This is a genomic window from Enterococcus sp. DIV0546 (assembly GCF_051712785.1).
GTDB classification, from domain to species: domain Bacteria; phylum Bacillota; class Bacilli; order Lactobacillales; family Enterococcaceae; genus Enterococcus; species Enterococcus faecalis.
Genome location: NZ_JBIOPO010000001.1, coordinates 837,501 through 952,843, shown reverse-complemented (window position 1 = coordinate 952,843; position 115,343 = coordinate 837,501). Strand labels below are relative to the sequence as shown.

General features: G+C 37.3%; 110 protein-coding genes, 2 other RNA genes, 1 pseudogene, 2 riboswitches and 1 other annotated feature (2 of these 116 cut by a window edge). Of the genes and pseudogenes, 31 read left to right on the top strand and 82 right to left on the bottom strand.

Annotation, left to right across the window (positions count from 1 at the left end; genetic code table 11):
* A protein-coding gene (locus IGJ24_RS04630) for a class II fructose-bisphosphate aldolase (RefSeq protein ID WP_002357972.1) crosses the window boundary here: on the bottom strand, positions 1–639 show its 5' portion. Its footprint begins 231 nt before the window's first position; only the first 639 of its 870 coding nucleotides appear in the window; its start codon is at positions 637–639; its stop codon lies beyond the left edge, outside the window.
* 202 nt (positions 640–841) lie between these two features.
* Positions 842–1,798 (bottom strand): YitT family protein, encoded by a 957-nt coding sequence (locus IGJ24_RS04625; RefSeq protein WP_002381974.1) that lies wholly within the window; start codon positions 1,796–1,798, stop codon positions 842–844.
* 234 nt (positions 1,799–2,032) lie between these two features.
* Here IGJ24_RS04625 and IGJ24_RS04620 point away from each other — a divergent pair, with 234 nt between their 5' ends.
* A complete protein-coding gene (locus tag IGJ24_RS04620; RefSeq protein ID WP_289865587.1) occupies positions 2,033–2,527 on the top strand; it encodes a YajQ family cyclic di-GMP-binding protein in 495 nt (164 codons plus the stop codon).
* 16 nt (positions 2,528–2,543) lie between these two features.
* Here IGJ24_RS04620 and IGJ24_RS04615 read toward each other — a convergent pair whose 3' ends face one another.
* The 16 genes from IGJ24_RS04615 to IGJ24_RS04540 all read right to left on the bottom strand — a co-directional run bounded on the left by IGJ24_RS04615 (position 2,544) and on the right by IGJ24_RS04540 (position 18,172).
* Positions 2,544–3,227 carry an HD domain-containing protein gene (locus IGJ24_RS04615; RefSeq protein ID WP_289865588.1) on the bottom strand — a complete coding sequence of 228 codons (684 nt, stop codon included), beginning with the start codon at positions 3,225–3,227 and terminating at the stop codon, positions 2,544–2,546.
* 21 nt (positions 3,228–3,248) lie between these two features.
* On the bottom strand, positions 3,249–4,214 hold the full coding sequence (locus IGJ24_RS04610) for an asparaginase (protein WP_002357976.1): 966 nt from the start codon (positions 4,212–4,214) through the stop codon (positions 3,249–3,251).
* Positions 4,211–6,673, bottom strand: coding sequence for a helicase C-terminal domain-containing protein (locus tag IGJ24_RS04605; protein WP_438775361.1), 2,463 nt, complete (start codon positions 6,671–6,673; stop codon positions 4,211–4,213). The genes IGJ24_RS04610 and IGJ24_RS04605 overlap by 4 nt, the downstream gene beginning before the upstream one ends.
* A gap of 36 nt (positions 6,674–6,709) precedes the next feature.
* Complete coding sequence (locus tag IGJ24_RS04600; protein ID WP_289865590.1) at positions 6,710–7,228, bottom strand: GrdB-related putative oxidoreductase; 519 nt, start codon at positions 7,226–7,228, stop codon at positions 6,710–6,712.
* Positions 7,229–7,245: 17 nt separating this feature from the next.
* Positions 7,246–8,601 (bottom strand): PTS cellobiose transporter subunit IIC, encoded by a 1,356-nt coding sequence (celB, locus tag IGJ24_RS04595; protein WP_033624912.1) that lies wholly within the window; start codon positions 8,599–8,601, stop codon positions 7,246–7,248.
* Positions 8,602–8,619: 18 nt separating this feature from the next.
* The gene (locus IGJ24_RS04590; RefSeq protein WP_002357981.1) at positions 8,620–8,949 is read right to left on the bottom strand and encodes a PTS sugar transporter subunit IIB; all 330 of its coding nucleotides are present in this window, start codon (positions 8,947–8,949) and stop codon (positions 8,620–8,622) included.
* Positions 8,950–8,968: 19 nt separating this feature from the next.
* On the bottom strand, positions 8,969–9,922 hold the full coding sequence (locus tag IGJ24_RS04585) for a N(4)-(beta-N-acetylglucosaminyl)-L-asparaginase (protein ID WP_002361636.1): 954 nt from the start codon (positions 9,920–9,922) through the stop codon (positions 8,969–8,971).
* A gap of 169 nt (positions 9,923–10,091) precedes the next feature.
* Positions 10,092–11,390 (bottom strand): Sapep family Mn(2+)-dependent dipeptidase, encoded by a 1,299-nt coding sequence (locus IGJ24_RS04580; protein WP_002404439.1) that lies wholly within the window; start codon positions 11,388–11,390, stop codon positions 10,092–10,094.
* Positions 11,387–12,151, bottom strand: a complete 765-nt coding sequence (locus IGJ24_RS04575) for a GntR family transcriptional regulator, LSA1692 subfamily (RefSeq protein WP_002360565.1) — start codon at positions 12,149–12,151, stop codon at positions 11,387–11,389. Before IGJ24_RS04575 ends, IGJ24_RS04580 begins: the two co-directional genes overlap by 4 nt.
* 171 nt (positions 12,152–12,322) lie before the next feature.
* The gene (gene nth, locus IGJ24_RS04570; protein ID WP_002357985.1) at positions 12,323–12,970 is read right to left on the bottom strand and encodes an endonuclease III; all 648 of its coding nucleotides are present in this window, start codon (positions 12,968–12,970) and stop codon (positions 12,323–12,325) included.
* A gap of 14 nt (positions 12,971–12,984) precedes the next feature.
* Positions 12,985–13,701, bottom strand: coding sequence for a DnaD domain protein (locus IGJ24_RS04565; RefSeq protein ID WP_002357986.1), 717 nt, complete (start codon positions 13,699–13,701; stop codon positions 12,985–12,987).
* A 32-nt stretch (positions 13,702–13,733) separates the two neighbouring features.
* Entirely contained in the window at positions 13,734–15,230 is a 1,497-nt protein-coding gene (locus IGJ24_RS04560; RefSeq protein ID WP_438775360.1) for a carboxypeptidase M32, read from the bottom strand.
* Positions 15,231–15,248: 18 nt separating this feature from the next.
* A complete protein-coding gene (locus tag IGJ24_RS04555; protein ID WP_016633454.1) occupies positions 15,249–16,412 on the bottom strand; it encodes a THUMP domain-containing class I SAM-dependent RNA methyltransferase in 1,164 nt (387 codons plus the stop codon).
* 237 nt (positions 16,413–16,649) lie between these two features.
* An RNA gene (gene rnpB, locus IGJ24_RS04550) (RNase P RNA component class B) lies at positions 16,650–17,018 on the bottom strand.
* Positions 17,019–17,125: 107 nt separating this feature from the next.
* Positions 17,126–17,536, bottom strand: a complete 411-nt coding sequence (gene gpsB / locus IGJ24_RS04545; RefSeq protein ID WP_002363721.1) for a cell division regulator GpsB — start codon at positions 17,534–17,536, stop codon at positions 17,126–17,128.
* A gap of 93 nt (positions 17,537–17,629) precedes the next feature.
* Complete coding sequence (locus tag IGJ24_RS04540) at positions 17,630–18,172, bottom strand: DUF1273 domain-containing protein (protein ID WP_002360568.1); 543 nt, start codon at positions 18,170–18,172, stop codon at positions 17,630–17,632.
* A 62-nt stretch (positions 18,173–18,234) separates the two neighbouring features.
* Here IGJ24_RS04540 and recU point away from each other — a divergent pair, with 62 nt between their 5' ends.
* Both recU and IGJ24_RS04530 read left to right on the top strand, forming a co-directional pair.
* On the top strand, positions 18,235–18,852 hold the full coding sequence (gene recU, locus IGJ24_RS04535) for a Holliday junction resolvase RecU (RefSeq protein WP_002388848.1): 618 nt from the start codon (positions 18,235–18,237) through the stop codon (positions 18,850–18,852).
* Positions 18,853–18,893: 41 nt separating this feature from the next.
* Positions 18,894–21,230 (top strand): PBP1A family penicillin-binding protein, encoded by a 2,337-nt coding sequence (locus IGJ24_RS04530; RefSeq protein WP_002360569.1) that lies wholly within the window; start codon positions 18,894–18,896, stop codon positions 21,228–21,230.
* 83 nt (positions 21,231–21,313) lie between these two features.
* Here the strand turns inward: IGJ24_RS04530 and IGJ24_RS04525 are convergent, their stop codons facing one another.
* The 3 genes from IGJ24_RS04525 to IGJ24_RS04515 all read right to left on the bottom strand — a co-directional run bounded on the left by IGJ24_RS04525 (position 21,314) and on the right by IGJ24_RS04515 (position 24,363).
* Complete coding sequence (locus IGJ24_RS04525) at positions 21,314–22,924, bottom strand: CTP synthase (protein WP_289865592.1); 1,611 nt, start codon at positions 22,922–22,924, stop codon at positions 21,314–21,316.
* A 307-nt stretch (positions 22,925–23,231) separates the two neighbouring features.
* Positions 23,232–23,849, bottom strand: a complete 618-nt coding sequence (rpoE, locus tag IGJ24_RS04520) for a DNA-directed RNA polymerase subunit delta (RefSeq protein ID WP_002357996.1) — start codon at positions 23,847–23,849, stop codon at positions 23,232–23,234.
* 76 nt (positions 23,850–23,925) lie between these two features.
* Complete coding sequence (locus IGJ24_RS04515) at positions 23,926–24,363, bottom strand: DUF1934 domain-containing protein (RefSeq protein WP_002382132.1); 438 nt, start codon at positions 24,361–24,363, stop codon at positions 23,926–23,928.
* A 331-nt stretch (positions 24,364–24,694) separates the two neighbouring features.
* On the opposite strand from IGJ24_RS04515, the gene IGJ24_RS04510 reads away from it, so the two are divergent.
* Genes IGJ24_RS04510 through yidA form a run of 3 tightly spaced genes read left to right on the top strand, consistent with a single transcriptional unit; the run spans position 24,695 to position 27,708 of the window.
* Positions 24,695–25,510: a lipoate--protein ligase family protein gene (locus IGJ24_RS04510; RefSeq protein ID WP_016634759.1), complete on the top strand. Its 816-nt coding sequence runs from the start codon at positions 24,695–24,697 to the stop codon at positions 25,508–25,510.
* The gene (locus IGJ24_RS04505; RefSeq protein ID WP_002357999.1) at positions 25,507–26,877 is read left to right on the top strand and encodes a dNTPase; all 1,371 of its coding nucleotides are present in this window, start codon (positions 25,507–25,509) and stop codon (positions 26,875–26,877) included. The genes IGJ24_RS04510 and IGJ24_RS04505 overlap by 4 nt, the downstream gene beginning before the upstream one ends.
* An 18-nt stretch (positions 26,878–26,895) precedes the next feature.
* Entirely contained in the window at positions 26,896–27,708 is an 813-nt protein-coding gene (gene yidA, locus IGJ24_RS04500; protein WP_002377829.1) for a sugar-phosphatase, read from the top strand.
* 63 nt (positions 27,709–27,771) lie between these two features.
* Here the strand turns inward: yidA and IGJ24_RS04495 are convergent, their stop codons facing one another.
* On the bottom strand, positions 27,772–28,218 hold the full coding sequence (locus IGJ24_RS04495; protein WP_002358001.1) for an NUDIX hydrolase: 447 nt from the start codon (positions 28,216–28,218) through the stop codon (positions 27,772–27,774).
* 148 nt (positions 28,219–28,366) lie between these two features.
* On the opposite strand from IGJ24_RS04495, the gene gloA reads away from it, so the two are divergent.
* Together gloA and IGJ24_RS04485 are read left to right on the top strand one after the other, a co-directional pair.
* Positions 28,367–28,741 (top strand): lactoylglutathione lyase, encoded by a 375-nt coding sequence (gene gloA / locus IGJ24_RS04490; protein WP_002358003.1) that lies wholly within the window; start codon positions 28,367–28,369, stop codon positions 28,739–28,741.
* 142 nt (positions 28,742–28,883) lie between these two features.
* Positions 28,884–29,606 carry a gamma-glutamyl-gamma-aminobutyrate hydrolase family protein gene (locus tag IGJ24_RS04485; RefSeq protein WP_002394177.1) on the top strand — a complete coding sequence of 241 codons (723 nt, stop codon included), beginning with the start codon at positions 28,884–28,886 and terminating at the stop codon, positions 29,604–29,606.
* Between the two features lie 50 nt (positions 29,607–29,656).
* On the opposite strand, the gene IGJ24_RS04480 is transcribed toward IGJ24_RS04485, so the two are convergent.
* A complete protein-coding gene (locus tag IGJ24_RS04480; RefSeq protein WP_002382129.1) occupies positions 29,657–30,529 on the bottom strand; it encodes an aldo/keto reductase in 873 nt (290 codons plus the stop codon).
* A gap of 28 nt (positions 30,530–30,557) precedes the next feature.
* Complete coding sequence (locus IGJ24_RS04475; protein ID WP_002358008.1) at positions 30,558–30,920, bottom strand: hypothetical protein; 363 nt, start codon at positions 30,918–30,920, stop codon at positions 30,558–30,560.
* Between the two features lie 169 nt (positions 30,921–31,089).
* On the opposite strand from IGJ24_RS04475, the gene IGJ24_RS04470 reads away from it, so the two are divergent.
* The gene (locus tag IGJ24_RS04470) at positions 31,090–32,010 is read left to right on the top strand and encodes a mechanosensitive ion channel family protein (RefSeq protein ID WP_002382128.1); all 921 of its coding nucleotides are present in this window, start codon (positions 31,090–31,092) and stop codon (positions 32,008–32,010) included.
* Positions 32,011–32,054: 44 nt separating this feature from the next.
* Here the strand turns inward: IGJ24_RS04470 and IGJ24_RS04465 are convergent, their stop codons facing one another.
* The 10 genes from IGJ24_RS04465 to ulaG form a co-directional block, all read right to left on the bottom strand.
* Complete coding sequence (locus tag IGJ24_RS04465; RefSeq protein ID WP_025189939.1) at positions 32,055–33,224, bottom strand: N-acetyldiaminopimelate deacetylase; 1,170 nt, start codon at positions 33,222–33,224, stop codon at positions 32,055–32,057.
* A 36-nt stretch (positions 33,225–33,260) separates the two neighbouring features.
* Entirely contained in the window at positions 33,261–33,962 is a 702-nt protein-coding gene (gene dapD / locus IGJ24_RS04460) for a 2,3,4,5-tetrahydropyridine-2,6-dicarboxylate N-acetyltransferase (protein WP_289865593.1), read from the bottom strand.
* Between the two features lie 80 nt (positions 33,963–34,042).
* On the bottom strand, positions 34,043–34,531 hold the full coding sequence (gene cbpB / locus IGJ24_RS04455; protein WP_002358013.1) for a cyclic-di-AMP-binding protein CbpB: 489 nt from the start codon (positions 34,529–34,531) through the stop codon (positions 34,043–34,045).
* 256 nt (positions 34,532–34,787) lie between these two features.
* Positions 34,788–35,498 (bottom strand): L-ribulose-5-phosphate 4-epimerase, encoded by a 711-nt coding sequence (locus IGJ24_RS04450; protein WP_002394986.1) that lies wholly within the window; start codon positions 35,496–35,498, stop codon positions 34,788–34,790.
* On the bottom strand, positions 35,488–36,348 hold the full coding sequence (locus tag IGJ24_RS04445) for an L-ribulose-5-phosphate 3-epimerase (protein WP_002369617.1): 861 nt from the start codon (positions 36,346–36,348) through the stop codon (positions 35,488–35,490). The genes IGJ24_RS04450 and IGJ24_RS04445 overlap by 11 nt, the downstream gene beginning before the upstream one ends.
* Positions 36,349–36,352: 4 nt before the next feature.
* Entirely contained in the window at positions 36,353–36,991 is a 639-nt protein-coding gene (locus tag IGJ24_RS04440) for a 3-keto-L-gulonate-6-phosphate decarboxylase UlaD (RefSeq protein WP_129193548.1), read from the bottom strand.
* A 13-nt stretch (positions 36,992–37,004) separates the two neighbouring features.
* The gene (locus tag IGJ24_RS04435) at positions 37,005–37,304 is read right to left on the bottom strand and encodes a PTS sugar transporter subunit IIB (RefSeq protein ID WP_002358018.1); all 300 of its coding nucleotides are present in this window, start codon (positions 37,302–37,304) and stop codon (positions 37,005–37,007) included.
* Positions 37,305–37,318: 14 nt separating this feature from the next.
* Complete coding sequence (locus tag IGJ24_RS04430; RefSeq protein WP_129193547.1) at positions 37,319–38,806, bottom strand: PTS ascorbate transporter subunit IIC; 1,488 nt, start codon at positions 38,804–38,806, stop codon at positions 37,319–37,321.
* A 12-nt stretch (positions 38,807–38,818) separates the two neighbouring features.
* Entirely contained in the window at positions 38,819–39,277 is a 459-nt protein-coding gene (locus IGJ24_RS04425; protein WP_002360581.1) for a PTS sugar transporter subunit IIA, read from the bottom strand.
* Positions 39,278–39,294: 17 nt separating this feature from the next.
* The gene (gene ulaG / locus IGJ24_RS04420) at positions 39,295–40,362 is read right to left on the bottom strand and encodes an L-ascorbate 6-phosphate lactonase (RefSeq protein ID WP_002360582.1); all 1,068 of its coding nucleotides are present in this window, start codon (positions 40,360–40,362) and stop codon (positions 39,295–39,297) included.
* Between the two features lie 193 nt (positions 40,363–40,555).
* On the opposite strand from ulaG, the gene IGJ24_RS04415 reads away from it, so the two are divergent.
* Positions 40,556–41,320, top strand: a complete 765-nt coding sequence (locus tag IGJ24_RS04415) for a DeoR/GlpR family DNA-binding transcription regulator (RefSeq protein WP_002382117.1) — start codon at positions 40,556–40,558, stop codon at positions 41,318–41,320.
* A 93-nt stretch (positions 41,321–41,413) separates the two neighbouring features.
* Here IGJ24_RS04415 and IGJ24_RS04410 read toward each other — a convergent pair whose 3' ends face one another.
* The 3 genes from IGJ24_RS04410 to racE are packed head-to-tail and all read right to left on the bottom strand — an operon-like array spanning position 41,414 to position 44,114.
* The gene (locus IGJ24_RS04410; RefSeq protein WP_002386618.1) at positions 41,414–41,926 is read right to left on the bottom strand and encodes a metallophosphoesterase; all 513 of its coding nucleotides are present in this window, start codon (positions 41,924–41,926) and stop codon (positions 41,414–41,416) included.
* A gap of 12 nt (positions 41,927–41,938) precedes the next feature.
* Positions 41,939–43,294: a ribonuclease PH gene (gene rph / locus IGJ24_RS04405; RefSeq protein WP_002369622.1), complete on the bottom strand. Its 1,356-nt coding sequence runs from the start codon at positions 43,292–43,294 to the stop codon at positions 41,939–41,941.
* Positions 43,287–44,114 (bottom strand): glutamate racemase, encoded by an 828-nt coding sequence (gene racE / locus IGJ24_RS04400; protein WP_002358027.1) that lies wholly within the window; start codon positions 44,112–44,114, stop codon positions 43,287–43,289. Before racE ends, rph begins: the two co-directional genes overlap by 8 nt.
* A gap of 264 nt (positions 44,115–44,378) precedes the next feature.
* Between racE and IGJ24_RS04395 the strand changes: the two genes are divergently transcribed.
* From IGJ24_RS04395 to IGJ24_RS04380, 4 genes are read left to right on the top strand one after another with little or no spacing between them, the layout of a single operon-like run.
* The gene (locus IGJ24_RS04395; protein ID WP_002361604.1) at positions 44,379–45,110 is read left to right on the top strand and encodes an amino acid ABC transporter ATP-binding protein; all 732 of its coding nucleotides are present in this window, start codon (positions 44,379–44,381) and stop codon (positions 45,108–45,110) included.
* 34 nt (positions 45,111–45,144) lie between these two features.
* Complete coding sequence (locus IGJ24_RS04390) at positions 45,145–45,972, top strand: transporter substrate-binding domain-containing protein (protein WP_002360586.1); 828 nt, start codon at positions 45,145–45,147, stop codon at positions 45,970–45,972.
* 45 nt (positions 45,973–46,017) lie between these two features.
* Positions 46,018–46,731, top strand: a complete 714-nt coding sequence (locus IGJ24_RS04385; protein WP_002363695.1) for an amino acid ABC transporter permease — start codon at positions 46,018–46,020, stop codon at positions 46,729–46,731.
* Positions 46,732–46,742: 11 nt separating this feature from the next.
* Positions 46,743–47,408, top strand: coding sequence for an amino acid ABC transporter permease (locus tag IGJ24_RS04380; protein WP_002382114.1), 666 nt, complete (start codon positions 46,743–46,745; stop codon positions 47,406–47,408).
* 197 nt (positions 47,409–47,605) lie between these two features.
* On the opposite strand, the gene pheT is transcribed toward IGJ24_RS04380, so the two are convergent.
* The 9 genes from pheT to IGJ24_RS04335 form a co-directional block, all read right to left on the bottom strand.
* A complete protein-coding gene (gene pheT / locus IGJ24_RS04375; protein WP_174120955.1) occupies positions 47,606–50,029 on the bottom strand; it encodes a phenylalanine--tRNA ligase subunit beta in 2,424 nt (807 codons plus the stop codon).
* A gap of 7 nt (positions 50,030–50,036) precedes the next feature.
* Positions 50,037–51,083, bottom strand: a complete 1,047-nt coding sequence (pheS, locus tag IGJ24_RS04370) for a phenylalanine--tRNA ligase subunit alpha (protein ID WP_002358034.1) — start codon at positions 51,081–51,083, stop codon at positions 50,037–50,039.
* Between the two features lie 56 nt (positions 51,084–51,139).
* Positions 51,140–51,358, bottom strand: a binding site (T-box leader).
* Between the two features lie 43 nt (positions 51,359–51,401).
* Complete coding sequence (locus IGJ24_RS04365; RefSeq protein ID WP_002358035.1) at positions 51,402–51,746, bottom strand: winged helix-turn-helix transcriptional regulator; 345 nt, start codon at positions 51,744–51,746, stop codon at positions 51,402–51,404.
* A 69-nt stretch (positions 51,747–51,815) separates the two neighbouring features.
* A complete protein-coding gene (addA, locus tag IGJ24_RS04360) occupies positions 51,816–55,610 on the bottom strand; it encodes a helicase-exonuclease AddAB subunit AddA (protein WP_289865594.1) in 3,795 nt (1,264 codons plus the stop codon).
* Positions 55,603–59,193 (bottom strand): PD-(D/E)XK nuclease family protein, encoded by a 3,591-nt coding sequence (locus IGJ24_RS04355; protein ID WP_289865595.1) that lies wholly within the window; start codon positions 59,191–59,193, stop codon positions 55,603–55,605. The genes addA and IGJ24_RS04355 overlap by 8 nt, the downstream gene beginning before the upstream one ends.
* A gap of 110 nt (positions 59,194–59,303) precedes the next feature.
* Entirely contained in the window at positions 59,304–59,852 is a 549-nt protein-coding gene (lepB, locus tag IGJ24_RS04350) for a signal peptidase I (RefSeq protein ID WP_002358039.1), read from the bottom strand.
* Between the two features lie 220 nt (positions 59,853–60,072).
* Complete coding sequence (locus tag IGJ24_RS04345) at positions 60,073–60,792, bottom strand: LutC/YkgG family protein (protein WP_010716939.1); 720 nt, start codon at positions 60,790–60,792, stop codon at positions 60,073–60,075.
* Positions 60,785–62,257, bottom strand: a complete 1,473-nt coding sequence (locus IGJ24_RS04340; RefSeq protein WP_002365496.1) for a LutB/LldF family L-lactate oxidation iron-sulfur protein — start codon at positions 62,255–62,257, stop codon at positions 60,785–60,787. The genes IGJ24_RS04345 and IGJ24_RS04340 overlap by 8 nt, the downstream gene beginning before the upstream one ends.
* A 12-nt stretch (positions 62,258–62,269) precedes the next feature.
* Positions 62,270–63,031, bottom strand: a complete 762-nt coding sequence (locus IGJ24_RS04335; protein WP_002360596.1) for a (Fe-S)-binding protein — start codon at positions 63,029–63,031, stop codon at positions 62,270–62,272.
* 369 nt (positions 63,032–63,400) lie between these two features.
* Between IGJ24_RS04335 and IGJ24_RS04330 the strand changes: the two genes are divergently transcribed.
* The 4 genes from IGJ24_RS04330 (at position 63,401) to IGJ24_RS04315 (ending at position 66,089) form a co-directional block, all read left to right on the top strand.
* Positions 63,401–63,688, top strand: a complete 288-nt coding sequence (locus IGJ24_RS04330) for a hypothetical protein (protein ID WP_002390077.1) — start codon at positions 63,401–63,403, stop codon at positions 63,686–63,688.
* A gap of 180 nt (positions 63,689–63,868) precedes the next feature.
* The gene (locus tag IGJ24_RS04325) at positions 63,869–64,054 is read left to right on the top strand and encodes a hypothetical protein (RefSeq protein ID WP_002358046.1); all 186 of its coding nucleotides are present in this window, start codon (positions 63,869–63,871) and stop codon (positions 64,052–64,054) included.
* A 170-nt stretch (positions 64,055–64,224) separates the two neighbouring features.
* Positions 64,225–65,577: an amino acid permease gene (locus tag IGJ24_RS04320; RefSeq protein WP_438775359.1), complete on the top strand. Its 1,353-nt coding sequence runs from the start codon at positions 64,225–64,227 to the stop codon at positions 65,575–65,577.
* A 110-nt stretch (positions 65,578–65,687) separates the two neighbouring features.
* On the top strand, positions 65,688–66,089 hold the full coding sequence (locus IGJ24_RS04315; RefSeq protein WP_033598905.1) for a YxeA family protein: 402 nt from the start codon (positions 65,688–65,690) through the stop codon (positions 66,087–66,089).
* Here IGJ24_RS04315 and IGJ24_RS04310 read toward each other — a convergent pair.
* The 3 genes from IGJ24_RS04310 to IGJ24_RS04300 all read right to left on the bottom strand — a co-directional run bounded on the left by IGJ24_RS04310 (position 66,086) and on the right by IGJ24_RS04300 (position 70,775).
* Positions 66,086–66,820, bottom strand: coding sequence for a class I SAM-dependent methyltransferase (locus IGJ24_RS04310; RefSeq protein ID WP_289865596.1), 735 nt, complete (start codon positions 66,818–66,820; stop codon positions 66,086–66,088). The two genes, IGJ24_RS04315 and IGJ24_RS04310, sit on opposite strands and share 4 nt — an antisense overlap.
* Before the next feature lie 69 nt (positions 66,821–66,889).
* On the bottom strand, positions 66,890–68,485 hold the full coding sequence (locus tag IGJ24_RS04305; RefSeq protein ID WP_289865597.1) for an ATP-binding cassette domain-containing protein: 1,596 nt from the start codon (positions 68,483–68,485) through the stop codon (positions 66,890–66,892).
* Positions 68,486–68,609: 124 nt separating this feature from the next.
* The gene (locus tag IGJ24_RS04300) at positions 68,610–70,775 is read right to left on the bottom strand and encodes a collagen binding domain-containing protein (RefSeq protein ID WP_438775358.1); all 2,166 of its coding nucleotides are present in this window, start codon (positions 70,773–70,775) and stop codon (positions 68,610–68,612) included.
* A gap of 334 nt (positions 70,776–71,109) precedes the next feature.
* On the opposite strand from IGJ24_RS04300, the gene IGJ24_RS04295 reads away from it, so the two are divergent.
* The 3 genes from IGJ24_RS04295 (at position 71,110) to IGJ24_RS04285 (ending at position 74,391) form a co-directional block, all read left to right on the top strand.
* Positions 71,110–71,415, top strand: a complete 306-nt coding sequence (locus tag IGJ24_RS04295; protein WP_002360604.1) for a DUF898 family protein — start codon at positions 71,110–71,112, stop codon at positions 71,413–71,415.
* A gap of 138 nt (positions 71,416–71,553) precedes the next feature.
* Positions 71,554–71,920, top strand: a transfer-messenger RNA (tmRNA) gene (gene ssrA, locus IGJ24_RS04290).
* A gap of 692 nt (positions 71,921–72,612) precedes the next feature.
* Entirely contained in the window at positions 72,613–74,391 is a 1,779-nt protein-coding gene (locus tag IGJ24_RS04285; RefSeq protein WP_289865599.1) for a collagen binding domain-containing protein, read from the top strand.
* A gap of 156 nt (positions 74,392–74,547) precedes the next feature.
* Here IGJ24_RS04285 and tnpA read toward each other — a convergent pair.
* Both tnpA and IGJ24_RS04275 read right to left on the bottom strand, forming a co-directional pair.
* Positions 74,548–74,873 (bottom strand): annotated as a pseudogene (gene tnpA / locus IGJ24_RS04280) (IS200/IS605 family transposase).
* Between the two features lie 155 nt (positions 74,874–75,028).
* A complete protein-coding gene (locus tag IGJ24_RS04275; protein ID WP_002381996.1) occupies positions 75,029–75,232 on the bottom strand; it encodes a DUF378 domain-containing protein in 204 nt (67 codons plus the stop codon).
* Between the two features lie 196 nt (positions 75,233–75,428).
* Between IGJ24_RS04275 and IGJ24_RS04270 the strand changes: the two genes are divergently transcribed.
* Together IGJ24_RS04270 and IGJ24_RS04265 are read left to right on the top strand one after the other, a co-directional pair.
* Positions 75,429–75,722, top strand: coding sequence for a hypothetical protein (locus IGJ24_RS04270; RefSeq protein WP_002366440.1), 294 nt, complete (start codon positions 75,429–75,431; stop codon positions 75,720–75,722).
* A gap of 13 nt (positions 75,723–75,735) precedes the next feature.
* Positions 75,736–76,014 (top strand): hypothetical protein, encoded by a 279-nt coding sequence (locus tag IGJ24_RS04265; RefSeq protein WP_002363681.1) that lies wholly within the window; start codon positions 75,736–75,738, stop codon positions 76,012–76,014.
* 21 nt (positions 76,015–76,035) lie between these two features.
* Here IGJ24_RS04265 and srtC read toward each other — a convergent pair whose 3' ends face one another.
* The 4 genes from srtC to ebpA all read right to left on the bottom strand — a co-directional run bounded on the left by srtC (position 76,036) and on the right by ebpA (position 83,765).
* The gene (gene srtC / locus IGJ24_RS04260; protein WP_109537804.1) at positions 76,036–76,893 is read right to left on the bottom strand and encodes an Ebp pilus assembly class C sortase; all 858 of its coding nucleotides are present in this window, start codon (positions 76,891–76,893) and stop codon (positions 76,036–76,038) included.
* 93 nt (positions 76,894–76,986) lie between these two features.
* Positions 76,987–78,870 carry an endocarditis and biofilm-associated pilus major subunit EbpC gene (ebpC, locus tag IGJ24_RS04255; protein WP_438775357.1) on the bottom strand — a complete coding sequence of 628 codons (1,884 nt, stop codon included), beginning with the start codon at positions 78,868–78,870 and terminating at the stop codon, positions 76,987–76,989.
* Positions 78,867–80,297, bottom strand: a complete 1,431-nt coding sequence (ebpB, locus tag IGJ24_RS04250) for an endocarditis and biofilm-associated pilus minor subunit EbpB (protein WP_002371618.1) — start codon at positions 80,295–80,297, stop codon at positions 78,867–78,869. The genes ebpC and ebpB overlap by 4 nt, the downstream gene beginning before the upstream one ends.
* Positions 80,298–80,300: 3 nt before the next feature.
* A complete protein-coding gene (gene ebpA / locus IGJ24_RS04245; protein ID WP_289865609.1) occupies positions 80,301–83,765 on the bottom strand; it encodes an endocarditis and biofilm-associated pilus tip protein EbpA in 3,465 nt (1,154 codons plus the stop codon).
* A gap of 174 nt (positions 83,766–83,939) precedes the next feature.
* On the opposite strand from ebpA, the gene IGJ24_RS04240 reads away from it, so the two are divergent.
* On the top strand, positions 83,940–85,361 hold the full coding sequence (locus tag IGJ24_RS04240) for a helix-turn-helix domain-containing protein (protein ID WP_002382000.1): 1,422 nt from the start codon (positions 83,940–83,942) through the stop codon (positions 85,359–85,361).
* Positions 85,362–85,382: 21 nt separating this feature from the next.
* Here IGJ24_RS04240 and IGJ24_RS04235 read toward each other — a convergent pair whose 3' ends face one another.
* The 19 genes from IGJ24_RS04235 to IGJ24_RS04145 form a co-directional block, all read right to left on the bottom strand.
* Positions 85,383–85,562 carry a hypothetical protein gene (locus IGJ24_RS04235; RefSeq protein ID WP_289865610.1) on the bottom strand — a complete coding sequence of 60 codons (180 nt, stop codon included), beginning with the start codon at positions 85,560–85,562 and terminating at the stop codon, positions 85,383–85,385.
* A gap of 326 nt (positions 85,563–85,888) precedes the next feature.
* Entirely contained in the window at positions 85,889–86,284 is a 396-nt protein-coding gene (locus tag IGJ24_RS04230) for a DUF805 domain-containing protein (RefSeq protein WP_002358131.1), read from the bottom strand.
* Between the two features lie 70 nt (positions 86,285–86,354).
* Positions 86,355–87,068 carry a DsbA family oxidoreductase gene (locus tag IGJ24_RS04225; protein ID WP_002369662.1) on the bottom strand — a complete coding sequence of 238 codons (714 nt, stop codon included), beginning with the start codon at positions 87,066–87,068 and terminating at the stop codon, positions 86,355–86,357.
* Between the two features lie 139 nt (positions 87,069–87,207).
* Positions 87,208–87,654: a GNAT family N-acetyltransferase gene (locus IGJ24_RS04220; protein ID WP_033595402.1), complete on the bottom strand. Its 447-nt coding sequence runs from the start codon at positions 87,652–87,654 to the stop codon at positions 87,208–87,210.
* Positions 87,655–88,023: 369 nt separating this feature from the next.
* Positions 88,024–88,266 carry a hypothetical protein gene (locus IGJ24_RS04215; protein WP_002375229.1) on the bottom strand — a complete coding sequence of 81 codons (243 nt, stop codon included), beginning with the start codon at positions 88,264–88,266 and terminating at the stop codon, positions 88,024–88,026.
* Positions 88,267–88,336: 70 nt separating this feature from the next.
* Entirely contained in the window at positions 88,337–88,768 is a 432-nt protein-coding gene (locus IGJ24_RS04210; protein WP_010815952.1) for a universal stress protein, read from the bottom strand.
* A 52-nt stretch (positions 88,769–88,820) separates the two neighbouring features.
* Positions 88,821–89,126, bottom strand: coding sequence for a hypothetical protein (locus tag IGJ24_RS04205; protein ID WP_002375233.1), 306 nt, complete (start codon positions 89,124–89,126; stop codon positions 88,821–88,823).
* Positions 89,127–89,143: 17 nt separating this feature from the next.
* Entirely contained in the window at positions 89,144–89,341 is a 198-nt protein-coding gene (locus tag IGJ24_RS04200) for a hypothetical protein (protein WP_002360617.1), read from the bottom strand.
* A gap of 71 nt (positions 89,342–89,412) precedes the next feature.
* Positions 89,413–89,802, bottom strand: a complete 390-nt coding sequence (locus IGJ24_RS04195) for a hypothetical protein (protein ID WP_002358138.1) — start codon at positions 89,800–89,802, stop codon at positions 89,413–89,415.
* A 4-nt stretch (positions 89,803–89,806) separates the two neighbouring features.
* Positions 89,807–91,123 carry a Y-family DNA polymerase gene (locus IGJ24_RS04190; RefSeq protein WP_002361586.1) on the bottom strand — a complete coding sequence of 439 codons (1,317 nt, stop codon included), beginning with the start codon at positions 91,121–91,123 and terminating at the stop codon, positions 89,807–89,809.
* Positions 91,124–91,274: 151 nt separating this feature from the next.
* Positions 91,275–92,429 (bottom strand): multidrug efflux MFS transporter EmeA, encoded by a 1,155-nt coding sequence (emeA, locus tag IGJ24_RS04185; RefSeq protein ID WP_289865600.1) that lies wholly within the window; start codon positions 92,427–92,429, stop codon positions 91,275–91,277.
* A 192-nt stretch (positions 92,430–92,621) separates the two neighbouring features.
* On the bottom strand, positions 92,622–93,062 hold the full coding sequence (locus IGJ24_RS04180; protein ID WP_289865601.1) for a GNAT family N-acetyltransferase: 441 nt from the start codon (positions 93,060–93,062) through the stop codon (positions 92,622–92,624).
* Between the two features lie 48 nt (positions 93,063–93,110).
* Positions 93,111–93,617, bottom strand: a complete 507-nt coding sequence (locus IGJ24_RS04175; RefSeq protein WP_289865602.1) for a GNAT family N-acetyltransferase — start codon at positions 93,615–93,617, stop codon at positions 93,111–93,113.
* A 72-nt stretch (positions 93,618–93,689) separates the two neighbouring features.
* Complete coding sequence (locus tag IGJ24_RS04170) at positions 93,690–93,989, bottom strand: hypothetical protein (protein WP_002390034.1); 300 nt, start codon at positions 93,987–93,989, stop codon at positions 93,690–93,692.
* 27 nt (positions 93,990–94,016) lie between these two features.
* On the bottom strand, positions 94,017–94,583 hold the full coding sequence (locus IGJ24_RS04165) for a kinase (protein ID WP_002395825.1): 567 nt from the start codon (positions 94,581–94,583) through the stop codon (positions 94,017–94,019).
* A 9-nt stretch (positions 94,584–94,592) separates the two neighbouring features.
* Positions 94,593–95,597, bottom strand: a complete 1,005-nt coding sequence (locus IGJ24_RS04160) for a LacI family DNA-binding transcriptional regulator (protein ID WP_002369677.1) — start codon at positions 95,595–95,597, stop codon at positions 94,593–94,595.
* A gap of 6 nt (positions 95,598–95,603) precedes the next feature.
* The gene (galT, locus tag IGJ24_RS04155) at positions 95,604–97,094 is read right to left on the bottom strand and encodes a UDP-glucose--hexose-1-phosphate uridylyltransferase (protein ID WP_289865611.1); all 1,491 of its coding nucleotides are present in this window, start codon (positions 97,092–97,094) and stop codon (positions 95,604–95,606) included.
* 14 nt (positions 97,095–97,108) lie between these two features.
* Positions 97,109–98,098, bottom strand: a complete 990-nt coding sequence (galE, locus tag IGJ24_RS04150) for a UDP-glucose 4-epimerase GalE (RefSeq protein ID WP_289865603.1) — start codon at positions 98,096–98,098, stop codon at positions 97,109–97,111.
* Positions 98,099–98,113: 15 nt separating this feature from the next.
* Positions 98,114–99,277 (bottom strand): galactokinase, encoded by a 1,164-nt coding sequence (locus IGJ24_RS04145; protein WP_289865604.1) that lies wholly within the window; start codon positions 99,275–99,277, stop codon positions 98,114–98,116.
* Positions 99,278–99,475: 198 nt separating this feature from the next.
* On the opposite strand from IGJ24_RS04145, the gene galM reads away from it, so the two are divergent.
* The 3 genes from galM to IGJ24_RS04130 all read left to right on the top strand — a co-directional run bounded on the left by galM (position 99,476) and on the right by IGJ24_RS04130 (position 101,570).
* Positions 99,476–100,534 (top strand): galactose-1-epimerase, encoded by a 1,059-nt coding sequence (gene galM, locus IGJ24_RS04140; protein WP_289865605.1) that lies wholly within the window; start codon positions 99,476–99,478, stop codon positions 100,532–100,534.
* Between the two features lie 130 nt (positions 100,535–100,664).
* Positions 100,665–100,811, top strand: coding sequence for a hypothetical protein (locus IGJ24_RS04135; protein ID WP_002384758.1), 147 nt, complete (start codon positions 100,665–100,667; stop codon positions 100,809–100,811).
* A 120-nt stretch (positions 100,812–100,931) separates the two neighbouring features.
* Entirely contained in the window at positions 100,932–101,570 is a 639-nt protein-coding gene (locus IGJ24_RS04130; protein WP_010822669.1) for a sugar O-acetyltransferase, read from the top strand.
* A gap of 45 nt (positions 101,571–101,615) precedes the next feature.
* Here IGJ24_RS04130 and IGJ24_RS04125 read toward each other — a convergent pair whose 3' ends face one another.
* The 5 genes from IGJ24_RS04125 to IGJ24_RS04105 form a co-directional block, all read right to left on the bottom strand.
* Positions 101,616–102,047, bottom strand: a complete 432-nt coding sequence (locus IGJ24_RS04125; protein ID WP_002382065.1) for a VOC family protein — start codon at positions 102,045–102,047, stop codon at positions 101,616–101,618.
* Positions 102,048–102,113: 66 nt separating this feature from the next.
* Positions 102,114–102,593 carry a GAF domain-containing protein gene (locus IGJ24_RS04120; protein WP_002360627.1) on the bottom strand — a complete coding sequence of 160 codons (480 nt, stop codon included), beginning with the start codon at positions 102,591–102,593 and terminating at the stop codon, positions 102,114–102,116.
* Between the two features lie 234 nt (positions 102,594–102,827).
* Positions 102,828–104,045: an amidohydrolase gene (locus tag IGJ24_RS04115; RefSeq protein WP_289865606.1), complete on the bottom strand. Its 1,218-nt coding sequence runs from the start codon at positions 104,043–104,045 to the stop codon at positions 102,828–102,830.
* Entirely contained in the window at positions 104,042–105,292 is a 1,251-nt protein-coding gene (locus tag IGJ24_RS04110; protein ID WP_289865607.1) for an amidohydrolase family protein, read from the bottom strand. The genes IGJ24_RS04115 and IGJ24_RS04110 overlap by 4 nt, the downstream gene beginning before the upstream one ends.
* Complete coding sequence (locus tag IGJ24_RS04105) at positions 105,293–106,954, bottom strand: peptide ABC transporter substrate-binding protein (RefSeq protein WP_002363656.1); 1,662 nt, start codon at positions 106,952–106,954, stop codon at positions 105,293–105,295.
* 380 nt (positions 106,955–107,334) lie between these two features.
* On the opposite strand from IGJ24_RS04105, the gene IGJ24_RS04100 reads away from it, so the two are divergent.
* Entirely contained in the window at positions 107,335–109,005 is a 1,671-nt protein-coding gene (locus IGJ24_RS04100; RefSeq protein ID WP_002358159.1) for a PucR family transcriptional regulator, read from the top strand.
* Positions 109,006–109,059: 54 nt separating this feature from the next.
* Here the strand turns inward: IGJ24_RS04100 and IGJ24_RS04095 are convergent, their stop codons facing one another.
* From IGJ24_RS04095 to IGJ24_RS04085, 3 genes are all read right to left on the bottom strand, one after another.
* A complete protein-coding gene (locus tag IGJ24_RS04095) occupies positions 109,060–109,485 on the bottom strand; it encodes a universal stress protein (protein ID WP_002358161.1) in 426 nt (141 codons plus the stop codon).
* Complete coding sequence (locus tag IGJ24_RS04090; RefSeq protein ID WP_002382010.1) at positions 109,485–111,083, bottom strand: Nramp family divalent metal transporter; 1,599 nt, start codon at positions 111,081–111,083, stop codon at positions 109,485–109,487. The genes IGJ24_RS04095 and IGJ24_RS04090 overlap by 1 nt, the downstream gene beginning before the upstream one ends.
* 267 nt (positions 111,084–111,350) lie before the next feature.
* Positions 111,351–111,866, bottom strand: coding sequence for an AAA family ATPase (locus IGJ24_RS04085; protein WP_289865608.1), 516 nt, complete (start codon positions 111,864–111,866; stop codon positions 111,351–111,353).
* 314 nt (positions 111,867–112,180) lie between these two features.
* Positions 112,181–112,348, top strand: a riboswitch (M-box (ykoK) riboswitch).
* Between the two features lie 41 nt (positions 112,349–112,389).
* Here IGJ24_RS04085 and IGJ24_RS04080 point away from each other — a divergent pair.
* From IGJ24_RS04080 to IGJ24_RS04070, 3 genes are all read left to right on the top strand, one after another.
* The gene (locus IGJ24_RS04080) at positions 112,390–114,162 is read left to right on the top strand and encodes an ABC transporter permease subunit (RefSeq protein ID WP_002384764.1); all 1,773 of its coding nucleotides are present in this window, start codon (positions 112,390–112,392) and stop codon (positions 114,160–114,162) included.
* 88 nt (positions 114,163–114,250) lie between these two features.
* Positions 114,251–115,030 carry an ABC transporter ATP-binding protein gene (locus IGJ24_RS04075; protein WP_002360638.1) on the top strand — a complete coding sequence of 260 codons (780 nt, stop codon included), beginning with the start codon at positions 114,251–114,253 and terminating at the stop codon, positions 115,028–115,030.
* A gap of 62 nt (positions 115,031–115,092) precedes the next feature.
* Positions 115,093–115,260, top strand: a riboswitch (M-box (ykoK) riboswitch).
* Positions 115,261–115,324: 64 nt separating this feature from the next.
* On the top strand, positions 115,325–115,343 hold the 5' end (the start) of the coding sequence (locus tag IGJ24_RS04070; protein ID WP_002384766.1) for a hypothetical protein. 233 nt of this gene lie beyond the right edge of the window; 19 of the gene's 252 nt are visible here — the first part of the coding sequence; the start codon lies at positions 115,325–115,327; the stop codon falls past the right edge of the window.

Sequence of the window (115,343 nt, the reverse complement as noted above, 5' to 3'; positions counted from 1 at the left end):
ACCAGAACCTCCGTGTAATACTAGAGGTACATCAGAACCGACAGCTTCAGCAATTGCTTGTAAGTGATCAAATGCTAAACCTTTCCAGTTTTCTGGATATTGACCATGGATGTTACCGATACCACATGCTAAGTAGTCAATACCTGTAGCAACCATTTGTTTACATTCTTCGATATCAGCTAATTCGCCAGTACCGATGATTCCGTCTTCTTCACCACCGATTGAACCAACTTCACATTCGACAGAAATACCTTTAGCGTGAGCTTTTTCAACTACATCTTTCGCTAATTTTAAGTTTTCTTCGAATGGTAAGTGAGAACCATCAAACATGATTGAAGTATAGCCAACTTCGATACATTCTAAAGCAGCTTCGTAGTCACCGTGGTCTAAGTGAATTGCTACTGGAACTGTGATATTCATTGAGTCTACTAAATTAGTAATCATGTCTTTAGCTACTTTGTAGCCGCCCATGTATTTAGCAGCGCCCATTGATGTTTGGATTAGAACTGGTGCTTTTTTAGCTTCTGCTGCTTCTAAAATCGCTTGTGTCCATTCTAAGTTATTTGTGTTATAGCCACCTACTGCATAGCCGCCTTTACGTGCTGCTTTTAAGAATTCTGCTCCTGATACTACTGGCATAAAAAATTCCTCCTAAGTTTTTAAAAACTTTATTTGTTAGGTGTTCCCTAACCAACGGTTCTATTTTAGCAGAATTCCTGACACTTTTCTAGTAAAATTCCCTTTTTCAGAAAATTTTTGTCTATTCTTTCACATAACCTTCATTTTTATAAAAAAACCTCCAGTTTTCCCGTTATCACTTTGGGATCTGAAGGCCGACTTGCTATTTTAATTTTTTCTTTGGTGGATAACGTTTCACCTTGTAGGATTGAAGCTCAGGAAATGTTCCTGTACTATGAAAAATCCGTTGTTCATCTTCATTGGCAAAACGCCCTAAAACCGATTGTGTTGGTAAAATATTTACAAAGGCATTCTCATCGATACTGTAAACTGCTTGTTCTAAATCATAGAGTTCGTAGCGAGTAATGACCATCATAATCATCCGACCTTCTGCACCTGAATAGCCGCCGATTGAAGGCAACAAGGTCATGCCACGAGCGATTTGTTGAGAAACTTCTAAGGCAACAGCTTCTGGTCTCGTGGTGACAATCATTGCTGTGACTTTTTGGTGACTGGTATGAATCATGTCGACCACCTGACTCAAACAGTAAATAGAAATAATAGTATACAACGCACTTTCCCAGTTAAATACAAAACCAGCCAACAGCACAATAATACCATTTAATAAGAACATAAAATTACCAACGGTTTTCCCTGTTGTTTTTGAAAGAATCAGTGAAATAATATCCATGCCGCCAGTGTTAAAGCCCATTTTCAATGAAAGCCCTGCGCCAACGCCGACTAAGACACCACCCATAATTGCGTTCATCAAAGGATTCGTTGTGACTGTTACGATTGGCACAAACATAGTGACAACGGAAATACCAATAACATTGATGAAACTAAGAATCGTTGATTGTTTCCCTAATTTTACAAACCCTAGAATGAAGACGGGAATGTTTAAAAATAAAATGAAGATCCCTGTATTAATATGGATTCCTAAATTTGTATATAATAATGTAGCAATGATTTGCGCAATTCCGTTCATCCCTGCCGAAAAAACTTTTGCCGGAATCAAAAAGAAATTCAAACCGACCGCAGAAGTCAAAGCGGTTATCGCCATCACTGCTATTTTTTTTATCGATTCATTCCTTTGGTAAGTACTAACCAATCGACTCATTTTTCTTCGCTCCTTCGCTATTCTTCTGACTTAGAATAACAGGTTCTATCCTAAAAGAAAAGGGGCTAAAAGCGAACATTGAAAAAAATTTTTTTGCAACGTTTCCATGAAAGAATGCGGAAAGATATCCCTAAAAACTGATCTTCTTATTTCTCTATTCAAAATGATTCTAGCCTAACCTTTTTTACTATTTCATGATATGATGAAGCAAAGAATATTTTAGGAGGTTTTTACATGGCTGCAAAAGAAGCAAGTTTTGATGTAGTTTCAGAGGTCAATATGGAGGAAGTCAAAAACGCGATTCAAATTGCCTTGAAAGAATTGAAAAATCGTTTTGACTTTAAAGGGTCAATTGCTGATATTAAATTGGAAAACGATAAATTAGTAGTCGTAGCTGAAGATGATTATAAAGTCGAGCAAGTGAAGGATATTTTATTTGGAAAATTAGTCAAACGCAATGTTCCGATTAAAAATATTCATTTCTCAGAAAGTGAAAAAGCCTTAGGCGGTACTACTCGCCAATATGGTGATTTAATCAGTGGTATTGATAAAGAAAATGCAAAAAAAATCAACACAGCTATCAAAAACTCTGGGATTAAAGTTAAGTCACAAATCCAAGAAGACAAAATTCGGGTAACTGGAAAAAGTCGGGATGATTTACAAAAAGTCATGGCTCTTTTACGAGAATTAGATTTACCAATGGCTCTTGAGTTTAATAATTATCGCTAAAAAAATCCTTCAACTGTTAATGAACAGTTGAAGGATTTTTTTGTTTTGGTACCGGCCATTCTTGATTATTCAATAAAACGATTGGTCGGCGTTGGATTTTTCCTGAAAAAGCGGCAATTGCTTTGAAAACCTTTGGCATAAAATAAAACGCATTTAATTCTTCTAAATCCAGTTCTTCTTCTGCCATAAACGAGACACAAACCTCTTGTTCTGAAAGCATAATTTCAATTTTCTTTAAAAATTGAAATTGCCGCATTCCTGGCACGAAATAACCAGCCTTTGCAACACGAGAGGTTGTAATATCTAATTTATCACTAATGATTAGCGCTAGTGTCATTAACTCTTCCGAATCAAAGCCATTACTATGATTTTCTATAGAAGATAAAATTTCTTCTTGATAAGGCAAACAAATCTTTTGCTTACGAAAATATGCTTCTGCAAATTGTTTCCCACGAAGTGCATGTCCTGCTTTTCCTTGTAGCGCACCCACATCATGGAGCAGTGCCGCAATTTTTGCCGCCTCTAAATACTCCTCTGAAACAGCAAGTTGTTTCAAAATCATTTCCGTCATGGCCACGACATTGGTTACATGAAACCAATTGTGGTATGCCCACCCGGCTTCTTCATCTTCCATTTGACCAATTGCATCATAAATTTGTCGAATTTCAGTATCTTGATGAATGCGTTCAAACAGCTTCATTTATTTTCTCCTTAAAATTAGTTACTGTTCCAAAAATTCTTTTAACTCTGCAGGATTTTTTTCGCTGTTTAAACCAACAATTAAACGAATCCGCGCTTTCGGTCCGTTTAAACCACGGGCAAAAACGACCCCCATTTTTTTCAAGCCAACGCCACCACCAGCATAATCATAGATATCTTCAGCAATGCCATTGGAACAACGAGAAACTAAAACGACTGGAATCCCGTTATCTAGCATTTTTTGTAATGCTGGGAGCGTTTCTGGCGGTAAATTGCCCGCACCTAACGCTTCAATTACTAACCCATCCGTTTCTGGGGTGTTTAATAATTCAAACATCCGTTCACCCATCCCCGCATAGGCCTTCACTACGTGAACATTTCCTTTCACAGAAGAAACATCGCAAACTTCTTGCGGTAAGACCTCTTTCGCAAAAAAAGCACGTTCTTTCGCAATGGTTCCTATTGGTCCAAAAGTTGGCGTCCGAAACGTCGCTACGTTCGTTGTATGTGTTTTTGTCACATAACGCGCCGTATGAATTTCATCATTCATCACGACTAAAACACCTTTATCGTACGATTCGTCTGAACAAGCAGTCCAAATAGCACTGATGAAATTATACAAGCCATCACTACCGATTTCGTTACTTGACCGCATTGCTCCTGTTAAAACAATGGGGATTTTTTTCTCTAAGGTTATATCTAAAAAATAAGCTGTTTCTTCTAATGTATCTGTTCCATGCGTAATAACCACGCCATCAATTGGTTCAGAATAAGCTTTTTGAATCCGTTCTTTTAATTGAAACATCCGTTCTAAGGTCATGTGTGGTGAGGGAATATTAAAAATATCTTCGACAACTAAATGAACCTTGCCAGAAAATAATGCTTCTTGTTCCATCAACGGATTTTTTTCATTCGGGGCAACACTTCCTCCTGCTACTTTCGACATGGAAATGGTCCCACCTGTATGAAGGACTAAAATGGTCTTCATTTGTTTCCTCCTTTGTTTTCTTTATTTTTTAACCAAAATTGTTTCACTTGTTGAATGAGTTGTTCATTGGTGTTTGCCTTTCGATGCGCCAACCAATGCGGCGGAAAGAAACGCTGGACACTTGGTAATTCAAATCGTTCGTCTAATAACAACACAAAGCCTTTATCTTGCGCATCTCGAATGACACGTCCAGCCGCTTGCAAGACTTTATTCATGCCAGGAATTTGATACGCAAATTGAAACCCTTGCCCTCGCTCTTCTTGATAAAAAGTGCGAATCAGTTCTTGCTCCGGATTCATTTGTGGTAGCCCGACACTAACAATTATCGTACCAATCAATCGGGTACCTTTCAAGTCAATTCCTTCTGAAAATATACCACCTAAAACACAAAAACCGATGAAAGTTTCTTGAGGATTCTCTTTAAATTCAGCTAAAAATGCTTCTCGCTCTTTTTCGTTTAAGTCCGTTCCCTGAATTTGAGTTTTTACTTGCGGGTAGCGTTGGCTAAATACTTGATAGACATCATCCATATAGGCATAAGAAGGGAAGAAAATTAAATAATTACCTGTTTTTGTTTCACTTAACTTCCCTAAAAGTTCACTAATCTGTGGATAACTTTTTTCACGGTTTTTATAGGTTGTTTGAAGATGACTACCAATCATCAACAATTGATTTTCTTCTGGAAAAGGATACGGAATCCGATAACGTAGGCTTTCTTCACCTCCACCAAGCACTTCTTGATAATAATTCAGAGGTGTTAAACTTGCCGAAAATAAGATACTCGCTTTCCCTTTATCTAATCGTTGTGACAATAAATAAGCAGGATCGACACAAAATTGTTTCACAACGCAGTCATAGTTTCGCAAAGAAATAGACGTATAAAAGCCGTTGTCGTAATACTCGCTGATTCGAAGATAACTTAAACAATCAAAATAAAAACTGAGAATCGACGCCAATTCCTCAATGTGTTGATTTTCTGGCAACCATTCTGCAATTACTTCTGTTAATCGATGTATCTGTTTAACTAATGAATCAATTGGCGCGCGTTGGGCAAAAAAATCCGTGTCTTTTTCTTCACAGATTGCTTCAATATCATCAAACGTAGTTAAGACTTTTTGACAAGCTCTTTTTAATTGAACAGATTCTTTTTGCAATCTTTTTTGAATTTGCAAAACCGCATTCCTAGAAATAGCGGCCGAATACATCTCCCGTGAACGATTAACCAAATTATGGGTTTCATCCACTAAAAAAATATTCTCTTCTGCACTTTGGGGTTCTTCAAAGAAGCGCCGTAAATAAACCGTTGGATCAAATAGATAATTGTAATCGCCAATAATTAAATCACACCAAAGACTTGCATCTAGCGACAACTCGAATGGACACAATTGGTGCTTTTGTGCATACCGTTCAATAACCTCTCTCGTTAAATGATTTTCATGTTGCAATAAATCCCACAGTCCCTCATTTAAACGATCATAATAGCCGTCAGCAAACGGGCAATGTTCTGGTGTACAATTTCGTTCAGTTAAAAAACAAATTTTATCTTTTGCTGTTAACGTAATACTCTTAGTTTGCGCTTGTTTTTCGGACAGCGCTTTGACGGCATCTTCAGCCACTTGCCGCGTGATGGTCTTAGCTGTTAAATAAAAAATCCGTTCGCCTTCTTCTTCACCAATTACTTTCATCGCTGGAAAAAGAGTGGTCATTGTCTTGCCTGTTCCAGTTGGTGCTTCCACGAAGAGCCGCTGTTTACTAAGAATTGTTTTATAGACGGCTACCGCCAATTCTCGTTGCCCTTTGCGATACTCCCCATAAGGAAAACTAAGATTTTTTAATGATTTATTTCTCAAAATACGCCATTCTTCTTTAAAAATTACCCACTGTTCATAGCGCTTCATCAAATCAGTAAAAAACTCCGCTAATGCAGCTTCTGTAAAATGGCGTTCTTGTCGTGTGATTTGTTTTGTGGTGGTCTGATAATAAGTGAGTTGAAGCGTTATTTCAGAAAGTTGTTCTTGCTGGCAATACATGTGACCATAACACATCGCTTGATACCAAAACAATTCGACCTTTTCTGGCGGCAATTCTTCAAACGCTGGCTCGGATGTTTTAATTTCATCAATGACCACTTGCCCAGTTTCTTTCACAAAAATGCCGTCTGCACGACCTTCTACACAATAATTATGTCCATTTAAAGGCACCTCAATTTTTAAAGATACTTCCTTTTGATAAAGGCTCCCCGCTTCCTTTTGCAACATTCGATGAAGGCGACTACCTTCTTGTGGTGTATGTTCACTCACATGGCGAGAATCGATACTTCCCCGCCTTAAAATAAATTCGACCACTTGACGCACCGCAATTTTTCTCGTTGATTTCACGTAATCCCACCTATCTGCCTCCCTATTATAGAACATACATTCGCTAAACAAAAGCAAAAAATCCATAACGAACACAATCATGCGTTCATTCTGGATTTCTCTTTAGATTATCAACAATTAAAAACAACTTGTTTCTTCTAACTGTTTGGTTTCTTTTCCATTTGCTTTTGCCACGACCAATTGCGCCATTTGTTTAAACGAATTATTTAAACCAATGCCGCCCTTTTTCGGCATCTTCACAATCGGTACTTGCTGATAATAGTGACTAACTGCTGGATTTTCTTCTGCCATTGCTGCAATTGCAGGAATGCCCGCAGCATTAAACTTACAAGCTAGACTAGCGGCCATTTCTCCAAAATTAGGATAATGCATGGCTGGTCCACAAAGAACCGCATCGGCATGAAACTTTTTTGCAAAGCCAATAAATTTCTTTGCTACCTCTTCCTCGTTTTCCAAATAATATTGGTCTCCACAATAAAGTGTCGCAACAATTTCCGCTCCTTGCTTATGTAAAAATGGTAGCAATGTTACCCCTGGACCTAAGGGAGCTTTTTTACCACTTGGTTTCAGCTGAGCTTGTTCATCACTGCCAAATCCTGCTAAACTGTGGTTTAAGACTAAAAGGATTTTTTTCACGCCTATTTCCTCCTTATTTATAAATCATCGAAGTCAAAGGAATCAAAATCAATTTCTTCACTCTCTTCTTCTTGTGCTTTCCATTCTTCACGTAAATATTGGTCATCCATAACTCGAATAAAAGGATAGTAAATGAACATTCCTAGTACCAATAAGAGAGCTTGCAGAATTGATCCTTGCCAACCGCTGACTAAAAATCCTGAGATAATTGGTGGGGTCGTCCACGGCAATTGAATACCATTCGTCAATGGAACTAAGCCCCAATCCATAGCAAAATAGGCAATAATAATATTAATTGCGGGTACTAAGACAAATGGAATTAAAAGGATTGGATTTAAAACAATTGGCAACCCAAAAATGATTGGTTCGTTAATCCCAAAAACACCAGGAATTAGTGAAAGTTGCGAAAGCTTTTTAATTCGTTGACTTTTACAGAATAAGACCATCACAATGATTAATGAGAGTGTGGAACCGGCACCTCCAAATGTTGCAAACATATCTTGAAATTGTCCAGTGATGATGTTGGGAATTTCATGACCGTCTTTAAATGCTTGTAAATTTTCAACAGACAATGCCCGCAAAACAGGATTAAAGACTGCGCCAACCACACTACCTCCGTTAATGCCAAAGAACCAAAAGAAGTGTAAAAATAAATAAGCAATACTCATTGCACCTAAGGTATTACCAAGACTCAATAAGGGCGTTTGTAGAAATTCAAAAATAACATCTTGTAAATTACCATAAGGAGTTAAAGCAGCCAGCCAATTGACTAAAAACATGAGAGTAACAACTAAAAAGCTCGGGATCAGGGCCTCAAAAGACTTAACCACTGTTGGTGGCACTCCTTCTGGCATTTTTATTGTCCACCCTTTACGAACAATGGCCACAAATAAACGAGTCGCAATTAATGCGACAATCATTCCTAAAAACAAACCACTGGAACCCATCCATTTTAAAGGTAAACTAGTAACTTCATAAACCTTTGAACTATTTTCCGGTGTAAATAATGTTTGATAAGGCGTTACAATAAAAAATGAAACCAATGCGATAATTCCTGCTTGCATTGCATCCACATTGAATTGTTTCCCTAAACTATAGGCAATACCGACAACGGCCAGAATGGTCATTACATCAAAACTAGCACTAGCTGGAACAGACATCATTGTCGCCCAGTCTTTACCAAGAAAATGAGACATCCAAGTATCCCATTGTGGCAAAGGAAAATTAGCAATTAATAAGAAGACCGAACCAACAATCAACAAGGGCGTTGATAAAAGGAAGCCATCACGAATCGCTACTAAATACTTATTTTCTCCTATCACTTTTGCCAAAGGGGTCAATACGCGCTCTAACCAATCCAAAAATTTTTGCACGGTCGTCACTCCTATCTATTATTTTTTATTTTGCTTAATTAACCGCAGCGCTTCTTTCAATGCTTTTTCGCCATCCATCATGCCATAAATTTCTGGCGCAATTGCAGCAACAGGAATCCCTTGAGGAGCAAATTGTTCTTTTGTTTTTTCTAATAAAAAACGGACTTGTGGTCCTAATAAAATAGCAACAGGCTTCTCTGCTTCAACCACTTCTTGTGCTCTTGCAATAGGAAAAGCAGTAATCATTAAAGGCATTTGATGTTTTTCCACCACTTCCATCATTTTATTCACCATAATACTTGTAGACATCCCTGCATCACAAAAAAGATAAATTTGTTTTTTACTCATGTTCCTTCACTCTCCTCATTTATTCAATTGGTGCTTTGATTCTTTTTTCATAGGCCGCTAACCATTCTTGTGAAATCGGCTGAATCTCTGTGGTATGATTCTTGCCTGGATTTGCAATATAGATTTCTGGTTGCTGCATATCAGTACCAACCGTAAAAGTAAATTCCACATTCGTAGCTACGCCCCAGTCTCCCTGTTTGTTCATGGCCACTAATGAAAAAGCTCCTGCTTTCCCATAACGTTGAGTCAATTTTTCGTGAAAAGCATAGACGGCTTGATCACATGCTTGTTGTGGCGAGCGCCCTTCCCCCATTAAACGAACGATTTCATAAGAAAGACAGCCTTTCATTAAATCTTCACCTAATCCTGTAGCCGCAGCACCACCAATTTCACTATCAACATAAAAACCAGAACCTGACAGTGGTGAATCACCAACACGTCCTGCTTTTTTCATGAAGAGTCCCGAACTGGAAGTGCCAGCTGCCATTGATCCTGTTTGGTCTAACGTAATAGCGCCGACAGTATCATGCCCATCATAGGGGTTCAACTGATTTTCCTGAATTTCTTTTAAACGCTTTTGCCACCATTGATTAGCGCGTTCTGTCAACATATTCTTTCTTTCAAAACCGTGCAACATTGAATATTTCGTTGCACCTGCGCCAACACGAAAACTATTAAACTTCTCTTTACTTAATGCTTTAGCCACTGAAATCGGATTTTTAACATCTGTAATTCCTGCCACAGCACCAATTGCAAATGTATCTCCATCCATATAGGCAGCATCCATTTCTAAAATCCCTTCCTCATTAGGTAAACCGCCGTAGCCCACTGACTTATAAAAAGGATAGTCTTCTACTTCTTTAATTAATTGTTCCACAGCTGTGCCTGCAGCACCTCCTTGTTGTAATTCTTCTGTAGCTTTTAGTAACCCATCATGTGCCATCCGCCATGTCGCAATTGCACCCCAAGTCATTTTCCATCCGCCCTTTCGTTAACGCTTACATTTCTCCACCATTATAAACTAGTATATACTGTTTTGTATATACTGAAAATGAAATTTTATACAGAAAAATAAAAGATACACGTATGCGACCTCTACGAAACACATTGGCTTCTTCTCATACGTGTATCTTCTATTGGTTTTACGCTTCTGTTAATGCAATCATCGCTTGCATATAGATTTCCAGATTAAGCAGTAAATCTTTTTCATCCATATATTCATCTTGGTTATGCGCAATGCCTTTTTGACCAGGAAATGACGGCCCAAAAGCAACGATATTCGGCATAAAGCGAGCATACGTAGCACCTGTAGTTGTAACTGGCGTCCCATCTAAGCCAGTAATTTGTTCATAAACCTTGGTTAATTTTTGAACATTGCGCTCATCTTTTGGAAACAACGTACTAGGGAGACGGCGGATGACAGTCACTTCACTTTCTGGAAATAGTGCCTTTGTTAGCTGCGTGGTTACTTCATTTTCTGTAATAGAAACAGGATAACGCACGGCCAATGATAACACCAATTGCTGTCCTCGTTTTTCCAACGCATAGGGCGTTAAAATCAATTGCCCACTATCCTGATCCTTAAAGTCTAGAGCTACTCCTTCGCCATAGTGCTTTTCGTGAAAACTAGCGGTTAACCAGTCGAAATACTGTAATAAATTTCCTTTGACTAACTGTTCCTCGCTAATTTTCTGTGCCAATAAAGTAATCGCGTTCTTGCCTAGTTCTGGCGCATTGGAAGGAGCACGTTTTCCCGTGATTGCCGTTGTTTTTCCCGCAATCACCACACTTAATTGATCAGGTACGTGGTCTTTTGCTTGATCACCTATAATCTGACCAATTTGTTCACTTGAATCATCTGGGATGGTCGTTGTGATTTCATAATTAACAATCCCTCGCTCCCCATAAACTACTGGATATTTACAATCTGGAGTAAATCCAAAAACGGGTGCGTTTTCCTTCTCTAAATATAAGGGGATATCTCCACTCCCACTTTCTTCATCCGTGCCAAACATTAAGCGAATGGTTTTCTTTGGTTGGTAACCAAGTTCTTTCAGTAATTTCATTCCATACAGGCAAGCCAAGATAGGACCTTTATTATCTAGAATTCCTCTACCATACAAACGTTGATTTTTTTTCGTTAATTGAAAGGGCGGCACTGACCAGCCAGAACCTTCTGGTACTACGTCTAAATGACCAATAATTCCCAGATATTCTTCCGCTGTTCCCCATTGCGCATAGCCAACTGCGTCATTGACAATCTCAGTTTGAAAGCCATAACGCTCTGCTAGTTTCAGCGTTTCTTCCAAGGCTCTTTTCGGTCCTTCGCCAAAAGGTGCCTCTTTTTTAGGCGACCCTTTCACACTTCGAATCGCCATAATTTTGTTTAAGTCTTCATAAAATAAATCTTTTTGAGCGGCTATTTCTTCTTTTATCTTCATTCGTTCCAAGAACCTCCTAGCTCCACTTGGTTGTTTTCAGACGGGCTATAGCGGGTCAGTGTGTTTTTAAATGTGTACCGATCTGCTCGATATAAAGAGACATCATATAAAATGGGGGTTGCATCAAGCGCATAGGTGATAGAGTGGACTTGTAAAAGTGGCTGGCCCACAGGAACATGCAATAATTCTGAAATTTCCGCTTCAACTAAGATTGCTTCAATTTCTTGATGCGAATAAGCAATCTCGACGTTCTTCTCGATTAAGCAGAAAAGAGAGCCCTCGAAGTCTTGCTTCGTATGGCCTTGTACGTATGCCTGTGGCAAATAAATTTTTTCAACTGTCATTGGTTCGCCGTCTAACATTCGGCGGCGAATCAGTTCATAAATTGCCTCATTTTTGCCTACTTGGAGCGCCTCCCGAATTTTCTCAGCGGGATGTACTACTTCTTCAAAGGAAATGACTTCTGTCTGGCTTTTTTTCCCGTAAGCTTTGGCTGCCTCAGTAAAACCTTGTAAGCCAGCGCGGCCACTTTGAATTTTCGCTTGCGACATCACATAACTACCTTTACCATGTCGTTTTACCAAAATATTTTTGCGGATCAAATCATCAATCGCTTTACGGATGGTCAAGCGACTGCAGTTATATTCTTTAGCTAAATCATATTCTGAAGGTAATTTTTGTGCACTTACATACAGACCGTCTCGAATCTTCTTTTCAATTTCTGCAGAAATTTGCTTAAATTTGGGTGCATTTTCTGTCATCTCATCGCCTATCTTTCTTCAAAAAAATAAATTTTCTAGTATATACCACACTGTCTATACTAAATCAATTTTTAAGAAACCGCAATCATTTGTTGCGTTTCTTAAAAATCAAAAAAGAAAGCGAGCCAAAAGTCGGTTGGACTTGTGGCTCGCTTTTTTAGGAAAAATATGTTATTTCCCTTTCATCCGTTCTTTGCCTTCTTGACACATATAGAGTAGCGGACAGGCTTCACATTTAGGCGCTCTTGCTAGGCAGTGATAACGCCCAAAGAAAATCATGGTATGGTGCGTTTTCACCCAGAGTTCTTTCGGAACTTTACGCATTAAGGTCTGCTCAACTTCAGTAACATTCGCATTTAGCTTACAAATTCTAAGGCGCTTGGACACTCGTTCCACATGTGTATCTACTGCAAAAGCCGGTTCGCCGAAAGCATCTCCCATTACTACATTGGCTGTTTTTCTCCCCACGCCAGGTAAACTGACCAGTTCATCTCTGGTTTGCGGAACTTCTCCATTGAAACGTTCTAAAAGTTGTTGTGCGCACGCTTTAATATTTTTTGCTTTATTGCGATATAAGCCAATGGTTTTTATTTTAGCAATAATCTCCTCCACCGGCGCAGCTGCTAAAGCTTCTGGAGTTGGAAAAGCTGCGAATAAACCAGGAGTCGCTTTATTTACCGATACATCGGTTGCTTGCGCACTTAAAATCACAGCAATTAATAATTCAAAAGGATTCTTATGTTTTAATTCACATTCTGCATTTGGAAACATCTCATACATAATTTCAATAGCTTCCATTGTTTTCTCTTTTGATAGCATGGCCCACCTCCTTTTTATTCACTATCTTCTGGATTTAACCAATTGTGTAATGTAACCTTTGGCAACGATTCTTGTGTCTGACCTTGTTGTTCAATCTCATTTTGAATCATAGAATCTTTTCGTTTTTTCTGATCAGCAGCCACTTGTTCTTTGGTGGTAATATTTTTACGCTCCCACGCAAGTAAAATACGATCAATATATTTCAAACTATACGCCTGATTTAAAACGGCTTCTCGCAACGCTAACCGGATTAATTCAGGGGAATAATGATCCGTGTTCAACCACTGACCAATCATTTCTAATTCAATGGGTGAAAGTGGACGTCCGAATTCTTTTTCAAAGCCTTGGTAAAGCTGTTTAATTTCATCTTCGTGGTTTGCGACAACTTGTTTTTCTTTGCTCGTTTGTAAAAATAATTGAATCTTTTGAAAAACAGGCAGTAAATCATACGTATCCATCATTTGACCTTTTTGGTTTTGTTGTGTTTCAATTCGAATAAAACCGCGAGAAACCAATTGATTTAATAACTTATAAATCGTATCTGGCGTTTTACCCATCGTCTCTGCAATCGCCATTAAGTCTGGAAATAAATCGCCTGCATTTTGCGAACGAAAAAGTTGCAGTAAAAAGAGAAATTCATCATCTTTCAAACCAATTTTTTGGTAATGATCAAATAGTAAGTTTGAGATTGTTGTTTCACCAGCTTCTAAATATTCACGAATTGATAACATTGTTGTTGTCCACTTCCTCTTGCTTGTTTCACTTATTGCACTTGATAAACATCAAAATAAATAGCTTTCATATAATCAATTAAATAACTAGGATTCAATTCTTCTCCCGTTGCATCATAAATTAATTGATTTGGTTTACGTGAAGCGCCGTACTGATGAATATGTTGTGTTAACCATTTACGGATATCAGAATAATCCTCCGAAGCTAAAATTTCATCAACAGATAATTCTTGTTTCATTGCGTGAAATAGTTGCGCGGCGTACATATAACCCAAGGCATAAGATGGGAAATAACCAAAGCTACCTCCAGACCAATGAACATCTTGAAGGACACCTTCTAAGTCATTTTCAGGTGATATGCCTAAGTACTCTTGGTATTTTTCGTTCCACACTTTTGGCAAATCAGCGACTTCCAAAGAACCATTAAACAACATTTTTTCAATTTCATAACGAATAATGATATGCAAAGGATAGGTGAGACTATCGGAATCAATCCGAATCAAACTTGCTTTCGTTTCTTTTAAAGAAGCATAGAAATCTTCAAAAGCAATATCATCAAAAGTACCTTCTGCGCATTCTTGGAAAAACGGGTATTGTTTTTGCCAAAAAGCCCGGTTGCTACCAATGATAATTTCATTAAAGAGCGATTGTGATTCGTGAATCCCCATAGAGGCACCTTCGCTTAGCGGCGTAAAGTCAAATTTAGGATCAAAATTTTGTTCATACATCCCATGACCCGCTTCATGAATCACACCAAATGTTGCCATTGAGAAATTATTTTCTTCCCAGCGCGTAGTAATCCGCGCATCATTTCGATTTAGAGCTGTCATAAATGGATGAACTGTATCATCTAATCGGCCTTTTGAAAAATCATAGCCTAATTGTTCAACCACACCAATCACAAAACGGCGTTGTTGTTCTTTGGTCATTCTTCTAGATAAAAAGTCGGTTCTAGGCGGCGTACCTTTTTCCTCTAAAACGGTCCGAATCTCTTGAATCCCTTGTTTTGCTTGGTCGAATACTTGGTCTAGTTTCTCAACCGTCATCCCTGGTTCAAATTGATTTAATAACACATCATACGGAGTTTTTTCTTCTTTTTGCCAATAAGGAATGAACTCTTTTTGGAACGCAACGACCTTCGTTAAGGTTTCTTCTAACAAGCCGAAATCTTTTGCAGCGCGTGCTTTTAGCCAATCTGTATGTGCTTGGTTTAATACTTTAACATATTCTTGCATACGTTCAGCTGGAACATTTTTATTCAAAGCATATTCTTCTTTTACTTTTTCAAAAACCAGTTTCCCTAATTCAGATAATTCTTCAGGGCGTGTCTCAAAATAGGCCAATGCTTCTTGAATAACTGGGCCAATACTTCGTTCAAAATATAATCCGGTTAAATACCCTTCTACTTCTCCTCGAAAAGGACTACTTTTTTCTGGCATCCCAGTTGATGAATCCCAGTCTAATAATGTCAAGGCATTTTTTAGTAATTGAATTTCTTTCACTTCTTGTAAAAATACAGCTTCCTTCATTTTTTTACACCAGCTTTCTTAGTCTTCCCGTGGTTTTCTTGGTGGACGTGTTCCCCAGTATTGGAATAAATCTGTTCGTAAGGCTCCGTTGTAAAGCTTCCGTTTTTTAGTAGCTTTGGCACCATAATATTCTTCAAAAGCAAGATCACTCGTCAGTATATACTTGCTCCAAGTAGTTAACGGACGGAAAACATGGCCCATTTCTTTATACAAACGACGAACACTTTCCTCTTCTCCTAAACGCTCACCATAAGGCGGGTTAGCTACCATTACACCATATTCCTTCTCGGTTGTAAAATCTTTTAAGGCCAATTGTTTAAAGGTAATTGAATCACCTAAACCAACTTCCTCAGCATTCGCTCGTGCGACTTCAATCATTCGCCCATCAACATCTGAACCACAGATATCTAATTCAACATCGTAGTCTGCCTTTGTCTCGGCTTCGTTACGTACTTTTTCAAAAATTGCTGGATCAACCCAATCCCATGTTTCACAAGTGAAACTACGATTAAAGCCAGGGGCAATGTTATGGCCAATTAATGCTGCTTCAATACAAATTGTTCCAGAACCACAAACTGGATCATAAAAAGGACGATCTTTGCGCCAATTGGTCAACATCACTAAAGCAGCTGCCATGTTTTCCTTAAGAGGTGCGCCCCCCTTTTCAATGCGATAGCCTCGTTTAAATAAACTTGGTCCAGTCGTGTCCAACGTCAACGTCACTTTATCTTTTAGCAGAGCCACTTCTAATTTAAACAAAGCTCCTGTTTCGGTTAAAGGCACCGTCGCTGGACGATGGTAAACTTCTCTTAAACGGTTAACAATGGCTTTTTTGGTGATGGCTTGGCAATCAGGAACACTATACAACTTTGACTTAATTGATTTACCTGCAACTGGAAATTCTGCATCTAAAGGCAAATAATCTTCCCAAGGGAGTGCTTTAACTTTTTCAAATAATTCATCAAAACTATAGGCGTTAAATTCGCCAACGACGATTTTAATCCGATCTGCTGTTCGTAGCCATAAATTGGCAGTGGCAATTGTTTCAACTGTGCCTTCAAAGACGGCCCGACCATTTTCTACTTCACAGGGAATCCCTAAATCACGCAATTCTTTTCCAACTAATGCTTCTAAGCCACTAGCAGCCGTTGCAACAAGTTTGAATGTTTTTTCTTTCGTCATAAAAACTCCTTCTTGACTCTTTTTTATTGTCTGGAGCTAACAGTCCTGCCGACTACTGCTCCGCTTGTTTTTTGTAATTGTCCGCTTTCTCTGAACTAAACGGTCCTGTCCCAGCCTCTTTAGAACAGACAGCTTACTACTTTTATCTCAGTTTCTTTATTTTAACATTTTTTTATTCTTTTCGTAAAAAAAGCCTTCACAACTACGTTGGAAGGCCTTCCTGAATTACTTGTAATTTTCTATAAGCCATGTTCTGTATCACCAATTCTTCAGGAAAAATTGGTGACGGTCATCATCTATCTGCAGAGTAAACTCTGCCTCTTCTACTCGTTCATTTCCTTTAGAAGAGCGCCCCTACCATTGTTTGGGTTGCTCGCTCGAGGGGTTTACCGCGTTCCACCGATGGAGTTTCCCACATCGCTTCGTCACTGTGGCACTTTCAAGGATACTTTGACATAGTCGAAACCTTAGTCATTTTTCCTGCCGTTACTCTAAAAGAGTACCTTAGCTTATGATTTCGCTAAGCACGAACACTACAAGCATCTCAGCTTGTGCGAGCATGGACTTTCCTCAGCTTGCAAAAGCAAACCGCGATCACCCGAAAATTACAAATCTGTTTAAACGAACAGCAAAAATTTATACACTAAAACAAGTGTCCGCTATTCTAACAAATGCTTTTTGTTCCTCGTGAAAACTTGACTTAAATTGTCTTGTTAAAATTGACGTGTTTGTGCATTATCAACATCATGATTCGCTGGTTCTGCAGGCATTGACGGTGCAGAAGGCGTTACAGGTGTTGAAGGTGTTTCATCTAACTTTTTACCAAAAACTTCACGCTCTAAGTTTGATAAACGTTTTAAAATATCAAAGTTGGTCACTGCTGCACTTTTTGGTACTTCTTGAGCAACACGAGGCGTTGGTTGGGCTTTTGATAATTGGTCTAATTTTGCCATTAAGCGGCTGTTTTCTTCTTGCAAGCTTAATAATTCTTTATTATAAGCTTCGTAGTCTTTAATAACATTGTCTAAAAATTCGTCTACTTCAATTGGGTCATACCCGTTCATCATTTTCGTTTTAAATTCTTTTTGTAAAATGTCTTTAGGACTATATACTAAATTTGCCATGTTTACACCTCATTTGTTTATTTACGATAGAAAATTTCATAGTTCCACAAGTACTATTGTAACGAAAAATAGCTAGAAAATCAAACAGATTCTCTAATCAATCACCGAGTTTTGTAAATCATCCATTGTAATTAAGCGAATATCATAGGGTTCTCGTTCCGAAAAATGTTGTGCATCCTTTAAAAAATACTCCGTTTTGCCAGGGTACTCTTTGTCATAAATAAGTAAGCTGCCTCCAGAATGTTCCAAAAGAAATTTTGTATGCATTTTTAATTGTGCTGGCGATTGATAGGGTTGGTGACTTACTGAGTTGATATAATCAGCCAAACTTTCCGCTTTCGTTAACAGTTCTCGATTTTGTTCATTCCAATTATTGCCAAAGTCTTTAAATGGATAAAGCAAACCTAGCTGAACTTCTGGATATTCCGTTTTTAATTCCCCAACTACTTCAGCTGTCCAAAGTTCAACACCTAAATTGCCAGAAATCAAAATCCATTCTACTCCCGCTTCAATATAACTGGCTAACTCTTTTTTTAAGACATTTTTAATAACTGTGATTTTCGGGTCTTTTCCTTGAAATATCCCCAATTCAAAGCTGCGATAACCGGTGACATAGAGGGTTTTTATCATTTCCATAAGTCATCCCTTTTCTTTCAGGTCTTTTTTTTGGTATAATACAGGCTAGGAGTGTGATAAACGTGACGTTCCATTATCCTAACGGAATACCTTATAATCATCATGAAGCACAATCACCAAAAAAACAAGTAAAAAAGAAACGCCCCGTTGAATTTGGTAATCGTGGGATGGATTTCGAAGAAGCGATCAATCAAAGCAATCAATATTATCTATTGAATAAGCAAGCAGTCGTTCATAAGAAACCCACTCCTGTTCAAATTGTTAAAGTAGATTATCCCAAACGAAGTGCGGCTGTTATTAAGGAGGCCTACTTTAGACAAGCTTCAACGACTGATTATAACGGTGTATATCAAGGCCGTTACATAGATTTTGAAGCGAAAGAAACGAAAAACACCACGTCCTTTCCCTTTAAAAATTTTCATCAACATCAAATTGATCATATGGAACAATGTATAGCACAACAAGGGATTTGTTTTGTGCTATTATGGTTTTCAAGCTTAAAACGCTGCTTCTTTTTTAGTGGTGAAAATCTAATAACGCATTGGAAAAACCAAGCAGTTACTGGAAAAAAATCTATGCCGCTTGCACTCATCGAGAAAGAAGGAATTGAATTATCTTTTGGAATCGCACCGCGAATCCCTTATCTCGACGCAGTGGAACAATATATTCAGACACACTAGATTCATAAAGTTTTGAAAGTATAACAAAGGAGTTGCTATTTATGCCAACCGCAAATTCAGGCTCGCGAGCTGCTAGACATGCATCCAACACCTCATCGAAGTCGAGTTACAAGAAAAAGACACAACCGCCGAAAAAGAAAAAACGGCTTGTTTTAAAAATCTTTCTTGGCTTACTTATCGCTGGGATGGTCGCTTTTTTAGCAGGCGTTGGTCTTTTTTGGTTCTATGCACGACAAGCCCCAAAATTAGAAGATGACAAACTGAATGCGACAGTTTCATCGAAGCTTTACGATATTAATAATGAAATTTTTGAGGATTTAGGCGCAGAAAAGCGTGAATTAATTCAACCAAATGATGTGCCTCAATTATTAAAAGATGCCATTGTTTCTGTCGAAGACCGTCGTTTCTATAAACACATTGGTGTGGATCCGATTCGGATTATCGGTTCTGCCCTTTCAAATGTCAAAAATGGTGGATTACAAGGCGGAAGTACCTTAACCCAACAATTAATTAAATTGTCCTACTTCTCTACAAAAGAATCTGACCAAACCTTGAAACGGAAAGCACAAGAAGCATGGATGGCTGTTCGTTTAGAACGTGAAAAATCAAAAGAAGAAATTTTAACTTACTACATTAACAAAGTCTACATGGCGAATGGTTTTTATGGAATGGAAACAGCGGCTGAAAATTATTATGGTAAACATTTATCTGAACTTGATTTACCACAAACGGCCCTACTGGCAGGAATGCCACAAGCGCCAAACTCATACGATCCCTATACAAAACCAGATACTGCTAAAGAACGCCGGGATGTTGTACTCTACACAATGTACGACAATAAAAAAATCTCGAAAGCAGAGTACGAAAAAGCCAAAGCTACCCCAATCGATGAAGGCTTAGTGCCATTAAAAGCCAGTGATGACAATCGAAAAGTCGTAGATAATTACGTCAAAGAAGTAATCAATGAAGTGAAAGCAAAAACTGGTAAAAATGTTTACACAGACGGACTAGATATCTACACAAACTTAGATATGAATGCCCAAAAACAACTTTACGATATTGTCAACAGTGATCAATACGTTGCGTTTCCAGATGATAAAATGCAAGTGGCTTCAACCGTTATTGATGTTGCCTCTGGACAAGTCCGAGCACAAATTGGTGGTCGTCACATTCCTGATGATGTGCAATTAGGAAACAATTTAGCTGTTAACACCCAACGTGATGTTGGTTCAACCGTGAAACCAATCATGGATTATGGTCCCGCAATTGAGAATTTAAATTATTCGACAGGTCGCCTCATGGTGGATAAACCAACGAAATATCCTGGTACCGACATTGATGTCTTCAACTCTGATTTAACATATCAAGGCGTCATTACTATGCGCCGTGCGATTATGGGTTCTCGTAACACCACCGCGGTCCAGACGTTTGATGAAGTTGGTAAAGAAAACATCATGCCTTTCATTAAAGGACTAGGAATTGACTATAAAAACTTAGAAGCGTCAAATGCCATTTCAAGTAACACAAGCGATGTAGATGGCGATAAATACGGGATTTCCTCATTGAAGTTAGCAGCAGCTTATGCGGCTTTCGCCAATAACGGGATTTATAACAAACCGTATTACGTAAACAAAGTCGTTTTCAATGATGGAACTAGCGTTGATTATCAACCTGATGGTAAACGTGCGATGAAAGACTCTACCGCCTATATGATGACGGATATGTTAAAAGATGTTTTAAACGGCGGAACAGGATTTAACGGCGCCATTCCAGGCTTAATCCAAGCGGCCAAAACAGGGACTTCTAACTATACTGATGAAGATTTAGCGCGAATGGGCACAACAGAAAAAGGAATTGCCCCGGATAGTACCTTTGTTGGTTATACAACACACTATGCCGTTTCTGTTTGGACTGGATACAATGATCGAAATACACCAATCTATCAAGAATACTATGGGATTGCCTCGGATGTTTATCGTGAAATAATGAGTTACTTGTCTCAAAATGTTTCAAACGATGACTGGGTGCAGCCAGACAGTGTTGTGCGGGTAGGTAATGAATTATACGTGAAAGATGCCTATGAGGTACCAAATGTACAAGTTTTACCAAGTACTACCTCTTCAGCACCACAGCCGGAATCTAGCAGTACGGTGGAATCCTCTTCCACAAAAGAAGCGGAAAGTTCATCAAGTTCTAGTTCAGAAAGTGCGCCTTCTTCCTCTGAAGCGCCACCATCAACCGAACAACCGGCAAGCTCTTCCTCAGCAGAGCAACCGGCAACATCAGAACAACCACCTGAACCTTCAAGTTCTAGTTCACAAGAACCACCGCAACCACCTGAAAGTAGTTCTAAACCAGATGAAAATAAAGCAGCATAAAAAGTACGGGGCTCATGATGAGCCCCGTACTTTTTTAGAGTAAAAATGGACGAAGTGAACTGAATCACTTCGTCCATTTTTGCTTATTTACTTTCTTTATTTGCCAAAGCTGCACCAACAAATCCTTTGATTAAGCGTTGTGGGCGATTTGGACGAGAAATTAATTCTGGGTGGAATTGACAAGCCACAAAGAATTGTTTTTCAGGAATTTCAACAATCTCAACTAAACGATTATCTGGTGAAACTCCAGAGAAAACTAAGCCATTTTCTTCAAATAATTGACGGTATTTGTTGTTAAATTCATAACGATGACGGTGACGTTCTTGGACAACATCTTCATTTCCGTACGCTGCCGCAGTTTTCGTTCCTTTTTTCAATTTACATGGATATAAACCTAAACGTAGTGTGCCACCTAAATTCTCAATGTTTTCTTGATCTGCCATTAAATCAATAATGTTATTTGTCACGTCAGGATTAGTTTCTGCAGAACCAGCATCTTCTAAGCCCACAACGTTACGACCAAATTCTACACAGGCCATTTGCATACCTAAGCAAATGCCAAGGAATGGTACGTCATTTTCGCGAGCAAAACGAATCGCTTCAATTTTTCCTTCAATTCCACGATCACCAAAACCACCAGGAACCAAAATACCATCTGCTGAACCAATTCTTTCAGCGACATTTTCAGCAGTTAATTCTTGTGAATCAACCCAATCAATTTCGATATCTGAATCAAAATCAAACCCAGCATGTTTTAATGCTTCTACAACAGAAATATAGGCATCTGGTAATTCAACATATTTACCAACCAGCGCAATTTTTGTTTTCTTTTTCAAGTTAAGAACTTTTTCTTCTAATGCACACCACTCAGTCATGTCTGCAGCCGGTGCATCCAATTTTAAATGATCACAAACAATTTGATCCATGTTTTGTGCTTGAAGTGCTAACGGAATGGAGTACAATGTTTCAACATCACGAGATTCAATTACCGCTTCTGGATTAACATCACAGAATTGTGCTAATTTGTTTTTAGTGTTTTGAGAAACAGGTAATTCCGTACGGACCACTAAAATATTTGGTTGAATCCCTAAACTTCTTAATTCTTTGACACTATGTTGTGTTGGTTTAGTTTTCATTTCGCCAGCCGCTTTTAAGTAAGGAATCAAGGTTGTATGGATGTACATTACGTTGTCACTACCCATATCAGCTTTCATTTGACGCAATGCTTCTAGGAAAGGTAATGATTCGATGTCGCCGACAGTACCACCTACTTCTGTGATAATCACATCGGCATCCGTCATTTTCGCTGCACGCATGATTTTTTCTTTGATTTCATTGGTAATGTGTGGAATAACTTGCACTGTTGCACCTAAGTATTCCCCTTTACGTTCTTTACGTAAGACTTCTGAATAAATTTTCCCAGTGGTTACGTTTGAGTATTTATTTAAGTTAATATCAATAAAACGTTCATAGTGACCTAAGTCCAAATCTGTTTCGGCACCATCATCTGTGACAAAAACCTCTCCATGTTGGTAAGGACTCATTGTCCCCGGATCCACATTAATATATGGATCGAATTTTTGAATCGTTACTTTTAATCCACGATTTTTTAATAATCGTCCTAAAGATGCTGCGACAATCCCTTTTCCGATAGAAGAAACCACGCCACCTGTAACAAAGATGTATTTTGTCATAATAGTTAAAAACCCTTTCTTTGATAATATTTTGTAGAGAGAAGTAAAACAACTTTGAGACTCTTACGTTTCTCCAAATAAAAAAGAAACAAAAATAGAAAAGCTCCCTATCCATTACGAATAGGGAGCTTGTAAGTTCGTTCAAACTTCTGACCTTCTTAAAGGTGCCCAAGTAGTATAATACAAGCAAACGGACATCAGGTCAAGTACTTCTATTCAAGAAAATAATTTTTTCTATTTTCTCATTTTTCTTGGACATTCAACTAAAAAGCTTGACTCCTTCTTAGGAATCAAGCTTTTTGGTTTCTTACTCTTCAGAATATTCGTCATCAAAATCGTCTTCATCTTCAACATCATCGTCATCAATGATCGTTAAATCTTCTTCGATTTGCGGAATGTCTTCTTCATCATCGTCTGAATCTGCACCAATCTCTTGTAAGTCAGAGTTGTATGCTTTGATTTCTTCATCTTCATCTTCTTCATCATCGTACAAGATGTCTTCTTCATCATCATTTGTTAATTCAGCATCTTCTGGATCGTCATCGTTATAGTCAATTACATCTTCATCGTTTGGATTAGTGATGAAGGCATTTACTTTTTTACGTTTTCTACGACGTGGTGCATCTTCTTCGTCTTCTTCCAAGCCATGTGTAACTTCTTCATCGATTGAATCGATTGGATACCATGAACGTAAGCCCCAACGATTGTCTCCCAATGAGATAAAGCTACCGTCGATGTTTAAATCTGTATAAAATTGTGCTAATTGGTCACGAATTTCACTATCAGACTTGCCAAGATAATTTTGGATTTGGTTAACTAAATCAGAAAAATCCATTACATCTGCATGTTGTTCTAAAATAGCGTGTGCTACTTCAATCATGGATAATTCTTTTTTGTTTAACCCTTCAAATACATTAATTTCCAAGAGGTACACGTCCTTTCACAGTCTACTCCTTATCATACAAAAACATTGAAAAAAAATCAATTCTATTCTGCAATATTTATGCAGTAAATTCTAATTCTAAATGATATTCTCCGATTCGCTCTGTTTGAGAGTATAAATCATAATCAACTAAAATCTTACCAGACATTGGTTGGTCTTTTAAACTAACACGCAAATTATGTGTAAACGTACTAATCTGCAGCAAGCCATAAGGGGTTCGATAACTTGTATCTAATTTTTCCTGATAGCCAAATCTTAAACGCATCCGTAATTCACCGGCACGAATCAGCTGAACATGCCCGTCTGGTTCAATTTTAATGGTTACGGGGGTTGGCTCTGTATCCTCTAATAATTCTTCTTTGTAACGAATGTATAATGTATCACCCATTTTTACTAATTGACCTTCTAAGTCAAAGAAAAAATCTTTTTGTTCGTTGCCTTGTTGGACAATCGTTTTTAGTTGAATCGATACAGGAACGCCTGTTGATAAATCCATAATGGTCACTCCTTTTCCAAAATATAACTTTCTTATTGTTGACTTTTTCAATGTATTTGTCAACTAAAGTCAATTTTTCCTTGTTTATGTACCTTTTCTTATTGTATAAGCTCTTTTCACGGGTTGCAAGCATTTGTTTCATCTATTTAATAAGAAAACCGTTTACTATTTTAGAGAATTCCTTCAGAATTCGTTTATATAACATGCTTTTTTGCGTTTTTTGTATATAATATAAGAGAGAGTAAGAAAATAAACGTATTAAATGACGTAATTATAAATAGACAGGACGTTTTTTATGAGCACAACTTTTCCCCTTCACACCGAATCATTTATGCTCCTTGATTCAGGTTGTTTAACAAACAGTGACTATTTTTTTCCTTTTGCTTTGACCGATGTTTTAACTACTTTTTCAGGAATGCAGCACCAACCAATCATTCATTTCTGGCAATTGGATCAAGCAATGATTCTTGGCATGAAAGATACCCGTGTACCACATCTAAAAGAAGGCATCGCTTCTCTGCAAGAAAACGATTATTCTGTAGTCGTTCGCAATGCCGGCGGTTTAGGGGTGATTGCCGATTCGGGTATTTTAAATGTTTCACTTATTTTACCAAATAATTCTGAACACAAATTAAGTATCGATGCGGCTTATGAATTAATGTGGGCTTGGCTCCGTCAGAGTTTTCCGGAGAAAGAGATTGACGCCTTTGAAATTACTACATCCTATTGTCCCGGTACTTATGATTTAAGTATTGGCGGTCAAAAGTTTGCAGGGATTGCCCAACGACGCGTCAAAGACGGTATTTCTGTCATGATTTACATCAGCGTTAACGGCAATCAACTTGCTCGTGGAGAAGTGGTTCGAGACTTTTACCTTGCTGGGTTACAAGAACAATTTGGTGAAAATGGCTATCCACCCGTTGATCCAGCAGTGATGGCAAATTTAGAAACCCTGATTGAGACTCCATTAACAATAGACGCCGTAAAAACCCGTTTAATCGAAGCATTACCTCAACAATTTGAAAAATCTATTGATCCAAACTTAACCGAACCAATTATAACCTCAGAATGGTTCCAAACAAATTTAACTGTCCAGCTGGAAAAAATGGCGCAACGAAACGCCTTAATTAAAGGAGAGATCTTATGACGATTCCGTATAAAGAGCAACGATTACCAATCGAAAAAGTTTTTCGTGATCCCGTCCATAATTATATTCATGTCCAACATCAAGTGATTTTAGACCTTATTAATTCTGCTGAAGTGCAACGATTACGTCGCATTAAGCAACTAGGTACTTCTTCTTTTACGTTTCACGGTGCCGAACATAGTCGTTTTTCCCATTCTTTGGGTGTTTACGAAATTACACGTCGGATTTGTGAGATTTTCCAACGTAACTACTCTGTGGAACGATTAGGTGAAAACGGCTGGAATGATGACGAGCGCCTGATTACACTTTGCGCAGCTTTATTACATGATGTCGGTCATGGTCCTTATTCACATACATTCGAGCATATTTTTGATACAAACCATGAAGCAATCACGGTCCAAATCATCACCTCACCAGAAACGGAAGTCTATCAAATTTTAAATCGTGTTTCGGCAGATTTTCCTGAAAAAGTCGCCAGCGTTATTACTAAACAATACCCAAATCCTCAAGTGGTGCAAATGATTTCTAGTCAAATTGATGCCGATCGCATGGACTATCTGTTACGTGATGCTTACTTTACAGGGACGGAATACGGAACCTTCGATTTAACTAGAATCTTACGTGTGATTCGACCATACAAAGGAGGCATTGCCTTTGCTATGAATGGGATGCATGCGGTGGAAGACTATATCGTTAGTCGTTACCAAATGTATGTCCAAGTCTATTTCCACCCTGTTTCTCGTGGGATGGAAGTGATTCTTGATCATTTATTGCATCGGGCGAAAGAATTATTTGAAAACCCTGAATTTGACTATGATTTACAAGCCTCTCTGCTTGTACCATTCTTTAAAGGGGACTTCACCTTACAAGAATATTTAAAATTGGATGATGGCGTCCTCTCTACGTACTTTACACAATGGATGGATGTGCCTGATTCAATTCTAGGTGATTTAGCCAAACGTTTCCTTATGCGTAAGCCTCTGAAGTCAGCCACCTTTACTAACGAAAAAGAGAGCGCAGCAACGATTGCTTATTTAAGGGAATTGATTGAAAAAGTTGGTTTCAACCCTAAATATTATACTGCCATTAATTCAAGCTATGATTTACCTTACGATTTTTATCGTCCAAATAAAGACCGTCATCGTACACAAATTGAATTGATGCAAAAAGATGGCTCATTAGTGGAATTGGCAACGGTCAGTCCCCTAGTTGCAGCACTTGCTGGTCAGAGTCAAGGAGATGAACGTTTCTATTTCCCTAAAGAAATGCTTGACCAAGGAAATAAAAAACATTACGATTTATTTGATGAGACGTATCGTGAGTTTTCAAGTTACATTCATAATGGTGCGTTAGTTTTAAAAAAATAGGTTTTCTAGGAGGATTCTATGTCAATTAAGTTAGTTGCTATTGATATCGACGGAACATTGCTAAATTCACAACACAAGATTACCCCACGGGTCAAAGAAGCGCTCCAAAAAGCAAATGAGCAAGGTGTTCGTATTGTTTTATGTACAGGCCGTCCTTTGCCAGGCGTGAAAGAACAATTGGATGAATTAGCCTTATATGGTGAAAATGATTTCGTGATTACCTACAACGGTTCGCTTGTCCAAGCAACCAAAGATAATACGATTATTTCACGCTATACCTTGAGTTATGAGGATTTTTTAGAAATTGAAATGTATTCTCGTAAAGTCGGCGCTCACTTGCATACAATTGATGATTCCGCTATTTACACTGCCAATCGCAATATTGGTAAATATACGATTCACGAAGCATCTTTAGTGAACATGCCTTTAAAATATCGTACGGTGGATGAAATGACACCAGAGATGAACATTATTAAAATGATGATGATTGATGAGCCGGAAGTTTTAGATCCTGCCATTGCAAAATTACCATTACATTTTACCGAAAAATATACGACTGTTAAAAGTACGCCTTTTTACTATGAAATCATGAATAAAAATGCTAGCAAAGGCAATGCTCTAGCAAAATTGGCAGACCATTTAGGCTTAAATAAAGACGAAGTGATGGCCATTGGTGACAATGAAAATGACTTATCCATGATTGATTACGCTGGGATTGGTGTTGCGATGGGCAATGCGACAGAAAATGTTAAAACAATTGCCGATGTGCATACCACTAGTAATGACGAAGATGGTGTCGCTCAAATTATTGAAAAAATGGTTTTAATTTAAACATTCTTTTCAATAACAATAACCCTCAATCTAATCAACATAGATTGAGGGTTATTCGTTATTTTATGATGCTGCCGCTAGCCATTTTTCAACGGCCCAGCGGTGGCTTCCTCTTTTTAATAAACGGACTGCTTCTTCTGGTGCAACCCAGTGTAAAGTATTGGTCCTTTCTAAGGGTTCGCTAAGTTGCCGCCAAGTATTCGCTACATAAAAATATCCAGGATTATAATAGGCAGTTTGGCGATGGTTCGAATAAAAATATTCATCAGCTTCCCCTAAATAACAGCCAATTTCTACACTAATTCCCAATTCTTCTAGCACTTCTCGATGGATCGCTTCTTCTTTCGTTTCGGTGCCTTCAATTTCGCCTCCTGGTAAAAAATAAGCTCCATTTGGCGCTTGTACCAGAACCATTGTGTTATTTTCTGGCTTTGAAACAATAATGTATGCAGCATATCTTGTTTGATAGGTCAATGTCTCTTCTCTTTTTCCAAACGTTGGCGTTTTCATTGGCGCACCTCTTCTCTTTTCATCTATTTTACCTGAGAAATTCCTTTAGAACAAGTCAGAAACCAAGCGTTTTTCTCTACATTTCACGTTTATCTATGCTACTATTAACGTTGGAAATATAATTAAGTTTGAAAGGGAGTTTTTAACTATGAAAATGGCTCATACATGTGTGCGTGTAAAAGATTTAGAGGCATCATTAGATTTCTATCAAAAAGCCTTCAATTTTGAAGAAAGTCGCCGTCGTGATTTTCCAGAAAATAAATTTACTTTGGTTTATCTAACTTTACCAGGAGACGACTACGAACTAGAACTAACTTATAATTATGATCATGAAGCATACGATTTAGGAAACGGTTATGGTCATATCGCCATCAGTACAGATGATTTAGAAGGATTACACGAAAAACATCAAGCGGCTGGCTTAACTGTTACTGACTTAAAAGGCTTACCTGGAACTGCACCATCTTATTACTTTGTTGTCGACCCAGATGGTTATAAAATCGAAGTCATTCGTGAACGTTAAAAAGTTTCACTTGTTCACTTACTGAGCTTTTTGTGTTTGAGAGCTGTCCGAGACAAAACTTGTCTCGACTTCTTCTCAAACACTTTTTTCAAAAAAAGTGCTACAATAGAACGTATGAATTTATTGAGGATGTGATGTTATTATGACAAAAAAAATTATTGGAATCGCTGGCAATCAACTTTTGCAGGCAGCTGAAGTGTTTCACGGTAACCAAGTGACTTACACCCCACAAGGTTTTGTTAGCGCTGTTCAAGCCGCAGGTGGCGTTCCTCTCGTTTTGCCAATTGGCCCCAAAGAATTAGCCGCTACGTATATACAACAAATTGATAAACTACTTTTAGCAGGCGGTCAAGATGTTGCCCCTGAATTTTACGGACAAGAACCCCATATAAAATTAGAAGAAACGAATCGTGATCGTGACGAGTTTGAGTTAGCCCTAATTGAAGAAGCCTTAAAACAAAACAAACCTATTTTTGCGGTTTGCCGTGGAATGCAATTAGTCAATGTTGCTTTAGGTGGCACATTATATCAAGATTTATCGATGTATCCTCAATGGTCAGTTAAGCACGGACAACAACCCACTCAACCAATCTTTGCGACGCATCGTATTGATGTTGAACCAGACAGTCAATTATCAAACATATATGGTACAACTGGTAAAGTCAACTCGTACCATCACCAAGCACTACATACTTTAGGAAAAGATTTACGCGTTACTGCTTGGTCCTCTGATGGCCTTGCAGAAGCAGTGGAATCAACAAATGAACAGCAGCCTTTATTAGCTGTTCAATGGCATCCTGAACTAATGTACGCACGTGATGCCAAATCCCAAGCACTCTTTAACTACTTTGTTCAAAAATTATAGTAAAAACGGAGGGACGTCTTTCGCCCCTCCGTTTTTACTTGCTATCATACTTAAAAATCAAAATTATCTGGATCTGCACCAAAACGATGATCCTTATTTAACTGATTAATTGCGGTTATTTCTTCTGGTGTTAATTCAAAATCAAAGACAGCAAAATTTTCCTGAATTCTTTTTTCGTGAACAGATTTAGGAATCACGATAATATCATTTTGTAAGTGCCAACGAATAATCACTTGGGCCGCTGATTTACCATATTTTTCACCAATTTTCACTAGTACTGGTTCAGATAATAAATTACCTTGTCCTAGAGGAGACCAAGCCTCCACGGCAATCTTATTTTCGGCTAAATATTTTCGTAGCGGTTCTTGTGTTAACGTAGGATGTAATTCAATTTGATCCACCATTGGCACAACATTTGCTTCTGTTAATAAATCTTCCAAATGATGTTGATGAAAATTGGAAACGCCAATTGCTTTGGCACGACCACTTGCGTAAATTTCTTCTAATGCTTTCCATGATTCTTTATATTTACCAGCAACAGGCCAGTGAATTAAATATAAATCAACATAGTCTAACCCTAATTTTTCTAAGCTTTTATCAAACGCTTTAATCGCATTTTCATAGCCTTGATCTTCATTCCATAATTTCGTCGTCACGAAAATTTCTTCGCGGGGAATACCCGATTGACGAATGCCTTCGCCCACCCCTGCTTCGTTTTTATAAACGGCTGCCGTATCAATCAAGCGATAACCCGCTTCTAAAGCCCATTTTACTGAATTTGTTGCTTCTGAGCCATCTTCTACACGCCAAACACCTAAACCTAGGCGTGGCATTTCATTGCCGTTTGCTAATTTTTTTGTTTTATCCAAAGTCATGTGTTTCTTCAGTCCCTTCATTTTCATTACTTTTAGTATACTACGCATTCTTCTTTCACGAAACAATCACGACTTGTCAGGTCATTTTCTTTATTTTCAATAAATAACGACGCCAATAGGTCAGCACTCCGATTAGTGCCACAACTACAATTGTTCGACCGCTAACGCTTCCAATCCACAGTTTAACTGCAAGTAACCAGATACAAAAGAGATAAACACAGGACCAATTAAAGGAAACTTTCAATGTACATGATTCCGCAATTTCGATTATCTGACTACTAAAAAAACGACTCCCTAATCGTAAAGCGACTGGATTATGGAAGATGAATGTTCGTCGCTTGTCAGCCGTCAAGCGAGTGGCACATCGTTCATCAATAAAAATTGTTACAGGTAATTTAGAAAGTAAATCATTTTTTGCCCATTCAATTGAAACTTTCACGCAGCACTCACAACCTTTAACAAAATTATAAAATATATTATTTATTTACAAAATTATAACATTCCTAAAAAAACATGTTAAGTCTTTAAAAAAACTTTCTATTTTCTTCCCCTTTCGCCGAGAGATTTAGTATACTAAAAGAAGAAATTTTAGAGAAAGTTGGATTTTTATGTTGATACTTGGTTTAGCCAGTACTGAAACAGTCGATTCTTCTGCTCCTGATTTAGCAGAAGCGACCGTAAAAAAAGTGAGCGCGCTACAACGCTTTTGGAACAATATTAATTGGGATGCCATTGTCGCTACCTTAATTGAAAAAAGTTTATCAATTTTATTTTTAATTTTTCTATTTTTTATTATTCAGCGAATCGGGAAATATTTAATTGATCGCACCTATGCAAATTATAGTAAAAAGCAACATTTTAGTGAAAGCCGTTTAAAAACGTTACACACTTTAATCATTAATGCATTTCAATATACGCTGTTCTTTTTCTTCATCTATTCTCTTTTGACCATTGTCGGTGTGCCTGTTGGCTCATTATTAGCCGGAGCTGGAATTGCCGGTGTTGCCATTGGTTTAGGGGCTCAAGGATTCATGAATGACTTAATTACCGGATTTTTCATTATTTTAGAACAACAAATGGATGTAGGCGATTATATTCGTTTATTGGCGTTAAATATTGAAGGAACAGTTACTTCTGTCGGATTACGAACCACTCAAATTAAAGCGGTTGATGGAACTGTTCATTTTATTCCAAACCGAAACATCACCACAATCAGTAACCTGTCTCGTGCCAATATGCAAGTGTTAATTGATGTCCGCATCAATCCTGAAGAAGGTTATGAAAAAATTTGTGAAGTGATTACAGAAGTCAATGAAACGTTAAAAGAAAAGTATATCGAAAGTATTCAAACTGGGCCAGATATTTTTGGTATGGTCGACTTAGGCAATGGCAACTTTGCGGTGCGAACGACCATGTATGTACTAAACGGCAAACAATTTGCGGTCAAAGAAGAATTTCTAGCCCAATATATCAAAGCATTAACAGAGGCCGGCTTTACGATTCCCAATACGCCCATTATTGCAAAATAAAAAACAGCCACCAGATATTTATTAGTTATCTGGTGGCTGTTTTTCTAATTGTCCAATGATTTTAAAAACCCACTAACTGCCTCCACTCCAAACAATAACGCCTCTTCGTTCGGTTCAAACTTAGCAGAATGAAGGCTGTAGGGACTTGCCACGCCTAACCAAAACATCGTGCCTGGGACTTTAGACAATAGATAGCCAAAATCTTCACCTGTCATTGCAACCGGTGCTTGTTGAAATTGAACTGTTGCTTGTTTGCTCATGTATTCAATAAAATTCGTGGTACATGCTGGCTCATTCACTACAGGTAAATACCCTTTCTGATCAAGATGAACAGTTACTTCACATTGAAAAGATTGCGCAATACCTTCACTAATTTCGCGAATTCTTCGCTGCGTTTGTTCATTAGTTTCTGCTGTCAATGTGCGAATTGTACCAGATAAAGTTGCTTCTTCGGCAATCACATTGCAGGCAGTCCCTGCATGAAAAGTCCCAAAAGTAACGACTGCCCCGACCACAGGATCAACATTTCGACTAACGATCGTTTGCGCTTGCTGAATTAAATTTGTGGCCGCCAAGACCATATCATTTGCTTGATGTGGAAAAGCCGCATGTCCACCTTTTCCTTTTAAGGTAATGTTCACTTCACAAGTGGCAGCAAACAATGTCCCTACTCTGGTACTAATAGTTCCGACTGGCAAATCAGGATTAACATGAAGCGCATAAAATTCATCAGGTAACCACTCACCAAACGCGTGATCTTCATACATCAACATCCCCCCTGCTTCATTTTCTTCAGCAGGTTGAAACAAAAATAAAAAGTTATTGTCTGGTTGCTGTTGACTTAATTCTTTCAAAACCCCTAAGCCGATTGTCATGTGAAAATCGTGCCCACAGGCATGCATAAACCCTGGTCGTTTTGATTGAAAAGCAGAAACCACTTCCTCTTTAATAGGTAAACCATCAATATCAGCACGCCAACCGATGGTTTTCTGAGGATTTTTGCCTTCTATGAAGACTAAAATCCCCGTTTGCCATGTTCGAACTTGCAGATAAGGTTGCTTCATTTTATCAATTTCATTAAGTAAAAAGGCTTGTGTTTCCTTTTCTTCTAAACCGATTTCAGGTATTTGATGTAGTTGCCGTCTAATCGCAATTAATTCTTCTTGCTCCACAAAAGCCACTCCTTCATTTTTGGGGTAATCGAAAGCCGCCATGAAGAAGTTTCTTCATCGCGACTGACTAATTTATTTTTAGAGTTTACGTAATTCTTCTAAAATCTCTGTTTTACTCTTGGTTTTATCATCAATTTGTTTAATTACTTTTGCTGGCACGCCTGCGACAACGGTATGCGCTGGAACGTCTTCCACAACTACTGCCCCAGCAGCCACAACGGCACCTTCACCAACACGAACCCCTTCTAGTACGACCGCATTCGCTCCAATGACAACCTCGTTTTCAATAACCACAGGTGCGGCACTTGGGGGTTCAATGACACCAGCTAAAACCGTTCCCGCGCCAATATGACAATGTTTTCCTACAGTTGCACGGCCGCCTAAAACAGCGCCCATATCAATCATAGTCCCTGCACCAACGACGGCGCCAATATTTAGAATAGCCCCCATCATAATCACCGCTTGATCGCCAAGTTCAACTTTTTCGCGAATCAAAGCACCTGGTTCAATCCGAGCATTAATGTCTTTCAGATCAAGAAAAGGAATTGCTGAGTTACGTGCATCATTTTCTACAACATAATCCTCAATTTTTTCTTTGTTTGCTTCTAAAAAAGGTTTTACGTCAGCCCAATCGCCAAACAATGTCCCAGTTTTACAATTATTAAAGACCTTAATTGTTTCCGGAAACGTGACTTCTTTTAATTGCCCTTTCAGTGTTACTTTAACAGGCGTTTGCTTTTTGGCATCACCAATATACTGAATAATCTCATATGCGTCCAATCACAGCACTCCTTTACTTCGTGTTATCATACAGAATAACGCATTTATGAGAAAAAAGTAAAGAGTTTCTTGCGTTTTATTTAAATTACTTTCATTTCTTCTTCTGATTTAGGCAGAACAAGATGATGTTTTTCTAATTCATGCGCCATATGATTGACCGCTTTTAAAATTTCTTTGCGTGTAATGATACCTTTAAAGCGTTGATTATCATCAACCACTGGTAAAAAAGAAGCATCTACTAATAAATGTAACACTTCTTCTAAATCCCACGATTCACCAATTACAGGAACATTGACTTCCATTACATCGGCCACAGTAAATTCATTCAATTTTTCAAAATCCACTGAAGTCAAATCAAACATTTTATCTACAACGTCTGTCAAGCCGATTAAGCCAACAAAGCGATCTCCCTTATCTAACACAGGAATCTTGGAATAGCGAACTTGCGATAAGACTAATGCCGCGTGACTTAACGGATTTAAACACATTACATTGGCGACATTTTCAGCGGGTACTAAAAATGTTTCTTGTTTTTCTAATAATAATTCTTTTACAGCAGTCCCTATCATGATTGGGTTGCCTCCATTTCTAATTCTTTAACACGTAACTTATTGTACCTAATTCTGCGGAAAAAGTCTTGGAATTCGCAAATTCTTCATAACTTAACAAACGAAAATTAACGTTTTGTTCTATTCTCCCCAAAAAAAGAGAACGCTTTCTTAAAAAAATAAAAACTTAGTTGTCTCATAACAGACAACTAAGTTTTTATAAAAGACCAATTAATCAGTCAATTATCCTTCTTTTTCACACGTTTCATCACAGCCATCACTGACCATAATAAGCGGAAATCCCATGTTTTCTAAGATAGTGTTTATCCAATAAAAAATGATCAATTGGTTCAACATCTGGGTTAATTGTTTCCGTCAAACGTGCCATTGAACAGATTTCATCTAAAATCAAACTGTTTTCAACTGCTTTTTCCGGAGTCATTCCCCAAGTAAATGGGCCATGTCCATAAACTAACACTCCTGGAACTGCTAAAGGATCTAATTCTTGTTCATGAAATGTTTCAACAATGACTTTGCCAGTCTCTTCTTCATAGTTTTCTTTAATTTCACTTTCAGAGAGCGCTCTTGTGCAAGGTACAGCGCCATAAAAAGCATCCGCATGGGTGGTACCGTAAGGAGGTAAGGCTCGCCCTGCTTGAGCCCACGTAACACTATTCAGGGAGTGCGTGTGCGCAATCGCTCCAATTTCTGGCATTTTTTGATAAAGATAAAGATGCGTGGGTAAATCAGAAGACGGCTTTAATGCATTGGTTTCCAATAGTTGTCCGTTTAAATCAGTCACTACCATCTGTTCCTTGGACATTTCTTGATACTTGACGCCGCTTGGTTTAATTACGATAATCCCTAATGACCGATTGATTTCACTAACATTGCCCCACGTTAATTTGACTAAGCCCAGTTTTGGCAAAGCCAGATTCGCTTCATAAACACGTTGTTTCATTGCTTGGATGATCGCTTTATTGTTCATAATAACCCACCTCTGCTAATTTGGGATAGAGATACTGCTGCGCGGCTTGAATTTTTTCTTGAAAATTCAAATCCGTTTCATTCCACATTTCAATTAAAAAAGGACCACTATAGTTTAACCGCTTGAGTGTTTTCAATAAGCCTGTAAAATCAACACAGCCTTCTCCAAAAGTAACTTCCCGAAACTTCCCTTCAAATGTGTCTGTTACAGCGAAGGTATCTTTTAAGTGAATAGCAGCGATTTCAGCAATTCCCTTTTCAAGCTCAACCGCCGGATTATTTTCCGGCCAAGCAGACAAATTACCTAAATCAGGATAGACATGCAAAAAAGGAGACGGAATTTGTTCCTTAATTTCTAGAAATTTTTGTATGCTATTCATAAAAGGGTCATCCATAATCTCAACAGCCAGAATGACACCGTATTGTGCAGCTTCCTCAACGCCCTTTTTCAGACCTTGAAGAAAAAATTCCCTTGTTTCGGCAGTTTTTTCTTCGTAAAAGACGTCATAGCCAGCTATTTGAATTACCCGTATGTTTAATTGATGGGCCAAATGAATCGCTTGAGATAAAATTTTCCGTCCTTTTTCACGTGTTTCTTTATTTAAAGAGCCTAAAGGGAACCGCCGATGACCACTTAAACACAAAGAATGGATAAAAAAATCTTCTTTCACCATTAATTGAGAAAGTTCTTGTAACTGGCTTGGTGTCCAAGCCAATCGTGCTAATCGTTCATCGGATTCATCAATTGACATTTCTAAAAAATCAAACCCTAACTTTTTGGCCCATGTTAATCGTTCTGCCCAAGTTAAATTTTGCGGGAGTGCTTTTTCATATAGTCCAATTCGTGCCATTTTATCACTTCCAAATCTGATCGATTTTTTTTTGAAAATCTTTGGCTGCTTGTTCAGGATTTTTTGATTCAGTAATCCCACGGCCCGCAATAAATGTTGCAACTGCCATTGCTTGAAACAATTCAAGCGTTTCGACAGTTAAACCACCTGTGACGGACACTTCAAAGCCTAAGTCAATTAGTTCTTGAACTTTATTCAAATCTTTCTCTCCCCAGCTGCCGCCAGCTAAAAGAGCATCTCTACTTTGATGATAAATTACCTGATTAATCCCTAATTCTCGCCATTGTCGAGCTTGTTGCATTGTCCAATCTCCATATAGTTCTACTTGTAATTCTCGGACTTCTTTTTGAGCTGCAGCCATCGTTGGCAAGGTGGCGCAACAAATGACCGTCATGAAATCAGCGCCTGCTTGTGCGACATTACGAGCAACTGTACCGCCCGCATCAGCACATTTTGTATCAGCAACAATTGTTTTATTAGGAAACATGCGTCTTAAACAACGAATTGCTTTTTGGCCTTCTTGTAAACACAAAATAGTGCCAACTTCGATAATATCGACAATTTCTCCGACTTTCATACAATCTGCTAAAGCGTCTTCTAAGCTATTATGATCTAAAGCGATTTGTAAGTTTGGTCTTTTCATCTTTCCCATCCTTTTATTCAGATTTTTGATAACGATCTGAAGCCATATATTTTTCTTGAATTTCTTTTGCAGACATTACATTTTTAATGCCAATCACTGTGACTCCACGTTTTTCTGCTTGCTGAAACATTTGTAAAAAATTGACTGGAGTAAAAACAACGTCGTATTGGCTAGCAGAGCTTTTTCCTTCTGAAATGGCGCAATGATGAATTTTTGTAATCGGTACACCTAGTTCTTTCATTGCTTTTTCAACACTACGCATCATCATTAGACTCGTGCCAGAACCATTGGCACAGGAAACAAGTATTCTCATTTTAAATTCCTCCTTTAATTCTCTTGAAATTTTTTAGCATATTGTTCATAATCATTGACAATCATAAAGTAACCTTCTGGATTTTTCCGATACTGAAGTTGCGGAATTATTAGTAACCCAATCACCACCACTGCTACGCCAACATAGCCTAGAATTTTCATAATGATTGTAAATAACGGCCAAGCTGTTGCCCAATCGAACATGCCCAAATAACCGCCATATTGAGATAATCCAATCCATGTAGCAAATAAAGCTGAGCCACCTACTTGGATTAAACCTGAAAGGAATGGGAATAAACAAGCAGCTTTTACTCCGCCACGATTATTTGCATAAACAGCTATGACAGCGTTATCAAAAAACAATGGGATAAAACCCGCAATAACGATTGTCGGAGACTTTAATAGAATCAGTAAGCCAATCATTAAAAACTGGCCTAATGCGCCAAAGAGAAACCCAATTGTTACTGCGTTGGGCGAGCCAAATCCGAAAGTCGCTGCTACGTCAATCCCAGGAACAGCGCCTGGTAAAATGGTATTTGAAATCCCTTGGAATGACTGCGTCAACTCGTCGACAAAGGTTCTAACGCCTAATTGTAAGATAGCTAAGTAGACAGCAAAATTTAATGAAGTGGTCATGATATAAAAGAAAAAACTCTGCCCTTCTTGCATAAATTTAGCTTGAATTAAATAATCTTGTCCCAAAACAAGCAAGATAATGCCAAAGAAAAAGAGCATCAAAATGGACGTAGCAACCATATTTTCATTAAAAATGGATAGAAATCCTGGTAATTCGATATCTTCCAATTTTTTATCGACCTTCTCTGAACGATGTTTCTTTTGATCACGTTTTTTCAACCATTCTGCTAATTTTGCAAAAATAAATATGCCAAACATTTGTTGATGGGCTACCGCAAAACCAGCACCTTCTGTTAATTCCTGCGTAATCCCTACCGTTAAATTTGAAGCAACTGCCCAATAACACCCAAGAATTAAGCCCATAAAAATTAGTACTTCGATCCTACCTAAGTTAGGAAAACAAAAGAGTAAAATCCAGAAAGCGGTAGCTGCTTGTTGAATCTGAACATTCCCTGTTGTAAAAACGGCTCTCAATTTTGTATATTTTTGAAAACGAACCAACAAAATATTCATAATAAATGCGATCAATAACAAAATCATCACATCACCAAAGGTTCGTCCAAAGGTTTTCATCAATCCTGCATCGACTGCATTTTGCCCGAAATATGGATCGGTAACCATTGCCTGTAAATTAAATCGCTCTTTCAAGCCTACTAGAATAGGGCGAAAATTATTAACCAAACCACCAGAACCAACACTCAAAATAAAATAACCAACTGTCGCTTTCAGAAAACCTGCTAAACATTCATAAAAGGGCCTCCGTAACAAGAGATAACCTAATAACACGATGAAACCAATCAAATATGCTGGCTGTGTTAAAACGTTCGTAGCAAAATAAGTCCAACTATTTAACAAGAACTCCCCCATTGATTTTTCCCCCTATAATTGATATTTCTCCATAACTTCTTTAAAATCCATTGGCGTGTTTGTTTCTAACAAGTCAGCAATCACGCCATCCGTCATCAATAAATCCATCAATTGCTGGATATTTTCAAGATGTTCGGCGGGATTTTGGGCTGCCAATGTAAAAAATAAGGTTGCTGTTTTTGCTTCTTGATCGCCAGTAAAAGTGACTGCTTGCTTAAATTTTGTAAAAGAAATGGCCGTTCCAAAAACACCTGCGCTTTCCTCTGATGAATGTGGCATGGCTACTTCAGGAGCAATGATGATATAAGGTCCAAACGTTTCGACACACTGAATAATCTCATCGACGTAACTCTGATCGATGATGTGTTTTTGGAGTAAAATCAAACAACTTTCCTGAATCGCCTCTTGCCAACTAACCGGTTCTTTATCAGGGTAATGAATAAGCTCTTGCTCCCAAAAATAAGTTAACATTGTACATCCAGCCTTTCTTACAAGAATGAAGGAAATGGTGTATCATTTTCTTTAACAAAAACATCATCAAAGCCACGATCAAAGTTAAATTCTAAGTTGTCTTTGTCATCTGGATAAACAAATTTGCCACCCACTTGCCAAATATATGGTTTAAATTGATAATGTAAACGATCTTTTTTAAATTTCCAAATTTCCATGATTTCTTTTGGATCCGCCATAAAATTAGACCAAATATCATAATGAACGGGAATGACTACTTTCGCATTTAAAGATTCGGCCATTCTCAACATATCAACAGAAGTTATTTTATCTGTGATACCGCGAGGATTTTCGCCATATGCTCCTAAGCAAACATCAATTGCATATTGATTACCATGTTTCGCAAACAAGTTAGAATAATGAGAGTCTCCGGCGTGATATACCGTACCACCTGAGGTTTCAAATAGATAATTGACAGCTAGTTCATTCATGTCCTGAGGCATTTTACCTTTAAATGTATTTTCAGGATCATCAGAAGTAATTAGCGCGGTTCGATCAAAAGCTTCCAAGGCCACTACATTCACATCATTCACTTTTATTTCTTGACCAGGCTCTATAACCCGTGTTTTTTCTGCCGGAACACCCCAACGCTGCCATGTTTTCACTACTTCTTTTGGACCAATAAATAGAGCCTTAGGACAATTTTGATGAACAGCAGCAGCTGTGTGAATATCCAAATGGTCTGAATGAATATGTGTGACAACTAAAGCATCTACCTCTTTTATTTCAAAAGGATCAATCACAAAAGGTTGTGTTCTTAAATTAGGTTGCATTTTTTGGCAACCACTCATGCGCATCATTTGATGGCCATTTTTCATTAAGCCGTTCCCGTGCGTTTGTTTTCCTGTTCCACACCATAAATCACATAAAATATTCGTGTTCTCATGCGTTTTCAGCCAAATGCCTGTACAACCAAGCCACCAAAGTGCAACCGTTCCTTGAAGCACATTTGTCTGATTAATTTCTTCGTTTAAATAAGTGCCCCATTCTGGAAATGTCGCCTTCAACCAACTTTCTTTTGTAATTTCATGAATCGATTTGCTCATGCTACCACTCCTCTTCTCAAATGATTGTGTTATGCTTTATAAGAAAATCATAGCCGCAAAAAATCACAATGAAAACCCTTTTATATGATTGTTTGCACTTTTAATGATTCTTTTACGTGTTTTGTTTTCCTATGAGTTATACTATTTCATGGGGGACCGTGTCCAAAAAAATAACTAAAGGAGGTTGTATTACTTGAAAAGTTCATTAGAAACCATTGAAAAAAGGCAACAAAACATTCTCGCGCTGCTGCAAAAAAACAAACAAATGACTACCTATAAATTAGCAGATGCTTTAAATGTTTCCTTAAGCACAATTCGTCGTGATTTAAATGTCTTAGAAACTAAGAATGACATCATTCGAAAATATGGGTATTGTATTTACAACGACCAAAATCAGAAAGACTTTGATCAATCAGGACCGGAGTTATTAAAACAAGCCATTGCTCGTGTTGCTTGTAGCTATCTAAGTGATTATGATACCGTTTTCATTAATTCAAGTTCCACTGCTTTGAATATTCTCCATTATTTAAAGGCCGACCATCTGACCATCGTAACGAATAATTTAAAAATTGCCACCAAGCCTCATGTTTCTCAATACAATTATATTTTGACCGGAGGCGAATTACGTTTTCCCAAAGAAGTTCTGGTAGGAGATATTGCCATTAACACAATCACCGCAACGCATGCCGATGTTTGCGTAATTGGCTGTAGCGGGGTCAGTTTAGAACATGGCGTCACTACAAAAATTTTCAATGAAGCAAAAATTAATGAGCTTATGATAAAACAAACAACAAAAGTAAAAATTCTGGTCGCGGACCATCGAAAAATCGGCTTGACGTCTAAATTTAAAATTGCTGATATTACCGCTTTTGATTGTTTGATTACAGACAAACATTGCTCATCAACTTTAATTACAGAACTTCGTAAGACCGGCTTAAAGGTTATCCAAGTCGACTAAAAAAAGAGCGTAGGACAAAAATCTCTTTTGGATTTTTGTCCTACGCTCAAAATCTGATAAATAAAAAAATAGCACTTATTTCTTAACATTCACTTACTTCGTAAACGTTGCCTTTAATCGTTCCAACGGTTGATGCTCTTTGTTATAATACTGAACGAGATATTGTTCAGGTGTACTTTCAATTATGGCATATGTTTTCTCTTGAACTGGTCCACGAGGTAAACGAATACTTCCCGGATTAACAAAGAGAATGTTATTGTGTCGCTCTGCACCGAGTACATGAGTGTGACCAAATAAGGCAATTGTCGCTCCTGCTTCTTCCGCCTGTAAAGCAAGTGTCGTGAGCCCCATTCTAACATTGGCCAAATGACCATGTGTCATATAAATAACTTGATCTCCCACTTTTTTAGTCACAGTTTTGGGAAATTCATCATAAAAATCACAATTTCCTTGGACTACAATGAATTTTTGCCAAAGTTCATCTGTCGGTTCTAATTCAGAATCACCACAGTGAAAGAGTGCATCGACTTGTCCTTCATAATGATTCACTAAGTCAACTAAACAGTCACGGTCGCCATGATTATCGCTTACTACCAAGATTTTCATACGTTTCAACTCCTATTTTTTTAGCCATTCTTCCCATTGTTCTTTTAATTTTGCCACTGCTTGTCCACGATGACTGACTTTATTTTTCTCTTCTCCAGACAATTCAGCTGCCGTCTTACCAAGCTCTGGAACATAGAAAAGTGAATCGTACCCAAAGCCTCCTTCACCACGAGGAATCGTACCGACTTCTCCTGGCCATTCAGCTTCGACCACCAGACTTTCTTTCTTTGGTTCAGCAAAAACCAATGTACAATGGAAACGCGCTTGTCTTTTTTCTTTTGGCACGCCCGTTAACTCATGTAGTAGTTTCGCATTATTTGAAGCATCGTTAGTTGGCTCACCAGCAAAACGAGCAGAATAAATCCCTGGCATTCCTCCTAAGGCATCAACAATTAATCCTGAATCATCTGCTAGTACTGGTTTCTGTAAAATTTCTGCAATTGTTTCAGCTTTTAGACGAGCATTTTCTTCAAATGTTCGACCAGTTTCTTCTACATCTGGCAAATTCGGATAATCTAATAACGTCTTAACTGTATATCCTTTTTCACCAAAAATTGAACTAAACTCTTTCGCTTTACCAGGATTTCTAGTCGCAATGACAATCACTTTCTCTTCTGAATCTTGCGAAGGGACTTCTTCAGAGGCTAAAGCATAAAGCGCTTCTTTCTGATACGCAATTAATTCCTCAATCCCTGTTTTTCCATAAAAGAGCATGGCATTTAACTCATCTCCTGAGAAGGTAGCTTCTTCACCCGTTCCTTGAATTTCCACAAATTCACCAGATTCGGTCATCACGATGTTCATATCCACTGCAGCATTCGAGTCCTCTGCGTAATCTAAGTCCAGCACACAATAACCATCGGGTAAAATACCCACGCTGACAGCAGCTAAATGCTCTTTAATTGGGTCTTCCGCTAGCGCACCAGTCATCAATAAATGATTGACTGCTAAGCGTAGAGCAACAAAAGCGCCTGTAATACTAGCTGTACGGGTTCCCCCATCTGCTTGAATCACATCACAATCGACAACAATGCTCCGTTCCCCTAACTTTTCTAAGTCAACAACAGCTCGCAATGACCGCCCAATCAAACGTTGAATCTCCATTGTTCGCCCTGTTAATTTTCCTTTCGCACTTTCCCGAATATTTCTTGTGTTCGTCGCGCGAGGGAGCATGCTATATTCAGCTGCTACCCAACCTGTTCCCCCGCCTCGTAAAAATGGGGGAACCTTTTCTTCGACAGTGGCTGAGCAAATTACTTTTGTATCGCCAAACGAAATAACCACCGAACCTTCTGGATGTTTAAAAACATTGGTTTCAATAGTGATCTTTCGCAATTCTTTTGGTGCACGACTATCATGTCTAATCATTTTCGTTTCCTCCTAAGTGAATCTGTTGTGCTTTTAAGTTCTCTATACCAAGCCAACTGCTTGCAATCTCTTCAAACATTTTTGCAGAACCAGTTGTATAAAATTCATGGGGCTGTGTAGGCGCTTCAGGCGTGTGGGCAATGTCAAAATAATCGAGAAGCATGCTGACTTCGCCAACTGTTTCGGCTCCTGAGTCAATTAATGTCACATGACTTCCCATCACATTTTGAATCACCGGACGTAACAACGGGTAATGGGTACAACCTAAAATCAACGTATCAAGTCCTTTTAATTGTAATGCTTGAAGTGTTTCTGCCACAATTTTTTTTGCTACGGAAGAACGATATTGATTACTTTCAACAATGGGGACAAATTTAGGGCAAGCTAAACTAGTCACCTCAATTGCTGGTGCCTTACTCTTAATGGCGATTTCATAGGAAGCACTTTTGATTGTCCCTAAGGTACCTATGACACCAATTTTGTTATTTTTTGTGACTTTAACGGCTGCTCGTGCGCCAGGTAAAATAACACCAACAACTGGAATTGGCAAGGCAGCTTTAATTTCTTCTAATGCGACAGCCGTCGCGGTATTACATGCGATTACTAGCATTTTTATTCGTTTTTTCAATAAAAAATCGGCCATTTCCCAAGTAAACTGAACGACTTGTTCGGCTGGTCGTGGACCATATGGGCAACGGGCTGTATCTCCTAAATAAATTAATCGTTCATTTGGTAATTGCTTTAGCGCTTCCTTTAAAACAGTTAATCCACCAACGCCAGAATCAATTAATCCAATGGCTTCTTGATTGCTCATTCTCATCCTACCTTTGCCTTTTATTCACTGCCTTTATTTTCTACTTTTTAAGGACTATTGTCAATTTTTCCTGTTTTGCTCTCATTTATTTCTTTTTTTGAAGGAAATCTTTTTCGATTAAAAAACTAGTAATTCATTTTTTTGTATGTTATAATTCCTAACATTAAGAATACAATTAGAAATACATTTGGTTAATTTAATTTAAATAACACGTTTCTCACCGAATCCTCTGTTATCTTTTCTACCAAATGATTGCAAAGGAGACTGCCTATGATTTCTTTAGAACATGTAAATAAGTATTTTGGGGAGCATCACGTTTTAAAAGATATTACTTTGAATGTAGAGCAAGGAGAAAAAATTGTCATTATCGGACCCTCTGGCTCTGGCAAAAGTACATTAATTCGGTGTATGAACCAATTGGAAAAAGTCAATGATGGTTCCGTCGTAATTGATAACATTGACATCACCAAACCGAAAGCACCGATTCAAAAGGTTCGCCAGAAAGTTGCCATGGTCTTTCAAAATTTTAACTTATATGCTCATAAAACGATTATTGATAATTTAACGTTAGCACCGATTAAAGTGATGGGCGTTTCCAAAGAAGAAGCGGTTCGTACTGGCATGGAGTATTTAGAACGAGTCGGTTTGGCTGATAAAGCTTCTGCTTATCCTTCGCAGCTTTCTGGCGGGCAGCAACAACGGGTCGCTATTGCTCGTGCCTTAAATATGCATCCTGAGATTATCCTTTTTGATGAACCGACTTCGGCACTTGATCCAGAAATGATTCAAGAAGTTTTAGATGTAATGGTCGATCTTTCCAAACAAAATATTACCATGGTTTGTGTCACACATGAGATGGGCTTTGCTCGTCAAGTGGCTGACCGTGTAATCTTCATGGACCAAGGACAGATTATTGAACAAGGAACGCCTGAACATTTCTTTACAAGCACTGAAAACCCTCGTGCAAAAGAATTTCTAAGTAAAATTATTCATAACGGGTAATGAATAAAAAACAAAAAATTGGAGGAATGAAGGAATGAAAAAACAAAATAAATGGCTGGCTGGACTCTCCCTACTTGTATTAGCAGGCATCATTGTGGGCTGTGGTAGCGGCAACAATGACTCAACTTCCAAAAGTGCTTCATCAAACAAAACGGTCACAGTAGAACAATTAAAAAAAGCAGGGAAAATTAAAGTAGGTGTCAAAGAAGACATTCCTAATTTTGGCTATATGAATCCTGATACAAACAAAAATGAAGGAATGGAACCAGATATTGCACGCTTGATTGCGAAAGAAATTACCGGCAGCGAAGAGAATGTGGAATTTGTGGGCGTGACAGCGAAAACGCGCGGTCCCCTTTTAGACAATGGTGAACTAGATATGGTAATTGCTACATTTACAATTACTGATGAACGTAAAAAGACTTATAATTTTACAACTCCTTATTATACAGATGAGATTGGTTTCCTTGTGCGCAAAGAGGATAACTTCTCAAGCATGAAAGATTTAGACGGAAAAACAATCGGCGTTGCACAATCTGCTACGACAAAAGAAAACTTAGAGAAAAAAGCGCAAGAGGAAGGAATCAAATTTACTTATCAAGAATTAGGTTCCTATCCTGAATTAAAAACAGCGTTAACTTCTAAACGAATTGATGCATTTTCAGTGGATAAATCAATCCTATCTGGCTATGTGGATGGCAAGACAGAAATTTTAAAAGATGGTTTTTCGCCACAAGAATATGGAATTACCACAAAGAAAGCAAATACTGAATTAAATGATTATCTAAATGGTTTAATTGAAAAATGGGAAAAAGACGGCACACTAGAAAAAATTTATCAAGACTGGGGCTTAAAAAATTAATCATTCCTAAGACTTGAAGAATCAAAAATTTTAGGAGGGATTTTTATGTTTTTGTTAGCCAATATTTCCTGGCTTGAAGAAGGGCCATTTGCCTTATATCGTTGGGAAGCTTTATTTCAAGATTGGCGAATTTTTGGTCAGGCTTTTCTCTATACTATTCTGCTTTCTTTAGGAGCAATCTTAGTCGCCTTTGCTTTAGGCATTTTCTTTGGCAGTTTATCAGCGACCAAAAGTAAACTTTTACACGCAATTAGTCGTGTCTATGTAGAATTTTTTCAAAACACACCTTTGTTGATTCAATTTATCGTAGTCTATTATGGCTTTCCTCTGCTAAGCCCGCTGCTTTCATTTTCTATTACTACGATTGCCATTCTGTGTGTAGGCCTCTATCATGGCGCCTACATTTCTGAAGTGGTTCGCTCAGGAATCGGAGCTGTCCCAAGAGGGCAATTTGAAGCGGCTTACTCCCAAGGATTAACGTATGGTCAAACGATGCGGTATGTGATTCTACCACAAGCATGGCGGATTATGTTACCGCCTTTAACCAATCAAGTCGTGAATCTAATTAAAAATACGTCAACAGTTGCCATTATTTCTGGCGCTGACGTAATGTTTGCTGCCAATAGTTGGTCGTCTGTCAACTTGAACTATATTCCCGCCTTTGCGCTTGCTGGTTTCTTATATTTCATTCTTTGCTTCCCATTAGCGAATTTGGCTAGAAAAATGGAAGAAAAAAATAAGAAAGCATATAGTAGATAGGAGGAAAACAGATGCCTTTTTCAGAAGAAATGCGTCAATTACTGACAGCAAATAATTTTCAATTTCTATTTAACGGCTTAAAATTGACGCTCTATATTTCCTTCGTCTCAATTATTTTGAGTACGATTTTTGGCACCATTCTAGCCGTTTTGCGAAATCAAACCCATGGACCACTGAAGTTACTTGCCAGTATTTATGTAGAAGTGGTGCGCAATATTCCAAACTTATTGTGGATTTATGTTATTTTTTTGATTTTCAAAATCAAATCCACTCCTGCTGGAATTGTGAGTTTTACTGTGTTTACCACCGCTGCTTTAGCGGAAATTATTCGTGGTGGTTTAAATGGTGTTGATAAAGGACAAATTGAAGCGGCGCGTTCTCAAGGGTTTTCAAATTGGCAAATTCTTTATCATATTGTTTTGCCTCAAGCCATTCGCAATGTTTTACCAGCGATCGTTTCTCAGTTTGTTACTGTCATCAAGGATACAAGTTTCTTGTATTCCGTGATTGCTTTACAAGAACTCTTTGGCAAATCTTATATCTTAATGGGGCGCTACGCACAAACAGGACAAGTATTCACTATTTACGGAATCGTCGCCCTTATTTATTTCATTATTAACTTTAGTATCTCACAATTTTCACGTTGGCTTTCACGAAATTGGGCGAAAAGTTATTAATGTAGTTAAAAACAGGAGGCTGAGACAAAAGTGTTTAGCTCCAAGAAATAAGAAGGAATTTCCGAAAATTGTTCTTTAATTTTTGGAGAATTTCGGCTTATTTCCGAAGGAGCTGCTTTTGTTCAGCTGATTATCTTAAGATTTAGAAAGTGGGGCATAAGTCATTTCGACTTATGCCCCACTTTCCTGTTTTTATTTTATCTTACTTCTACTTGATGTTTTTCAATTAGCACTTTTTCAACTTTTTCCATTGAACGGTTAATTTCTTCATCCACTAATGTCGCTTCTGCATTAACGAAAGTTAAACTATACGCCATTGATTTTTTGCCAGCGCCTAGTTTTTCACCTTGATATACATCAAATAAATGAATCTCTTTCAAATATTTACCTGCGTTATCTGAAATAGTTTTAACTAGTTCTTGATTGGTAACTGTTTCATCGACTAATAAAGCAATATCTCGAGAAACTGCTGGGAATTTAGAAACTGCTTCATAAGTAACCCCACCTGCTTCTGTGGCTACTAATTGTTGCAAGTTTAATTCAGCAACATATGTTTCAGGAATATCGTACGCTTTCGCTGTCGTTGGGTGAACTTGTCCGACAAAACCAACCACTTCATCTTCTAAATAAATCCATGCTGTCCGGCCTGGATGCATTTCTGGAATCGCCGTTGTCGCTTGATAACTGATTTTTTCTGTTAATCCTAAAACAGCTACAATACTTTCCACTAAGCCTTTTACTGTATAAAAATCAACGGCTGTTGCTTTTGTTTGCCAATCTTTAACCATTGTATTACCAGTTAAAGCAAGTGCTAAGTGATTTTCTTCTGTAGGTAAATTTTTTGTTGGATCTTCTGTTTGGTAGAAAACGCGTCCTACTTCGTAGAAGGCGATATTATTATTTTTACGCGCCACATTGTATGCGACATCATCTAATAAACCAGAAATTAAGTTCATACGTAACACAGAACGCTCTTCACTCATTGGCCATTGCAAACGTGTTGTTTGACTTTCTTTCATCATAAATTGACGGGATTTTTCTTCTGTTGTCAACGCATAGCTGATGGCTTCACTCGTACCATGACCTTCCAGTAAGCTCTTTAATTGGCGCGTAACATGTTGTGCTTTGGTTAGACTTCCAGCAACTGTTTCTCCACTTGGCAATGTTGAAGGTAAATGATCATATCCATAAATGCGCGCCACTTCTTCAATAATATCTGCTTCAATCGCAATATCCCAACGTCTTGGTGGAATCGTAATTTCATATGCGCCTTGATTTACTTCATAAGCAAAACCGAGTGCTTCAAAAATTTCATTCACCGTTGCTTCATCTAATGCAGTGCCTAAATATTGGTTGATTCGTTCTAAAGTCACAGCTACCTGCGCTTCTTTAACGGCCACTTCAGAACCAACTGCAGTGCCTGAAACCACTGTTCCGTCGGCTAACTCTGCAATCATCGCGGCTGCCACATCACAAGCTAACCCAACTGTCGCTTGGTTGATGCCTTTTTCAAATCTACTTGAAGATTCACTCCGTAAATTAAATTGTTTAGACGTTTTGCGAATAGACAATGGATTGAACAATGCCGCTTCTAAAGCCACAGTTGTTGTTTCTTGACTGATTTCAGAATTAGCCCCACCCATTACGCCAGCTAAGCCGACAGGCGTTTTTCCATTCGTAATGATGATATTTTCTTCTGTTAATTGACGTGTTTCACCATCTAATGTAATTAGTTCTTCTGCTGATGTTGCTCGACGAACCAAGATTTCTTTGCTATCTAATTTTTGATAATCAAATGCATGCAATGGTTGACCAAATAATAATAAAATATAATTTGTCACGTCCACCACATTGTTAATCGGACGGATTCCTTCATTCATCAATCGGTTTTGCAACCACTGAGGACTTTCTGCAATCGTCACATCTTTAATGACACGAATTTGATACGCTGGTGCATCTTGTGAATCTTCAACAGTCACTGTTACGTAATTTTCCACGTTATCTGAAGCATCTTCTTTGAGTTCAGGATCATTAAACTGAGGCGTTTGACGATAAATTGCGCCAACTTCATAGGCTACCCCTCTCATACTTAATGCATCTGCACGGTTTGGTGTAATTGATAATTCAATAATCGCATCATCCATGTCTAAATAAGGGAAAACAGGTGTCCCATTCACTGCTTCTTGAGGTAAATAATAAATCCCTTCAGCATAGGCTTTTGGTACGACATTGTCTGAATATCCTAGCTCTTCTAACGAACAAATCATTCCGTTAGAGACTTCGCCACGCATTTTACCTTTTTTAATTTTTTGATTTCCTGCAATTCTTGAACCAGGTAACGCTACGATGACTTTAATTCCGGCTTTTACATTTGGTGCTCCACAAACAATTTGTGACAATTCTTCTTCACCGATGTCTACTTGGCAAATTGATAAGTGGTCAGAGTTTGGGTGAGGAACACATTCTTTTACTTCACCGACAACAATTTTCTTTAATCCTTCTTCAGGTACAGCAACGCCCTCAACTTCGATACCTGTCACAGACATTTTGTCCGCTAATTCTTGCGGAGTAACGTTTGAAAGATTAACATATTCATTTAACCATTTATAAGAAACTAACATTTTTCAACTACTCCTTTACCTTGAATTGATTTAAGAAACGTAAATCATTTTGATAAAAATTACGGATATCATTTACACCATAACGTAACATAGCAACGCGATCTGGTCCTAAGCCAAAGGCAAAGCCTGAGTACTCTGTTGGATCAATCCCTGACATTTGTAACACATCTGGATGGACCATCCCCGCACCTAAAATTTCAATCCAACCTGTATGTTTGCAGACGTTACAACCTGCGCCGCCACATTTAAAACAGCTAACATCTACTTCGACTGAAGGTTCTGTAAAAGGGAAATAGCTAGGACGTAAACGAATTTTACGATCTTCACCAAACATTTTTTTCATCATGACTTCTAACGTCCCTTTTAAATCACCCATTGTGACATTTTTATCGACAACAAGGCCTTCAATCTGATGGAATTGGTGACTATGTGTCGCATCATCTGTATCACGACGGAATACTTTCCCAGGAGAAATCATTCGTAATGCACCTTTTGAAAAATCGTGTTTTTCCATTGTTCGAGCTTGAACTGGTGAAGTATGCGTACGAATTAACATCTCATCTGAAATATAAAACGTATCTTGCATGTCGCGTGCCGGATGATCTTTTGGTAGATTCATGCGTTCGAAATTATAATGATCGGATTCTACTTCGTATCCTTCCACTACTTGATAACCCATGCCTAAGAAAATATCTTCAATCTCTTCCATAACTTGTGTCAAAATATGACGTGTGCCTTGAGGCATTTGTTTCCCAGGTAAAGTTACATCTAAACTTTCTTCTTTTAGTGCCGCATTTAACGCTTCGTTTTCTAAAACAACTTTGCGCGCTTCAATTGCTTCGGTTAATAAATCACGAATTTCATTTGCAAAGCCCCCCACCACTGGTCGTTCTTCTGGTGAAAGGTTTTTCATGCCTCTTAATACTTCGGTGATTGGCCCTTTTTTCCCTAATGTTTCTACGCGAATTTGGTTTAATTCTTTTAAAGTAGCAACTTGTGCGATTTCTTTGAGCGTATTGTCTCTAAGAGCTTCTAATTGCGCTTGTAATGTCATTATGCGTTCCCCTCTATCTTTTATTTAAACTAAAAAAAACGATAACCCATTCCTTTCAAAGGAACGAGCTATCGTGTTACCATCCTAATTCATAACAAATTGTTGTCATGCACTCATTTCATTTAACGGCAATTACCGGTTTGCTTTCTTCTTGAAAACAAACAAACTCAGGAAGTGAATTTCGCTTGGTGACTGTGTAAATCAGCTTCCAGTCTCTGGCTGACTCTCCCTAAAACACGTCAATTCAAACTACTTGTTTCCATCACTGTTTTTTTAGTTATTTAATTACGTTTAGTTTACAAGAAGTTTTGCTTGCGGTCAACTGCATTCTTCGTCTTTTACCCATTTTTCTGCCCAATGTTGAATTTGTTCCATTGCTAATTGCAAGTCTTCGCCTTTTTCGGTTAGGAAATATTCTAAGCGATTTCCTTCACCGCAACGAACAGCTTTGGTGATAATTCCTTCAGCTTCTAGTTCCTTCAATCGCTCTACTAAGACACGATCACTTAACATTGGAATTTTTTCTTTTAATTCGCCAAAACGTTGAGGACCTCGTTCTAATAAAACATCAATAATTAAACCATTCCATTTTTTACCAAGTATTGAAAATGATTTTTCAAATTTGGGACAAAGTACAAACGATTCTGTTTTTACTTTTTCCATCTTCCTCACCTCTTCAATGAGTATAGCACATTCCTTACAAAATGTAAGTGTTTCTGCTTCTAATTTTTTCTACTTTATAAAATCTACAACATTTCCTGTCTGCATGTCAATAATTACTCCTCCATTTAATAAAATTAAATAGACGTGCGACACCTCTTTATGCGTTGCCTCTTGTAGCGCTCTACGATAAAGATTCATCTGTCCGCGATACCGTTCGACAATTTCAGAAATTGCTTGGGGAGAGGTGCCTTTTACATGATCGGTTTTATAGTCATACAAAATGCATTGATTGTCTAATTCGATATAGCCATCAATAATCCCATGAATTAATAAATCATCTTGTGTCGTTTCTGGATAATTTTGAATGAGCTCTTCTGCTTCAATCAGCATAGAAAAAGGTTGTTCCCTTCTAACGGTTTGATGGTGTTGAATCAATTGTTTTCCTAAGGCGGTGTCAAAGAAGGCCACGATTTGTTCCAGATTCATTTTTTCAGCAATTGCTGGTAAAATCAATTTATTTTCCACTAAGCGTTCTTGAACAGCTCGCACTTCCTCATAAGAAGGTTGCGTACTTAAATCAATTAGTTGTAATAAATAATGGGTTGCTGTCCCAATTTCAGCTGCTGAGGGCGCTTGAACCGTATCTAAAAATTTAGGCTTACTTAAATTTCCTTCAATCATTCGATTGACAATCAACGGTTGCGCTTGAATAGTATTGTCTTCCCGAACCTCAATTTTACCAATTTCTTTGTTATCGGGGTCATCAAATACTCGCTTGATTTCAGAAACAGACTGATAACTGGTGGTCCGAGTAGCCACTTCAAACGGATAATTGAAACTTAACCGTGCAAGGCCACGATTGATTTTGTCAGCAGATAATTGCGCTTTTTCGGCTAAATCCTCTGCTTGTCTTTCTGGCAATTGTAATTGCTGAATGGCTGCTCGTAGTTGTTCTTCGTTGAACCACTGAATATGAAAGTTAGCTGGGTGCTTTTTGACTTGCGGAACGTTACTTACCACTACTTCTTGCTGATATTCATCGGCTTTTTGATGACGTACCAATGTCATCCCAACCCAATTCATTAAACTACTTTTACTTTGCAAGCGATTTTCAGCTGGTAGCACCAGTGTTTCTACATCGCCAACTTTCAGCCACTCTTTCCACATCGCCGCTTGGTCTTTATAGGAGCCTACCAGAAAAAGTTTCTGTTCTGCACGTGTCAACGCCACATATAACTTCCGCATTTCTTCGGATAGTAATTTTCTTAATCGTACTTGTTTAATCGCCAAAAATGGTAAAGTATCGTACATAACTCGTTCTTCAGGTTGTAAATAACGAATGCCTACCCCTAAATTTTCTTCAAAGATATAGCGTTCATTCAAATCACTGACATTAAATTCTTTGGTCATATCTAAAACGAATACCACCGGAAATTCTAACCCTTTACTAGCGTGAATCGTCATGACGCGTACGGCATTCTCTTCACTTAAAACGACTGGTTCCGCTAAATCTTTGTCTTTTTCTTGCATTTTTTCGATGAAGCGAACAAATTGAAATAATCCGCGGAAGGTTGTTTTTTCATACGCCGCGGCCCGATCGACCAACGCATATAAATTGGCTTGGCGTTGTTTGCCAACAGGCAACCCGCCAACATAATCAAGATAGGCCGTTTCCCGATAAATCGTCCACAGCAAGGTGCTAAGCTGGTTGCGTCGAGCCTGTTCCCGCCATTTTTCTAATGATTCAGCAAAACGTATAGTTTTTTCCTGAACAACTGCTTCCTCCATGGTTGGTTCCATTTTTTGATTAAACGTTAAAAATGCTTCGTAGTAACTGGTTTCCTTATTAGCCAAACGAATAAGCACTAATTCGTTTTCTTTTAATCCAACAATTGGTGAACGTAACACAGCTGCCAAAGGAATGTCTTGATAGGGATTATCAATCAATTGAAGCAAGGCAATCATTGTACGAATTTCCGTTGCTTGGAAATAATTTTGAGCATCATTGACTTGAACTGGAATTTCTAATGATTTAAAAACATCTAAAATAGTTAAATTATTTTTCTTTGTAGGCGTTAATAAGACAATATCTTGATAAGTAATCGGTCGATCCGTTTTCAGCTTTTTATCATAAATTAAAAAATTTTGGTCAATTAATTCACGAATTTTCAAAGCAGTAACGTAAAGTTCCCCTTCTGTCTTATCTTCAATCAACAACTCAGGGGATTGTAATTCTGGAAATTCAACTGATTCTGTTGCTTTTTTTTCATAAATTAGCAATTCAGTTGAATAATCAGCCGCCTCCGAAAATTGATCAAAGCCATGAACCAAAGCGGCTGACTCATCGTAAGCAATTTGGCCCACTCGCTCATCCATTAATTGACTAAATACTAAATTCGTAAAGTCTAAAACATCTTTGCGGGAACGAAAATTTTCAGCTAGAATAATTCGTTTGCCCTCTTTGCCGTACCCATACTGATTGTATTTTTCAATAAACAATGTAGGATCTGCCAAGCGGAAAGAATAAATAGACTGTTTCACATCTCCTACCATAAAAAGGTTTCCTTCTGTGCTAAGCGGGCGGCGCAACCAATACAAAATAGATTCTTGTAATTGATTGATATCTTGGTATTCATCGACTAACACTTCATCAAATTTTTCGCGATAGTAAAGAGAGGCTTCTGATGCATGCCAGCCATCTGCCTGATTTTTCGCTAAAATAGCTAACGTATAATGTTCTAAATCGTTAAAATCCACTAAATTTTTAAGCCGTTTTTCTGCGCCATAGGCCTCCATAAATTGTTTCCCCACGTGAGCCATTTCTTGAACAATGGGCGTGGCCTCTTTCAAGACTTGTTTCATGGCATCTGGAGAAAGTGTAAACAGTTGCTTTTTCAAATCATTTAACGCTTTTTTATTTTGTTCTCGTAACTGTTTGGCTTGTTCCGCGGTTGGTTTCAACTCTTCGGCACGAACCGTTGGGTAGCGGTCAAAGCTCAACAATTCAGTCAAATTATAGGCGCTCTCTAAATCATTTCTCTCTAAAAATTGTAAAAATTGTTTTGTTTGTTCCTTTTCATTTTGAGCTAAATACCAAATCTTTTGAAGTTTCTCTTCGCCCTCTGTTAAGGTCACCATTTCTTCGTAACGCTGAAGAGTTCGTTGTAACGTCTCAACGGCTAGCGGTTTTAAATACGTCTGAAATAACGTTGATTCGCCTAGCTGATCCCCTACTTCGTAGGCTTGTGTTAAGCCATTAATCCACGCCTCTGGATCAGGATTGGCTTTGGCAAATTCATAAAAAGAAAAAATTAAGTTAGTGAGTCCGTCATCACTACGATCATTGGAAAAATTCGCTGTTAATTGGTAAAATTCTTCTTGATTTTCCGCATAAAATTGTTCACGTAATGCATCCCAAACATCTTCTTTTAATAACAATGTTTCTGTTTCATCTGTTAACATCCGAAAAACTGGATCTATGTCAATTAAATAATAAAAACGACGAATAACAGTTAAACAAAAGGCATGTAACGTGCTGATATTGGCTGTTGGCAAAAGAGCAATTTGACGAGAAAAATGCCGTCTTCTTTCTGGATTTTGTTCTTCATTCATTGCCTTTTGTAAAGCCACTTGGATACGTTCTTTCATCTCACGGGCGGCGGCTTCAGTGTACGTCACAATCAAGAGACGATCGATATCGACGCCGCTTTTGACTTTTTCAATGACACGGCGGACTAAAACGGTGGTTTTTCCTGAGCCAGCCGAAGCAGAAACTAAGATATTTTCATCGCCATCAAACACCGCTTGCCATTGACTGTCGGTGAATTGCTCATTGGCTGGACGTAGTGGAATTGTTTTACTCATCTTCGGTTGCTCCTTCCTCATCTTTGTTTAACAAGCGCGCCATAATTTCCTCTTTGGATAAATTCTCAATACGATGATAATTATTTTCTTTTAACATCACATCAAAATCACAGACACTTCGAAACGGACAATAGCGACAAGCAATCCGTTCCTTGCCTTGATAAGCGGGATTAAGTTGAACTTCGCCGCCAATAATTTGATTCCCCGCTTCAATAAATTTATTTCGGTTATGGGAAAGCAACGCGCCTAATTCTGGTTCTGTCACAAATTTATCTTCTTGGCGACGACCAGGTTTAATTTGTTCTTTGGCGGATTCTTCAATCGGAAACAGCAACGAACTTTGTTTAGCTTGCAGACTCGTATCTAAATGATCCAATAAATCTGGGTCTTTCATCAAAAGACCATCAAACTGATATTTTTTAAGCATTTGTTGTTCAATGTCGTCTTTGCCTTCATAAGATAACGTAGGATTGTGTACATGCAGATAAAGTGAGCCAGCAGGTTTAGCTTCTTGACCAACTAATTGCACAGCATCCATTAAAGCCACATCCAAGTACGTCAGCATTTGCATGGCTAAGCCGTAATACGCTTCTGTCATATTAAATTTACGGTGACTCGATTTATAATCAATCACACCTAAATAGGTTGATTCGGGTGTAACCAATTGATCAATCCGGTCGATTTTTCCCCGAACATGAATCTTCCCTTGATTTTTTAATGGTAATTCCAAACCAGAAATTCCTTTTTTAGCGGCAATTTGGCCAAATAACACTTCCGTTTGAACAGTAGTCATACCACTTCGTTGGCTTTGGCGTTTCAGCGCCCAACTGACTTTTTTAATTGTTTGACTCAATTGATAGCGAATATAGTTCATGCGACTAGAGGTCGTTAATACAGAAAAACGCGCATCCCCTAAAATACTATTTAGTACTTCCTCCGCCAATAAATTGACTTCCTGATCGGTTAATTCAGATAAGTTCCGTTGATTCATAATCAATAATTTAAAGAACTGATCCAATGCTTCATGGAAAAATTCCCCTGTAGCTGCTGGCGAAAGCCCAAAGACATCTCTTTCTTTCAAACGTAAGCCATAGCGAGAAAAGTATTGATATTGACACCGATAAAAACTCTCCATCCGAGAAACGGATGTATAAATATCTTTACCATATAAAGGTTCTGCTAAGACCTCATCAATCTTTTCAGGAATATTTTGATGCGTTAAACTTTCGAAAACTTGCTTGGCTAGCGGCGCAATTGATTGGTTCATTAGCGCTTTTTCCATATTTAACCAGAAAGGCAACAATCCTTCTTGTGTTTCTTTCCGTTGTCTTTTCAAACGCGTTAATTCACCGATTAACGTCCGATACGTACTAATATGGGCTAAACTGGTCGTTTCATCATCGAAAATGGTTGTTTCATTTTTTTCAAAAACGAGCAAGTTTAAATCTTTTTGGATATTTTTAAAATAAGGAGACGGTTTGACTTCTTGAGCGGTATCTTTAACACTTGGATAGGTTAAATATAACCGTTCTCGCGCTGAAGAAAAGACGAGATACGCAACAAACGGTTCTTGCGCAATTTTGCGTCCGGTTGTCCCACGTAAATATTGGTTTTCCGTTAAAGTATCATTGATTGTCTGACGTTCTTCATCAGACAATAGTGTTTTATTTTCAATCTTTTGTGGAAAAATTTCTTCCGTCATCCCAATAGCAAAAGTAACCTTGACAGCGCCAGGTCGAGTTAAATCCATTGCGCGAACTTGTACTTGGTCAATCGCTGTCGGCACTTTACTATAGTGCAAACCTTCCAAGCCACTAACAAATATTTCTTGAAACGTTGTAAAATCAAACGAACTTTCTCCGTAAACAGTGACGTATTCATCTAGTAACGACATCAATGCATCCCAAGTCTGTTCATGGTTACGAGCTGTTTCTAGTTGACCTGCTTCGATAGCTTGTAAGCGCCACATTTTTAATTGTGTTGCCACACCACTTTGCAGTAAAAAGTGATAGAAGACGGTCGCTGCTTCCAAACCAGTTTTGGCACTTATCATTGCTTGAAAGTAACTAGGTAACAGCCGTTGAAGCGATTGACGAATCGCATTTGACTCTTCTTCCATCGTAGCGACATCTTCTTGCTCTTCCGCTTCAAAATCATACCGAATAAATTCCCAATCTTTTTCTTGCGACCAATAATAACCTTCATAGCCGTATGCTAGGACTACATTTTCGGTAATATCAACTTTTCTGCGCCAAGCGTTCCGTTGGTTTAACCAATCAGTCAAGCTTTCTTCAGAAGTAGTGAGTTGATTCATTGGCATAAATAATTCCGTTCTCAAAAACCGGAGCACATCGCGATAACGATAATTGTACGAATGAATAGCAAATAAAGATTCAATCCATTCGACTAAAGGATGCCGATCCATAGCCATATCTCGGTCGACATAAACAGGAATCTCGTGTTCCGCAAAAATCGGTTCTAATAAATTTTCATAACAATCTAAATCACGAGTCAACACCTGAATTTCTTTGTACCGATACCCTTCTTCCACCACTAAACGGCGAATTTCGGTTGCAACATGTGTTAATTCTTCTTTAACGTTTTCAGCACGCCACAGAAATAAGCCATCGCCTCTCCAGTCAGTTGTGCTTAATGGAGGCAGGTGTTCTTGCGATTGAATCCAATAATCGTTTAATCCTTGCAAGTCTGGATTTGTAATTAATACCTCTTTCTTTTCCACATAATCTGAAAGAATCGGGATTTGCTTCTGTCTTGCTAGTTGATAAAGCTGATGATAGGTTTGTCCCGCTTCATAAAATAACGACCGCGGATCAGGTAAGTCATGCGGATATTGTTTGTCCAATACGAGGGCTACTTTCACAGAACCTGCTTGCGCCATTAGCACTTCAATCAACTTTAATTCTCTGGCAGTAAACTGCTGATAGCCTGAAATAACGAATTGAACATTCGACAAATCAACCGTTTGTAAATACTCGCTTAAATGTTGAATAATCTCCGCTGATTCATAGCCATACTGACTCATTTGCAATTGGAATCGCGAAAAAATTAACGTTAAATCTTGAAACTTAAGTTGTAAATCTTGTCCTTTAGGGTTCTCCGTTTGTTTTTCTAAAAATGGATAAAGCTCCGCAATCTCAATATTGCCTTCGCGCATTTCTTGATAAAGCTGAAATAGTTGCTGAATAAAGCCAGGCTTGTTAATTTCACCTCTAAAAATTTGTAACTCTTCTTCTGCTTCTACTAAAATTTTGCGGAAAATCATCGCAGCGCCTGCATCAGATAAAACATCTGCCGAGTAAAAAGGTGTATGTTGTAAATAGTACCAAGCCAAACGGTAAAAACTAAAAACCTGCAGACGGGTACTGGTTATTGAATCAGACGTAGTTGTCTGTAATTGACGTAACTTTTGCAAGACTTGAATTTCTTGCTCAAACTTAATATGGTTCGGGACTAAATAGAATACTTCATGCTGTGCGTCTTCCTCTAGCCATTGTTTTGTCGCCTGTATAAGTGGCGCTTCTAAATCTGCCACAGCGGTTCCTCTAATAAACTGCACACTCATGGTTTCACATCCTTTTCCTTTGCACTGCCTTTATTTTACCACAAAAGAAGGACGGAAACATGTGTTTGTTTTTACACATTTCCGTCCTTCTCTTTTACTCATTGTATCTTTTATTGTTTTGACACTTCTGGTATTGGACCAAACCGTGAGAATGGCCACATCACAAATTTCACTTCACCCAAAATATCTTTTTTATGAATAAAACCAATGACACGACCGTCTTTTGAATTCCGTCGATTATCACCTAAAACAAAGTAGCTATCTGCTGGTACTTTTTCTTTTAATGAAAAATCGCCTGTCAAAGGTTGACCATCTGTTAAGGCTTTTTTAAATTCATCTAAATAGGGTTCGTCAACTTCTTTTCCATTGATGTACAATGTATCATCCTTGTACGCAATTGTATCTCCAGGTAAACCAATCACACGTTTAATATAATTTTTATCTGGTTCATCTGGCGCTGGGAAAGTAATAATATCGAAACGATTAATTTCTGTGTTTTTTAATGTAATTACCCGTTCACCATCTGCTAACGTTGGATCCATTGAATGACCTCTCACTACGACAGGCGTAAATACAAATTGTCTCAGTAAAAACAGACCCAAAGCTAAACAGGCAAAAAAGACGACTGTTTTAATTAATTCTTTTGATTTCAAACTCATTCCTCCAAAAACCTTATTATCTTATGTCTCATATTCTACCACAAAGTAAATCAATCCTATAGTGCTTAACACTCAATTAATTTTTATGTATGCTTTTTTTACAAAATGGTCAGAAAAAAAACGTATTTCTTTCAAATTTGATTCTTACTTTTTTGATCCTGCTCATAAAAAAAGCATAATCAATTCTAAAAAAGGCTGAATTGATTATGCTTCTAGCGTTTTAGCGATCCATCACAACCACGTAACAAACTTCTAAAGGACCATGCAACCCGACAACCAGTTGCATTTCAATATCTCCTGAATTAGAAGGCCCTGAAATAAAGTGAATCGCTGAGCCGATTTTTTCGCCTTTTTCTATTTTATCTGTATAAAAAGCTGCTGGCTGAGTCGAACGTGGAACGAGTTTACTAAACGGTATAATTGAAATATAATGCTTCGGTAAAAAATGTAAGGCTCTGCCTTGTCCCGCATTGGACTCCACCACAATCGTTCCTGATTCAGCTAGTAAAAACTCAGCAAAGGCAATCGCAATATTTGCCTGAGCAGCTGTTTGAATATTCGCTTCTCGTTGCTCACTTCCAGGTTGCCATTGCTTAACAGAAACAGCCTCTAATGACTTAGCTAAATCAGCTAATCCATAGGCTTCAAAACGTGCATCTGTTGGCAATAAAAGATTGCCCCCACCAAACTCAGCAACAATTTGCTGAATCGTCGTCAGTAAATTTTCTTGTGTGGTTTCCACTAAGTTCGTGTGAATCGTTTCCACACGTTCTTTCACAATCGTTAATAGCTCTGCTGGTGTTTTATCTGCCAACTGTTCTTCTGGTAAATGATTAACTGGCTCAAATGGATGGGCCGAAACAGGCTGTTTTTCTACGCCTAATTTTTCTCGTAGATTTTGTAAAAAAGGTTCTCGATTTTGAATCGCTTCGTTAGTCATTTTTTTCACCTTCTTGATGTTTTTTGAACCAACTTCTGAAGTTTTCTGAAGATTTTGGTGGTCTTGGCAAATCACGAACATCGGTCCAACCTTTTACTAACCCTGGTCCTTTATCAAGGTAGCCTCCATGATTGTACATGTTTTCAACAGTAATGTCTTTTTGTTTACTTAAAATGCCCGCTGCAGCATGATCGACTTTCATGGCTGCTTTAAACATTGCTGGTGAACCAGTGGCTTTACCTACCATACGCATTTGGAAATCTTCAAATCCATGTTTCATTTTCAGATCATCGGTCATCACTTTACGATGTTCAATTAATAATTCGTGCAATGGAATTTTCACAGGACACGTTTCCGTACATGCCCCACAAAGACTAGACGCATAAGGCAATTCCCCAAACTGTTTATATCCACCTAAAATTGGAGAAAGCACAGCACCAATTGGTCCTGGATAAATAGAGCCATAACCGTGCCCTCCAATATGGCGATAGACCGGACAAACGTTCAGACAAGACCCACAACGAATACACTGTAAGACTGGCTGAAAGGCTGTTCCTAACGCTTTTGAACGCCCGTTATCCAAAATGACTACGTGAAATTCTTCTGGACCATCGGATTCATCCGCATTTTTTTGCCCGGCAAACGTCACATACGTTGTTAAATTTTGACCAACAGCACTTCTGGCTAAAAGGTTATCTAAAACCTCTGCTTCACGCATTGTTGGTACGATTCTTTCCATCCCCATTAACACGATTTGTGTCTTAGGAATACTGATGGTCAAATCAGCATTTCCTTCATTTGTATTTAAGTTAATTAAGCCGCTATCCGCAATAGCGAAATTACAACCTGTAATGCCAATCTCCGCTTCCAAAAAGAATTTGCGCATCACTTCTCGTGCACAGCGTGCCAAATTTACCGGGTCATTATCTCCTTGATACCCTAATTTTTTCGCAAAAACCTGACGAATCTGTTCGCGATTTTTATGAATACTTGGGAAAACAATATGTGACGGCTCATCCCAGTCATCCATTTGTAAAATGAATTCCGCCAAGTCTGTTTCCATTACACTGACATCGTCTAATCCCAATAACATTGGATCAATATCGACTTCGGTCGTCACCATTGATTTAGATTTCACAATTTTTTTCGCCTTTTTTTCTAGAACCACTTGTTTCACATATTCATTGGCCTCTTCGGCGGTTTGAGCAAAAAAGACTTTGCCACCTCGTTTGGCGACGTTATCACTGAACTCTTCTAAATAGTCAGGCAGATACTGAATTGTATGTTGGCGAATTTGTTCTCCCAGTTCACGCCATTGTGGCCAATTGCCTAAAGCTTCCCGCGCACCTTCTCGTTTCTCCCATTGGGCATCTTGTGCTTTGGCGACAGCCTTTTGCATAAACACATCTTTTTTACTTTCTTCAATTCGTTCACTTAACGGCTTATTGCTCGTTGATAATCCCACAGTTCTTCCCCCTTACCCTACCGATATGATTTGTGGTTGGTCCATGCGTGCTTCATCCACTTCGTGATTAAGGACTTCTGCAATATGCATAATCTTAATCTTTTTCCCATCACGATTGAATTTACCCCCGATATTCATCAGGCAACCCATATCCGCACTAATTAAAATTTCTGCGCCCGTATCAATCACATCGTTCATTTTTTCCGTCACCATTTGTTCAGAAATAGCTGGCATTTTCACTGAAAACGTTCCGCCAAATCCGCAACAATTTTCAAGATGTCCTAAAGGAATCATTTCTAATCCTTTCACATGATCCAACAAAACAAAAGGCGATTCTCGTTCATTTAAAATTCGCGTCATATGACAAGAACGATGATAAGTGGCTTTCCCATATAGCGTTGCGCCAACATCTTTGACCCCTAAGACACGATAAAGAAACTGACTAAACTCATAAGTTCGCTCAGCTAAACGTTGTGCTTTTGGCCCATAAATAGGATCATCTGCTAAAAATTTGTGGTATTCTTTCATCATGCCGACACAAGACCCCGCAGGTCCCACCACATAATCGGCACCGTCAAAACTATCAATTTGATTCTTAAGCGTTGTCGTGCTCTCTGTCACATAGCCACTATTGTACGTTGGCTGACCACAACACGTTTGGCTTGTTGGTAAAACCGTTTCACAGCCATAACGTTCCAAAACCTCTACCATTGCTTGCCCTACATTTGGAAAAAGTAAATCCACCACGCATGTCGAAAATATACTCACTTTCACGCAAAATAACCTCCTCGTTTTCTACGAAAAGGCTCCATGAAATTAATTGGGCGGCTGTCATTAAAAGTCACTTGGCTGTCGTCTCTAACTACTTCACAGTGCCTTTTCAACAAATACGTTATTTGTAACAAAAATCGTTTTTTAAAATGATTCTTATACAATAATTATTTTACCAGTATCTGGTTTTAACAGCAAACGATTCCAGAAATTTTGTGCATTTTCACACAAAAAAGGAGGCTTTTTTATAAAAGTTTCTTTTACCCCCTTCGAAATTCGTTTTTTCTGAAGAAAAGAGTGACGAAATTTTGAAATTTTGGTAAACTAAGAAAAAACGAGAAACGAGGGCCATGCATGTTCATTTCATTTAACATGTTTATTCTATTAATTGTTGCAACGATCCTAATGATTTTTCTGATTATCTATTTGACAGTCACTGGAAATGATAAAAATAATAAAAAGAAACAAAAGAAAGAAACAAAAAGAACTACGCCAACTTTAAACAAAAAAACAACTGTTCCCCCTTCTCAGAAGCCAAATGTTGTGACTGATGTTGCAAAAAAGAGCGAGCCGGAAAAGCAAGCCGTACAACGAACACAGAAACCAACCACTAGAGAGGACGAGACTTCTCAATTTACACGAAGCCAACGTCATAAATGAAAATGGGACATAAGTCGAGATGACTTATGTCCCATTTTCTAATTCTTAAGATAATCAGCTGAACAAAAAATCCGCTAGTTGTTTCACTTTTTCTTTTAATTAATGATAGTTTATTCTTCTTTTCAGGTGTATACTAAATGATTGAAAAGAGACTTTAACTAATTAGGAAGAGGTGATTTTTTGTCTGCAAAGCGGTTTATTCAATTATTCATTTGTTATGCTATTTCAATGATTGTCGCAATACTTTTAACGGACTTATTTAATTTCTCGAGTCCTATAGCTTATTTAGTAGTGGCTAGTATCATCGGCTATGTAGTCATTACTGTTCCATTAACAATTATGACTCTATTAAAAAATAAAAATTAATAAAAAAATTGAGCGATTTTAATCACTTAAATTGCTCGATTTTTTTATTTTCATAATATTTTTCACTTATTTTTTCATTTTCATTGACAGAATAGTTGTAATTGTCAGAAAATTGTATATAATAAAGAAAGTTATTTTCATATTATTTTTTTCAATTAAAGGAGAATCCTATGAGTGAAACACAACAAACAACCTTAAAAAAACAATTAAGCTCGCGCCACATTACGATGTTAGCCTTAGGGGGAGCGATTGGCGCAGGTCTTTTTAAAGGAAGTGGCGAAGCAATTGGTATTGCTGGTCCTTCTGTTTTAATCGCCTTTCTAATTGGCGGTGCTGTTCTCTTCATCGTCATGAGTGGTTTAGGAAAACTTGTTTTAGATGGCGGAGACACACATCATGGTTTGTCTAGCTTAGTTCGACCATTTTTAGGTGCACATTCTGCTGATTTTATTGATTGGGTTTATTATTCCATGTGGACAATTAATATTATCGCAGAAGCGGTTGCCGCAGCTTCCTTTTTACAACTTTGGTTTCCTAATATTCCTGCTTGGTTTTTTGTTTTCATTTTAGCTATTTTAACGACGCTCATTAATCTTTACTCGGTTCGTTTATTTGCAGAAACAGAATATTGGTTGGCGTTTGCTAAAATTAGTGTCATCATTTTGTTAATTATTTTTGGTGTTTATCTGGTGGGACAACAAATGCTAGGCAGTGGTGTCTTCCCTACTTTACAAAGTATCACCGATCATGGTGGCTTCGCCCCACATGGCATGAAAGGTATTGTTAATTCTTTATTAGTAGTTATTTATTCTTATGGCGGTTCAGAATTAATCGCGATTACTGTCAGTGAAGCAGATGATCCTAAAAAAGCCATTCCTAAAGCGATTCGTGGTGTGATGGGACGGATTATTTCCTTCTATATCATTCCATTATTCTTACTTTTGATTATTTTCCCTTGGAATACATTAGCAGGCACAACGGTGAGTCCATTTGTTATGGTTTTTGAAAAAATGAATATTCCTTTTGCTGCTGACATCGTAAATTTTGTGATTATTTTAGCCTTGTTTTCTTCTATTAATTCTGGGGTATACGCCTCTTCTCGCCTTTTATATTTTCGCTTAAAAGATAAAAAAGGACCCATGAGTAAACTAGCGGTTTTAAACAAGCACCAAGTACCTCAACGTTCAGTTTTCTTCTGCGCCAGTGTTTTATATCTGGGCGTTATTCTTTCTTATTTTGTTGGCGATGAATTATTTGGTTACTTAGCCGGTTCTCTCTCTTACACTGTCTTGCTAATTTGGATTTTAATTAGCGCTGCGGCGTTTGTTCTGTCTTTAAAACGAGGGTCTCTCTTTGAAAAAAGTATTAATCTCCTTGCGTTAATCATTTTAGGTCTCATCTTTATTGGCATCTTATTTACAAATTCGTTAGGCGTCACTCTTTTAACAGGCCTACTGTACTTTGTTATTTTCTTTAGTTATCGTAAGAAAAATGATTCCTTTCTACTCTCTGATGAAAGCTAAATAGACCAAAAAAAACGAACAGTTTTGTAAGATAACTGTTCGTTTTTTCGATGTTCCATCTCCTTCTTCTTTTGCTATGCTATTTTTGTAAATTGTTAGGAGGAGAAAAAATGAAAAAAATCGGCGCTATTTTATTTATTGGCTTATTCATTGTTGGTGGTTATACAGGCTATCGTTATTATGCAGATACATATAAGGGTGAAAAAGCCTATGCACAAGTTCCTCTAGAAATTCCTGAACGAAAACAAACAGTAGATGACAATCAAAAAAGCATAGATGGCCAATATTCTTTACACTATCGACTAAATTTTGTTAAAAGTAATGGAAAAACGCAAGTTATGGACTACGAACGGACAGACAAAAATCCTCAACCTTTGGAACCAAATGCTTACATAGAAGCAACCATTAGTAAAAAAAGAATCATCCAATCTCCTGTCAAAATTGATAAAAAAGAGATTCCAGAAAAAGCTTTCGCACAATTAAATAACCGAAAAACAACCAGCGATAATTAGTCATCGCTGGTTGTTTTTTTACATGGAATAACAATTAATTCATAAATAATGGTATGCTGATTTTGCTTAATTTCATGAGAACCAAAAATTTTTTGTACGCGTTGTTCTAAAATTGGAACTGACCATTGTTCTTCAAAATAGTTGCGGAAAAAGTCTTTTGAAATAGCTTCTGATGCTTCAAAGAAAAATTTTTTTGTAAAAAAAGGGCGCTGTTCTTTTTTTAGAAATACTTTGTATTGTGCCATCCAATTTAACTGCGGGTTGCTCTCTTGCTCAAAAGGAGAAAACAACGAATCTTGCTCTTCCACTAGCCGAAATATAAGACACCATTCTTCACTTAATTGGCACAATGCATTAACTTTTTCCGGCGTATCCAAAGCAGGGTTCATCGCTGAAAAAACGACTTGAAATTTTTTCCCAGTCTCAATCAGTCTTTCTTGGCTTTGGTGAAGAAAAACAACGTTGCTTTGTGCTTTTGCTTCCGCAATCTCCAACATTCTCTGAGAAATATCGGCTAGCGTATACTCCGTGACTTGCTCTTGAAAAAAAGGTAAATATCGTCCCGTCCCACCTGCGATATCCAGAAATGTCTGACACGGAAAAAGACCTTCTTGGACCAAGAAATCACGTAATTCTCGAGCAATTGGAAATGGCGATTCTTGTTGAATTTCTTCATATTCTTCTGCAAATTCATCCCAAAATTCCGCTAATTCTTGCTCATTATTATTCATCAACAGTTGCCCCTTTCTCTCAATTCTTATAAAAAGTGTAGCAAAAGAAGCGCCAAACAGCTAACAAGTTCACTCATTTAAATCAATAATTTCATCTACAAATCGCAGGGTTTTAGGTCGATGAGTAACCAAAATAGTCAACTTATTGTGGGTAAATTTTTGTACTTCTTGTAACACTTTTTCTTCGGTCTTTTCGTCCAATGCAGAAGTCGCCTCATCTAAAATAAGGATCTCTGCTTGTGTAAATGCTAAGCGTGTGAAAGCAATCCGTTGTTTTTCACCACCAGAAAAATTCATTCCTTTTTCACTCACAATAGTGTTTAAACCTTCCGGCAACCGTTCATAAAGTTCCCCCAACTGAAAACGATACATAGCTTCAATTACTTGTTCATCAGAAATTTCTTGATTCAATACAATATTTTCTTTCAACGTTCCTTGAAATATTGGCACATCTTGAGATAAATAAAAAACTTTTTCATAATAATCTTCCAAATTGAATTGTGTTAGAGGAAATTGATTCACATAAACTGTCCCCTCTGTCGGCTTCAATAATCCTAAAATCAATTTAATCAGGGTAGATTTGCCTGTACCACTTTTTCCAATCAAGCCATAAGTTTTATTCATTGAAAATTGTCGATTTTGTTGGGACATAATCGTTTGACTATCTACGCTAAAACATACATCTTTTAATGAAATTGTTTGAATTTCAGGTAACACTTTGCCTGGAACCGCTAAATCAGGATCATCTTCTTTTTTATAAAAATCTTCCAAGCGCTGATAGGCTACTTTATCCAAATTATATTGAACAAATAAAACATTAAATATGGCTATCGGCGTATAAATTCGATCGATATACATCACTATCGCTACAAGTCCACCTAAACTTAGCGTCACGACGTTAGTAAAACTAAGTACGACAATACTTACTTTGATTAGTGCGACTAACAAGGCAAAAAAGCCAAAGAAAAATTCATGGATCATAGTCATTTTTGTTATATTTTGACTATTTTCCTCTGCCATTAACGCGTAATTTTCAATCTCTTTTTTATATTTTCGATTAATTCTAAAAGTTACTAGTTCTGTCATCCCTCGTATCAAAGTAGCATTCATTGCTTCTTCGGAAATAAGTGTTTTTTCTTTCATGTTTTGTAGCGTTTTCAAAAGTATTTTGGTTAAAATAAATACAATCACATAACCAATTAGAATTGCTGGCAGTAATTTTTTATCAATCAATGCTATGAAAAATAAATTAAATAACGTCTCTGGAATTAGCTCTCGAAATAAGCGCCCATAAAAATTCAAGTGGATATTTCTCCCAGCTGCTGCACCAACTTCTACTTTTTGTAGTAAAGCTCCCGCTCCCAGTTTTAGATATTCTTCATAGGAAATCTTGCTCATTTTTATTAAACTTAATTTCTTCAAATAGAAATAGATGCCATTAGTTAAGTAAGCTTTCGGTTTCTGTTCACAGTAAGACAATAGCGGAATTAAAATAATTGTCGTTCCATACGCTACTAACAACCCTAGTTGGAAACTTTTTTGATAATGATCTAACAACTGTTGAAAAAAATAAATTGCTAAAGCACTACATAATGAAACAATCACACCAATCAAAATGTACCAAGTGAAGCTTTTCTGAAAGTGCGACCATATTTTTTTAGTCATTTACTCCCTCCTTTTCGAGCAGTACATACCTTACTGTAGCATAGTTTTTGATTGGCGCCTATCAGCAATTTATCTCCAGATAATAGAAAAGCCCCCCAGCGAAAGCTGGATGGCTTTTCTATTGTTAATTCTTTCTGATTTGTAGATAACTTACACCTAAAACGGCAAATGTACTTGCCAGTATTCCTGCTATTAGCATAAACGGTGTTTTTGTTGTGCCTGTTTTGGGAAGTTCTCGTTGCCCGTTTGCTTCATTTAATTTTTGAATTGGTTCACTAAGAAGTTGGGGAGCCAACTGTGGGCTTCCTTCATTTTTCACTGTATTTAATGGAGCGTTTAGTATTTGTGGTTGATTTTTTGATGTAACATTTTTATTTTTCTCCACAGTTGTTTCTGTGGATGGCTGTTTTTTCTCAGTTGTAGTAATTTCTTTTGTTGGTGAGACATGAACTTCTGGCTGGCTGCTTTCTGCAGTTTCTGTTGCGCCATTCTCTTCAGTTGTTACGCTTGGTTTTTCAGGTATGATTGGTGCAATTGTACCTAACGTTTCACTTTCATCTGGATTTTCTTCTTCTGTTGGCGACACATGAACTTCTGGTTGGCTGCTTTCTGCAGTTTCCGTTGTGCCGTTCTCTTCAGTTGTCACACTTGGTTTTTCAGGAATAATTGGTGAAATTGTACCTAACGTTTCACTTTCATCTGGATTTTCTTCTTCCGTTGGTGAGACATGAACTTCTGGTTGACTGCTTTCTGCGGTTTCTGTTGTGCCGTTCTCTTCAGTTGTCACACTTGGTTTTTCAGGTATGATTGGCTCAATCGTGCCTAGTGTTTCACTTTCATCTGGATTTTCTTCTTCCGTTGGTGAGACATGAACTTCTGGTTGACTGCTTTCTGCGGTTTCTGTTGTGCCGTTCTCTTCAGTTGTCACACTTGGTTTTTCAGGTATGATTGGCTCAATCGTGCCTAGTGTTTCACTTTCATCTGGATTTTCTTCTTCTGTTGGCGACACATGGACTTCTGGTTGACTGCTTTCTGCAGTTTCTCTTGCGCCGTTCTCTTCAGTTGTCACACTTGGTTTTTCAGGTATGATTGGCTCAATCGTGCCTAGTGTTTCACTTTCATCTGGATTTTCTTCTTCTGTCGGCGAGACATGAACTTCTGGTTGGCTGCTTTCTACGGTTTCTGTTGTGTCTGTCTTTTCACTTGTTTCTGTTGCCTGTTCCGAAGTAGGTGTCTTTGGTTCCCATTCTTCTATTGTCTCTAAAGGAATGTCTAGACTTTCTTCTGTTGGCATTTCCACATTTTGATTGCCGCTTGCCTCACCGTCTACAAAAACATTTTTAACCTGTGATGTATTTTTTTCATTCGTTGCGTCTTGATTGTTTAGTTGATAATTGATGTCATAACTATTTTCAAATGTCGCTTGATGTTGCCCCGCTTCCGTGATTGTCGAAGTGTAACGGACGATAAAGGAAGTAAAGCGTGCTTTATCCCGATAAAAACGTAAATTAAAGTCGTTATCTGTCACAAAGTCAATTTTGCCATAACCTTGTTGTTCAAACTCGGCAAGTGAAATATATTTAGTTTCTTTGTCATTCACAATATCAAATGTAAAACTCTCTTTATTTAATTGTTGACCACTTCCTTGTCGATCCGCAATTGAAATATCTTCTGTGACATCGGATTTATTGAGGTTCACATTTAAAAACCAGCGTACTTGATTTGACTCTCCAGCCAAATCGCCTACTTTATAAAAAAACGGATAGTCTTGCTCAATTTGGCCAGTCTCTGTGTTAGTCATTCCTTCAATTGTCAAACGTTGAGTCGCCGTTGCTGTTCCGAAATCCGTTTCTATCACATTCGGTTGCGAACTATTGGTGATAAGCGTTTTAATCCCGAAAGAAAAATGCCCGTTCACATTATGTAAAGATTCAACTTTTTCGTTAAATGTTGCTACAACATGATCTTTATAGATAAAAACTTCCCCTAAACCATTTAAATTGATTTTTCGTGGTGAGCCATCGTTCTCGGTCATTCCAACTAGTTCGTCTGGTAAAGTTAAAGTAATAGTATCGCCAGGTTTTATTTTCTGATTTTCTTTGTCACTAAAAGATACTTTAATGGAGGTCATCTCCCCTTGATATAAAGTAGTGTGATCTAATTCTACTTTGTCAACGATTGGACTTTTGCTCAATTCGGCGCCAAACGAAATTGGACCTATCAATAACGCCCCCGCAATTGGTAGAATCATTACCAACAGTAACACTAAAAATTTTACACTTTTTGTCATAAAAAATTATTCACCCTTCTTTTCTCTTATTTTTTCCACTTAGTGGTCTTTTTCAGAAGTTGACAATAGCAAAAAGATATGTCTCGTACAATATTAATGCTCATTTAAGTAGCCTTTTTTTTAAATTTCTAATTCACTTCCTAAGGAAAACGTTTTATTATGGTAGTTACATTAGATAACATTTGTTACAAAATATCTAATGCTGCTAAGTTTGAGTTGCATAAATAACATATTTCACATCAATAATGAATAAAAATACTTATTTCATCCTCATTTTGTTTCCCAGGCCATTTATTCTTGTTATAATAAAGTTTATGAGATAAGGAGGAAAAGAATGAAAAATTCATATTTTGACGGTGGTTTAGCAACGTATATCGGGACTTCAATTTTAGCAACCTTGATTACTGTCTTTACATTAGGCATTTGCGCACCTTGGGGAATTTGTATGATGTACAACTGGAAAATCAAGCATACCGTTATTGATGGTAAACGCCTTTATTTTGACGGTACAGCTATGCAATTATTCGGTCATTGGATTAAATGGCTTTTATTAACTATAATTACTTTAGGAATTTATGGTTTTTGGTTGAATATCCGTTTGCAACAATGGATTACAAAACATACCCACACACTTTCATAAAAAGAGGAAGGATGAACTGAGTTACGGTCCATCCTTCCTCTTTTTATGAATATCTAACAGAGTGTTATCCTACTCTTTGAAAAAACAAGGAATTTATGCTATACTTTGATAAGTATCAAGGGATACTTATGTTATTTCGGGGGCGTTACGGATTCGACAGGCATAGTTGAGCTTGAATTGCGTTTCGTAGGTTACGGCTACGTTAAAACGTTACAGTTAAATATAACTGCTAAAAACGAAAACAATTCTTTCGCTTTAGCTGCCTAAAAACCAGCTAGCGAAGATCCTCCCGGCATCGCCCATGTGCTCGGGTCAGGGTCCTAATCGAAGTGGGATACGCTAAATTTTTCCGTCTGTAAAATTTAGAGGAGCTTACCAGACTAGCAATACAGAATGCCTGTCACTCGGCACGCTGTAAAGCGAACCTTTAAATGAGTGTCTATGAACGTAGAGATTTAAGTGGCAATATGTTTGGACGCGGGTTCGACTCCCGCCGTCTCCATTTTTAGAAAAGTAGAGAAAAACAAAAAAGAGCTAAAACCTTTATTTTATGAGGTTTTAGCTCTTTTTATTTTACAAGAAAAAAATAAAAATGTAGAGAAATGCAAAATATTTTGCACTCATTCTCTGAAAAACTTGCGACTTAATAACTCTTACGGTTGGAGTAATCCAATGATACACTTCAAATTAGCCAGAAACAAAACGTTAAATCAACTATCATCAAAGAATAATAAACTTCAGAATCTACAATGAATAGCATTGAAACTAAAAAAATTTGTATATCCATATTTTAAATTAAAAAATTCTCTACATATCTTTTCACCATATTAAATAACAATATAATAACGAAATTCCAGACTAGTTTTTTTATTTTTTACAATTTTTTCTATAACTAAAAACTTTTTTAAAAGGAACCGAGAAAAAAACACCCATAATCCACTCCTTATTTTTTAATCTTTAATTTCACAATAAAAATTCCCCTTAACAAAAAACCTTAAAAAAAAACACTCGTTATATTAATTAGCTTATTTTAAATTAGTGAAAACAACCAATTGATCTAGACGAAGAAATCGTTTACATTAGAATATGAGTTAAAAATGATAAATTATTAACTAAAAAAAATAAGTTATTATATATTTTTAGTGGAAAACAAAGTAATATCCAAAAAGGAAAAGAAATAACAAAAAAAGAAAGAAAATGAAGATCATTTTGAACAAGTTTTTAAAGTATACATTTTCTCTACTAATTATTATTATTGGAAGTTTTTACAGCCACCAAGTTGTTTCTGCAGAGGAGCTAGTCGGAACTGGTATAGTTGATCTATTTGAATTTAGTGATACTAACTTATCTCAAGGACAAACAACTTCTGTCAAAATAACATTTAGTGAAAAATATAAAGATCATATCAAACCTGGCGATACATTGACCTTTCCAATGCCAGCGGGGCTAGAGGGCATGACTGAAAATGACGGTTCACCAAGAAAAATTTTGTTAAGCGACTTAGGCGAAGCACTTATATACAAAGACAGAATTGTTGCAACTGCCAATGATCGTGTAAAATTTCTAGAACATGTACATGGTAGTTTTAGTTTTGGTATTAAATCAACTGTTACTAACAGTACAACCGATGCCACTATTGAAACAAATTTTGGAACAACTTTAGAAAAAAAATCCGTAACTGTCCGAGGCATTTCTCAAAATCCAGGAACGAGTACTCAACCATTTTTCTACAAATCAGGGGATTTACTAGGCGACTCTGATAAGGTCCGTTGGTTTTTAAATGTAAATTTAAACAAAGAAGAACTTTCAGATGATATCGTCATCTCTGACACTCACGGATCTGGTCAATTATTAAACAAAGATAGTTTCAATATTACGGTAAATAATTATTTAGGTTCAACTACCTATACTCTCAACGCTTTCATGGAAAAAGGATTCGGCACCATCGAACTTTCAACAGATAATAATTTTATTATTCGATTGAAGAAAGACCATGCACGTTTAGCCTCATTTACTATAATGTACACTACGACCATTACAACTGAAGGTCGTAAACAAGAGCTCTTTGAAAATAGTTATGACGTAAACTATCAAATTTTTAACAAAGAGCGAATGACAGAAAAAAATTCAACTAGCGTCAAAAATCTATTTGCTGAAGGAGAAGCAGATGGCGATTTAGACAAACAGGATCCTAATGAGCATGAGATTGAAACTCCTAACGAATCAGTTGAACCATTACCAGATAACACCCCCACTCCTGAAAAACCATTAGTTGAAGATTCAGAAAATCCTTCAGAAAAAGGACCAGATAAAAGTCAGCCTGAAATTCATATTGGTGAAAAAGAAGACTTTGTTGAAGATGAATCCGATAAAATCAAAGATTTAGAAGATACCCCATCAACAGAAAAACCTCTTTCTCCTAAAGATATTGAGAATGAAACGAACAACTCTGTTGATAAAAATCAACCTGAAATCCATATCGGTGAAAAAGAGGAAGTTGTTGAAGATGAGTCTGATAAAACCAAAGATTTAGAAGACACCCCATCAACAGAAAAGCCTCTTCCTCCTAAAGAAGTTGAGAATGAAACGAACAACTCTGTTGATAAAAACCAACCTGAAAGCCGTATTGGTGAAAAAGAAGACCTTGTTGAAGATGAATCCGATAAAATTAAAGATTTAAAAGACACTCCATCAACAGAAAAACCTCTTTCTTCTAAAAAAAACAAAAAAGAAACAAGCAACACTGTTGATACAAACAAAACTGCTGTGAAAAAAAACAGCCCTCAAGCGAATCAAAAAACAACAAGTGACACAAGTATGACAACCGTTTCATCTTTATCATCAGTAAATGAGAAAGAGAAAAAAATACTTCCTAAAGCAGGGACAACAAACAATATGTTTTTAACCCTGCTGGGTCTGCTAATCATTCTTTTCACTTCAATTACTGTTTATTCTAAATATAAAAAAGTAAATTAAATAATCAAAACCACCCGCTCACACGGGTGGTTTGTTCTGTGGCTGTGAACCTCTATTACCTGCCGCGCCACATTTACTCAATGCTCCTGAAAGGAGCTATTTTATTTTTTATATTTTTTGTCCTGTGAACAGATCTACTTCTTCAAACATTGTTAGTTAATCTGCTACATAATCTTCACAAAGTTAATTACGAATGTATTCTTCTATCTGCTTTTTATTTTTTCTACTGTATCCATATAGTAACCGCCCCACCAAAACTTTCTATGTTCCTAACGATATTTAGTTCTGTATGTCTATCGAATATCATTAGGCTACTTTTTCCTTTTAAATGCACAATGAATTGTAAGACACTTAGTTTTGGAGGAATGCATACTAGCATATGAATATGTTTCGTATACAAATTTTCTAACGATATTTTGGCGCAAAAACAATATGATACTTACATTCCATCTTGTGTATAAACTTTTTATGCCCTTTTTCATAAGGATTACCTCAAAACTTTTGATATGATGGTCGAGAAACCATTTGCATAGTGGATGGTTTTCAATGCATATAAAAAAAGAGTCCCCTTTCTCAAGGAAACTCTCAATTGCTAAGTCAAAATAACTTCACGTTATCTAAATCTTTTAAATCAGTCCTATGGTTCGCGGAACAAAGGAGCTAAAAACTTAATAGAATAAATCGCACAAATTCCGACAATAATATAGATAATTTTTGCTAATGGTGTGGTTGCACCGCCACTAATTGTTGCAACTAAATCAAAATTAAATGCACCAACTAATAACCAGTTTAAACCTCCGACAATCAATAAAATTAAAGCAATAATATCCAGATATTTCATTTTTAACACTCCTTCCAAATTTGATAAGCCAAGAGTAACACGTTTATTCTTTATTTACGAAAATAATGATTCAGGAAAAAAAACTTTTTTTCAATTATTTTCTCGAATCATTTTTTCATTATTAAGAATTTTATGATATAACTAAAGAGTAGACAAAAACAGATTCATTATCTCTGATAAGAAATGGTGGTTTATTATGCGTGCTAAGTTATTTTTAATTTTGCGGAATCGAGTGTTATCCCGTGTTGTCTTTGTCATTCTATTTTTACATGTGCTTTTTACCACAAATGATTTCACGGTGTTGCTGCTCCTCTTACTATTGAATTATTTACTAACGATTGAGGATAGCGCGAAAAAAAACAGAAAAATCCAAACTTGGCAGGAATTTAAACAGTCGATTGATTGGCCCTTTGTCGCTTTTTATTCAGGGCTTGCTCTTTTAGTTATTTCATTAATACTTCTGTTTCTCTGGTTCAATTATGCACGATAAGGAGGATTAAAAATTGAAAAGCTATTTTTTTACTCTTTTTTTTAGTATGTTTAGCCTTTTCGTCATACTACTTTGGTTTTCTGGATATGATAGTAAGGGATTTCTATTGGCCCTTACAGATTTTCTAGGTTTTTCTATTATTCACCAAACGCCTGTGCTGGATACTTATTATTCCCAGCAGCCTTTAACAACCAGAATGTTGATTTCTTCTGGGCTTCATTTTTGTACTTATTTTTGCTTAGGTTTGGTCATTGATTTACTACGTAAAGGGTTTAAAAAAATAAAAACATAGTCACTTTTATTATACGAATCGTTAATTTCCATGCTTTCTGGTCGTCTTTTTCCGCCGCTTGTACCAGATAATGAAGCCGCTAATAATTAACGCACAGGCAATTAAAAGTAATGTCCATAATAGTAAATTTTGTTGTTGTACCACTTTTTTCATCCCCGCTGCTGCTTTTTCTGGTTGATATGGGATACGATGTCCTCGAACTAATAGCCGATGACTGTTTATCATATACGGTGTGCAAGTTAATAAAGTGACGAGATCTTGGCCAGACTCAATGTGTAAATCTTTTGTATCAGTTGGTTCAACGGTTTTTATTTGATCTACTTGATAAGCAAGCGTCTTCCCATTAACTTCGATATAAAATTCATCGCCTTTTTTTAATTCTGGCAAATCTGTAAATAATTTGGCTTGTGGGAGACCACGATGGCCTGAAATGACCGCATGTGTATTCGCACCACCTGTAGGATAGGAGGTTCCTTCTAACAAGGAGCTTCCTTTTTCCAATAGCAATGCATTCGTTTTATCAAAAATTGGTAAACGGACATTTATTTTTGGAATGGTTAAAACACCAATCGTATGACTTTCAAAATAGGATTTGTCTGGTTTTTTCGTTGTTTTTTGCGTTTCAGAAAAAGGATCTAATCCAGGATTGCTGCCTTTTTTCGCTAATTCTTGGTTTTTCTTTTCCATTTTTTCTTGAAGTTCAGCCATTTCTTTGGTGTTTTCTTGGCTTGCTTTTGCTTGATAATGAGCGATAATTTGTTGATCCAGATAGTTATTTAATGCATCGCTAACAAAAGGATACGCAAATGCACCTATTCCAATAATCAGTAAAAGAATCATAAAACCATCAATGATACGACGTTTCTTTTTTGACTTCATTGCTTCCTCCTTAAAAATAAAGCATGAGAGCCTGGGACAGTGATTGGCCCAGGCTCTTTGTTTTTCTAAAAATTTCTTCGGTGATGCTAGAAATTAAGCATTTTCTTTTCTACGTCTAGCAAAGTAGACTCCTGCAATAAGTAGCAAGACTGCGCCACTTCCTAAGTAAACGTAGATTCCTTTGCCACCTGTTGAAGGTAAGGTACCTTTGTGTTTGTTTGGTACTTTTTCTGGTGAAACTAGGTTTTCTGTTGTGCCATATGATTGTTCATTGACCACAAATTCAATCCGATTTGTTAACAAGACATAATCATCAGGAGCTACAGTTTCTTCTAAATAATAGGTACCGTATTTAAGCCCTGTGATATCAACTAATCCATCAGCCGTTGTTGTAAAAGTAGTTGCTTCAGCTTTTGTTTTCACCCAAGTTGTTGCTTTCGTTGTTTCATCGATTTTCAAATAATTTGCTGTGTCGCTGTTTTGATCACGGACGACAAAGGAAGCTCCCGCCAAGGCTTGTGTCGCTGTCACATCGCCATCGACTTTAATGAAACGTTTCCCACCTGTCACAACTTCAACAGTTGGTGGTGTTTGGTCGTCGGTATGGCCGTTATCAACATTCGCCTCATTTTTAAAGCCTTTCGTAGGATCTGCTTTTTCATTTAAATGCATAAAGTAAACGAATTTTAGTGTGCCGCCTGGTGTTAGCGTAGGAATATACGCTGGATTAACGGCGACAGTGAAGCCATTTGCTTGTTCAGTCACTTGATAATTTTCAGGAGCAATCACTGTATCCCCATCATATAACGCATAGGCATACTCTCCAGAAGTCACGTTATCAAAAGTTAAGGCTGCATCATGTTTATCAACTAAATTGAATTTGACGTATTTATTAGCGTCGCCTTCTTTGTCTGCAATCCCCAATGGAATATTTACAGAAATTTGATATTTAATTTTTTCTCCAATTGCCACATCTTTACCATCTAAGTTTGGTGTTGTTTTATCAACTTTAGAGGTATCATTTTTGACTGTTTTTTCAACAGGTGTTTGATTGTTTGCTTCAATTGTAAATGGTGTTTTTGTTTGATTTTCAATTAATTCTGCATTATTTGGAGCTTTTACTTCTTCTAAAATATACGAACCAACCTCAAGATTTTTAACTGTTAATTCTCCCGTTCCATTCTCTGCTTCTGTGAAATCATTTTCGCCAATTTCATAACTTTTCCCAGTAATAAAGCGTTTTGCTTGTTCTTTATCCGTTGTCCATGTATATAATCCATCTTTGACTCCTTGGATATATTTTACTGTACCTGGTGAGCCTTCGCTTTTGGAAATAACAAATTCTGCGCCATTTAATCCTTCATTTTCAGCAGTTCCTACTTTTTTCACATGTAAACTACCATCATTGGCTACCACATTTTTAGGATAAATATGAACAACCGCTAATTCTTCTGTTCCATATTTATAGGAACCATCTGCTTGCTTGATCATTTCGTAAACTGGGAACGCCACCACCATATTCGTAGCAGCAACTACACCCTCTTTTGGTTCTTCTTTAATGGTATACACTGCATCTTTACCATTTTGTTTTTTAGGTAACTGAACAGTGACATTCCCATTTGCATCGGTGGTTCCTTGAGCAACAGGTTTCCCAGGAGTTAAACTTTGGACAGCTTGTTTAGCTGCATCAACGCTTGCGCCTGCCGCTCGTTGCTCGTAAAATTCGCTCGTCACGTTATAAATACTAAACGTCACATCTGCCAGTCCTTGATATTTATCAAACTCGCTCATTTCTTTCCCGCTATTTTGAATAAGCGGATCTGGTAAATCCGTCATTTTCTTTTTGTGAATCACGAGCTGTGCGCTCTCCCCATTTTCTTCTGCAAATGCAGTTGTTGTCCCTAATACACTCGTGAAAAGTGGCAAAATTAGTAACAAGGTACTAACGGTGTACCAAACTTTTTTTAATTGCTTCATTTTCTCTCTCCTCTTTTTTGTTTTTGATAAAATAGCCAAATGACTACCAGCCCAATGATTAGCAGGCCTGCAATCGTCAACCAAATAGAACGTTCTTCATTTGTTTTTGGTAAGAAGCCTGACTCTTTTACTTTTTTATTGATTACATGTAACGGTGCTGTTCGTTGTCCGTTCGTTGCATAAGAATTTTTTTCCACCGTAAAAGGAATTTCTGTTTGATTCAGAAGATAACCTTTTGGTGCAGAGATTTCTTCCAAGAAGTACTGGCCATCTTTTAAGCCTTTAACTGAAAATTCACCGGCTTGATTAGACGTGAATTTTTTAGCTAATGCTTTTTCTTTTTGCCAACGATACCCGTTTGCTGTTTCATTGAGGTATTCCCCCGCTTGATTTTTGACGATAAAAGCAGCCTCTGGCAAGGTGATTTTCGCATTTTCACTATCAACTTTGACAAAAGACTTGCCGCCTGTACGAACTGCGGCTCTTTTAGTCAAGGTATGCTTGTCCGTGACTAATTGTCCTTCGTTGTTAATCGCAGTGTCTGGTTCAGCGGTCTTTTCTAAACGCATTTGATACGACACAGTCATTGTTTGATTTGCAAAGTTTTGTAAGTCTTTAATTGAAAAATCAAGCGTAAATCCATGCTTTTGCGTCGTCAGTGTGTAACCTGTAGTAACTGTTTTTCCAGCCACTTTTACCTCAATTGATTCTGGTAAAAGTGTCAACGTTGTATCCGCCTTATCTGACAAACGGAATTCCTGATATCCTAAAATATTCGCTGGAATCTGAGTCGTTAACTGATAGTTAATGTGCTCTCCTTGATTAAAGCCTTGTTGCTTATCGAGTACCGTTTTTTCAAGTGGTGGTAAGTCATAGGCATTTTCTTCATTTTTTGGATATAAATGAATATGCGTTAACGATTGCCCTTGTGGATCTTGAACAGGCAAAATCACTACTAGGTTGCTAGCTTTTTCCTTTACCACTTCTGGTGCTTCCGCTTCAACAAATAAATAGGCTTTATCTCGTTGCTGCGAATCTTTGCTAGCTAATGAAAAAGAAACCACTCCATCTTCTCCATTTATTGTCTGTGTTTTATCTTCTGCGATCGGTTTTCTATTCATTGCACCGGTTTCTGCTAATTGACGCTGTGCTTCTTGGACCGTTTTTCCTTCAGAACGAAGCTGATAAAACGGATCCGTCACATCATAGACTTGATAAGTGACGTCATTTAAGCCCCGATAATTTTGAAGCAGCGTTCCCTCTTCCCCTGTGTTTTGCTGCTGTTCTGGTAATTGACCATCAGGGAACAATAATTTGTGCAACGTAACTTGAACGCTTGCTTGCGATGCTTCTGCTAATGCTTGCTGTGAAAACCCGAAAAGAGCGAGTAGCATGACGCAAATACTTAACCAACGTGCGTTTTTCATTGATTACACACTCCCTTCTGGTCGTCTAATAAAGAGATAAACACCCGCTATCACGAATGTACTAATCGCTATCAAGTAAAACCACAAGCGTCCTATGCCACCAGTTTCAGGTAAAGGAACCTTTGCTTGGTTAGTAACATCTAAAGTGATTTGATTATTCTTCTCTCCAGAAATTAAAACATCTGCTACTTTTTCCCCATCTATCGTGACTGAACCATCTTCGCGAATTATTAATTCGATTGGTTCTTTTAACCCCTGATATCCTTCTGGCGTAAAGGTTTCTGTTAGGACATATTTCCCTGGTTTTAAGTTTTCAAAAACAAAAGTATCCGTTTCTTTGCCATCTTTTGGTAATTCAATATCCGTATCTGGTCCTGTTAAACGGAATTTCGCTCCTTTAAGTGGCGTCTGATTATCGGCTTTTTTATGAACCGTTAAGTCAAAAGGTTTCAAATGATTTTGATGTGTCAGTGTCCATTCTGGCGCATTTTCTTCAATATTTTTGCCTGCATAGTGAATTTCCCCATATTTATCAACAGTAAATTCATAATTTCCAGCAAGAGTGTCGTATCCTAATGGTCCTGATTGTTCCACCATTCGATACTCACCAGGTTCACTAATTTTAAAATAGCTCAATCCTGCAGTATCTGTTTTTTGAGTTGCCACAGTTTGGTAACTTCCTTGAGCATTTTTTCTTTGCAACGCAAAAGTCGCCTCTGCTAAGTTCACTTGTTTGCCATTTTGCATGGTGTATTTTCTAATTCTGATTGGCAAAGAAGAAAATTTATTTTCAATTTCCAATGGAATAACTTGATTTGTGGTGGTCACTTCTTGTCCATCGATGCTTACTTTGCCTTGCTCACTCACCTCAATTTGCCAAGTCGTTTTCTTGCCTAACTCATGTCCTGCAGGTGCTTTTACTTCAGTTAATGTATAGCGTTCCCCTTTTTGTAGGCGCACATCTTTTGGCAAGGAATAGCTACCATCTTTATTGTCCACTAATGTTGTTTGAACATTTTTACCACTCAATTCAAAAACGGCTCCCACTAAGTTTTTCTCACCTGAGGAAGAATTTTTGATTACTTTTAAATCTAATGGCTTGAACTGCTTCGTGTTTTTCCAAGTAGTATCGTCGATTTTTTCTTGACTATAACCAGGAACTGCTAATTCACGGGTTGTTTGGTAATTGAAAGCTTGTCCTTGATTATTGTATTGGGGAAGTCCAAGAACTTCTTGATAGCTTTCATCCGCGGTTTTGGAAAGTTGGGTTACATTTTTGCGCTCCCAACTATTGCTGGTATCATTTTCTGGTTTTGATAATTTAATATACCCAGTTTGCCAGTTTGCTGTGTCAGTTACTTGCTTTCTACTAATTTCATAAATCACATTATCTGGCCGACTTGTTGGGTCTTGATCATACTCTTCCCAGATTTTTTTCACGTTTAACTTCACGCCAGGTGCTTTTCCCGAAGGAACCCCAAAATCAACTTTTTCAGGGGCCGTGGCTAATGGCTGAAACGTTGTCCGACCATTCATTTGATACCAAAAATCAGGTTTGAAGTTTTCTGACTCTGTTTGAATACGTACTTGATAATGAATTTGAATTTCTTGCCCTTTACCCAAATAAATCTCATTACTATTAATTGTAGCGCCTGTTAGCGACACTTCTGGTAATGTTTGAACCTGAACAGGACCCACACTTTTCATTGATAATGTATTTGGCTCGTATTTAAAAGGTTCAGCAATTGGATCAACTACTTTTCCGTTTACAACCGTTCCTGAAATTTGAACGGCTTTTTTCGCTAAATAATCAGAAATGTCTGGTGCATAATCCGCGGATTCATAATAAAGGTCTCCATTTTCATCGGCTGACACCATCTCACGCATTTTATCTTCAACTTGTTGTTTAGATAAATTAGCTCGTGGATCGCTTTGCAATTGAATGCCCAATCCATGTATTTCAATCCCACGTTGTTTTAAGGCCATTGCCTCACCTATCGTGGCGATAAACGTACTGTTAATCCGTTTATTGATATTGTTTTGATCTGGCGCATTATAGCTACCAGAGATATAAGAAGTGCTACCTGGTTGATCTTGTCGATTCGTAAATTGTGTCCCGTAAAAGCGACCATCCGCCTCTGTTTGAACTCGACTCACTTTATAAGAGAAGGTTGGGACGCCATCCGTTAAAAGTACAATGACTTTCTTATGTCCATTTGGCGTTGCTAACATATCACCAGCATCTCTTAATGCTTTTTGAGTGAAAGTTCCTCCTCTAGTGCTACTTGGCGTAATATTTTTAATTGGATTTTTGACTGTATCAAACGGCCCCATTTGAATGGCGTTGTTATTATAACCGTCACTTGAGTAGCCAACATAGCCCATGTTGATGTTATTGGTAATACCGCTATCTGCCAATGTATCAACAAAACGGTTCACTCCTTTTTGAACTTCACCAATCCGATTGTTTTCATTCATACTTCCGGACCAGTCAACGACTAAGACCAAATCCAATGGCGTGATTTCTTTTTGAACATTTCCACGCACATTAAGATATACATCAAAAAGCCCTGGTGTTGTTGTTTCTCTAGCATATTTTCGGATGGCATAATCGGCTTGGTCTCCTGTACCGCCATACTCAATATAAGAATTTGTGCGATTAGTAGGGTCCCCATTCCAACTCGTTTGGCCATCCCATTGGGCACCACCATCTTTATTCCCTTGATGGTTTAACACATTTTGATTGCCTGTGGGCTGCCAATTAGCTGTCGGATAAGTCCCAGAATTATCCGTCGTGTATTGTGGTGCAATTAAAGGCAGTGCCAGATTCGCTCTCAAAGTAGCTGGCGCCATTCTTGCTTCTGCAAATGGATTGGTTACCTCTTCTGTTGCGGTCGGCTGTTCTGTTTTGTCTGGAGCCGAATCATTTTTGTTAGTTTCTTTCGTATTTTCTGGTACAGTTATTTTTTCTGGTTCAGTTGATTCTTTAGCAGAATCCTCTACTGTTATTTTTTCAGAAGTAACTGAAACATCATATTCGTTGTTTTCATACAATAACTTAGGTGGCTGAGCTGTTTGAAGCGAACTTTGCTCAACAGCTAACGAAAGCTGTACCGGCTTTTTTACTTGTGCGTCCAAAGTCAGATAAAGCGTACCATTAGTCACTTGGTAAGAATATCCGTCTTTTTCAATTACAGCAGTATCCATGAACTGTGCATTTTTCAATTGAATTTCTCGTTGTAATGGCTGCTCTGTTTGGTTGAGAAGATTTAACTCGATATTAATATTCGTTTTATCATTCTCATCTGTTATCATTTGAGCGGATGTAATTTCAACTTCTTTGGCTGTTTCTGCATAGCCAATGAGCGGTATGAAATAGGATGAGACAAGTAAAAAGACTACGCCGAAAACCCCAAATTTCTTTAGTAATTTAATGTCTGTTCTCTCCTTTCTTTTATGAATTAACAGTTAAATTAGAATTGCCTAGCACGTAAAATTTCATTATTCTAATCTGATAATTATTATACAGAGAAGGAGCTCATTAAATCACACCAGCTTTCATACCAAGCGGTTTCATTTCTGAAATTGCGTTATTGTTTCGATGATTGTTTCATTAAAGTAAAGGACTTGGGAGGAAACAATATGATTAGGTTTTTAGAAAAAAATTATCGGAAAATGGAAGAAATCATTCGTGTCTTATCCATTTCTGATAAATGGATGACTAAAAAAGAACTTGCAAAATATATTGGTAGTTCTGAGTCTACTTTTATTCGTTATATTGAGGAGATTAAACAGCGTTGGGGCGAAAGTTTAACCATTAAAACATCGCATAAATTAGGCTATCGTTTAGAAAACTTTAATGTGTCCTTATATTTAAACGTGCTGACGGATATGGCAAAAACGTCAACGACCACCCAATTGCTCCATGAGTTTATCCAAAATCCTGGCAAAACCATCGAATATTATTGCGATACCATCAATATTAGTCGCTCTTCTTTTGCTCGAAAATTGAAGCAGTGTAATCAGGTCTTGGAAACTTACTCTCTTCGCGTTATCGTTGATCAAGGCTATCAATTAACTAGCCAAACAGAAGAATTGCCTTTACGTATTTTTACAACCTTTTTCTTTTTAATGTATTATGGTCATTATGAATTGCCTTATCAATTAGATAAGCAAGAAATCAAACAATTAATGCGTCGTAATCAATGTCAATTAAATATTATTAGTATGGATAACAGTTATGAACACGATTTCTTTATTATGTATTTTATTGTTGATTTATTAAGAGAGCATCAAGGCTTTCAGCAACGTTTCCAGAAAAAAACAGATAAAAAGAGTCCAATCAAAATGGAAGATTATCTTTTACTCAGTCGTCATTTTACTGGGCTCAGCCGTGAAACCTATCGGGAAGTTCTCCGGTATTTTCAAAGAGGCGCTTTTCAGCAATACTACTCCGAAGACCAAGAAGTCATCAGTCAAAGAATACGTGAAAATTTAAAATTTAATGCTTTTTCACAGATTGAACAATTAACAGAAGAAGTCGTCGACTTCGCTGTTCACTTGTTAACCTGTCTTTATTTGTTTTCTCAATTAGTGCCTTTTGACACCTCCGAATTGACACAAAGGGCCACCTTTTTCACTCGACAAATTCATTTTACTCAGCTTCACTTATATGCACGATTAAAAGCAGAATTGCATTTCTTTTCCGCTCTTTTAGAAACAAATCTATTAAACTATTCATCTTCTTATATTTTTTGGTTGCTTAATACTTTTCCAGAAATTAACCAGAGTTTCGACTCAAAAAAGATTTTGATTATTAGCGACATGGGCCTGAATCATAGTCAATATATTGGAAACTATGTCCACGATATTTTAGCTTTGCATCGGATTCGTTCAAATACGTTAGCAATTACGGAAGAACAATTAGGTGACCATCGACTCGAAGAATTTGACTTGATTATTACCAATCAACCAATTATTGAAACCAGTGTTCCAAGTATTTTAATTAATGATGCTATCTTATTTTCTAACAAAAGAGAATTGCTCGATTTATTAAACTTTTAACGTCTTAATGGTTTTCCCTATCTACCAAAAAGATAGCCCTTTTAGCAAGAACCGCGTAATGTGAGGTGCCATCATACAGAAGATATTTTTCTGAAATAAAAAAGAAAATGAGCCTGGGACAAAAATCACTTTGGATTTTTGTCCCAGGCTTAAAAATTGATAAACGGCGGGAACAGAAGCAACACTACGCGTTGCTCCGATCTCAACAACTTCTAAGGTGTTTTCTCGACATGCGTCTCGTCACAGTACAGCCTTCAAAAGAGCTACAGCTCTAAGAGTTGCGATGTTTCACTGTGAAGCATGAACAGATGAAATCATCGTACCTACTTGGTGAAGGTCCTTCGGAAATAAGCCGAAATTGTTGAGAATCACGAAGAACGTAGTGATTCGATGATGAACAATACCTACTTGGTCTCCAAAAATTATAGAACAATTTTCGGAAATTCCTTCTTATTTCTCGGAGTTAAACGCTTCTGTCCCGACCTCATTTTCACTCTTAAGATAATCAGCTAAACGAAACCAGCAAATTAAATTTCTGATTGATTCACTGGCCATCTTGTGTGACTTTTACTTGGCAAAATTAATGTAATGAAGATCACTAAAGTACCGATAAAAGGAAGTAAATAGAATAAAATCCACCAGTTACTGTGGTCGCGATCATGCAATCTTCTTGCTCGAACAGTAAAGTTTGCCAACCAAATTAAAGCAGTCAGCAAGAAAAAGATAATGGTCACAGTATTCCATTCTTTAATGATTGTTCCATCATTGGGTGTTACTTCAATATATCTGTAAACGCCCGTAATTGCTGAATAAATCCCTAACACCAAATAATTAATTAATTGTGGCCACCAATATTGTGCGCGTGTTGCTGACGCATTCATTGTTGTAATATTATTCCAGTATTCTCTATACGCGTTAAACATATTATCACCCCCGCATTAACTATTACAGAAGTCTTTCGTTTTGTCAAAGAATAACGTTATTTTATGCTGCTTAATGACACGTCCATGTGCCTTCCTTAAACTCACACGAAGCTGACTCTTCAGAAGAAGGAGTTAATGAAACTAACGGTTGCTGTTGTTTTTCTTCTGCGAGAATTTTTTGAATAGTTTGGCTGATTTGCTGTTTCGGTACTGCACCATTAATTAAATATTTTTGATTAATGATTAGTGCGGGAACTCCTTGTAAACCATAAGCAGAAGCTAGCGCGAAATCTTCTTGAACCGCCGTCCAAACAGCCTCGGAAGCAACAGCTTCTTTCCATAAAGCAAAATCAATCGTTGTCTCTTTTACTAGCTCCTCAATTACTTCTGGCTCTTCAATATTTAAACTTCTCATAAATAAACCTTCTTGTAACTTATCAAACAGTAACCAATAAGTGTCTTGGTTGCCAATGTATCCAGCTGCTTTTGCTGCTAATAATGCATTCTTTGATGTTGGAAAATCAAATCGTTGCTTCCTCATCCCTTCAATATTAAAACGATGCTTTGAATCGTTTTGATTGGCATGCACCCAATGCGTCAAAACTTCTTCTTTTACTGCTGCTCGTGAGCCAAACATTGTTTCAAAATCGTTTGCTGACCACCCCAACGCAAACGACCGATGAATCAATTCAATTTCAGGAAATTCTTGTTGAATCTCATGCATGCGGTCAGACATTGGAAAACAAAAACTACAAATAACATCATGGAAAAATTCTATTTTCATCCTTACCCTCCAGTAACTCTTTTTTCAAAACAGATTGAACTAAATTTACCATTTTACTTACTAAAAGTAAACAAATGAAGCCAATTAAAAGAAAAAGATGAAACAAAATGCGCTATGGCTTTTGTCTCACCTGTTCTATCTACTTATTCTGATGTGTCCATTCCATTACCCGCTCACCATTCGTATCTAATTCACCATTAAATACAAAACCAAGTTGTTGATACAACCGAATTGCTGAGCTGTTCGTATCATAAACACTCAAGTATAGCTTGTTTGTTTGGTATTTTTCTATTAGCATTAACATTAAAAGTCGACAGGCTGCTTTCCCATAACCTTGTCCTTGGAACCGTTGATCAATTAAAAAGCGGTCTAGCCAAACGCGCCCATCTTGCCAACGTCCATACATGGCATAGCCGATTAATTGATTGCTGTCATAAATACCTGCCGATTCCCATTCTGGAAATTGGTCTGATTCTTTTAGATTTTCTGCCATTGATTCAATGAAGGTTTGTTGTTCAGCAAAAACTTGTAGGTTTTCCACTGCTTTACGATTATCGCTTGTTACTTTTTCAAAATGTATTTCCATTGTTTTCACCTAATTAGTTGTTATTTTCTGCATACTTGTATTCTTTCTTGCTTCTTATTTTAACATACTTATTTCCCTTTGCTTTCTCTAACTCTCTGTGATTATACGTTTCTCTTTTTTATGGGAAATCTTCCCTATAAATGGAGACTCTTTTCAAGAGATTTCTTTTTACACCACCCGTTTCAAATGATATAAATGATATATAGAGTGTTTTAACTATGTGCAACATGATTAAAAGTTAACTGTTGGGGAGCAGTTAACTTTTTCTTTTTAACCACAAAAGAGAGGATCCGCTGTGAGAAATAACTGCAGTGGATGCTCCCTTTTGTATATTATTTATTTACTAGCCGATAGTTGAAAACTTTCCCGTTACTCAGTAGTATCGATTTTGTCTTCTTGACTATCTAAAGAACGGTCAACTTTTTCGTCATAACTTTCCATGGAATTTTCATTTTCATGTTTCTGTTTATCGACCGTTTTATCGACTTTTTCTTTCTGTCGATCAATTGTTTTTTCCATCTCTTCGCCAGCCGAGGTACAACCACTCAGTAAAAGGAAACTTGTGAATAAAAACGCTGACAAGATAACTGTTTTTCCGATTTTTGTTTTCATAAACTCACCTCTCGTTTAATTTAAAAAAACGTCCCGATAAAACATTGTTCCCTTGATTATTTACTCACAATTAGCGAACGACTAAAACATTGCACAAAGCATGGTTAACCACATAATCTGTAGTAGAACCAATCAAGGTTCGTTGAATAGCACCTCTTCCCGTGGCACCTAGCACAATTAAATCTATGGCATAATTTTCAGAAATCGTGTTGGCAAGATAACGTTTTGGGCTCCCAAGCTCAACAATTTTTTTGACTGTTTTTACACCAATTTCACTCGCTTGTTTTGCCTTTTCAGTGAGCATCTCTTCTGACTTGTATTTTTCTAAATCATACAATTCTTCAAAAGAAAATGGACTCGTCGTAAATTCAGCATCATTAATAATTGTAGCTAAATAAAGAGTAGCTTGTTCCTCTTTGGCAATCCTGACAGCTTCATGAAAAGCTTTTTCAGATTGATCTGAGCCATCAAGAGCAACCAAAATATGTTGATATACTGACATTTTATCCGCCTCCTTAACCAAATTAAGAATCAAAACTAACACAACAGCTGTGTTACATTTTAGTGGCTATCTGTTGTAATTTTTCCACGGTTAATGCTTGATAATTTGTTTCTTCAAGTAGTCCCGTTTGAATTTCAACAGAAACATCTTCCGTACATGTTTCTAAAAACATTGTGGCATAATCAAACTGTTGCTCTAAGAATGTTTCATACTCCCGTCGACAACGTAAAAATTCTTTCGCGGTATCTGAAACATGTAAACACATGCGGCGCTTATTCGCTTTCTTGGTTATCACAAAATAGGTTCCTTCTAAAATCGTGGTAATCTCTTCAATAATATACGCTGCATCTTTTACCATTCCGTCAATCCAGTCCTTTATTTGTTTTCAGTGTCGTTGCTTTTTTCTTTGTCGTCACTTAACAGCTCTTTAATTTTTTCACGATTGTCGTATAACTTTTTTCCTACGCCCACTAAGGCGCCGCCTGCCAATAACTTTGTTAAAAAGCCGCCATTTGCGTTTGTTTTTTTGCCATGGTGTCCTTTTAAATGATGTCCCATCCTAGCCACCTCCATAATTTTTATTTCTATTACCTATGAACATTATCTCATATGTTTTCACAAAACGCACGTATAACAATAGTTTTTTAATCAAGGCTCGACCACTTTGTAAACTCATGACTTTTAATATGCCGAATCTCTTCAAATAAAATATGTGTATGTCCAACTTTTGCATACTCCATTGAACTCATCCCTTCAAAAACACCAACAATTGGCGGTTGAACACGGCCAAAATCATCCAATGTATTCAATTGGATTTCTAAAACCTGGTTATTTTTTAAAGACTGCTCTAAGTATTCTTCAATTTCTTCTGTTGTCTGTTGCGGTAAGCGTTCAAACGCTCTCTTAGAATATTCGTCAGAAGCTTCGATTCCTTCTTGTAACTCCCCCAATGCAAAAGCGGTCGCCCATTTCAGTTCAAAGGGCCGATCATGGTACTCATTATAAGGTGTAAATTCTTTTTTTGTTCGTTTCATGATGTTATCCTCCTAAACCGACATTTCCTCCAGCATGTCCACCGACTAATCCTGAACGATGAATTGCCGTCGCACCTTCCAACAAAGAAGAGGCGTGAATTAAAGCTTGAAAGCCAAATTTTTGTCGGATTTTATCAATCAGATAGTTTAACTCCATTTCACTAATTTGCTCTTCTGGTTCCGAAAATAAATCTAATTGTAAAGATTCATTCCAAACTAATTTTCCATAAGAAAGCCCTAATTGCCGGACATCGGTTCCCGCTAGATAATGTTCTCTAAAAAGGGCTAATACATAGGTAATCAAAACTTTTGTATTGTTTGTTGCAGGAATCGTTTGTTGTTTTCGCCAACCAGTTCGTCCTTCACGGTCAATTTGACCTTTGGAATAACCAACGTAGACTGTGATACATTCCGTTTGACAATGCGCTTTTCTTAAACGAGCAGCCACTTGTTCTGTCAGTTCCTTTAAGACTAGTTCAATCTGATCTCTTCGCGCATAATCTCTCGGTAAAATCTGACTATTTCCAAATGATTTTTCAGCTTTATGTTGCGCTTTTTTCCCTAAAAAGGTACGATCAATCCCCCATGAATGAGCATACAATTGAAGCCCCATCACGCCAAATGTTTCTTGTAAAAGATGCGGATTCGCTTGCGCTAACTCATATACAGAATCAATTCCTAAACGATTCAGTCGTTTAGCCATTCTGCGACCAATCCCACAAAAATCTGTCAAAGAAGGCAACTGCCAGACAGTATCTGGTACACGATCATACCGCCATTCTGCAATAAAGTCTGGCGAATGTTTGGCGCCATTGTCCAACGCCAATTTAGCCAGTAACGGATTGTCCCCTATCCCAACGGTCACATAAATACCCACATGATTATAAACGACTCTTTGGATAATCCGAGCCATTTTATAGGCGGTTTCACAATGAAAATAACTTAAAGAAGCCGTTACATCAAGAAATGATTCATCTACACTAAACACAGAGTGATCTTCATCTGCGACAAACTTTTTATATAAATTATTGATTTCTTGATTTTTTTTCATGTACAAATTCATTCGTGGCGGAACCACATATAAATCAGGATGAGCGGGCACTTGATTTTTACGCGTAACATTTGAAACACCTAAAACTTTTTTTGCCATTGGCGATGCTGATAAAACTAATCCCCCCGCATTTTCGGCATTACTCATCACTACTAACATCGTTTTCAACGGATCTAACCCACGTTCTGCGCATTCTACACTAGCGTAAAAACTTTTGCAATCAATACAAAGAATATCGCGACTAGGTTCTTTTTCATAATCAAATTTCATAAACATCACCTCACTTGCAAAATCATTATACGAACAAATGTTCGATTAATCAAGCGAACACTGTTTATTTTTTTGTTTTTTTCAAGAACGGTTGGTGATCAAAAAAAATAAGTATTCGGAATTTTTATATTCCAAATACTTATTTTTTCTTTTACATCTTATTTCGATTTAAAAATAACGATAAAAAGCCCGTTCCTAACAGAATTACTGCTGAAACATAATAAGGGAAAAAGTGATTGATATCAAATAAAGCTCCTGCTGCCATTGGTCCTAAAATATTACCAAAACTTGTAAATGTCGAATTTAGTCCGTTGATGGTTCCTTGTTGATCTCCAGCATGTTTGGATAAATAAGTAGTTACTGCTGGTCTAAACAAGTCAAACGCTAAAAAGACAATAAACGTTGAAAATACAACAACTAAATTATTTTTTGTAAAGGCAATCACGGCAATAAAAATGGCACTTGCAAAAAAGGTTAATTGGATTAAACCCATTTCACCTATTTTTTGGACGATTGCATCAAAGAAAAACAACTGACAAATCAACGCTAAAATACCACTAACCGTAATCACGATTGCTATTTCACTTGTGGTAAAGCCAAAATTAATAGTCGCCATAATACTATAAATAGATTCGAACGCTTGCAGGCCAAAAGAGGAAATTAAAATAATCACAAATAATGGGGTAAACATTGGATTTCTTAAAATATCCATAAATGAACCTTTTTTCGCTTCAACAGCGGCTAAAATTCGTTTCTCCGGCTCCTTCAAAACAGTTAATGTCAAAATAAAACCAATAAACGCTAAAAATGCGGCCGCAAAAAATGGAGCGCGAATGCCTAAATAAGCAATAAAACCACCAACTCCTGGTCCGATAATAAAACCACCACTAATTGCAGCTGACACAAGCCCCATCGCTTTCGGACGTTCAGAAATCGTAGTCATATCTGCCACAAAAGCTGTCACTGACGGCATTAATAAAGCGGCGGCAATCCCACCTAAACCACGAGAAATATAAAAACCGCTTTTCGCTTGGGCTAAACCAAATAATAACTCAGAAATTGAAAAAACCAACATACCCGTCGCAATCATTTTTTTCCGACCAATTTTATCCGAAAGGACACCTGCGATTGGCGATGTGATTAATTGGGCAATCGCAAAAATAGAAATCATCATTCCCATTGTGGTACCAGAAAAATGCATTTCTTCTTTTAATTGGGGAATTACGGGAATGACTAGGCCTACGCCTAGAAAAACAAGAAATAAGTTAGAAATTGCTAAGTACATCATACTATTTTTTTTCGTCATAATTTGCCTCCTCCATAAAAAAACAGCCATCAAAAATGGCTATTTCTGTTTCTTTGTATGTACTTTCTTTGACAGTGTTTCGGCTGAAACACTCGTTGAGTCATTGAGATACATTTTACACTAATTCGCTGAAAATTTCACTAGTTTTTACTTATTTTTTTAAAGGAAATTGTTATTTTTTAAAGACATAACTTAAGTATCCAAGTATTTAATGAATCGCTTTTGTTTTTTATCAGAAACATAGCCAATGTGTTCATAAAATTGATGTGCTGCTGTACGCTGTTCCCCTGAATTTAAGCGAATCGCACACAAGTTATACTTTTTAGCTTCCGTTTCTAGTTTCATCATTAATTGTTTGCCAATTCCACGGCCTTCTGTTTCTTTTGCCACTGCTAATCCCAGAACGTTCAATAACGTTTGGGAATAAATTGTTTCATACAATTGCGCATGCACATAGCCTAAAATCTTCCCTGTCTTCGTTTCTTCATAAACATATAAAAACTCTCTGTCACTGGCTAGTAGTAATTTCTCAATCTGTTTACAGGTCACGTCAACGGGAACTTCATAGCCCAATTGTTCTTTATTAATGATAGTTAACGCCGTTGCATCTGTTGGCTTCATTTTTCTAATCAAGGGTAACAACCTCCTAAATGATATTTATAGAGTATTACTTTGGCTACTCTATAGTTTTTTCGATAAATAAAGAACTAACTCATCATCATTAACACACCGATCGTTTGGTTTCAGCTGCTTATTTTGAAACCAGACTCCTGAACCATCTGGCACATATCCTTGTTTGATATATAATCTTTGCGCTGCACCATAACCAGGATGCAGGCCTACTCCCAAAGAAACAGTATCTGCATAACTTTTGGCAACATTTTCTGCACGATTTAATAATAACCGCCCCACTCCTTGTTTTTGAAATGGTAAGAATACATTGAAATCAGCTATTTCAGGATATAAATTTTTAAAAGGTCCTTCCTTAGCTAATGGCAGTAACGTCACATAACCTAACAGCGTTGCCTTTTTCTCCACTACAAAAACCGTTCGTTGCTTGACTAATTGTTCTTCTAAATAGTTCATTAAAATCTCTTGGCGACTTGGCCAACCTTGTTGGACAAATTGAGTATCCAGCGCTAAGATATCTTTCTCTTGCATTTCTCTAATAACCACTAGCTCAGACATCAGCCTTCCCTCCCAAAAAACGTTTTCATTTTATACAACGAAGCGAATAATTCTTCGCTCCCTTATTCATTTTCAAAAACCATCGAGTTGATGATATTTGGGCAAAACAGCAACACATGTTTCTTCTGAATTAACAGCAATAACGAACCCTTGCCATAAGGACCACGTCACCGCTTCACCTAATTTCTCTTTCACTCGTTGAATCATTTCAGCTTGCGTTAAGTCTCGAGCAGGGAAATGTTGAACTTTATCGTTACTGATTAAAAAAATAAATGATTCTGAAAAAGCTGTCATGACTTCAGGTGGTAAATTTTTTAATCGTTCTTGGTAATCCATTGAAACCACTCCTTCTTTTTTATCATACCACAACATCCATTTCTCTAAAAAGCGCAGCACTTACTACTGAATATCTGCTAAAATTTGCCTGATAATCTGCTTTTCAGACAGTTGTTCAGATAACCGCTGTTCTCCCGGAAACCCTAAATAATCTTCTGGTAGCCACCAACGTTTCATTTCCACGACACCAAATTCTTGATTCTTGTTTCTCTGGCTATGTCTTTTCAGCGTTTCTTCAAAAGAAAGATCAAAATAATAAACCTGAACGTTTCCTTCAAAGAGATGAATTATTTCCTGAAAAAAGGAATGATAAATGGCTTTTTGAAAAATCCCTTCAACAATCACATACTGGCATTCTTGATAACCAAAAGCTACCAACTGTTTTAACAAAGCAATACTTAGATTACCTGTTTCATCTTTAACACGAAGCATTTCTCTGCGCACCACATCTTGAGAAATCAATAACGATTGTTCTTTAAGACACTGATGAAGCGCTTTAGCTATCGTTGTTTTACCACTACCAGAATTACCACGTAAAATAATTAATTTCGGTTGCATCTGTTTCCCTCCATTTTCTTGATTGTTGAAAACAAGCAGAAAAGAGCAAAAAACTTGGAAAAAACTCTCCAAGTTTTGCTGTTATTTTGATGAATGTTTCGTTGAATCTCGCTGAATGAATTCCGTTCCGACAATAATTTTTCTAGGAACTGGTGGGGTATTCAAGCATAACTCTTTCATTGTCTCAACGGCTAGCTCACCCATCCATTCAGTATGAACTTTGACTGTTGTTAATGTGGGTGAAACATATTTTGCGACACTAATATCATTAAAACCAATGATAGAAATATCTTCTGGCACACGAATGGCTGCTTCTTGTAACGCCCGCATTGCACCAATCGCCAATGTATCACTTGCAGCGAAAAAAGCGGTTGGACGAGTGTCCGCTTTTTCAATAAAGTCTTTCATCGCTTGATAGCCTTCTTCAACAGAAAAAGCTGCTTCGACAACCCATTCTTGATGATAAAGGTCCAGATCTTTTAAGGTTTCTTTAAAAGCGACAAAACGTGGATCAACCAATGCCACGTGGGACTCTTTCGTATATTCTTGCCCAGAAAGTATACCAATTTTCTGATGCCCTTGCGCCAAAAATTCTTGCACAATTGTTTTAACACTTCCAGCAAAATCAACAACAATGGAGTTTTGGCCAAAAGCCATTGCATCAAAGTCTACAAATAGAAGAGGTGCGCCTAAGGCGGCTAAGGCCGCCACTTGCTTTTCATCAAATTTTCCTAGGGCAATTGTCCCATCAAATCTTTTTTGAGACAGGTTTGTCAGAGATTCTTTGACTAAAAGAAAACCCAATTCCTCTGCCCGCTTTTCAACACCTAAACGAATCGATAAATAGTAAATATCATCCAGTTCTTCTGGATCGCTGAACCATTGGACAAACCGAATTTTCTTTTTGCCTGCTTGTTTTTTTCTGGCTCGCTTTTTATAATTTAACGTTTCTGCTGTTTCAAATATTTTCTTCTTCGTTTCATCACTAACTGATAATGTTTCATCATAGTTCAAAACTCTCGAAACTGTCGCTGAAGAAACACCGACTTGCTCTGCTATATCTTTAATGGTTACGATGTTCCTCACCTCAAATTAATCATTTTCAATACATTGAATAAATCGTTCAAAAGCACGACGGCCTTCTTCATCACGTTTAAAGACGCCGGCATCTGTTAAAATTTGAACAAAAATTGTCCCAATTCCTTGTTGGATCACTTCTTTGACATTGGCTTCAGTGATGGTTTGCTGACTGAGTTCATCCGCCCAAGCTCGATGACTTTCAGCAATTTGATTGGGTTGCTTTAATAAATACTTTTCGACTTCTCTTAATTCTTGTGCCAGCCTTGGTGGCAAAATAGCTAGTCCCATTACTTCAATTAAGCCAATATTTTCTTGCTTAATATGTTGTACTTCTGGATGTGGATGAAAAATGCCATCTGGAAATTCCTCCGAAACATTATTATCTCGTAAAACTAAATCCAATTCAAATAATGACCCTTTGCGTCGGGCAATTGGCGTAATCGTATGATGCGGTGTGCCATCTTCTGAATAGGCCCGAACTGAGACACGTTCATCAGAATAATTGCGCCATTTGGTCAAAATTAATTCGGCCGCCTCAACTAGTTCCTCTTGACGATCACTTTGAAGACGAATCACAGACATCGGCCATTTTAAAATACCAGCAGTTATCTCAGGATATTTTTTCAAAGAAAATCTTGTTTCCATTGGTGCTAAATCCATTGGAAATGTATGACGTCCTGCTTGGTAATGATCATGAGATAAAATAGAACCACCAACAATTGGCAAATCTGCATTAGAGCCCACAAAATATTCAGGGAATAACTCCGTAATTTTAAGGAGCCGCTGGAACGTTTTTTTCTCGATTTTCATTTCTCGATGTTGTTGGTCCAAGAAAATCGCATGCTCATTATAGTAAGCATATGGCGAATATTGAAAGCCCCAAGCTTCGTCCTCTAAATTTAGTCGGATAATCCGATGGTTTGTCCGTGCTGGATAATTCACACGACCATAATAGCCTTCATTCTCCATACATAACATACACGCTGGATATTTTTTTTGAATCATTTTCTTTTCAGCCAAAATTTTTCGAGCATCCTTTTCTGGCTTCGATAAGTTAATGGTAATTTCTAGTTTACCATAGGGTGAGTCCATTGGGAAAATAATATTTTTGGCGATTGCTTTCGTTTTAATGTAGTTATTCGTTTTACATAACTGATAAAAATAATCCGTTGCTTTTCGTGGAGACTCTTGATAATAGTCCATAAACTTCTGATTAATAGTGGTTGGGGTCGGCGTAATAAAATCCATTAACTCCGCTTCTAGTTGTTCTGCTTCCGTAATTGAGTCATCGATTTGGTGATTGGCTTGTGCAATGTTTAAAAGATGTTCCACCACACGCAACGGTTCTTGCTCACAAGCAACCGCTTCTGGTTGTTCAAAAAAATCACAGCCAACTAGTTTGGCAATCCGATTCGTCAAATAATAACGGTCTGTTTCCGTCCAATCGCCATTTTCTATGATTATCTCTACAAATGCAGCAATCCATTTACTACTTTCTTTCATCATCTGATGTTCTCCTATTCATTATAGCCTTGAGGATGTTTCACATGCCATTGCCAAGCGGTGGCGATAATGTCCTTGACCTCAGTTACTTCTGGTTGCCAGCCTAAAACTCGTTTGGCTTTTTCACTAGAAGCAATTAACGTACTAGGATCCCCTGCTCGGCGTGGCGCGATTCTCGCAGGGATTTCTTGACCTGTCACTTCGCGAGCAGCATCTAACATTTTTTTAACAGAATAGCCGTTGTTGCTTCCCAGGTTAAAGACGTCACTTTCGCCGCCATTTTTCAAATATTCTAAAGCCAAAATATGTGCTGCAATCAAGTCTTCAATATAAACATAATCTCGAATGCACGTGCCATCTGGTGTATCATAATCATCCCCAAAAATACTTAGCTCTGCTCGTTGGCCTAATGCCACTTGTAAAATAATTGGCACAATATGCGTTTCTGGCGTGTGATCCTCACCAATTGAGGCATCTTTTTTTGCTCCTGCAACATTAAAATAACGCAAAGCAACATATTTCATTCCATAAGCGTTGTCGCACCATTTCATGATTTTTTCCATCATTAATTTACTTTCCCCATACGGATTTTTAGGATTCGTTGGGGTTTCTTCTGTAATAGGCATTGCTTTTGGTTCGCCATAAGTGGCCGCTGTGGAAGAAAAAACAATGTGTTTCACTCCGAATTCTTGCATAACTTCCAAGGCAATTTGAGTGCCGTGAACATTGTTATTGAAATACATTAACGGTTTCTCCACGGATTCTCCTACTAAAGAATTGGCCGCAAAGTGCAACACCCCTTCAATTGATTCCTTTTCAAAGACACTACGTAAAAAAGTTTTATCACGAATATCGCCTTCATAGAAAGTCGCTTGTTCATGAACTGCTGAACGATGTCCCGTTAATAAATTATCAACAACAACAACGGCATATCCTTTTGAAATTAATTGATCGACGGCATGTGAGCCAATGTAGCCTGCACCGCCTAATACTAAAATAGACATTTAAAGCCTTCCTTTCTAAAATAACTTTCTGGCACCGTCATCAATTGATGCAGGATAAAAATCAGCAGCATAGCCAATTTTATCTTGATAACTCTGGCCAACAGCTTCAATAAATGCATCTATATTTTGCTTTGGTACCAAAGCAATACTACAACCGCCAAACCCTGCACCAGTCATCCGTGCGCCCAAAACGCCTGGTTGTTCTTGCGCACAAGCCACTAAGGTATCTAACTCAATGCCAGTTACTTCGTAATCTTCTTTTAACGAACGATGTGAGGCATTTAATAATAAGCCAAATTCTTCCAAATCCCCTTCAGTTAGCGCTTGTTTTGCCAATAAAGTTCGTTCATTTTCTGTGACGGCATGACGCGCTCGTTTAATCAACGTTGGATTTCCAATCAATGCTTGATATTGGTCAAATGTCTCGCTGTCTAATTCACCTAAAAATTCAATAGATAACTCTTTTTGAAGCAAACGAACGGCTTCTTCGCATTCTGCACGGCGTTCATTATATTTTGAATCTGCTAATTCACGACGTTTGTTAGTATTCATAATAACAATCGTATACTCACCTAGTTTGGCGGGAACCATTTCATAGTGCATATTATTGGTATCTAGTAGAATAGCTTGATCTTTTTCTCCCATCCCTACGGCAAATTGGTCCATAATTCCTGAATTAACGCCAATAAATTCATTCTCCACTTTTTTACCGATTTGCACCAATTCAAGCATTGGACAGTGTAAAGCATATAAATCATTACAGATCGTCCCCATTAAAAGTTCAATAGAAGCAGAAGAAGACAAGCCAGCACCATTAGGAATCGTACCGTAGAAGAGCACATCTAAGCCAGAATCAATATTGTGTCCGCTTTCAATCAAGTAATTTAAAACACCTTTAGGATAATTTGCCCAATCATCTGAATCTGAATAGGTTAAATCTTCTAATGTAAATTCGATGAGACCAACCTCTTTAAAATTATCAGAAAACATCCGAATTTTTTGGTCGTCTCTTTTTCTTGCCACACCAAATGTCCCTAACGTAATAGCCGCCGGGAAAACATGACCGCCATTGTAATCTGTATGTTCACCAATCAAATTAATTCTTCCAGGGGCAAAATAACAGGCTGTCCCTTTCTCACCAAATATTTCTACAAATCGATTCATTAACAGTTCTTCCATCACTAATCACTCCTTTCACTAGTAAACAAATTGTATAATATTTACTAAACTTTTGCAAATATTTACTTAATATTTTCTTAATTGTCATTTCGTCTGAAAACGTGTACAATACAATTAAATAAAGATTTATTTTCTTAGTGTTTCTTTTTGACTATTTAAATAATCTAAAAAACAAAGTTAAATTTACTAAATATTTACTTGAAGGAAGGATTGATTATTTTGACTATTTCAACTGAATCATTTGGACAAGGAATGCTTCTTTACACACTGACGAATAAAAATGGTGTGACTTTAAAAGTAACAGATTTTGGTGCGCGAATTGTTGCGCTCGACGTTCCTCTTACAAAAAATGAATCACGATCACTCGTGCTAGGCTTTCCCTCAGCAGATGAATATTTGTCTAAAGACTTATATTTTGGTGCAACAATTGGTCGAACAGCTGGCCGAATTGCCGATGGCTCCTTTGAACTAGCGGGTAAAACGTATCAAACGATGATTAATACTCCTACTCAAACAACACTTCACGGTGGCACACCTGGGTTTGAAAGTAAAAAATGGCACAGCGAAATCCAAGAGGCACAAGCGAATCCTTCTGTGAAATTTTGGCTAGAGAGTCCTGCTGGTGAAAATGGTTTTCCTGGAAATCTCACTGTTTCAGTCACGTATACATTGACTGAAGAAAATGAATGGCAAATTGAGTATCAGGCAACTACAGATGAACAAACACTTTTTAATCCAACCAATCATGTCTACTTTAATTTAACTGGAAATCCCGCAATCCCCATTGATGCGCATGAGTTACAAATAAATGCCCAAAAGTATGTCCCGCTTGATGAAAGAGTTTTACCGCTTGGAGAATTAGCTTCCGTCGACCAGACAGCTTTTGATTTACAAAAACCTAAAAAATTAGCTGAGGTTTTTTCAAGTAACGATGAACAAATCCAAAAGATGAACGGCTTCGATCACCCTTTCATCTTAACCAATCATGATTTAATTAACCCGGATGTTATCTTAAAAAGTCCTACTAAAGATATCACCTTAGAGATGTTCACTGATCAACCTTCAGTTGTTATTTTTTCAGCAAATTTTGCTGATAACGGTCCCGATATTCAAGGGCAAAAATTAGTCAATCACGGAGCGCTCACATTTGAAACCCAAGTCTGTCCTGGTGCTGAAAGATTTCCGTTGTTCGGTTCTATCACCCTCTCACCTGAACAGGAATTTCACTCAACGACCCGTTTCAAACTAATTTATTAAGTGAAATGGTGCTCTTAACCAAGCTTATCTTCGAACTAAAAAAGATAAGAATGGTTAAGAGCACTTCTATTATTTGACATTTTTAATCGCTCCATTTACACTATTTTCAATTAGAAAGGCGGTGATGTCTATGTATGCAATCAAATTTTTTCATGGCTATTTAACTGCAGATGGTAAACGTACGCGAGATAAATCAGGTTGTTTAGTTTACCACTCTGAAAAAGAAGCACAAAAATTAGCAGATAAAATTGGCGGGAGAGTTAAAAAAATTGGATAACCTTAGATAAAGGATAGATAAGCAAGGCTATTTTGCTATCTGTCCTTTTTTATTTTACATATTCCTCGACTTATTGTATTGATTTGATACAATAGAGAAAAAGCCTAAAGGAGCGCTTACATGAAACAAAATGACTTTGATTATATGCAAATGTTAAAAGGTGAATTATATTACGCCCCCACCATTTTACCCGAAAACAAATCAACAAAAGGCAAGGTGTTAGCTCAAAAAATCAATCAACTTCCTATCGATAATGTGAAAGAAATTGTGGCCCTAGAAAAAGAATTATTAGGAAAAACTGGCAATGAGTTATATATCACCCCACCCCTCCATGTAGATTACGGTCGCCATATTGAGGTAGGAGAAAATTTTTATGCAAATATGGATTGCATTTTTTTAGATGTAAACAAAATCATCTTCGGTGATAATGTCATGGTTGGCCCTCGTGCTAGTTTTTATACTGCCGGCCATCCAATTGATCCAACGATTCGAACTGCAGAATTAGAATTCGGTACGCCAATTATTGTTGAAGATAACGTGTGGATTGGCGGAAGTGCCACCATTTTACCTGGCGTTACAATTGGAAAAAATGCTATTGTCGCTGCTGGTGCTGTGGTTACAAAAGACGTTCCTGCCAACACGATTGTTGGGGGCAATCCAGCAAAAGTCATTCGCAAAATTGATAAAAACGATCAGCAATTTTGGACAGAAAAGCAACGGCAGTATCAAATCGCTAAGAAGCAATTCTTTCATGAATAAAAAATCCCCAATCCAATGAAAATAACGGATTGGGGATTTTTTATTTTAGTCTTCTTCATAATAATTAAACATCCAATGGATGCCAAACTGATCTTTTAGGGAACCATACTTTTTGGACCAAAAAGTTTCAGATAATGGCATTGTAACAGTGCCACCTTCAGATAATCGTTTAAATAAGCGATCAATTTTTTCATCATCATCTGTGCTAACCACGAGCGAAAGGTTATTTCCTTCCGTAACTTCAAAACCAAACATATCAGGAACATCTGAAATCATTACATAGGTTCCTTCAATAATGATACTTGCGTTCATCACTAAATCCTTTATCTCGTCGTTTATAGGATGCTCAGGATCCTCAGGTGCTTCGCCAAAAGTCATTAAATTTTGACATTTTGTATCAAAAACATCTTCATAGAACGCAATTGCTTCTTTTGCTTCACCTTTAAAATTTATATACAGCTCTAACAAATGACTCACCTTCTTTCATGATCAAATTTTATACTTTATTTTCTCATGATTTGTCAGAAAGCAAAAATAGTCTGCTTAAAAATCTGATTTTTCTAGTAACAAGGTAACAAATTTTTCCAAATACAGTTGGTCAACCGCATCATAGCTATTTGTTACACCACTATCAATATCTAAAACACCGACCAATTGATGATTTTTTACCATCGGTACAACGATTTCAGACATCGCAGCTGAGTCACAAGAAATATAATTGGCGTGTGTCTTCACGTTATCAACAATCAATGTAGCTTGTTTTTCCGCTGATTCACCGCAGACACCTTTGCCCATTTTAATTCTGGTACAAGAGACTTTCCCTTGAAAAGGCCCCAAAACTAATTCTTCATCTTTATATAAATAATACCCAGCAAAAACGGTATCTGGTAATGTTTGTGCAAGTAACGCGGACGAGTTTGCTAAATTTGCAATAGCATCCGTTTCTATTTCTAACAAACCGCTCAATTGTTGTAAGCACAATTCGTAGGCTGCTTTTTTGTTTTCTCTCGTTTGTTCAGTCATGCTTGGTTCATCTCCTTCATTTTGTCTTATTATAAAGGAAGATACGCAAAAGTGCTATGTTAAAGTGAGTCAAACAAACTTGAAAAGCTGATACACGTTGTGAGCAGAAGCACTTTATAAGGATTAAACTGTGACGAGTAACCGCAGGACTGACACTATGCGTTGCTCAGAGCTGAACCCTGTTTCCTCTGTTTGGCTTTTTAGCATTCTATTTCTACCTAATTTTAAAGCAAGTTAAACCCATTGTCCTTTCAACATAATCTGGCGTTTCTGTGGTTTTCTAGCAATCACTTCTGCTGTAGAAGCTGCTTCTGTAAAGATAAAGTTTGCTTCGTCGCCTTCTGTAAACCAAAGGCGTTCTTCTTCAAATGAAAAAGGTGCTTCTTTGCCACAGCCATGGACGTAAGCTTGAGTAAGTTGCTCTTCTGTAATCTTTCCTGTCATTTCACAAAAATTACGTAATTTTTCAAATAAATCACCTAAAACATTAGAACTCCAAGAGTCAAAAAAGCCATCACTACCTAAATGAACCGATACACCAGCTTGGCGTAACACATCAATTGGTGGCAATAAATAACGAGGATCATAGGGAATTGTAGACATAATCGCCGTTTGATGCGTTGCCAAGCGTTGGTATAGTTTTTCTTTTTCTGCTGGTCGTACATCTAGCAGCGCAAAGGCGTGACTGATAGCGGTTCGCTGAGTAAATTTTCGTTCTTCCAAAATGTCTAAAAATTTATCAATTGTATAAACGCCAACTTCCCCCGTATCATGCAAGTGGATATCGATTCCTACTTGAAATTCTTCTGCCAGATCGAAAATAGTTTCTAAAGATTCTTCAATTGCATAATCAATGCCTGCAGGATCTAAACCGCCGACCATTGTTCCACCATTTTTTAGAGCTTCTCTCATGAGTAAAACCGTTTGGGGATTTTTTAATAATCCATGCTGTGGAAAGACAACAATATCATAATCAATCACATGCGCATATTTTTCTAAGGCTCTTTTGACGCCCCAAAAGTTTTCTAGTTCTACATAAGGATCAATGTTGACATGTGTCCGAATATAAGAGGCTCCATACCCAATCAATTTTTCAATCATGGCCGTCGCTCGTTGTTCTGTTGACGGAGCTAACAATTTAAGTTCACTGGCTTCGTCTGCTAAACGCTCTTTTAAATTCTTAACAGGTTGGCTAGCGCGCCAGCCTAATGAAAGGTAGGTTTTATCTAAGTGATTATGGCTCTCTTGAAAAGCGGGAATAGCCAGTTGTCCGTTTAAATCAGTGCCTTGTTGCTTTTCAGTGACTTGATTTTGCGGAATAATCGCTTGGATTTTGCCTTCTTGAATCGCTAAAGTATAGCGTGAGGTTTTAGTATACGTTAATTCGTGGTGGTCTTTAGCAAAACCAGTTTCTAAACGAACATTATTCAAATAAACAATGGATGTTGTCATTCTCTTTCCCCCTTTTGAACGGCTTCAACCAGTTGTCCTTTTAGTATCAGTTGTTGGATTGGCTGTTGGCGTGCAATCACGTGAGCAGTGCTCTCAGCATTAAATAGTAGGAAATCTGCAGAATCGCCGACGTTAGGCCAAACTCGCTGCCCGTTAGAATCAAGAGGCGTTACAAAATTACTCGCTAAGCCCCATAAACGATTCAAGCGATACTCATCGCTAATTTTAAATCTTTGAGCGGCTGTATTTAATTTTTCTATTGTATTGCCACTGCCAAAAGGCGACCAATGATCCGTCAAACTGTCATGAGCCACGGAAATCTTAACACCTTGTTCAACCAAGGTTGGAATCGGCATGGTGGGCATTCCAATCGGTACAGTCGAAGTCAAATCAATACCTGTTTCGATGAATTTTTGCGCAATGTCTCTAATTGCTGCTTCTTCTAAGCCCCCTAAGGCTAAAGCATGACTTAAAGTGACTTTGCCAAACATCTTTGCTTGTTCTGTATAATCAACAAATTTATTAAATTCATAAAGTCCCAAAGTATCACGGGCGTGTAAATGAACATCAATTTTTTTATTAAATGTGGTAGCTAATTCAAATATTTTTGCGATTGAATGATCCACATGACGATCCACAAGGGCTGGATCAACGCCGCCGACATGAGTTGCCCCCATGCGTAAGGCTTCGCGCATCAAAGGTTCGACTTGTGAGCGGAGTAATCCGTGTTGAGGAAAAGCTACAATTTCATGAGTAATGTATTGTTCATATCGACTAAATGCTTCTTTAGTAATTTCAATATGTTTCGTTCCAATAGATGGATCTACATTACAATGACTGCGAATATGATAATGGCCTTGTTGAATATACTGCTCAATAACTTGGCAAGCACGTTCTAAACTAGTTGGTAATTGTTCAGGTAACAGCCAAGTTTCTTCTTCAATACGTGTTAAAATTCCTTTCGTTAGTGGACGACAGGCCTTCCAAGGTCCCCAAAAATACGTTTTATCAATATGAATATGCATTTCTCTTAGAGCAGGTAAAACGAGTTGCTGATTCACATCGATAACTGTTTCGTTCTCTAAAGGCCTTAACTGTGGTGCGACCGCAGTACAGACCTCGTTTTCAATTCGAATATCATAGCTAGCTGTTTCTGTCGCAACAATTCGCTGATTCACAGTAGAAAATCCTGTTTCTAATTTACAGTTTTTTAAAAGCATGACAAACCCCTTCCTACCTTCATTCAATTAGTTAACATAAGCCCATTTTAAACTGTACGTAGGTCCAAATGAATGCCAATACAGATCCTTGATTTTTTGATTAGCTAATACAGAAATGCTTCGATTGTAGATTGGTGCTAAAACCGTTTCCTGATTCACCAAAATATCTTGTGCTTGAGCAAAGTCATTTAAACGAGCCTCTTGATCAGCCGCATGTGTTGTTCTAGTTTCTTGAATTAATTGATCATACGTATCACTCTTGAACGTTACGCCGCCCAAGGTACTATCCGAAGTAAAGATGCGCATAACTGTTAATGGATCACGATAATCGGTTCCCCAACCAGATAATTCTAAATCATAGTCTCTCGTTTGATCACGATCAACACGAATAGTAAAAGGAACTTGAGTAACATTCACTTCTAATCCATCTAGATTTTCTTCCAATTGAAATTGGAAAAACTCAGCAGCTTTTTTGGCGCTGTCTGTATCATCTGTTAAAAATTCTAATTTGATTTTATCCAGCCCAATTTCTTTTTTCCCTTTTTCCCAGAATTCTTTTGCTTTCGCTGTATCGTAGGTTAAATAGTTATTTTTCTTAGCAGCTAGTTTTGTGAAATCTGTTCCATCTGGCGCAATCGTTTGTCCCGGCGGAATTACTTGATCTGTAGCCGTTGATTGATCTTGCAAGACTTCTTTTACAAAACTTTCTTTATCAAAAGCTTGTGCCAACGCTTTACGAATATTGTTGTTCGCTAAAGCCGGATTTTCTTTTCCATCACGAACGCTGTTCATTTTTAAAAAGTATGTGACGAATTGAGGAATTGAAAGAAAGGCTGGATTATCAACATAACCAGGAATAAATTCACCACTTAGCTTATTCACTACATCCAATTCATTCGAGTCAAACAAATTCACCGCTGTCGTTGGGCTCTTAATTACTGAAACTTTCGCTTCTGTTAATTTAACTTTTTCAGCATCCCAATACGTATCATTTTTTTCGTAGGTCCAGTCATCGGAAGAGGCATTATCCCATTCTTTCAATTTAAAAGGACCATTATAAATCAAATGTTCTGCATCAGTGGCATATTTATCCCCTTGTTCTTTGATATATTTTTCATTTTGTGGAAACAAAACAGGAAACGAAAGTAATGATTTCAAATAAGGGGTAGGCCGCTCTAAAGTTATTTCTAACGTTTTATCATCTAGCGCCTTAACCCCAAGAGTATTCACATCTGCGCCTTCTAAGGCAATTTCCTTAGCATTTTTAATGACATCAAAAAATAAAGCTTGATGAATCGATCCTGATTTAGGGGAAGCAACTTGTTGCCATGCATAAACAAAGTCATTTGCTGTTACTGGATCATCATTCGACCATTTGGCATCTTCTCTAATCTTAAATGTATAAACGGTTTCATCTTCAGAAATCGCTGGTTCTTCGGCAGCGACCCCCAACTCTAATTCATCTTCTTTACCTAAAACATAGAGTCCTTCATAAACTTGATTCATGACTAAAGTCGAGGTCGTATCCCCCGCTGTGTGTGGTTCCATTGTCGAAATAGCCGCTTCAGAACTAATTGCAATTTTTTGTTCCGCTGCTTTGTTACTATCAGCCGAGTTTCCCGTTCCCGCCTGACAAGCCGTTAAAGCTAAAAGCAAACCGACGCATCCTAACATTTTTAATTTCTTCATACCGATCCCTCCATTTTACAAACTATAACCTTCAAATTTACCAGAATTTTCTGATAAAATATAGAAAAAGAAGCATATCTGATAAGAGTCTCAAAAAACTTACAGATTATAGAAATACTTGAGAAATTTAAAGTAGCTGAAACAATAGTAAAAGCATTAAAAATTAAGTATACTATTGCTATATCTTTAAACGATGCGTTTCTATAGGTTGTAAGCGCTGATTGTTCTTATTTGGTCACTTGTGACTACCAATCACGTGATGACTTGGAACTTTTTTCTATTAGTATAAGGATACCTTATTTTCCCTAAAATAGTTTTGTAACATCTTACAATAAATACACTTAATTTTTAGATAATTCATACAAAAGGAGGCTTTGCTAATGATGACGGTCAATGATCTACTCCATGCAGAAGAACTACCTGGTTTAACCTTATTGACGCACGAAACCAATTTAGATGCGCCAATTCTACAAGCAAATATTTTAGAAAATCCTGATGCTTTTGACTGGTTAACGCCAGGAGAAATTTTATTAACTACCGGCTATATTTTCAAAGATCAGCCTTGCTTGCAAAAACGTCTTATTCAAGAACTAGCAAATATGAACTGCGCTGCTCTAGGCTTTAAAGTCCAACGCTATTTCAATGAAGTTCCACAAGAGATGATCCAATTAGCGAATGACGTCGGCTTACCAATTCTCTCAATCCCTTATAATTACAACTTTTCTCAAATTATTTCATTGGTCAATCGCCGAGTCAATCAACCTGACGAAACGATTAGCCAACATTCTGTTCATATGCATAATAAATTTTATACAATTATCAAAGCTGGCGGAAAAAGTACCCAATTACTGGAAGTATTAAGTGCCGCGATTCAAGCGCCTGTAATGCTTTTAGATGAGCGTTTTCAGATTATGAATCATTTTGATTTACCTGATGCGCCAACAAGAATCACCAGTATTTTAAACAACGCGACTCTCAAAAAACAGTTTGAGACAGCTTTAAAAGCCCAGAACAATGAGCTACTATTATTTTATAAAGAACCATTGACTGTTGAATTTTCCTTAGCGAACCATCAGTTATCTTTGCGAATTTTACCCATCAAAAAGAAAAATCTCAGCTTATCTTACTTAGTGATTTGGCAAACTACCAAAAAATTACAGACGATTGATTTATTATCTGTGGAGGTCTGTGCTCACTACCTTTTACCACAACTTCAATTAGAATCTTCGGAAAATTTAACAACGAGGCAAAAGATCGGGGCGCTGTTTCAAGACCTTATCCAAGAAAAAAATACCAATCCTCAAGCTTGGCAAGAATTTAGTAATTATCTGCAATTAAATGAAAAAGATACATTTAGTCTCTTGCTTGTAGCCATTGAACAATTGGAACAACTGTTTAATCCGACTATTCAAATGAATAGCATTGGCCATCAATTGAATCATATTTTAGAAGGATATCGACAAAAAATTACTGCCTTTCCTACACAAACTGGCTTTATTTTATTACTAGAAAATCCAGCACAAGAGGAAGCCACCTACCTTGCACAAACCACTCATCTTGCCAAGAATTTACTAGAGCAACTAATGAAACTGAATCCAAAATTATCATTTAAATTAGCGATTGGTCCAACTGTCAAAAAAATCACCAATCTGTGTGATTCTTATAAATTAGCACAAGAAACATTCCACTTAGCACAAGCAAGTCAAGAATTACAACAACGAACTATTTTGAATTATGATGACCTCTTTTTTTATCGTTTAATGATCGAAACCCTGACCAAACAAGCCAAACAAAAAATATATCAACGATTGATTGAACCATTAGAAAAAGAAGATCAAAAACATGAAAGTTCCCTACTAGAAACCATCAATACCTACTTTCAATCAAATAAAAATATTTCGTTGACTGCCACAAATATGTATGTACATCGTAATACAATTATTTACCGCTTAAAAAAAATAGAAGAGATTCTTCACTTAACTTTAGAATTTCCTGATAGTTCGCTACAACTAAGTTTGGCTGTTTATTTATATAAACAAAAATTACTATAAAAAGGCCACCACGAATAGTAAATCGTGGCGGCTTTTTTAACTGTTTCAATTTTGTTAGCGAATAATCATTACAGAAATTGGGGCATATCGAGCCATATAAGCTGCTTGGCTACCAAAAAAGCTTTTTAATTTGCTAGTTGACTTGGAGCCAATAATTAACAAATCTGGTTTATTCAAAGGAATAAGCTTATTAATAATTAATTCTCCTGGGTTCCCTTCATTGACAATTACACTTACTTTATCGATGCCATTCGCTAACGCTTCTTGTTGATATTTTTCCGTTTGTTTCTCTAATTTCGCCAACTGTTCTTGCCAATAATTTTTATCTAACGATTGGTAAACATTAATCTCTTTCTCTTCTAAAATCGAAACAATAACCAATTCAGCTTGTTCTTCTTTTGCTTTTTGGATAGCATAATGAAATGCTTTTAACGCATCTGGCGACTCTTCAACACCAACCATAATTTTTGAAAATTTCATTATTTAACCTCCTCTACTTGTTGCTCCATAGCTGCAAGCTGCTGTGCGTATCGTTTATCGCCTTTATATAATTCTACAACCGTCCAAACTAACAAGAGAATGACGAGTGCTATGATGACATAAGCAATATTATCGGCTAACGTAATTTGACTCGCTGTCGGATTATCACCGAAGAATCCTTCAATTTGATCAGGTAAGCCTTTCATATTGAGGTAAATTAAGCCAATGACAGAAACCCAGCCTAACAATTTAATTAACCACGAGTTTTTAAAATGTTCACCCATTTCAACACGGCTATCTGTAAACATCAGTAAAGGCAACATCGAAAATGGCAAAGCAAATGCTAGAAAAACTTGTGAATTGTTCATTAAATTATTAATCGCAATATGCTCTTCCACTGTACTTTTCCCGCTGGTCATTAAAACACAGATTAAGACAGGAATAACAGATAACAAACGTGTGACCATCCGACGTAACCAAATTGGCACACGCATATGAATAAACCCTTCCATAATAATTTGACCAGTTAAGGTTCCTGTAATTGTTGAATTTTGTCCTGATGCCAATAGGGCTACCGCAAATAAAATCGATAAAATTCCAGAACCTGCAATATGCGCTAAAATAGAATTACTCATAACCGCTGGATTTGATAAAGCATCAAACAAACCAAAGAATGAAGGATCTTTGACACTACCGGATTTAAAAACGGCCACACCCATAATCAATAACAAAGAGTTAACAAAAAATGCCATTGTTAATTGAATATTAGAATCCCAAGTTGAAAAGCGTAAAGCGCGTTGAATATCGGTTTTATCTTTACGATCAATTTTACGACTTTGTACAACAGAAGAATGTAAATACAAATTATGAGGCATCACTGTTGCACCAATAATCCCCAATGCACCTGTCAGTGGCGTTTGCCCATTCACCGCATGTGATGTAGAAAAAGCTTCTGCGCTAGGAACCAGCCCTTTAATTACATCTCCCCATACTGGATTTGACAATGCCACTTGATAAGCAAAAATCACAAAAATAACAACAATTAAAGCAACAACAATAGCTTCAATTTTTCTAAAACCAATTTTTGTCAATAACAACAAAAGTAAAACATCAAATACCGTAATGAAGACAGCCAGACCTAAAGGAATATGAAATAATAAATATAAGGCAATTGCGCCCCCGATAACTTCAGCGATATCTGTAGCCATAATTGCTAACTCTGTTAAAATCCATAATACAATACCTAACGTCTTACTAGTTCTAGCACGAATCGCTTGTGCTAAATCCATCTGTGAAACAATGCCTAATTTAGCAGCCATATATTGGAGCAACATTGCAATCAAACTGGAAATTAAAATAATCGACATCAATAAATATTGAAAATTTTGTCCCCCAGTAATTGAAGTAGACCAGTTTCCTGGATCCATATACCCCACTGCTACCAATGCTCCTGGACCTGAGTAAGCAAATAACGTTTTCCAAAAACTCATATTTTTAGGCACGTCAATGGTGCCATTAATTTCTTCAAGCGAAGGACCATTTGCATATTCAATCAAATGATGTCTTTGCTTTGGTTCATGTTCTTCTGAATTTTTCAATTCAATTCCTTCTTTCGTTTTGCAATAATTTTAAAAGGCCCCTCTATCAGAAGGTTAACCTCTAATATATTTTAGGTGCACCTAAAATATACTGCTAAAAATAACAAAATGCAAGACTTGAAAGAAAATTTTGACAGTGTAAAAATAGATTGTCGTAAATGTGCGGTCTTAAAGTTTGAAGAAATCAGGGTAGCTGGTAGTTGATTATCTTAAGGAGTAGAAAATAAGGGACCTAAGTCATTTCGGCTTAGGTCCCTTATTTTATTTTTATTCGGTTATTCTATTAAGAATGGATGCTACAATTTCTGTCGTGTCAGCTGAATGATTTCTAAGAATCTCGGTAAACTTAATCTGACGAAAACCTTCAAGTACTTCGGGCAACTTATTTTTCCCCCATTCAAAAGTTCCATCATTTCTTTTCAATAATCTTTGTAAAATTTCTTCTTTCTCGACCGCTAACAAAAAATGATAAACGTCAATGCCTGCTCGTCTCAGATATCCAATCAGCTCTTCTTCATATTCTTTTTTATAAAGGGTCATTGGAACAATAATCGGCCGTCCAGACTCTTTGGACATTCGTTTTAATAAATGAGCATTCCAGCAACGCCATTCCTGATACTCTTGAAAATCATTTTCTTTCATTTCTTCGGGAATTAACTCCATCAATGCACTACCAATAATTTCTGGATCATAAATGATTGCGTTGGGAAGTTTTTGTTGTAACTCATGTGCAATGGTCGTTTTTCCGGCTCCAAACGCACCGTTTAACCAAATAATCATCATAATTTCCTTTCTTCTGAACAAATTTCTTTGTTGCTTAATTTAGGTGCTAGATTACTTTTAATTTTTTTATTCATTCACGTATAGTTACTACTTACATCTTTAACAGTAAACGAGACAAACTAAAAATACAACATCCTATACTATTCACCTTGCATTACATAACATACTCATCTGATAATTTCCCCCTAAAAAAACAGAATATGGGCAATCTTTTTAAGAATCATTGAATAGAATAACAACAAACAGTAATTCAGGTATAACTAGCTAGAAATTGTTTTATTTTTAGTCACGAGTATGATAAGCATGTAAATCAAATAGAATCATATTAGGTGAGGTTACTCTGAAGAACACAGGTTATCGCTCGGAAATGTCGAGAGACAGTAACGAGTAAAGCAGGGATTGTCGAATTAAGGCTTTCCTAAGATAACTAGAATTTTTTTCTTACGTCTCAGAAAGCCAAAGCTCAATTATTGTGATTACCCTATAATCTTCTTTTATTCGGCGACCTCTTTAATATGATTAATTGGAGGTTTTTAAATTGAAAGCTGTCACTGCATCATCTAAGAAAAATACCCTACTTGCTAAAAGTATCGGGAATCTTACCTTGCTCATCATTTTAGGCATTTTCATTTTTATCATCGTCTTCTCTTGGCTAAAAATGAATCGCCCTCTTCACACCCTTCCCTCAGAAGAATTCCTCGCAACACCAAGTAAAACAGATGATTTCTTATCTCCATCAAATCTTTTTTACTTTTCAATTCGAACCATGTTTCGAATGATTGTGGGGATGGCTTGGTCCTTCCTGTTTTCCTTTGTTTTTGGTATTTTAGCCGTAAAATATAAAACGGCAAGAAGAGTCATTTTACCATTAGTTAATTTCCTTGAATCCGTTCCATTGCTAGGTTTTTTGACCTTTACAACTGCTTGGTTACTTGGTTTATTTCCAGGAAATGTGATGGGCGCAGAAGCGGTTGCTATTTTTGCCATCTTCACAGGTCAAGCTTGGAACATCATGTTGACTCTTTATCAAATAATGGAAGTTATTCCTTCAGATCTAGTCAATGTGACCGATCAGTTCAAGTACAATGCTTGGGAAAAATTTTGGCGGCTTGAATTTGTTTACTCAATTCCTGGCTTACTTTGGAACGTTATTATTTCTCAAACTGCGGCTTGGTTTGCCTTGGTGGCCAGCGAGCAAGCTTCTGTTGCCTTTCCTAAAGAAACCAACCTTTATTTACCAGGAATTGGTTCTTATATCCAAGTAGCATTAAATCGAGCCGACTTTAAATCCTGTTTATGGGCTGTTTTTGCCTTATTAATCAATGTGGTGATTTTAAACTTTTTAGTTTTTCAACCTTTAGTTCGAGCCACTTATTATTTTAAATATGAAACAGATGTCGAAAGTACGACGCCACCTAAATCCATCATTTATCATTTATTAAAAAAAGCAACTTTAACGAAATACTTTTCAAAAGCTTTTGTGAAATTCAGTCATTTTTGGATTTACGATTTACCAAAAGTTTGGTACTTTTTCAAGCTAGACTATCTCTATCGATTACTAGCAAAATTACGCCATTTCTTCAAAACATTATGGTATGTCAGCTTAACCATTATTGGGGTTTATTGTTCTATTAAGCTCTATCATTTCTTGCCCCATCAAGATTTCAGCATGATTCCTAGATTAACCCTTTATACTACACTACGGGTTACCTTGGCCATGGTCGTTGCTGGCATTATCTTTACTCCCTTAGCAATTTGGGTTGCGAATGATAATCGGCGCTTAAGTATCGTTCAACCGATTGGACAAATTTTAGGCTCCATTCCGTCAAATGTTTATACTCCATTCATTGTGTTGATTATTAGTATGGGCTTCAACAAATTAGAATGGTGGATTCTACCACTCATCATGGTTGGTTGCCAATGGTATTTTTTCTTTAATGTAATTGCTGGCTACTTAGCCATCCCTGATGATATTCGTGACGTAACCAAACTTTTTAAATTATCTAAATGGCAATGGTGGACAAAATTTTTGATCCCTTCTATTTTACCTTACCTCATTACAGCAATTATTAACGCTGCTGGTGCTGCTTGGAACGCTGATATCGCAGCAGAAAGCATTCAATGGGGCAAAAAATCAATAGATGTTACTGGCCTAGGACAATATATTGCGGCAAACGATGGTGTAAAAGATAAATCTGCCTTAGGAACCTTAGCGATGTGTTTCGTTGTTGGTTTATGTATCGCCTTTGTTTGGCAACCTTTATATCGAGCAGCAAAACAAAAATTTCACTATTAATAGCTGGACGACTCAACTCGACTAAATTTTTAAGATAAACTAGAGAGGAGAACGATAGGTGATTTCCCTTTACCTATCTAATAAGACGATGGAAAATAAAGAATTATTAAGCATAAAATCAGTATATAAAGAATTTGAAATTGAAGGACATTCAGAACATTTAAAAGTCCTTGAAAATATTGATTTAACAGTTAAAACGAATGAATTTTTAAGTATTATCGGACAATCAGGAACAGGAAAATCAACGTTGCTCAGAAGTATCGCTGGACTTCTTCGTACAACTAGAGGTGAAATTACTTTTGAAGATAAAATCATTAATGAACCTGATGCCAATATCGGCATGGTTTTTCAACATTTTGCCCTTTTTCCTTGGTTGACAGTTGAAAAAAATATCAGCTTTGGCTTAGAAAACCGTAAAGAAATTTCTCGCGAACAAATAAATAAAAGAGTCAGTAATCTCATTGAAATGATTGGTTTAACTGGTTTTGAAAAAGCTTATCCCAGAGAGTTATCTGGTGGAATGAAACAGCGTGTAGGCTTTGCTCGTGCTTTAGCCATCGAACCTAGTTTATTGCTCTTAGACGAACCTTTTTCAGCTTTAGATATCATTACAGCCAGCCAATTATCTAACGATTTATTAGAAATTTGGCTAAACAATCAAATTGCGACTAAATCAATTGTGATGATCACGCATGATGTTCAACAAGCAGTTCAACTTTCTGATCGGGTTGTATTAATGGATGCAAATCCTGGTCGTATTGCCAAAATTTACTCAATCGATATCCCCAGAAATCAACGTTCGCCAAAAACAACCATTGATATTGTAGAACAAATAACAGAAGAAATGGTTCGTCGCATTCATTTGTAAATAGAACTGTTTTGACTTCTGCTTATGTCTTGACAAAGAGTTACTTAAAAGACTATTATTTCTTTGTAATAAGTTAGGTGAGGCTCCTATACAAACATAGACTATTGCTCAGAAATGTCGAGAGACACCAATGAGTAGAACAAGACTGGTCGAGGAAAAGGCTTTTCTCAAAATAGCTAAGAGTGATCTTTACGTTGTATAGTGCTAAAGCTCAACGTTCATGTTGATGTATCTTTTTAGTCTCTAGTTAATCAGTTAAGTACTTTTATTTAAAATTAAGAGAGGAGTGAAAGTATGACTACTATGTTAGCAA

What these genes read in the sequence shown, in the direction of transcription:
- IGJ24_RS04625 (WP_002381974.1), bottom strand. Translation starts at nt 1,798, where the DNA reads ATGAGTCGATTGGTTAGTACTTACCAAAGGAATGAATCGATAAAAAAA.
- IGJ24_RS04620 (WP_289865587.1), top strand. Translation starts at nt 2,033, where the DNA reads ATGGCTGCAAAAGAAGCAAGTTTTGATGTAGTTTCAGAGGTCAATATG.
- IGJ24_RS04615 (WP_289865588.1), bottom strand. Translation starts at nt 3,227, where the DNA reads ATGAAGCTGTTTGAACGCATTCATCAAGATACTGAAATTCGACAAATT.
- IGJ24_RS04610 (WP_002357976.1), bottom strand. Translation starts at nt 4,214, where the DNA reads ATGAAGACCATTTTAGTCCTTCATACAGGTGGGACCATTTCCATGTCG.
- IGJ24_RS04605 (WP_438775361.1), bottom strand. Translation starts at nt 6,673, where the DNA reads ATGATTGTGTTCGTTATGGATTTTTTGCTTTTGTTTAGCGAATGTATG.
- IGJ24_RS04590 (WP_002357981.1), bottom strand. Translation starts at nt 8,949, where the DNA reads ATGAGTAAAAAACAAATTTATCTTTTTTGTGATGCAGGGATGTCTACA.
- IGJ24_RS04585 (WP_002361636.1), bottom strand. Translation starts at nt 9,922, where the DNA reads ATGACTTGGGGTGCAATTGCGACATGGCGGATGGCACATGATGGGTTA.
- IGJ24_RS04580 (WP_002404439.1), bottom strand. Translation starts at nt 11,390, where the DNA reads ATGAAGATAAAAGAAGAAATAGCCGCTCAAAAAGATTTATTTTATGAA.
- IGJ24_RS04575 (WP_002360565.1), bottom strand. Translation starts at nt 12,151, where the DNA reads ATGACAGAAAATGCACCCAAATTTAAGCAAATTTCTGCAGAAATTGAA.
- nth (WP_002357985.1), bottom strand. Translation starts at nt 12,970, where the DNA reads ATGCTATCAAAAGAGAAAACAATGGAAGCTATTGAAATTATGTATGAG.
- IGJ24_RS04565 (WP_002357986.1), bottom strand. Translation starts at nt 13,701, where the DNA reads ATGTTATCAATTCGTGAATATTTAGAAGCTGGTGAAACAACAATCTCA.
- IGJ24_RS04560 (WP_438775360.1), bottom strand. Translation starts at nt 15,230, where the DNA reads ATGAAGGAAGCTGTATTTTTACAAGAAGTGAAAGAAATTCAATTACTA.
- IGJ24_RS04555 (WP_016633454.1), bottom strand. Translation starts at nt 16,412, where the DNA reads ATGACGAAAGAAAAAACATTCAAACTTGTTGCAACGGCTGCTAGTGGC.
- gpsB (WP_002363721.1), bottom strand. Translation starts at nt 17,536, where the DNA reads ATGGCAAATTTAGTATATAGTCCTAAAGACATTTTACAAAAAGAATTT.
- IGJ24_RS04540 (WP_002360568.1), bottom strand. Translation starts at nt 18,172, where the DNA reads ATGGAAATGATAAAAACCCTCTATGTCACCGGTTATCGCAGCTTTGAA.
- IGJ24_RS04530 (WP_002360569.1), top strand. Translation starts at nt 18,894, where the DNA reads ATGCCAACCGCAAATTCAGGCTCGCGAGCTGCTAGACATGCATCCAAC.
- IGJ24_RS04525 (WP_289865592.1), bottom strand. Translation starts at nt 22,924, where the DNA reads ATGACAAAATACATCTTTGTTACAGGTGGCGTGGTTTCTTCTATCGGA.
- IGJ24_RS04515 (WP_002382132.1), bottom strand. Translation starts at nt 24,363, where the DNA reads ATGGATTTATCAACAGGCGTTCCTGTATCGATTCAACTAAAAACGATT.
- IGJ24_RS04510 (WP_016634759.1), top strand. Translation starts at nt 24,695, where the DNA reads ATGCTCCTTGATTCAGGTTGTTTAACAAACAGTGACTATTTTTTTCCT.
- IGJ24_RS04505 (WP_002357999.1), top strand. Translation starts at nt 25,507, where the DNA reads ATGACGATTCCGTATAAAGAGCAACGATTACCAATCGAAAAAGTTTTT.
- yidA (WP_002377829.1), top strand. Translation starts at nt 26,896, where the DNA reads ATGTCAATTAAGTTAGTTGCTATTGATATCGACGGAACATTGCTAAAT.
- IGJ24_RS04495 (WP_002358001.1), bottom strand. Translation starts at nt 28,218, where the DNA reads ATGAAAACGCCAACGTTTGGAAAAAGAGAAGAGACATTGACCTATCAA.
- gloA (WP_002358003.1), top strand. Translation starts at nt 28,367, where the DNA reads ATGAAAATGGCTCATACATGTGTGCGTGTAAAAGATTTAGAGGCATCA.
- IGJ24_RS04485 (WP_002394177.1), top strand. Translation starts at nt 28,884, where the DNA reads ATGACAAAAAAAATTATTGGAATCGCTGGCAATCAACTTTTGCAGGCA.
- IGJ24_RS04480 (WP_002382129.1), bottom strand. Translation starts at nt 30,529, where the DNA reads ATGCGTAGTATACTAAAAGTAATGAAAATGAAGGGACTGAAGAAACAC.
- IGJ24_RS04470 (WP_002382128.1), top strand. Translation starts at nt 31,090, where the DNA reads ATGTTGATACTTGGTTTAGCCAGTACTGAAACAGTCGATTCTTCTGCT.
- IGJ24_RS04465 (WP_025189939.1), bottom strand. Translation starts at nt 33,224, where the DNA reads ATGGCGGCTTTCGATTACCCCAAAAATGAAGGAGTGGCTTTTGTGGAG.
- cbpB (WP_002358013.1), bottom strand. Translation starts at nt 34,531, where the DNA reads ATGATAGGGACTGCTGTAAAAGAATTATTATTAGAAAAACAAGAAACA.
- IGJ24_RS04450 (WP_002394986.1), bottom strand. Translation starts at nt 35,498, where the DNA reads ATGAACAATAAAGCGATCATCCAAGCAATGAAACAACGTGTTTATGAA.
- IGJ24_RS04445 (WP_002369617.1), bottom strand. Translation starts at nt 36,348, where the DNA reads ATGGCACGAATTGGACTATATGAAAAAGCACTCCCGCAAAATTTAACT.
- IGJ24_RS04440 (WP_129193548.1), bottom strand. Translation starts at nt 36,991, where the DNA reads ATGAAAAGACCAAACTTACAAATCGCTTTAGATCATAATAGCTTAGAA.
- IGJ24_RS04435 (WP_002358018.1), bottom strand. Translation starts at nt 37,304, where the DNA reads ATGAGAATACTTGTTTCCTGTGCCAATGGTTCTGGCACGAGTCTAATG.
- IGJ24_RS04430 (WP_129193547.1), bottom strand. Translation starts at nt 38,806, where the DNA reads ATGGGGGAGTTCTTGTTAAATAGTTGGACTTATTTTGCTACGAACGTT.
- IGJ24_RS04425 (WP_002360581.1), bottom strand. Translation starts at nt 39,277, where the DNA reads ATGTTAACTTATTTTTGGGAGCAAGAGCTTATTCATTACCCTGATAAA.
- ulaG (WP_002360582.1), bottom strand. Translation starts at nt 40,362, where the DNA reads ATGAGCAAATCGATTCATGAAATTACAAAAGAAAGTTGGTTGAAGGCG.
- IGJ24_RS04410 (WP_002386618.1), bottom strand. Translation starts at nt 41,926, where the DNA reads ATGAAAATCTTGGTAGTAAGCGATAATCATGGCGACCGTGACTGTTTA.
- rph (WP_002369622.1), bottom strand. Translation starts at nt 43,294, where the DNA reads ATGATTAGACATGATAGTCGTGCACCAAAAGAATTGCGAAAGATCACT.
- racE (WP_002358027.1), bottom strand. Translation starts at nt 44,114, where the DNA reads ATGAGAATGAGCAATCAAGAAGCCATTGGATTAATTGATTCTGGCGTT.
- IGJ24_RS04395 (WP_002361604.1), top strand. Translation starts at nt 44,379, where the DNA reads ATGATTTCTTTAGAACATGTAAATAAGTATTTTGGGGAGCATCACGTT.
- IGJ24_RS04390 (WP_002360586.1), top strand. Translation starts at nt 45,145, where the DNA reads ATGAAAAAACAAAATAAATGGCTGGCTGGACTCTCCCTACTTGTATTA.
- IGJ24_RS04385 (WP_002363695.1), top strand. Translation starts at nt 46,018, where the DNA reads ATGTTTTTGTTAGCCAATATTTCCTGGCTTGAAGAAGGGCCATTTGCC.
- IGJ24_RS04380 (WP_002382114.1), top strand. Translation starts at nt 46,743, where the DNA reads ATGCCTTTTTCAGAAGAAATGCGTCAATTACTGACAGCAAATAATTTT.
- pheT (WP_174120955.1), bottom strand. Translation starts at nt 50,029, where the DNA reads ATGTTAGTTTCTTATAAATGGTTAAATGAATATGTTAATCTTTCAAAC.
- pheS (WP_002358034.1), bottom strand. Translation starts at nt 51,083, where the DNA reads ATGACATTACAAGCGCAATTAGAAGCTCTTAGAGACAATACGCTCAAA.
- IGJ24_RS04365 (WP_002358035.1), bottom strand. Translation starts at nt 51,746, where the DNA reads ATGGAAAAAGTAAAAACAGAATCGTTTGTACTTTGTCCCAAATTTGAA.
- addA (WP_289865594.1), bottom strand. Translation starts at nt 55,610, where the DNA reads ATGAGTAAAACAATTCCACTACGTCCAGCCAATGAGCAATTCACCGAC.
- IGJ24_RS04355 (WP_289865595.1), bottom strand. Translation starts at nt 59,193, where the DNA reads ATGAGTGTGCAGTTTATTAGAGGAACCGCTGTGGCAGATTTAGAAGCG.
- lepB (WP_002358039.1), bottom strand. Translation starts at nt 59,852, where the DNA reads ATGAGTTTGAAATCAAAAGAATTAATTAAAACAGTCGTCTTTTTTGCC.
- IGJ24_RS04345 (WP_010716939.1), bottom strand. Translation starts at nt 60,792, where the DNA reads ATGACTAACGAAGCGATTCAAAATCGAGAACCTTTTTTACAAAATCTA.
- IGJ24_RS04330 (WP_002390077.1), top strand. Translation starts at nt 63,401, where the DNA reads ATGTTTATTCTATTAATTGTTGCAACGATCCTAATGATTTTTCTGATT.
- IGJ24_RS04320 (WP_438775359.1), top strand. Translation starts at nt 64,225, where the DNA reads ATGAGTGAAACACAACAAACAACCTTAAAAAAACAATTAAGCTCGCGC.
- IGJ24_RS04315 (WP_033598905.1), top strand. Translation starts at nt 65,688, where the DNA reads ATGAAAAAAATCGGCGCTATTTTATTTATTGGCTTATTCATTGTTGGT.
- IGJ24_RS04310 (WP_289865596.1), bottom strand. Translation starts at nt 66,820, where the DNA reads ATGAATAATAATGAGCAAGAATTAGCGGAATTTTGGGATGAATTTGCA.
- IGJ24_RS04305 (WP_289865597.1), bottom strand. Translation starts at nt 68,485, where the DNA reads ATGACTAAAAAAATATGGTCGCACTTTCAGAAAAGCTTCACTTGGTAC.
- IGJ24_RS04300 (WP_438775358.1), bottom strand. Translation starts at nt 70,775, where the DNA reads ATGACAAAAAGTGTAAAATTTTTAGTGTTACTGTTGGTAATGATTCTA.
- IGJ24_RS04295 (WP_002360604.1), top strand. Translation starts at nt 71,110, where the DNA reads ATGAAAAATTCATATTTTGACGGTGGTTTAGCAACGTATATCGGGACT.
- IGJ24_RS04285 (WP_289865599.1), top strand. Translation starts at nt 72,613, where the DNA reads ATGAAGATCATTTTGAACAAGTTTTTAAAGTATACATTTTCTCTACTA.
- IGJ24_RS04275 (WP_002381996.1), bottom strand. Translation starts at nt 75,232, where the DNA reads ATGAAATATCTGGATATTATTGCTTTAATTTTATTGATTGTCGGAGGT.
- IGJ24_RS04270 (WP_002366440.1), top strand. Translation starts at nt 75,429, where the DNA reads ATGCGTGCTAAGTTATTTTTAATTTTGCGGAATCGAGTGTTATCCCGT.
- srtC (WP_109537804.1), bottom strand. Translation starts at nt 76,893, where the DNA reads ATGAAGTCAAAAAAGAAACGTCGTATCATTGATGGTTTTATGATTCTT.
- ebpC (WP_438775357.1), bottom strand. Translation starts at nt 78,870, where the DNA reads ATGAAGCAATTAAAAAAAGTTTGGTACACCGTTAGTACCTTGTTACTA.
- ebpB (WP_002371618.1), bottom strand. Translation starts at nt 80,297, where the DNA reads ATGAAAAACGCACGTTGGTTAAGTATTTGCGTCATGCTACTCGCTCTT.
- IGJ24_RS04240 (WP_002382000.1), top strand. Translation starts at nt 83,940, where the DNA reads ATGATTAGGTTTTTAGAAAAAAATTATCGGAAAATGGAAGAAATCATT.
- IGJ24_RS04230 (WP_002358131.1), bottom strand. Translation starts at nt 86,284, where the DNA reads ATGTTTAACGCGTATAGAGAATACTGGAATAATATTACAACAATGAAT.
- IGJ24_RS04225 (WP_002369662.1), bottom strand. Translation starts at nt 87,068, where the DNA reads ATGAAAATAGAATTTTTCCATGATGTTATTTGTAGTTTTTGTTTTCCA.
- IGJ24_RS04220 (WP_033595402.1), bottom strand. Translation starts at nt 87,654, where the DNA reads ATGGAAATACATTTTGAAAAAGTAACAAGCGATAATCGTAAAGCAGTG.
- IGJ24_RS04215 (WP_002375229.1), bottom strand. Translation starts at nt 88,266, where the DNA reads ATGAAAACAAAAATCGGAAAAACAGTTATCTTGTCAGCGTTTTTATTC.
- IGJ24_RS04210 (WP_010815952.1), bottom strand. Translation starts at nt 88,768, where the DNA reads ATGTCAGTATATCAACATATTTTGGTTGCTCTTGATGGCTCAGATCAA.
- IGJ24_RS04205 (WP_002375233.1), bottom strand. Translation starts at nt 89,126, where the DNA reads ATGGTAAAAGATGCAGCGTATATTATTGAAGAGATTACCACGATTTTA.
- IGJ24_RS04200 (WP_002360617.1), bottom strand. Translation starts at nt 89,341, where the DNA reads ATGGAGGTGGCTAGGATGGGACATCATTTAAAAGGACACCATGGCAAA.
- IGJ24_RS04195 (WP_002358138.1), bottom strand. Translation starts at nt 89,802, where the DNA reads ATGAAACGAACAAAAAAAGAATTTACACCTTATAATGAGTACCATGAT.
- IGJ24_RS04190 (WP_002361586.1), bottom strand. Translation starts at nt 91,123, where the DNA reads ATGAAATTTGATTATGAAAAAGAACCTAGTCGCGATATTCTTTGTATT.
- emeA (WP_289865600.1), bottom strand. Translation starts at nt 92,429, where the DNA reads ATGACGAAAAAAAATAGTATGATGTACTTAGCAATTTCTAACTTATTT.
- IGJ24_RS04175 (WP_289865602.1), bottom strand. Translation starts at nt 93,617, where the DNA reads ATGTCTGAGCTAGTGGTTATTAGAGAAATGCAAGAGAAAGATATCTTA.
- IGJ24_RS04170 (WP_002390034.1), bottom strand. Translation starts at nt 93,989, where the DNA reads ATGTTGTGGTATGATAAAAAAGAAGGAGTGGTTTCAATGGATTACCAA.
- galT (WP_289865611.1), bottom strand. Translation starts at nt 97,094, where the DNA reads ATGAAAGAAAGTAGTAAATGGATTGCTGCATTTGTAGAGATAATCATA.
- galE (WP_289865603.1), bottom strand. Translation starts at nt 98,098, where the DNA reads ATGTCTATTTTAGTATTAGGCGGTGCAGGCTACATTGGCTCACATGCC.
- IGJ24_RS04145 (WP_289865604.1), bottom strand. Translation starts at nt 99,277, where the DNA reads ATGGAAGAACTGTTAATGAATCGATTTGTAGAAATATTTGGTGAGAAA.
- IGJ24_RS04135 (WP_002384758.1), top strand. Translation starts at nt 100,665, where the DNA reads ATGTATGCAATCAAATTTTTTCATGGCTATTTAACTGCAGATGGTAAA.
- IGJ24_RS04130 (WP_010822669.1), top strand. Translation starts at nt 100,932, where the DNA reads ATGAAACAAAATGACTTTGATTATATGCAAATGTTAAAAGGTGAATTA.
- IGJ24_RS04120 (WP_002360627.1), bottom strand. Translation starts at nt 102,593, where the DNA reads ATGACTGAACAAACGAGAGAAAACAAAAAAGCAGCCTACGAATTGTGC.
- IGJ24_RS04115 (WP_289865606.1), bottom strand. Translation starts at nt 104,045, where the DNA reads ATGACAACATCCATTGTTTATTTGAATAATGTTCGTTTAGAAACTGGT.
- IGJ24_RS04105 (WP_002363656.1), bottom strand. Translation starts at nt 106,954, where the DNA reads ATGAAGAAATTAAAAATGTTAGGATGCGTCGGTTTGCTTTTAGCTTTA.
- IGJ24_RS04100 (WP_002358159.1), top strand. Translation starts at nt 107,335, where the DNA reads ATGATGACGGTCAATGATCTACTCCATGCAGAAGAACTACCTGGTTTA.
- IGJ24_RS04095 (WP_002358161.1), bottom strand. Translation starts at nt 109,485, where the DNA reads ATGAAATTTTCAAAAATTATGGTTGGTGTTGAAGAGTCGCCAGATGCG.
- IGJ24_RS04085 (WP_289865608.1), bottom strand. Translation starts at nt 111,866, where the DNA reads ATGATGATTATTTGGTTAAACGGTGCGTTTGGAGCCGGAAAAACGACC.
- IGJ24_RS04075 (WP_002360638.1), top strand. Translation starts at nt 114,251, where the DNA reads ATGGAAAATAAAGAATTATTAAGCATAAAATCAGTATATAAAGAATTT.